This is a genomic window from Achromobacter sp. JCM 18799, from assembly GCF_055395645.1.
Genome location: NZ_AP043866.1, coordinates 1,174,411 through 1,286,449 on the forward strand (window position 1 = coordinate 1,174,411; position 112,039 = coordinate 1,286,449).

A 112,039-nucleotide genomic window follows, 5' to 3' on the forward strand; every position below is an offset into this window, starting at 1 on the left:
GCGCCACGCTGGCCGAGGCATAGACCACCGCCGTACCCGGGCTGTTGTAGCGCCCGCCCACGGCCGCGGCGCCCGCCCCGCTCAAATCGTCGGCGCGGTACTTGCCTGCGGTAGTCCCGATACGCCAGATCGAAATGCTGTCGTCCGTCATGCGTAGACGCCCGCCGCGGCGCGCGCCAGCGTGTCCTCGACGATGCGGCTGCTGGCGTCGGATGTCAGCAGGGACAGCGGCTTGACGTTGCCCAGCGCGGGCACCGGCGTGTTCAGCCAGGCGACCGCTTCTTCGTCGCTGCCCAGCACCTGGCGCGCCACCCGCGCCACCCGCGCGACGCGGGCCAGGCGGTCCGATTCGCCCAGCGGCAGCATCAGGCCTTCGCGGCTCCAGCGTGACAGCGACGCCGCCTTGACCTCGGTGATGGCCATGATTTCAGACTTGGGCACCTGCAGGTAGTCGGCGGCGTCGTCGACCATCTGCGCGGGCAGGCCGCGGCGCACGTCGCGCGCCATGTCCACCAGGGGGCTGTCGACCAGGCTGCGGAACAATTGCTTGGCGCGCGCCGCCGCATGGCGCGGCGGACGCTTGGCGGGGTTTTTTTGAAGGGCGGCTACGCTCATGGCCTGGCTCCTGCAAGTCTGGAGGCCGCGGCTGCGGGCCTCCTGGAATTTCCAAATTGAATTCATGATATTCCATTTGGAATTCCCGCCACAAGATCCGTCCCCGACAGCGACACCCCCGGGGTGGAGGCTGGATTTGGGCATATCATAGGCGGCTGTAACACAATAGCTCAGACACTTATAAGGACTGGCGATGACGGACCGGCAGCTGACGATACTCGCGGCGTTGAATCTCATGGTGGCGGTGGGCGCGGGAGCCTTTGGCGCCCATGGCCTCAAGCGCATGCTGACGCCGGAATTGCTGTCCGTCTGGCAGACCGGCGTGCTGTACCACCTGATCCATGCGCTGGGCCTGTTCGTCGTCGCGCTGCTGGGCGCCCGCTACGGTTCGTCCCTGCTGTCCGCGGCTGGCGTGGTGATGTTCGTCGGCATCGTGCTGTTCTGCGGCAGCCTGTATGTGCTGTCCCTGACCGGCACGCATTGGCTGGGCGCCGTCACGCCTTTCGGCGGCGTCGCCTTCCTGGCGTCATGGGCCATGGTCGCGCTGGCGGCCTATCGCGCCCAAGGCTGAACCCTCCCCCCTTCCTTCCCTTTCGGGCGGCCGGAACCGCCGCCCTCCCAGGCTGTAGATGTCCACCTCTTCCGTACTTCCCGCCGCCCAGGCCCAATCCGCCGCAGCAGGCATCGCCTGCGTGGTGGGCGGCATTTTCTTCCTGACCTTGAGCGACGCCAACGCCAAATGGCTCGGCGCCAACTACAACCCGCTGCAGATCCTGTTCCTGCGGGCGCTCATCGCCCTGCCTTTCGTCGCCTCGCTGGCGCTGTGGCTGGGCGGACGCCGGGTCTTGCGTACCGCGCACCCCGGCCTGCACCTGACGCGCGGCGCCATCAACGTCGTCTCGGCCTATTGCTTCTATCTGGGCCTGCGCACGCTGCCGCTGGCCGAGGCCACCGCCATCGCGTTCGCCGCGCCGCTGTTCGTGACGGCGCTGTCGGTGCTGGTCCTGAAAGAACGGGTGGACGGCAAGCGCTGGCTGGCCGTGCTGGCCGGTTTTGCCGGCGTGCTGATCGTGGTGCGGCCGGGGGCCGCAACCTTCCAGGCGGCCACCTTGCTGCCGCTGGTTACCGCCTTGCTTTATGGGGTGATGATGATCACGGCGCGCGGCATCAACCGCAACGAAGGCATGCTGACGACCACGCTCTACATCGTGCTGGGCCAGCTGGTCTGTAGCGCGGTCGCCCTGCCCCTGGTATGGGAGCAGCCCGCGATGGAGGATCTGCCGTACTTCGGCGCCGTCGCGCTGTTCAGCACCCTGGGCCTGGCGCTGATCACCCAGGGATTCCGCATCGGTCCCGCCTCGGTGGTTGCGCCCTTCGACTATACCGGGCTGATCTGGGCCACCATCCTGGGCTGGATCTTCTGGCAAGAGACCCCGGACGCCTATGCCTATCTGGGCGCGCTCTTCATCGCCGGCAGCGGCGTCTACATTGCCTTGCGCGAAGCGCGGGCCAAGTCCAGGACCCGCAAGCCGGCCAAGGCCTGACGCCGGGCTACTCCGTGGGCGGCGGAAAATGCCGCTGCAGCACGCGGGCCACGTTGGGTTCCAGCGCCGCCTCGCACGCCACGGCGGTCAGCGCCGGACACTCGGATGCGAACCACGCCGGCCCGGGACGCCAATGCGTCATCACCGTCACGTACAGGTCCAGCGCCGAAAAGCGCCGGCCCAGCATGTGCGGGGCGCCAGCCTGACGTTCCAGTTCCAGCCAGATCTCCGCCCGCCGCGTGTGCACGCGCTGCCTCAGCAGCTCGGCGGCGGGGCCTGCCGTGGTCCATTGCGGCGGATCATCGCCATAGGTGAACGTGGGATAGATCGCCGCCACCAGCCGGATCAGCAAATTCAGGAATCGGGCGCGCTCAGGCTTATCGGGCGCGGGCGCCAGGCCGGCGTGGGGCGCCACGTCGTTCAGATGCAGGATCATGGCCGCGCTCTCGGTCATGACTTCGCCGTCCGGCAGGACCAGCGTGGGCACCTGCCCCAACGGATTCAATTGCAGCAGCCTGTCGCGTTCGGCGCCGGGCTTGAGGTACGGCAGGTCCGTCAAGGTGTGCGGCACGTTGGCCAGCACCAGCGCCATCTCGACGATGGCGGATCCGCAGCCCGCGGATCCGATCAGCTCATACGGTTTCATGGCGTTCACTCCCCCTGTTCGGCCGGCGCCAGGCGCAGCAACTCTCCCGGCGAGGCGTCCGTCAACACGTACACATAACCGTCCGGTCCTTGCCGCACGTCGCGTATCCGCTGCTTGCGATCCGTCAGCAGCCACTCCTGCGCCACCACGCGGTCGCCGTCCAAGGTCAGGCGGATGAGATTCTGATTGGCCAGCGCGCCGATGAACACGGAATTGCGCCAGGCGGGAAAGCGGTCGGCGCTATAGAAAGCCATGCCGCTGATGGCCGGCGACTTCGGCCACCAGTAGAGCGGCGGCTCCATGCCGGGCAGGTCGGCGCCCTTGGCTTCGGGGATGGGCTGGCCCGAATAGTTGATGCCGTGGGTAGCCAGCGGCCAGCCGTAGTTCTTGCCGCGCTGGACCAGATTGATCTCATCTCCGCCGCGCGGCCCGTGTTCGTTCTCCCAGAGCTGGCCGCTCCAGGGATTGAGCGCCATGCCCTGCGGATTGCGATGCCCGTAGGACCAGATCTCGGGCCGCGCGCCGGCCTGGCCAACGAAGGGATTGTCGGGCGGCACCGAGCCGTCGGCCTTCAGCCGCACCACCTTGCCTTGCAGCTTGTCCAGGTCCTGCGCCGTGGGCCGCTGGTTGTTCTCGCCAAGCGAGATGTACAGATAGCCCTTGCCGTCGAACACCAGCCGCGATCCGTAGTGCAGGCCCGACGACAGCTTCGGTTGCTGGCGGAACAGCACGCGGAAATCCTCCAGCGCAGTACCGTCGGCGGACAGCTTGCCGCGGCCCACGGCGGTGCCGCTCTTCGAACCGTCGGCCTCGGCATAGGACAGGTAGACATAGCGGTCCCGCGCGAAGTCCGGCGACAGCGCCACGTCCAGCAGGCCGCCCTGGCCCTGCGCCGCGACCTTGGGCACGCCGGCCAGCGGCTTGGACAATCCGCCCGGGATGCGCAGCAGCCTGAGGTTGCCGGGACGCTCGGTAATGAGCACGCCGCCTTCGGGCAGAAAAGCCATGGCCCAGGGATGATTGAGCCCGCCCACCACGGCCGTGACGCGGGCCGGGACCGATGCGGGTTCGGGCCCCGGCTGCGCGGACGCGGGCAGCGCCAAGCACAAGGAGAACGACAGGAACAGCGCGCGCGCGATTGCGGCGGGACGTGACGGCATGGGCATCTCCGGCAACGGGTGGCGTACCATATCGGCCAGGAACGGAGATCCCCGTCCTTGCTCTCAGGAGACCCCATCTGATGAAACTGTACTACATGCCCGGCGCGTGCTCGCTCGCTTCCCACATCGTTCTGGAATGGATCGGCAAACCCTATGAAACGCACAAGCTGAGCCGCGACGAGCTCAAGGGTCCGGAGTTCCTGAAGGTCAACCCGCTGGGCGCCGTGCCCGCCCTGGCGCACGACGGCTGGACCGTCACGCAGAACGCGGCGATCCTCGAATACCTGGCTGAACACGCGCCGGAACTGCAGCTGCTGGGCGACGGCTCGCCGCGCTCGCGCGCCGAAGTGCGCCGCTGGCTCGGCTTTATCAACTCGGACATCCACAAGACCTTCTCGATGATCTTCGGCGCGTCGCGTTTCGTCGGCGACGAAGGCGCGCAGAAGGAGCTGGCCGCCTCGGCTTCCGCGCTGCTGACCAAGCTGTTCGCGCAGCTGGACGGGCAGCTCGCCGGCAAGTCCTACCTGACGGGCGACAAGCCCTCCATCGCCGACGCCTACCTGTACGTGGTGCTGCGCTGGGCGCACGCCAAGGAAGTGAAGCTGTCGGGCCTGGACAACCTGGCCGCGTTCTTCAAGCGCATGGAAGCCGACAAGGGCGTCCAGGCCGCGCTCAAGGCCGAAGGCCTGTAAGGCCTCGGCGGGGCTTGCGCCGCCAGCCGCAAGCCCTCAGCTGGAAGCGCCGGGCGCCAGTTCGCGCGGCGCGCCCTCTTCCAGCGTCTTCTTCACTGCCGCCAGAAAGCGCCGCGCCAGCAAGGGCGGCGCGCTCAGATTCGAATGCGTGGCCCAGATATCCACGCTGGCCTGCGGCAATATCGGGCGCAAGACCATGTGCGCGGCCTGGTCCGGCGTCACGCACCAGGCGTCCACCAGCGCCGGCCCCAAGCCCTGTTGCACGAAAGAACAGGCGGTCACGGGCGAATGCACCTCCACCGCCGCCGCGCAGGCCGGCCCCTCGCCGAAGAAGGGCTTGAGCGCACGCGCGAGCGGCGTGCCGCGGGGATAGCCGATCCAGGCCGCGGTGGAGAAATCCTCTGGCCGCACCACCTCGCGCGCCGCCAACGGGTGGCCGGCAGGCAGCGCGCAGACGATAGGCACCCGCGCCAGGCGCACGGACCGCAGATTGGGATGATCGGGGGGCTGCATGGAGATGCCTATGTCCGCCTGGCCCGATAGAAAATACGCAGCCAGCTCGTCAAAGGTCACGCTGCGATAGTCGACGCGCGCGTCCGCATTGCGGCCGCGGAAGCGATCCAGCGCCATCGGAATGAGGCGCTGCCCGAAACTGGCGCTGGCGACGATCTTCAGCATGCCCGCGCCCGACTGGCCCAGGCTGGCAGCCAGGTCGTTCACGCGCTGGATGCCGCCGTAGACCTGCTCCACTTCCGCGTATAGCCGCCGCGCCTCGGCCGTCGGCGACAGCCGGCTCTTCACGCGTTCGAACAGCTTGTAGCCCAAGCGGCTCTCGGTCAGCGCCAGCACGCGGCTGACGGCCGGTTGCGAGACATGCAGCATGCGGCCCGCGCCGCTGATCGATCCAGCCATCATGATGGCGCGGAACACCTCGATCTGGCGCAGGTTCAAAGGCCGTCCGGCGGTGGGTCCGACCTCGTCCGCGTAGGCATGCTCATCCATTTCTTCCCCTGGCAAATCAGCACCAAACCGATAACGCCCGATTATAGGTTTTCGACATTTTTCGATGAGGGCGCGCGCGGATGCGGGGTGTAACCTGCCGGCCTCAACACCACAAAATCAAGGGGAATCCACCATGCGCAGCAAACTCTTCCGCGGCCTTTCCGCGCTGGCGCTCGGCGCCGCCATGTCGGCCGGCGCCACCGCCGGCGCCTATCCGGACAAGCCCATCACCTTCGTGGTGCCGTCGGCCGCCGGCGGCTCGCCCGACGTGCTGTCGCGCCTGATCACGACCCAGCTGGCGCGCGACACCGGCGCCACCGTGGTGGTCGAGAACCGCCCCGGCGCCGCCGGCAACATCGGCATCGCCCTGGTCAAGCGCGCCGCGCCCGACGGCTACACCGTCGGCTACGGCAACATCAACACGCTGGCCGTGAACCGTTCCCTGTTCAAGCGCCTGCCCTACGACGTGGACGCGGACCTGACGCCCGTGGCCCATCTGTTCGACCTGTACAACGCGCTGATCGTGCCGGCCGACTCGCCGATCAAGAGCGTGCAGGACCTGATCGACCGCGCCCGCAAGGAACCCGGCCGCCTGTCCTACGGCGCTTCGGGCGTGGGCACCACCGGCCACATGGGCGGCGAACTCTTCAAGAGCATGGCAAAGGTCAACGTCATGTTCATCCCGTACAACGGCGGCCCCGCCGCCATCCAGGACCTGCTGGGCGGCCGCCTGGACTACCTGTTCGTCAACACCTCGGAAGCGACCCCGCTGGTCAAGAGCGGCAAGGTCCGCGCCATCGGCGTAAGCAGCCTGAAGCGCCTGGCCCTGATGCCCGACGTGCCCACGCTGGACGAAGCTGGCCTGAAGGGCTACGAAACCGTGGCCTGGGGCGGCGTGGTGGCGCCCAAGGGCACGCCGCCGGAAGTGGTGACAACCCTGAACGCCGCCATCCAGAAGGCGCTGCAGGCGCCTGAAGTCCGCACGGGCCTGGCCACGCTGGGCGCCGAACCGGCCAGCGGCTCGCCCGCCGACTTCAAGCAGCTGATCGACCGCGAAACCGCCAAGTGGCAACGGATCATCGACGGCGCCGGCATCGAGAAGCTCGACTGAACATGAGCGCACGCATGCTGCAAGCAGACTTCATCGTGGCGGGCGCCACGCTCGTCGACGGCACCGGCGGACCCGCCCGCCAGGGCGACCTGGCGGTGCATGACGGCCGCATCGCGGCGGTGGGCAACTTCGCCCACCCCGCTGGCGTGCCGGTCATCGACGCCGGCGGCCTGGCCCTGGCGCCCGGATTCATCGACTCCCACACCCACGACGACGGCTACCTGCTGGCGCATCCGGACATGCTGCCCAAGGTCTCGCAGGGCATCACCACCGTGGTCACCGGCAATTGCGGCATCAGCCTGGCCCCCTTGGCCGGGACCGCCATCCCGCAGCCGCTGGACCTGCTGGGTCCGGCCGAACTGTTCCGTTTCAGCAGTTTCCGCGCCTGGATGGACGCGCTGCGCGCCACGCCCGCCGCTGTCAACGTGGCCCCGCTGGTCGGCCACACCACGTTGCGCGTGGCGGTCATGGACGACACCTCGCGCGCCGCCGACGCGGACGAACGCGCCGCGATGCGCGCGCTGCTGCAAGAGGCGCTGGACGCGGGCGCCTTCGGCGTATCCACCGGCACCTTCTATCCGCCGGCCAGCGCCGCGCCCACCGACGAGATCATCGACGTCTGCGCGCCGCTGCGCGGCCGTCCCGGCGTCTACGCCACCCATCTGCGCGACGAGGCAGACCACATCGTGCCGGCCATGGAAGAAGCGCTGCTGATCGGCCGCGAACTCGACTGCCGCGTGGTGTTCTCGCACCACAAGCTGGCCGGCGAGCGCAACCACGGCCGCAGCCGCGAAACCCTGGACCTGATCAGCCGCGCCGCCGCCACCCAGGCGGTGTGCCTGGATTGCCATCCCTACCCCGCCACCTCCACCATGCTGCGGCTGGACCGCGCGCGGCTGGCCAGCCGCACCATGATCACCTGGTCCAAGGGCTACCCCGAAGCCACCGGCCGCGACTTCAGCGAAGTCATGGCGGAACTGGGCTTGGACGACGAAGCCGCTGTCGCACGGCTCGCGCCTGCCGGCGCCATCTACTTCCTGATGGACCCGGCCGACGTCGGCCGCATCTTCTCGCACCCGCTGACCATGGTGGGCTCGGACGGCCTGCCCTTCGATCCGCATCCGCACCCCCGCCAATGGGGCACCTTCACCAACGTGCTGCGCGCCATGGTGCGCGAACAGCGCCTGCTGACGCTGGAAACGGCCATCCACAAAATGACCGGCCTCGCCGCGGACCAATACGGCATCGCCGAGCGCGGCCTGTTGCGGGAGGGGTATCATGCTGATCTGGTGCTGTTCGATCCCGCCACGGTGACAGATGTGGCCACTTTTTCAGCTCCCATTCAGGCAAGCCAGGGCATCCAAGCAGTTTGGGTCAATGGCAGGCAGGTCTGGGACGGGGAACGAACCAGCGCCGAACGCCCGGGCCAGGTCTTGACGCCCGGGACGGCATTACCTCGGAGTAAATAACGTGAACAGCTATTCCCAGGGTTGTTACCTGGGTGTATTGGGCGGCATGGGCCCCATGGCGGGCGCCGCCTTTGCCCTGCGCCTGGCGGCATTGACGCCCGCCGCGATCGACCAGCAGCACATCCCCACGCTGCTGCGCAACGACCCCCGCATTCCCGACCGTTCCAGCGCCTACATGGCCGGCGGCGAGAATCCCCTGCCCTACATGCAGGAAGGCGTGCGCTTTTTGCAGAACGCCGGCGCGCAGCTCATCGCCATTCCGTGCAACACGGCCCACCTCTGGTACGACCAGATCGCCGCGTCCACCGACCTGCCCGTGCTGCACATCATCCAGGCCGTCATCGACGACCTGCGCCGCCTGGGCCTGCCCGCCGGCCGCATCGGCCTGATGGGCACCGCGGCCACGCTCAAGCTGGGCCTCTACCAGCGGCATCTGGAAGCGCAAGGCTACGAGTGCATCGTGCCCGACGACGACGAAGTCGAACGTTACTGCATGGGCTCGATCCGCGCGGTCAAGGCCAACCGCCTGGAGGACGCCTACGCGCCGGCCGCCGAATGCATCGCCCGCCTCAAGGCGCGCGGCGCGGACGCCGTGGTGCTCGGCTGCACCGAACTGCCGCTGGCCGTGCCGCATGCGCTGCGCCCCAGCCTGGGCGTGACGCTGACCGACTCCATCGACGCGCTGGCGCGAGCCGCAATCGCGCACTACCAGGCCGAACAACTGCTGGCGGCCTGAGCCCGCTACTCCTTCCCCGCGCCAAGCAGGCGAAAAAAAAGGCGCATCTTCCGATGCGCCCCAATTTCCCTTCGCGGGGAATCGCAATCAGCCGCCCAGATACGCCTTGCGCACCTGATCGTTGACCAGCAGATTGGCGCCGGTGTCCTGCAACACCACGCGCCCGTTTTCCAGCACATAGCCGCGGTCGGCCACGCCCAGCGCCTTGTTGGCGTTCTGTTCGACCAGAAACACCGTCACGCCCTGCTCGCGGATCTCGCGGATGATGTCGAAGATCTGGGCGATCACCAGCGGGGCCAGGCCCAGCGTCGGCTCGTCCAGGAGCAACAGGCGCGGACGCGTCATCAGCGCGCGGCCGATCGCCAGCATCTGCTGCTCGCCGCCCGACATCAGGCCGGCGCGCTGGCTGGCGCGCTCTTTCAAGCGCGGAAACAGCCCGTACACATGGTCGATGCCCGCCTGGATCTCCTCGCGCTTGGCGAAGAAGCCGCCCATCATCAGGTTCTCGGCCACGGTCAGGTCCTTGAAGACCCGCCGCCCCTCCGGCGAAATGGCGATGCCATTGCGCATGATGTGGTGCGTGTCCTTGTGGGTGATGTCCTCGCCCTCGAACGTGATCGTGCCTTCCTTGGCGCGGGGGTTGCCGCAGACGGTCATCAGCAGCGTCGTCTTGCCCGCGCCGTTGGCGCCGATCAGCGTGACGATCTCGCCCTTGTTGACCTCCACCGACACCCCGTTCAACGCCTGGATGGCGCCGTAGTAGGTATGAATGTTATCCAGCTTAAGCATTACTCTTCCCCCAGGTACGCCTTGATGACGCGCTCGTCGTTGCGCACCTGCTCGGGGGTGCCGGTAGTGATGGGCTTGCCATGCTCCATGACCAGAATGCGGTCGGAGATGCCCATGATCAGGCTCATGTCGTGCTCGATCAGCAGCACCGCGACGCCGAACTCGCGCCGCAACTGGTCGATCAGCGACTGCAGATCGCGCTTTTCCTGAGGATTCAGGCCCGCCGCCGGTTCGTCCAGCATCAGCAGACGCGGCTTGGTGATCATGCAGCGCGCGATCTCCAGGCGGCGCTGGTGGCCGTAGGCCAGGTTGCCGGCCTCGCGGTTGGCGAACTCGCGCAAACCCATGAAATCCAGCCATTGCGCGGCGCGCGCCAGCGCGTCGGTCTCGGATTGGCGATAGGACTTGAGCTTAAGCAGGCCTGGCAAGAGCCGCGACTCCACCTGCGTGTGCTGCGCGACCAGCAGGTTTTCCAGCACGGTCAGCTGCTTGAACAGGCGCACGTTCTGGAAGGTACGCACCAGCCCGTGGCGCGCCACCTTGTGGCTGGGCAAACCGGTGATGGCCTTGCCGTCCATGGTGATGTCGCCCGCCGTCGGCGCATAGAAGCCGCCCACGCAGTTGAACACGGTGGTCTTGCCTGCCCCATTGGGGCCGATGATGGCGAACACCTCGTCGGATTTGACTTCGAACGCCACGCTGTCCACGGCCAGCAGGCCGCCGAACCGCATGGTGAGTCCGGATACTTTCAGCAATGCCTCGCTCATTTAGCCAACTCCACATGGGGACGCTTCATGGGCAACAACCCCTGCGGACGCCACATCATCATCAATACCATCACCAGGCCGAACATCAGCATCCGGTACTCGGCGAACTCGCGCGCCACTTCCGGCAACACCGTCAGCAGCACCGCGGCCAGGATCACGCCCACCTGCGAGCCCATGCCGCCCAGCACCACGATGGCCAGGATCAGCGCGGATTCGATGAAGGTGAAGGACTCCGGATTCACCATGCCCTGGCGCGCCGCGAAGAACGCGCCGCCGAAACCGGCGAACATGGCGCCCAGCGTGAACGCGGACAGCTTGATCCGCGTGGGATTCAGCCCCAGCGAACGGCAGGCGATCTCGTCCTCGCGCAGCGCTTCCCAGGCCCGGCCGACCGGCATGCGGATCAGCCGCGTCGACACGAACAGCGTGACCAGCGCCAGCAACAACGCCATCAGGTACAGGTACACCACCATGTCCTGGTTCTGGAAGTTCCAGCCCATGAATTCATGGAACGTGGTGCCGCCTTCCGTGCTGGCGCGGCGCGTCATTTCCAGGCCGAACACCGTCGGCTTGGGGATGCCCGAGATGCCGTCCGGACCGCCGGTCAGCGTGTTCAGGTTGATCAGCAAGAGGCGGATCATTTCACCGAAGCCCAGCGTCACGATGGCGAGGTAGTCGCCGCGCAATCGCAATACCGGAAAGCCCAGGATGAAGCCGAACAGCGCGGCCATGGCGCCCGAGAACGGCAGCGCTTCCCAGAAGCTCCAGCCGCCCCAGTGGTACAGCAAGGCGTAGGTATAGGCGCCGACGGCGTAGAAGCCTACGAAGCCCAGATCCAGCAGGCCGGCGAAACCCACGACGATGTTCAGGCCCAGGCCCAGCATCACGTAGATCAGCACCAGCGTGGCGATGTCCACCGAACTGCGTCCGGCGAAGAACGGCCACACCACCGCTATCGCCAACAGCAACAACGCGAGCGGCTTGTGGGTCTTGACAGGCGCCGCCGGCAAGGTCGGCAGGCTCGTCTTGAGCTTCTGGAACGGCTTGGCGATCCAGGGGCGCAGCAGCTGGAACACGAACACGATCGCGGCGGCAATCGCCACCAGCGACCAGTTCGATTCCATCGTGGTGCGGGCGCCCTGGCGGATCAACTGCAGGCCGAAGACGGGGGTGACGATGACTGCCGTCAGCACGGCCGCCATCGTGGCGTTTTTCAGATTGTTGTTCGACATCAGACTTTTTCCACCTCAGGTTTGCCCAACAGCCCGGTGGGACGGAACAGCAGGATCAGGATCAGCAGCGAGAACGCCACGATGTCCTTGTACTGTGAGGAGATGTAGGCAGCCGCGAAGGTCTCGGCCAGCCCCAGCAGCACGCCGCCCAGCATGGCGCCGGGGATGCTGCCGATGCCGCCCAGCACTGCCGCGGTAAAGGCCTTGATGCCGGCTAGGAAGCCGATGAAGGGATTGAGCTTGCCGATGGTGATGGCGATCAGCACGCCGCCCACCGCCGCCAGGATCGCGCCCATCACGAAGGTGAACGAGATCACGCGGTTGGTGTCGATGCCCAGCAGGTTCGCCATGTGCATGTCCTGCGAGCAGGCGCGCGAGGCGCGGCCCATGCGGGAATACTTGATGAACAGCGTCAGCCCGATCATCAGCACCACCGTGACCACGATGATCATGATGCGCGAATACGGCACCGTCACGTCGAAATCGGAGCCCATGTGGAACTGCACGGCGCCCGACACCAGCGATGGCACGGCCATGTCGCGCGCGCCCTGGCCCAGGGCCACCCAGTTCTGCAGGAAGATCGACATGCCGATGGCCGAGATCAGCGCCACCAGGCGGGGACTGCCGCGCACCGGCCTGTAGGCGACGCGCTCGACGCTAAAGCCGTAGATGCCCGTGACCACGATGGCCACGACCAGCATGGCCGCGATGATGAACGGTATCGGCAAGCCGCTATTGGTGCCGATGGCCGTCAAGGTGACCAGGCCGACATAGGCGCCGATCATATAGATTTCGCCGTGAGCGAAGTTGATCATACCGATGATGCCGTAGACCATTGTGTAGCCGATGGCAATCAACGCATAGATCGCGCCCAGAGACAATCCGTTGAAGAATTGCTGGGTAAGTTGGGGTATGAGGTCAGACATTATTTCTCTTGCTCCAAATGGTTCCGGCCCCGGTGGAGAGACCCGGAGCCGGAAACCTGGGCGTATTTTATAAGGGCCTGGCATCTGCGCCCGCCGGCCGCACAGCGCTTTTGGCGCATCGCTACGCGGATTACGGCAGAACGAGGACGACAGGCCCTACACGCCGGCGACGCCGGCGGGATCGCGAGTTTACAGCTGGGTCTTCTTGCCGTCCTTATCCCATTTATAGACGGCGAACTCGAAGTTCTTCAGGTCGCCCTTGGCGTCGTACTCGACCTTGCCGATGCCGGTGTTGAAAGTGGTCTTGTGCATATAGTCGGCCACCTTGGCGGGGTCTTCGCCCACCGCGTTGATGCTGTCGGCCAGGATCTGCACGGCGGCGTACGCCGGCATCTGGAAGGCGCCGTCCGGATCGCGCTTGGCGTCCTTGAAGGCCTTCACGATGCTCTCGTTGCCGGGCAGCTTGGTGAAGTCGGCCGGCAGCGTGACCAGCAGGCCGTCGATGGCCGGGCCGGCGATCGCCACCAGATCCTGGTTGGCGGTGCCTTCCGGACCCATGAACTGGACCTTCAGGCCTTGTTCGCGCGATTGGCGCAGCAACAGACCCAGCTCGGGGTGGTAGCCGCCGAAATAGACGAGGTCCACGCCAGCCGACTTGAGCTTGGTGATGATGGCCGAGTAATCGCTGTCGCCGACGTTGATGCCTTCGAACATGGCGACGTTCACGCCTTCCTTGCCCAGCGAATCGCGGACCTGGGTGGCCACGCCCGAACCGTAGGTCTGCTTGTCATGCAGCACGGCGACCTTCTTCGGCTTCAGGGTCTTGGCGATGTAGTTGGCGGCGTACGGACCTTGCTGGTCGTCGCGGCCGATGGTGCGGAAGAAGTAATGCGGCTTGATCGTGTCGGTGACCAGCGGCGAGGTCGCGCCCGGGGTGATGCCGACGATGCCCTCTTCCTCGTAGACCTTGACGGCAGCCACGGTCACGCCCGAGCACGCATGGGCCACGGCGAACTTGGCGCCGGAGTTGACCACGCGGTTGGCGGCCGGCACGGCCTGCTTGGGTTCGCAGCCGTCATCGATGAGGATGGGTTCGAGCTTCTTGCCCTTGACGCCGCCCTTGGCGTTGATGGTCTCGATCGCGGTCAATGCGCCGGCCTGGATCTGGTCGCCGTATTGCGTATTGGGGCCGGTCATGGGCTGGGGAATGCCGATCTTGATCGTGTCGGCGGCGTGCGCGGCGCCAGCCAAGGCAAGTGCCCCAAGCGCCATGGCTACCGGGGTAAGGCGATTCAGAAACTTCATGCGGAGTTCTCCAGCGAGGTTTTGAGCGGCTCTGTCCGACGCGGTTTATCGGTTGGGTAATCCGTTAATCCTCGTCGCCCGTCGCCGGCTTCTTGGGCAAAAACACGGTGTGGCCGGTATTCTGGAAGCAAGCCGCCATACTGTCACTGCGTGTAATCCCCAATATTTTGGCGCGCACCTTTAATCGTGACGGATAGCCGGGGCAAACCCATGAAATCGTTGGAGAATCCGCAAGAAAATCGTATTTATCATCTGGCGCGCCATCCGAAATTGTGCTTTGGGATATATATAGCCGCCGATTAATACGCTGTTTAAAGACGCATTTAAATACAGTGCTTACGCAGGACTTACGAATAATAATTAACGTGCGTAGTTATTCACTGGATTAAAGCCCGGGGCGGCCTGAAGACCACAGGCGCCCCGCCGCATGCTCAGGCATTGGCCGGCTTGGCCAGATTCCACATCAGCGCCCGGAAAGGCGCCAGCATGCTGATATTGACCGCGAGCTTGATCGCCAGGTCGCCCATCATCCAGGTCATCCAGGGCGCGCCGGTAGCCGCGAAAGCCACGCTGAAGAACACGGCCGTGTCCAGGATGGCCCCAAGCACGCCCGACACCAAGGGCGCGCGCCACCAGCGCTGGTCGCGCAATCGGTCGAACACCTGGATGTCGACCAGTTGCGCGCAGATATAGGCCAGGCCCGAAGCCAGCGCGATGCGCGGCGAGGCCACCCATACCGACACGACCAGGGCGGCGGCAAAACCGAACCAGACCACTCGGCGCGCGGCCGCCGGGCCGAAACGGCGATTCAGCACGTCCGTGACCAGGAAGGCGACCGGATAGGACAGCCCGCCCCAGGTCAGCCAGTCATTCAGCGGCACCTGCACCAGGATGTTCGAACCGACCACCACCACCAGCATGCACAGCACGGCGATGGCGAATTGCGGCCGGCTCATGAGCGCAAAGCGCCGGGAGCCCGCGCTCCCGTCCGCGGCCGTCATTTGCCGAACTCCTCCGCCAGCTCGCGCGAGCGTTGGGCGGCGGCCGCCATGGCGTCTTCGACGATGCCGGCAAACCCGGCCGCGCCGAACGCATTGAGCGCCGCGGCCGTGGTGCCGCCCTTGGACGTCACACGTTCGCGCAGCGTGGCCAGCGGTTCAGAAGACTCGGCGGCAAGGCGCGTCGCCCCAGCCAGCGTGCCCAACGCCAATTGCTTGGCTTGCTCGGCCGTCAGGCCGACCTTCTGCCCGCCGGCCACCAGCGCTTCCAGGAACAGGAACACATACGCCGGGCCGCTGCCCGACAACGCGGTCACGCCATCGAGCGCGGCGTCGTCGGCGACCCACACCACGTCGCCCACGCTGGACAGCAATCGGGCCGCCAGGTCGCGGTCGGCTGCGTCCACCCCATCCAGGGCCGCCAGGCCGGTGATGCCGGCGCCCACCAGGGCCGGCGTGTTCGGCATGCAGCGCACCAGGCGCTTGAACGGCGCGTCGGGCGTGCCTAGCCAGGCGGCCAGCGTATCGGCGCGGATGCCGGCCGCCACGCTTACCACCAAAGTGTCTTCACGCAACCATTGACGCGTGGAAGCCACAACGTCCTTCATGTTCTGTGGCTTGACAGCGAACACCCAGACCCGGCACCGCGCCAGGGCCTCGCCCGGAGCCGTCGCGGTGGTCATGCCGCGAGCCTGCCAGGCGGCATGCGAATCCTGGTTTATGTCAATGACATGTATGTTGCCGGCGGCGCATACTTTGCCGGCCAGGCCGGAGGCCAGCGCAGCGGCCATATTGCCGCCACCGATGAACGCAATCGAAAGTTCGTTTTTCATAGGGGCCGATTGTAAACGGGAGTTCTCGTTGGGAAAAAAAAGAAAAATGTTCGTTCGCGCCTAAAACGCGCAATTTGACAGGCGTTTGGAGTGATGTGAAAGTCACGGTTTTGTCACAAACAATTCATAAGGTGTCGTGTTTTCTGCGCCCGGACAACCCGGTCGCGTCACGCCCAACTGGAGGAACCTCTCTATGCGATCCCACCGTATTGCCTTAACCTTTGCCGCCATCATGACGGCTTTCGCAGGCGCCTCCGCGCATGCCGCCACCGAGATCCAATTCTGGCACTCGATGGAAGGCGCGCTGGGCGACCGCGTGAACGGCCTGGTCGACGAATTCAACAAAAAGAACCCCGACTACCAAGTCAAGGCAGTCTACAAGGGCAACTACGGTGAATCCATGAACGCCGGCATCGCCGCGTTCCGCGCCGGCAACGCCCCGGACATCCTCCAGGTGTTCGAAGTCGGCACCGCCACCATGATGTACGCCAAGGGCGCCATCAAGCCGGTCCAGCAGATGTCGGAAGAAGTCGGCAACCCGATCGATCCGAAGGAATTCATCGGCGCCGTGGCCGGCTACTACTCGTCGGCCGACGGCAAGCTGGTGTCGATGCCCTTCAACAGCTCGACCGTGGTGTTCTACTACAACAAGGACGCCTTCAAGAAGGCCGGCCTGGACGCCGACAAGCCGCCCAAGACCTGGGAAGAGCTGGCTGCCGCCGGCCAGAAGCTGAAGGCCGCCGGCCAGGAATGCGGCTACACCACCTCCTGGCCGTCGTGGGTCCAGCTGGAAACGTTCTCGGCCTGGCATAACGTGCCGTACGCCACCAAGGACAACGGTTTCGGCGGCCTGGACGCCCGCATCGCCATCAACACCCCGCTGCACGTGCGCCACCTGGAAAACCTGGCCAAGCTGGGCAAGGAAGGCATCTTCATGTACGGCGGCCGCGGCGACGAGCCGAACTCGCTGTTCATCAGCGGCAAGTGCGCCATGATCACCGGCTCGTCCGGCCTGCGCGCCAACATCGCCAAAAACGCCAAGTTCGAATTCGGCACCTCGACCCTGCCCTACTACGCCGACGTGCAAGGCGCGCCGCAGAACACCATCATCGGCGGCGCTTCGCTGTGGGTCTTCGCCAACAAGAAGCCGGAAACCTATAAGGGCGTGACCGCGTTCTTCAAGTTCCTGGCCAGCCCGGAAATCGCCGCCCGCTGGCACCAGCAGACCGGCTACGTGCCTGTCACCAAGGCCGCTTACGAGCTGACCAAGAAGGACGGCTTCTACGACAAGAACCCGGGCACCGAAGTCGGCGTCAAGCAGCTGAACGTCGAAACCACCGCGCAATCGCGCGGCCTGCGCCTGGGCTTCCTGCCGCAGATCCGTGAAATCGAAGACGCCGAAATCGAACGCATCGTTTCGGGCAAGGTCAGCGCCAAGGACGGCGCCGACAACATCGTCAAGCGCGGCAACGAACTGCTGGAAAAATTCGAGAAGAGTGTAAAGTAACGCCCTTCCGCGACGTCAGCCCAGTCCTGTCAATCGGTATTTTCCATGCCATAACAAGGACTTGGGCTGTTTTGCACCAGGCAGTACAAGGCTTAAGGCCCTGGGGTTTTTAGGGCTTTAAGCCTGTCGCATTTTACGAAGGCGGTTTCAGGCGGCGGTTACTCCAACCGCCGCTTTTCTGTACCTTGGGTTCCCCCTATGGAAAAACGTGTTGTATTCGGGCACAAGACCTTGCCCTATCTGCTGCTCCTGCCGCAGATCATCATTACCGTGGTCTTCTTCTTCCTGCCGGCCGGCCAGGCCATGTGGCAATCGCTGCGGCTGGAAGATGCATTCGGCTTGTCCTCCGAGTTCGTCGGACTGGACAACTTCATGGAACTGTTCTCGCAACAGGCCTACCTGGATTCCTTCCGCGTCACCGCCGTGTTCTCGATCCTCGTGGCGGTGGTCGGGCTGGGCGTGTCCTTGCTGCTGGCCGTCATGGCAGATCGCGTCATCCGCGGCGCCGGGCTCTACAAGACACTGCTGATCTGGCCCTATGCCGTGGCGCCCGCCGTCGTCGGCGTGCTGTGGCTGTTCCTGTTTTCGCCTTCCGTCGGCATCCTGGCCGTGGCCCTGCGGCATGCCGGCGTCGACTGGAATCCGCGCCTGGACGGCAACCAGGCCATGACCCTGGTGCTGATCGCCGCGGTATGGAAGCAGGTGTCGTACAACTTCCTGTTCTTCCTGGCCGGCCTGCAATCGATTCCGCGCTCGCTCATCGAAGCCGCCGCGATCGACGGCGCCAGCCCGTCGCGCCGCTTCTGGAGCATCGTGTTCCCGCTGCTCTCGCCCACCACGTTCTTCCTGCTGGTGGTCAACATCATCTATGCCTTCTTCGACACCTTCGCCGTGGTGGACACCACCACGCAGGGCGGTCCGGGCACGTCGACCTCCATCCTGGTCTACAAGGTGTACAGCGACGGCTTCCGCGGCCTGGACCTCGGTTCGTCCGCGGCGCAGTCGGTGGTGCTGATGTTCATTGTGATTGCCTTGACGGTCGTGCAGTTCCGCTACGTCGACCGCAAAGTGCAGTATTGATTTTGTCCGAGGCTATAAACAATGGTTGAACGCCGTCCCTGGCTGGATATTCTGGCCCACGTCATCCTGCTTTGCGGCGTGGCGATGGTGGCATTTCCGCTCTATGTCACTTTCGTCGCGTCCACCCAGACCGCGCAGGAAGTGGCGTCCGCGCCGATGTCCCTCATCCCCGGCAAGCATTTCGTCGACAACTACATGCAGGCGCTGTTCGGCGGTTCGTCCGGCGGTTCGTCGGGCGCGCCCGTGGGCCGCATGATGTACGTCAGCCTGATCATGGCGCTGGCGATTTCCATCGGCAAGATCGCCATCTCGCTGCTGTCGGCCTTCGCGGTGGTGTACTTCCGCTTCCCCGGCCGCATGTTCTTCTTCTGGATGATCTTCGTCACCCTGATGCTGCCCGTCGAAGTCCGCATCGCGCCCACCTACAAGGTCGTGGCCGACCTCGGCCTGCTCAACAGCTACGCCGGCCTGACCCTGCCGCTGATCGCCTCGGCGACCGCGACCTTCCTGTTCCGCCAGTTCTTCCTGACGGTGCCTGACGAGCTGATCGAGGCCGCGCGCATCGACGGCGCGGGTCCGGTGCGCTTCTTCCGCGACGTGCTGCTGCCCTTGTCCAAGACCAGCATCGCCGCGCTGTTCGTGATCCAGTTCATCTACGGCTGGAACCAATACCTGTGGCCGCTGCTCGTGACCACGCAGGAAGACATGTACCCCGTCGTCATCGGCATCAAGCGGATGATCAGCGGCGGCGACAGCGTGACCGAATGGAACATCACCATGGCTACCGCCATGCTCGCGATGATCCCGCCGGCGCTGGTCGTCATCCTGATGCAGAAATGGTTCGTCAAGGGTCTGGTCGACACTGAAAAATGACCCCCACGCCGCGCCTTCGGCTTGCTGCCCCCCAGGGGGGCGTTTTCATCTTGAGACGGCTCGGCGATGAAAAGGTGCCCCCTGCCCGCCCTCGCCCACCCGAACACGACTCCGAACACGAATAACTCATGGCTACTCTCAGCTTCCGTAACGTCAAGAAAACCTACGCCGGCAATGTGCCGGTCATCCATGGCATCGACATGGACGTCAAGGACGGCGAATTCATCGTCATCGTCGGCCCGTCGGGCTGCGGCAAATCCACGCTGATGCGCATGGTCGCCGGCCTGGAAACCGTCACCAGCGGCGAAATCCTCATTGACGACAAGGTCGTCAACAACCTGGAACCCGCCGAGCGCGACATCGCGATGGTGTTCCAGAACTACGCGCTCTACCCGCACATGACCGTGTTCGAGAACATGGCCTACGGCTTGAAGATCCGCAAGTTCTCCAAGGACGAGATCAAGAAGCGCGTGGATGTGGCCGCGCAGATCCTGGAACTCGGCCACCTGCTGGACCGCCGCCCGCGCGCGTTGTCCGGCGGACAACGCCAGCGCGTGGCCATGGGCCGCGCCATCGTGCGCGAACCCAAGGTGTTCCTGTTCGACGAACCGCTGTCGAACCTGGACGCCAAGCTGCGGGTGGCGATGCGCCTGGAAATCATGAAGCTGCATCGCCGCCTGGGCACCACCAGCCTGTACGTGACCCACGACCAGGTCGAAGCCATGACGCTGGCCCACCGCATGATCGTCATGTACCAGGGTGTGCCTGAACAGATCGGCACGCCGATGGAAGTATTCGAAAAGCCCGCCTCGACCTTCGTCGCCGGCTTCATCGGTTCGCCGCCGATGAACCTGATGGAAGTGAACGTGGCCGGCGACGGCACGGTGCAGACGCTGGACGGCATCGCGCTGGATATCTCGCCGCTGCAGGTGCCCTCCCAGGTGCGCGGCCGCAAGATCATCATGGGCATGCGTCCCGAGCACATGCTGCTGAACACCCAGGGCGTGCCGGCCGAAGTCGAAATGGTCGAAACGCTGGGCTCCGAACAGCTGGTCCACAGCCGCTGCGGCAAGAACATGCTGGTCGTGCGTTGCACCACGCGCCAGCTGTCCGAGTCCTCGGCCAAGGTCGGCGACCGCGTCAACCTGGGCCCGGACGGCCGCCATCCGCTGCATTGGTTCGAGGCCGACAGCGGCCGCCGCGTGCAAGGCCTGTAAACCATCCCTGGCCGGAAGCCGGCGGCAATGCCCGCCCGCTTCCGCCTAGCCCGCTCCCGTCCGGGAACGGGCTTTTCCCCCGATCAATACGAGTACGTCATCATGGTGCCGATGGAGTACTGCGCACGGTCCCGCACGATGGGACTGTCCGCCGCGTCGCCATACAGGCGCCGGGCTTCCGCCGCCGTGGTCCACGACCAGGACTTGGAGAGCGGCACGGTCCACGTCGCGCCCAGGCCCACGCTTTCCAGGCCGCCCTTGGGCGTGTACTTGCGATAGCCCGAGTTCGCCGACTGCTTGCCGCTCACGCCATACCAGGTGCGCATGTAGTTGCCGTCGCCGAAGGTGCCGGACAAGGCCAGCGAGATCGCTCCAGCGCTGCCTTCGTACACGGTGGTGCTGGCTCCCAGGTTGAACATCGTGTAGGCGCTGCCCACGTCCCGGTCATCGCCCTTCTTGAAGGCATGCGCGATCGTGGCCGACAAGGTCACCGGGCCCAGCGTGGTTTCGGCATCCATGCCGATCTGCGCACGGCTCTTGATGTCGCCCATGCCGCGCAACTTGTCCGAGCCCTGGTAGCCCTTCTTGTGGTCCTTGCGCGCCGCGCTGGGCTGCAGATAGAAGCTGAATGTGCTGTTCAGCGCGTGCGTCTCCCAGCCGAGGCCGCGGTCGGTACCGAGGAAGAAGCCGCCCGGACTGCGCACGCCTGCGCCGAAGATCGGCGTCGCGGAGTACTCGTCGCTGCCGCTGTAGCGCGGCGCGTAGCCTGCGCCCAGCGTGCCGTAGAACAGCCATTCGTCCGCCGGTCCCTCCCCGGTCGCCACCGTCAACCCGCGCGAGCTGGCCCCGCGCTGGCCGTAGACGGAACTGTTCGCAGCGTCATCGGCCAGGGACAGTCCCGGGACTAAAGCCAGCAGACACGCGACGCCGGCGCCGCGTTTAAACAGGGTGGAACGGATTTTTCGCTTCATAACAGCTTCCAAGAAACGAGGTTGAGGGGGGATAAAACCGGGGAGCCGGGAACGGCCCGATCTATTGGGCGATTGCGCCCTGCTTGGCCTGGCGCATCAGCGCCATCGCCATCGTCGACACCGAGGCCACCAACGGCTCGCTCGTGTCGGAATTGCTCATGACCAGCACGGCGAGCTTGTCGCGCGGCGCCAGCACCAGGCGCGAATGGAAGGCTTCGGTGGCGCCGCTATGCAGGCGCAATGGCGTGCCGGCGATATCGTCGCCACAGGGCGCTGCCAGCCAGGACAAGGCCAGGCGGCACTCCAGCGCCAAGCCGCCTTCCACCGTTTCCATGTCGAGCACGGCGCGGGCCGAGTCGGCATTGAGTATCCGGCGCCCTTCGTAGACGCCGTCGGCGAACAACATGCTGGAGAAGCGCGCCATCTCCGAGGTGCTGAGCCACAGGCCGTCGGCCGCTTCGTTGGGCTGGGGCGCCTCGGTCCAGGGCGCGCCGCGACGGTAGCCCGAGGCGCGCAATTCGAGCATGCGCGGGTCGGGATGGAACCCGGCGCGCGGCATGTTGAGCGGCTGCAGGATGGTGCGGCGCACGTAGGTGTCGAACGGTTCGCTCGCCACGTGCGCGACCATGTCGCCCAACAGGGCGTAGGCCATGTCCGCGCGTGCGCGTCCCATGGTGTCTTCCAAAGATCCAGGGTACACCGCCAGCAGATTGCGGGCGGTGAAGGGATGCGTGCCCAGCCATTGCATGGCGCCGCGGCGCGGTTGGATGTCCCAATCGGGCAGCGCCTGCGAGGCGGGCTGGTCCAGCGCCAGGCGTCCGTCGTCGGCAGCGCGCAGCACGCCCGCGGCCGTGACGATCTTGGTGATGGTCCCTACGCGATACAGCGTGTCGCTGGTGGCGCTGCGGTGGCGCAGCGGGTCCGCGTAGCCGAAGCCCGTGCTCCACACCACGCGCTGGTCGTCGACGATGGCGATCGACAGGCCCGGCACGCCGGAGGCGTCCATGTCATAGGGGATGCGCTGGGCCAGATAACCCACCACCGCCTTGTAGTCGCCCTGGGCGATCGGAGGCGGCGCTTCGGGAGGCACGCCCTGGCAACCGCCCGCGGCGACCAGCAACATACCTACGGCAACCAGGCGGCTGAGGGAAAACATGGCTAGCGGCAAGACCTCTGAAGAGAACTGCCGTCATGCTATCCAGGCGCCTGCCCGCGATCTTTCCCGCTTTGTATGGAGTTTGTGAAGATTGCGGCGGCGGATTGTGAAGTTTGTTTACGTTGTGCCGCGCCGCGGCCGCCAGCCTTCAGGCGGTCTTCCAGGCAATCACGAAACGCGCGCCGCCCAGGGGGCTGTCGCTCGCCTGCACGGTCCCGTTGTGCCAGCGAGCCACCCGGCTCACGATGGCCAGGCCCAGCCCGACTCCGCCCGTCCCGCGGTCGCGGCTTTCGTCCAGGCGGATGAAGGGTTCGAAAATGCGCTCGCGGTCGGCTCGCGGGATGCCTGGGCCGTCGTCGTCCACGATCAGCACGTACTCGCGCGCGCCCGGACTGATCAAGCTGACCTGCACCTGCCTGCCAGCATGCCGGATGGCGTTCTGCAGCAGGTTGAGCAAGGCACGCGTCATGTAGCGTTGGTGCAGGTGCACCTCGGGCACCTGGCACAGCGCCACTTCGCAGCGCACGCCCGACACGCCGGCCTCGAAGCCGGCATGCTGCACCACCGAATCCAGCCAGCCGCGCGCGTCCTGCGGTTGCAGCGCCACGCCGTCGCCCTTGTGCTCCAGGCGGGCGTACATCAGCAATTCCGAGGCCATGGCGTCCAGCTCGGCCACGTCGCTCTTCATTTCCTCGACCAATCGCCTGCGCGCGGCGGGGTCGTCCTCGCGGTCCATCATGTCCAGTTCGAACGACAGACGCGCGATCGGCGTGCGCAACTCGTGCGACACGGCATTGGTCAGGTCGCGCTGGTTGCCTACCAAGGCGCTGATGCGGTCGGACATCTGGTTGAAGGTGTCGCCCAGGTTGCGAATGCTGGAATGGCGCGACAGGCGCGCCCGGGCTTGCAGGTCGCCCTGCCCCATGCGCAAGGCGGCGGTCTTCAGCGCTTCCAGGTCGCGCCAGATGGGCAGCGCCCACACCAGCATGAAGGCGCACAGCAACAGGCCCAGGGCGGAATACACCGCGGCCATCAGCCAGGGGGCGATGGATGGTTCCGGCGGCAGCTTGACCTCCAGCCATTGCCTGCCCGGACCGGGAATCGCCGCCACGAAGGTCTGCTGCTTGTCGCGCACGAAGAAGCTGCCGGACTCCACCATGGCGCGTTCGTCCTCGGTGGCGCCATAGCTGTCGGCGTCGACCACCCTGAGGGCCAGGCCGTAGTGCGGCGCCAGCGCGTCGCGCACGTGCGCCTCGCGCTCGGCGGGCAGTACGCGGCTCAGTTCCTGCACCAGGCTGTGGATCTGGCCACGCACCGCTTCGCGCGTGTAGGCATCGCTGACGGGTTCGAAGAAGTAGTTGGCGGACCGGTCCACCACTTCGTTGGAAATGACGAAGCCCACCGCCAGCACCACGAACAGCCGCAGGACAAACTTAAGCATCACCGCCCTCGTGCGCCTTGGGCGAGAACAGATAGCCCTTGCCCCACACGGTCTTGATGCGCGCCGGATCGCGCGGGTCGTCATCCAGCTTGCGCCGCAGCTTGCTGACGCAGACGTCCACGCTGCGGTCCAGGCCGTTGAATTCGATGCCGCGCACCGCGTTGAGCAGGTCGTCGCGGGTCAGCACCTGGCCGGCCTGGCTGGCCAGCGCCCAGAGCATCTCGAACTCCATCGTGGTCAGGTCCACTTCGGAGCCGGCATGGACCACGGCGCGCGTACGACGATCTATCACCAGAGGGCCGAACTCCAGGCGCTCCGGCGGCTCGTCCAGCTGACTATGCCGGCGCAGCAACGCGCGCACCCGCGCCAGCAGCACACGGGGCTCCACGGGCTTGATGACATAGTCGTCCGCGCCCGATTCCAGGCCCAGGATCTGGTCCAGGTCGTCCTCGCGGGCCGTCAGCATCAGGATGGGCGCGGACGAGAACGCGCGCAGATCGCGGCACACCTGCAGGCCATCGCGGCCAGGCAGCATCAGGTCCAGGATGGTGATGGCCGGGTCATGCCTGCGGAATGCCTCCACCGCGTGATCGCCGCGGTAGGCCTGGGCAACATGGAAACCGTGCTGCTCCAGGAACTGCGCAATCAGGCGCGATAGTTTCGGATCGTCTTCGACTAACAAGGCCTTGGTCATGGTGTCCAGACAGAAAAAGTGAGGTCGATGGCGCCGCATTCTACGCAAATGCGGCGGGCGCGCGTTCGACCGGAACGCGCCGCGCCGGTTCCCGGTTCGTCGGAGGAACAAAAAAACCGGGCCGGAAGACTGTCGCTTCCGGCCCGGTTTCCTGCGGAACCGCTAGTGGCTCCGCCGGCGTCGCGGGCCGGCGGCCCGCGCATGGACTTACTTGTAGACGGTCTTGGAACCGTCCTTGTGCCAGGTGAACACGTCGAACTGGAAGTTCGTCAGGTCGCCCTGCTTGTTCCAGGACACCTTGCCGATCGGCGTATCGAAGGAGTTGGCGTGCAGGTACTTGGCGACCTTGGTCGGGTCGTCGCTGCCCGCGCCCTTGATGCCGTCCGCGATGACCTGGGTGGCCGTGTAGGCGGTCATCTGGAAGGCGCCGCTGGCGTTGCGCTTCTTGGCTTCGAAGGCCTTGACGATGTCGGCGTTGGCGGCGTTCTGGGTGAAGTCGGCCGGCAGCGTCAACAGCATGCCTTCGACGGCGTCGCCGGCGATGGCGTTGATGTCGGGGTTGCCCGTGCCTTCCGGACCCATCCACTTGGCCTTCACGCCCTGTTCGGCCGCCTGGCGCAGCAGCAGGCCCATTTCAGGGTGGTAGCCGCCGTAGTAGACGAAGTCCACGCCCTGGCTCTTCAGCTTGGTGATGACGGCCGAGTAGTCGCTGTCGCCGGCGTTGATGCCTTCGAACACGGCGACGGCCACGCCGCCTTTCTCCAGGTCGTTCTTGACCGCGGTGGCGATGCCCTGGCCGTAGGACTGCTTGTCATGCAGCACGGCGACCTTCTTGGGCTTGATTTTTTCCAGGATGAACTTGGCGGCGGCAGGACCTTGCTGGTCGTCGCGGCCGATGGTGCGGAAAATGAACTCGTAGTTCTTGCCGTCGGTCAGCGCCGGCGACGTGGCCGACGGCGTGACCATGACCACGCCTTCGTTGTTGTAGATGTCGGCGGCGGCGATGGTGGCGCCCGAGCACACGTGGCCCACGACGAAACCGATCTTGCTGTTGACCACGCGGTTGGCGGCGACCGGGCCTTGCTTGGGTTCGCAGCCGTCGTCGATCACGACCGTTTCCAGCTTCTTGCCGTTGATGCCGCCGGCGGCGTTGATGCGCTCGACCGCGGTATCGACCCCTTCACGGACCATATCGCCATACTGCGTGACCGCGCCGGTGGTGGGGCCGACCACGCCGATCTTGATGGTTTGCGCTTGCGCTCCCGAGGCAAACGCCAGACCGGCTGCGACGCCCAGCGCTGCAATGACCGGGGTCAGACGAAATACTGGCTTCATGTGTGGACTCCTCTAATGATTTGTAATCGTTAGTTTTTGCACCGGGTCGGACGCCGGATCATCTCCAGGCCATGCATGCCTGCTGGACTGCCCTTTGCAGGGGTTTCGGCCCTGGTCACGCCCGGTTGCATTGCGATTGCACGGCAAGCATACACTGAAAAATAGCCCTTCTCAGGCCAGTTTCGGACCACTTTGACACCCGTCCGATTATTGCGCTGCGGCATTGTTCGCGGGCTGCCCTTATGCCCGCTGGCGTATATGCAAAAGACGATTTATTCGTTTGCGTTACTAAGGCCGCCCGGCATCATGGCCGCCATGAGACTCCAACCGATCATCGTTCCCGGATGGAAAAACTCCGGACCGCAACACTGGCAATCGCGCTGGATGGCCCTGCTGCCGCATGCGCGCCGCGTCGAGCAGCGCGACTGGGAACATCCGACTCCCGGCGAATGGATCGCGGCGCTGGCCACCGAGGTGAACGAGGCCCGCAGTCCCGTCCTCCTGGTCGCGCACAGCTTGGGTTGCCTGATCAGCGCCGCCCTGCCGGTGCCGCTGCGCGCCAAGGTCGCTGGCGCCCTGCTGGTGGCGCCCGCCGACGTGGAGCGCGACAATGCTCCCGCCTGCCTGAGAAACTTCGGGCCGGTACCGCGCCATTCCCTGCCCTTCCAAAGCGTGGTGGTGGCGAGCGACAACGATCCCTATTGCCAACTGGAACGCGCCCGCGCCTTTGCGCGCGATTGGGGCAGCCGGCTGGTGGTCGTGCCGGGCGCTGGCCACATCAACGCCGAGAGCGGCCTGGACGACTGGCCGCAGGGCCTGAAGCTGCTGGGCGCGCTGCGCCGGCGCGCGGTGTGGCGGGTGACGCCGCCGCCCGAGCGGATCGCGCCCATCCCGGCGCGGCCGCTATCGCATCAACCCTGAACTCAGTCCTGCTGCTGAAAAAAAACGGAGCCGCGAGGCTCCGTTTTTCATGCGGCGGCCGTCGCGATCACTGCAGCAGGCTGCGCAGCATCCAGGCGTTCTTTTCGTGCACGTCCAGGCGCTGCGTCAGCAGGTCGGCCGTGGGCTGGTCGTTGGCGGCATCGGCCTTCTCGAAGGCGGCGCGAGCGGTCTTGGCGACCGATTCGTTGGCGGTCACCAGCAGGCGCACCATTTCCAGGGCCTCGGGCACCGAGTCCGGCTCGGAGATCGAGGACAGCTTGCTGAATTCGCGGTAGGTGCCCGGCGCATAGTGACCCAGCGCGCGGATGCGCTCGGCGATGCTGTCCAGTGCGTTCCACTCTTCCGTGTACTGGGTCATGAACATCAGGTGCAGCGTGTTGAACATGGGCCCCGTGACGTTCCAGTGGAAGTTGTGCGTCATCAGGTACAGCGTGTACGAGTCGGCCAGCAGCTTGGACAGTTCGCCGGCGACGGCGGCGCGGTCCTTGTCCGAGATGCCGATGTTGATGCGCGGAACGCTGGAGGTCTTCTTGGGGGACTTGGCCATTGCTAGCTCCTAGGGATGTATGTGCGAAACAAGGATAACACTGCAAATGCGGCGAAATGCCGCAATATCCGCCGCTTTCATCAATCAGTCCTGCGACCTTTTGACGCGGCGCAAACCGCGCGCGCAGCCGCCGGACAGCGGCCCGGAAATCAATCCTGCACCGCCGCCACCTCGTCGGTCAGCATCTTCACGCCGGGCAGCTCGCAGGCATAGACCGCCTGCGCCAGCGCCTCGATGGCGGCCAGCCGCGGGAAGCTGCGACGCCAGGCCAGCACCACGCGGCGCTCCGGCACGTGGCCGTCAAATGGCAGATAGCGCAGCAGGCTGTTGGATGGGGGCTGTTCCGGCACCGCGGTCACGGGCAACACGGTCACGCCAATGCCGGCCGCGACCATGTGGCGGATGGTCTCCAGCGATGAGCCTTCGAAGGTGCGCTGAATGCCATCGCTGGCCGCCGAAAAGCGCGACAGCTCGGGACAGACTTCCAGCACCTGGTCGCGGAAGCAATGGCCGCTGCCCAGCAGCAGCATGGTCTGCTGCTTCAGGTCCTGGGCGTCGATCGCCTGGCGCCGGGCCAGCTCGTGGTCATTGGGCACGGCCACCACAAAGGGCTCGTCGTACAAGGGTTGCATGACCAGGCCGGCCTCGGGCAGCGGCAAAGCCATGATGGCGCAATCGATCTCGCCCTGGCGCAGCAGTTCAACCAGCCGCACCGTGAAATTCTCTTGCAGCAACAGTGGCATCTGCGGCGTGCGGCGGATCTGCTCCGGCACCAGCCGCGGCAACAGGTACGGACCGATGGTGTGAATGACGCCGACGCGCAAGGGGCCGGCCAACGGGTCGTGTCCCTGGCGCGCGATCTCCTTGATGCTGGCGCTTTCTTCCAGCACCTTCTGCGCCTGCGCCACGATGCGCTGGCCGATGGGAGTGACGCCGACCTCGGCGCCGCCGCGCTCGAACAGCGTCACGCCCAATTCGTCTTCCAGCTTGCGTATCGCCACCGAGAGCGTGGGCTGGCTGACGAAACAGGCCTCGGCCGCCCGGCCGAAATGCCGTTCGCGCGCGACGGCGACGATGTACTTGAGTTCGGTGAGAGTCATGGTGGACTACGCCCCCGGGGGTTATGCCCCAGCCTTGTGGCTGGCGCTTGCTAGATTGAGATTGGCGGCTGGCTGCATGGTCAAGTGCGCAGGAAATCCTCGCGTCCGCGCATCCAGCGCGCCAGGTGCGCCTCGACCGCGGCCGGATGCTCGGCGCGCAGCCAGACCGCCGCATCGCGTGCGTCTTCGGCGATGGCCGCGTCCGTTTCCAGGTCGGCGAAGCGCAGCAAGGCCATGCCGGACTGGCGCGTGCCCAGGAACTCTCCCGGGCCGCGTTGTTCCAGGTCGCGGCGGGCGATTTCAAAGCCGTCCGAGGTCTCGAACATGGCCCGCAGGCGTTCGCGCGCCACTTGCGACAGCGGCGTCTGATAGAGCAGCACGCATACCGATTCGGCGGTGCCGCGCCCTACCCGGCCGCGCAGCTGATGCAGCTGCGCCAGGCCGAAACGCTCGGCGTGCTCAATCACCATGAGCGAGGCGTTCGGCACGTCCACGCCCACCTCGATCACGGTGGTGGCGACCAGCAGGTCGACTTCGCCATCTCGGAACGCCTGCATCACGGCGGCCTTTTCGGCTTGCGGCAACCGGCCATGCACCAGTCCGATGCGCAGGTCCGGCAAATCGGCGCGCATGCCTTCGTAGGTATCCACGGCGGTCTGGAGTTCCAGGGCCTCGCTTTCCTCGACCAGCGGGCAAACCCAGTAGGCCTGCTGCCCGCCGCGCGCGGCCTGGGCAATGTGGGCGATGACTTCCTCGCGCCTTGCGTCCGACACAAGCTTGGTCAGCACGGGGCTGCGCCCAGGCGGCAGCTCGTCGATGACGGACACATCCAGGTCGGCGAAAAAGGTCATGGCCAACGTGCGCGGAATCGGCGTCGCGCTCATGTTGAGCTGGTGCGGCACATTGCGCCCGCGCACGGTTTCACCCTTGCGGGTCAGCGCCAGGCGCTGCCCGACGCCAAAGCGGTGCTGCTCGTCGACGATGGACAGGCCCAGGCGATGGAATTCGACGTTGTCCTGGATCAGCGCCTGCGTGCCCACGATCAATTGCACGCTGCCGTCAGCCGCGGCCGCCACGGCTTCGCGGCGCGCCTTGGCGGCGAGGCTGCCGCTCAGCCAGGCCACGTTCACGCCCAGCGGCTGCAGCCAGGACACCAGTTTGCGGAAGTGCTGCTCCGCCAGGATTTCGGTGGGCGCCATCAGCGCGACCTGCGCGCCGCTGGCGATGGCCTGGGCGGCGGCGATGGCCGCCACGACCGTCTTGCCGCTGCCCACGTCGCCTTGCAGCAAGCGGTGCATCGGATACGGCTTGGCCAGGTCTGCGGAAATTTCCTGAACCACGCGCTCTTGCGCGCCGGTCAGCTTGAACGGCAAGGCTTCGTACAATCTGGCGACCAGGCCCCCAACCTCATTGCGCACGGGCAACGATTCCGCTTCCTTGACGCGGCGCGCAGCGCGCGCGGCCGCCAGCGACAGTTGCTGCGCCAGCAGTTCATCGAACTTGATGCGCCGCCAAGCGGGATGCACGCGATCCAGCAAGGCCTGCTCGGACTCGCCCTGCGCTGGCGTATGCAGCGCGCGGATGGCCGGTTCGAACGGCGGCAGGTCGTAACGCGCCCGCGCCTCGTCGGGCAAGGTGTCGGACAGGTCGGCGCGGTCCAGCGCCTGCGCGATGGCACGGCGCAACGTCAGTTGCGGCAGCCCTTCGGTGCTGGGATAGACGGGCGTCAGCGCCGTGGGCAACGGCGCGTCGGCATTGGTCATGCGCGGATGCACCATCTCGCGCCCGAACAGGCCGCCGCGGACCTCGCCGCGCGCACGCAGGCGCTTGCCCACCGTGACTTGCTTCTGCTGGCTGGGATAGAAATTCAGCCAGCGCAATTGCAGTTCGCCGCTGTCGTCCGCCAGGGTTGCGGTCAGCTGGCGCCGGGGCCGGTAGAGAACCTCGGACTTGGTGATCTCGCCCTCGACCTGCCCGGCAAAACCGGGCCGCAGGGCGCTGATCGGCATGATGCGGGTTTCGTCCTCGTACCGCAGCGGCAGGTGCAGCACGAAATCCTCGGGCAGCACCAAACCCAGGTTACGAAGCTTGCGCTCCGTATCCGTCATCGCTTTGCCGGCGCCTTTGTTGTCGGCGCCGGATCGCTTGGAAGCCGCGGCTGCGGCCGGCATGGAGAAACGAACCCCTGGATTGAAAAGTCCGGACGGGCCTTACAGGACCAGAATGGCTTCGACCTCGAACTGCGCGCCCTTGGGCAGGCTGGCCACGCCGATGGTCGAGCGCGCCGGGAACGGCTGGGGAATGATCTCGGCCATGATGGCGTTGGCGGCCGTGAACTTGCCCAGGTCGGTCAGGAACAGCGTCAGCTTGACCACATTGTCCAGCGTGCCGCCGGCAGCCTTGATGACTTCCTGCATGTTGGCGAAAGCCTGACGCACCTGCGCATCGAAGTTCTCGGAGACCAGATCGCCAGTGCCCGGCTCCAGGCCGATCTGGCCCGAGAGATAGACGGTCTTGGTGCCGCTTACGGCAACCGCTTGCGAGTAAGGGCCTACCGCGGCGGGCGCGGTGTCGGTATGGATGATTTGCTTGCTCATGGGCGGAATCCTTCGAAAGTCGGATAGAAACTACAACTATCGAAGTTTATCCAGCAATAGACTTTTGCGAAAGTGGCTGAATGCCGTAGGGTGGCTGCAAGACGGAACATATATGATGCTTCCCGCAAGGCTGGGCCAGCCAAGTCCAATGCGCGCTTCGGCATAATCGTCTGGATACCCCCCGCAGCTTCTCAAATGAGGCGTCTCCCTTGAAAAACACCAGCCTCCAAGCCAAGCTGGACTATTGGGCAAAGGTGCGCCGCTCCAACTACGCAGCCAGCCTGCGCCTGGAAGGTTACCCAGTCACGCCCGCCCACGCGCAGCGCGAACTGCCTTCCCGCGAAGCCGTGTTGCGCGCCTATCGCAAGCCTGCCTGACATTGGACAAGTACGGCACCGGACAGGATCCGTACTGCTACCCCGGCGGTTTCACGCTACGCAACCGACTGAACATCCGGGACGATTCGTTGCTCGTGCAGGCTGAGCAAGATCTTTCCGAGATCGCCGCCATGACTAGCCAACTCCATGGAATCCCGGGCTATCGATATCCCCCCGATGCTCCCGCAGCAGGTCATACAAGGCCTGCGCTGCGACCGATAGCGTGCGGCCCTTGCGCCGCACCAGGTAGAGAGGCCGGGTCAAGGCCTTGCCGGCCAGCGGCACGATGCGCAGGTCGGCGCCGCCGAAGTGGAACAGCGTCATCGCCGGCACAACCGAGATGCCCAGCCCCGCGCGCACCAGCCCCGTTGCCGTGGCCAGGTGTTCGACCTCGAACACCGGCGCGGGCGCGTCTGCGCCCAGGGCGGCGTCCAGATGCTTGCGCACGCTGCTGCCGCGCGCGAGCTGGATCATGGGATAGCGCAGGATGTCGCGCAGCCGGGCGCGGCCCGCGTCCGCCAGCGGATGGTCGGCGCGGCATACGAGGAAGTAGCGGTCGGCATGCAGGAACTCGCTGTCCAGATCGTTCATGTCTGGCCGCCGCGAAGCCACGGCGAAGTCGACCTGCCCTGCCTGCACCAGATCCAGGCAGGGATCCAGCAGCGCATCGCGCAGGTCCACCGTGATGCCGGGATAGGCTACGCGAAAGCGCGCCAACAGCCCCGGCAGCCAACCCGCGGCTAGCGAAGGCAAGGCCGCCAGCGCCACCCGCCCACGGCGCCTGGCGGCATGGTCGCGCAGGTCCTCCATGACCAGGTCCATGTCGGCCAGCAGCCTGCGCGCGGTCGCGTCCAGCACCTGCCCTTCGACCGTCAGTTCCACATGGCGCGTGTTGCGGTCGAACAGGCGCAAGCCCGCGCAGTCCTCCAGTTGGCGGATCAGGGCGCTGAAGGCCGGCTGCGTCAGGTGGCAGCGCTGGGCGGCCCGGGTGAAGTGTTTTTCTTCGGCCAGGGCCACGAACGCGCGCAATTGGCGAGCAGACAGATTCATGGGTTTTCTCTATGAATTGATCCGATCTTTCTATTTTACTGATGAGCCGCGCATGCCTATAGTGGGCTCAGACACCTAGACCCCTGCCCTGATTCCGTATGTCCCTAGCCCCCCTCCACATAGGCTGCGCCTCCGGGTTCTCCGGCGACCGCAGCGACGGCGCCGCCGCCGTGGTGCGCACGCTGATCGCCCGCGGCGGCGGCGTGCTGATTTATGAAACGCTGGCCGAGCGCACGCTGGCGCTGGCCCAGTTGGCCCGCAACGAAGATCCGGAGCGCGGCTACGAACCCTTGCTGGACGAACTGGTCGGCCCGGTGCTGGCCGATTGCCTGCGCCACGGCATCCGCATCGTCGGCAACTTCGGCGCGGCGAACCCACGCGCCGCGGCCCGGCGCATTGCCGCGCTGGCCCGGCAGCAAGGCCTGCCCGCGCCGCGCATCGCGGTGGTGCACGGCGACGCGCTGTCCGGCGATGCGCAACGCGAACTGCTGCGACTACGCCTTGGCGGCGCGCTGGACGGAGTGGACGTGGTCAGCGCCACCGCCTACCTCGGCGCCGCCGAGATCGCAGAGGCGCTGCGGGCCGGCGCGCAGATCGTGGTCGCGGGCCGCGTGTCGGACCCATCGCTCACGCTGGGTCCGGCGCTGGCTCATTTCGGCTGGTCCATGGACGATTGGCCGCGGCTGGGCCGCGCCACCATGGCCGGCCACATGCTGGAATGCGGCCTGCAGGTTACCGGCGGCTACTTCTGCGTGCCGGGCCTGAAGGACGTGCCGGACGTGCATGCCGCGGGCTTTCCCATCGCCGAGATCGATGCGGACGGCGAATTCGTGATCGGCAAGGCAGACGGTACTGGCGGCATGGTCGACGCCCGCACGGTCAAGGAACAACTGCTGTACGAGGTGCACGATCCAGCGCGCTACCTGACGCCGGACGTCGTCGCCGACCTGAGCCGCGCCGAGGTGGTCGACCTGGGCGGCGATCGGGTGTCGGTGCGTGGCATCACCGGCCACGCGCGTCCGGCGGAACTCAAGGTCAACGTCTGCTACCGCGGCGGCTGGCTGGCCGAGGCCGAGATCTCCTACGCCGGGGTACAGGCCGAGGCGCGCGCCCGCTTGGCCGCCGATATCGTGCGCAAGCGCCTGGACCCGGCCCTGCGGCTGCGCGCCGACCTCATCGGCGCCATCAGCATCCTGGGCGACGACGCCGGCAGCATGCTGTCGGCCCTGCCCCCCGGCCATGCGCGCGACGTGCGACTGCGCATCGCGGCCGAACATCTGGACCGCAAGCTGGCGGAAAGCGTGCTGCGCGAAGTGACCGCGCTTTATACCTGCGGCCCGGCCGGCGGCGGCGGCGTGCGCACCGCGCTGCGCCCGCGCCTGAACATGCTGTCCTGCACCCTGCCGCGCGACGCCGTGCCCAGCGGCTGGACCTTCCTGGAAGAAGCCCCCCAATGAATCCGCCGCTGATCTCAGTCCCCCTATATCGCCTGGCGCACAGCCGTTCCGGCGACAAGGGCGACATCTCCAACCTGAGCCTGATCGCCTGGGACCCGGAATGCTACGACGTGCTGGCGGCACAGGCTACCGAAGCCCGCGTCGCCGCCTGGTTCGCCTACCGCCGCCCCAGCCGCGTCACCCGCTACATGCTGCCCACGCTGCACGCCATGAACTTCGTGCTGGAAGGCGTGCTGGACGGCGGCGTCAACGATGCCCTCAACCTGGATACGCACGGCAAGAGCCTGTCATTCAGATTGCTGGACATGACGGTCGAGGTCAGCCCGGCGCTGGCCGCCCGACTGCCTGACATACCCGGCGACCGCCCCGCGGCCGCCTGATTTCGATTCCTATAAAAATCCACAGGAGACACACATGCGCATTGCTTCCAAAGGCCGGCTGGCCTTGCTGCTGGCCGCCGCCCTGCCCTTGAGCGCCATGGCCCAGTTCCCCGCCAAACCCATCACCTTCATCGTGCCGTTCGCGGCCGGCAGCGCCACCGACCAGATCGGCCGCGCCATCGGCCAGGGCGTCACCGAACAGACCGGCCAGGCCGTGGTGATCGAGAACAAGCCCGGGGCCAGCGCGATGATAGGCGCCGCCGCCGGCGCCCGCGCCGCTCCTGACGGCTACACCGTGCTGATCACCACCAACACCACGCACGCCGCCAATGAACACCTCTACAAGACGCTGACCTACGATCCGGTCAAGGACTACGCGCCGCTGACCCTGCTGGGCAAAGGCGGCCAGATCATGGTGGTCAATCCCAGTTCGCCGGCCAAGACGGTCGGCGACTTCCTGGCCCAGGCCAAGCAAGCGCCCGGCAAGCTGAGCTTCGGCAGCGGCAGCTCCAGCAGCCGCATCGCCGGCGAACTGCTGCAGCAGATGGCGGGCGTGCAGCTGCTGCACGTGCCGTACAAGAGCAACCCGCTGGCGGTCACCGACCTCCTGGGCGGCCAGATCGATATGATGATCACCGACACCGCCACCGGCCTGCCGCAGGTCAAGTCGGGCAAGCTGCGCGCGTTGGGCGTGACCGGCCAGGCGCGCTCGCCGCTGGCGCCGGACGTGCCCACCATCGCCGAAGCCGGTGTCCCGGGCTACGAAATGGGCTACTGGTTCGCCGCGTATGCGCCTGCCGGCACGCCACCGGATGTCGTCAAGCGCCTGAATGAATTGCTGGTCAAGGCCACGGCAAGCGCTCCCGCCAAGCAGTTCTATGCGCAGACGGGCACGGACGCGGCAAGCTCCACGCCGGAAGAACTTGCGCAGTTCCAGCAGGCCGAGTCGAAGAAGTGGGGCGAGATCATCAAGAAGGCAGGCATTCAGCCTGAATAGGCCGGGGCGCCTGCAGGCGGCGGTGCGCGCTCGCGCCGCCGCCCGTCGCCAGTTGGGCACGCCGCTGCCGAGGGCCGGTCATTCACACCGTCTAGCCCGCGAACAGATCTGCTCGACACGTCACCGCCGGCCGCTCAGAATGTGCCGGGATAGGCGCCGCCGTCCGCCAGCACATTCTGGCCGGTGATGTAGCCCGCATGGACGCTGCACAGGAAGGCGCAGATGGCGCCGAACTCCTCCGCGTTGCCAAAGCGGCCAGCCGGAATCGCTGCCTGGCGCTGGGCACGCACGGCTTGCGCGTCCTGCCCCGTTTTGGCTGCCGATGCCGCCAGGGCCGAGCTCAAGCGATCGGTGGCGAAAGCGCCCGGCAGCAGATTGTTGATCGTGACGCCGCGGGCCGCGATGTCGCTGCGCGCCACGCCCGCCACGAAACCGGTCAAGCCGCTGCGCGCGCCATTGGACAGGCCCAGGATGTCGATTGGCGCCTTGACCGCGCTGGACGTGATGTTGACGATGCGCCCGAAGCCGCGCTCGGCCATGCCGTCCACGGTGGCCTTGATCAACTCGATCGGCGTGAGCATGTTGGCGTCGACCGCGTTCAGCCACTGCTCCCTGCCCCAATCGCGGAAGTCCCCGGGTGGCGGCCCGCCCGCGTTCGTGACCACGATGTCGTAGTCGCGATGCGCGGTGAACACGGCCTCGCGGCCTTGCGCGGTGGTGATATCGGCGGCCACGGCCTTGACGAAGGTCTTGCCGTCCGGCCGCGCCTGCAGCAGTTGCTGCCGCGCGGCCTCAAGGGCGTCGGCGCCGCGCGCAACGATCACCACGTTGACGCCCTCGCGCACCAAGGCCAGCGCGCAGCCGTAGCCCAGGCCTTTGCTTGCGCCGCCCACCAGCGCGGTCCTGCCCGTAATGCCCAGATCCATTTCTCGCTCCTTGTCGTTGTTTGCAATCGATTGGCGCATGGCGGATTCCGCGATCCGCGCCTTGAGCCTTGTATTGTCGCGCCCCATCAGCGCCGCGTGCTTCTCGTTGCGGGGCTGCGCTTGAAAATGACGTCCTACGGCCTCGGAAAACAAAAAACCCATCGCATCGCTGCGATGGGTTTTTGGCTTGGCGCCGGAGCCGGGACTTATTTGTCCACGAATGCGCGCTCGACCACGTAGTCGCCCGGCTGGCCCACGCCCGGCGATACCGTGAAGCCGCGCTTGTCCAGCATGGCGCTGATGTCGGCCAACATATGGGGGCTGCCGCAGATCATGGCGCGGTCGGTTTCCGGGTTGATCTGGGGAATGCCGATGTCGGCGCACAGCTTGCCGTTTTCCATCAGTTCGGTGATGCGGCCTTGGTTGCGGAACGGTTCGCGCGTGACCGTCGGGTAATACACGAGCTTCTCGCGCACCACATCGCCGAAGAATTCGTTGTTCGGCAATTCCTTTTCGATGAAGTCGGCGTAGGCCAGCTCGCTGACCCAACGCACGCCATGCACCAGGATGACCTTGTCGAAGCGTTCGTAGACGTCCGGATCCTTGATGATGCTCATGAAAGGCGCCAGGCCCGTGCCCGTGCCGAACAGGAACAGGTGCTTGCCCGGCTTCAGGTCGTCCACGACCAGCGTGCCCACGGGCTTGCGGCTGACCAGGATGGTGTCGCCTTCTTTCAGATGCTGCAGGCGCGACGTGAGCGGGCCGTTCTGCACCTTGATGCTGAGGAACTCGAGGTTCTCTTCATAGTTGGCGCTGGCGATGCTGTAGGCCCGCAGCAAGGGCTTGCCTTCAACTTCCAGTCCGATCATCACGAAGTGGCCATTGTGGAACCGCAAGGCCGAGTCACGCGTCGTGGTAAAGGAAAACAGGGTGTCGTTCCAGTGGTGCACGCTTAGTACGCGCTCAGTGTTGAAAGCAGCCATGTCGTATCAAATAAGGGCGACCGCCCCGGGCTACGCGCCCGGCTTGCGCCGCTGGGTCATTCCGCACCGCACAAAAGACGCGGCCGGCATTAGGGTTGACCCTATTCTACAGGGTCTCGATGATAACTGCTCTCATTATTCCGTAATACCCTTATGCCGTATTGATGGGGATCAAGCTTGCAGCCTGCCTGACTTACGACCAGTTGAACGCCGCTTTGCTTCCTGTTATCGTCGCGTTCTCATTTGATAATCATTTTCGTTAGCAGACAGTTTTGCGCAGCGGGAAGGCCTGAAGCCTCGGGAATCCCTCTGCAGCCCTAGCCGGAGCACCTCGTCATGACCAAGCGTCCCCAATTGAACTCGCTGCTGCGCGCCCTGGCGCTGGCCGGCGCCGCCGCCTTCGCCGTGTCGGCCAACGCCGCCGAGGAAGTCAGCCTCTACACCACCCGGGAACCCAAGCTGATCCAGCCGCTGCTGGACGCCTTCACCAAGGAAAGCGGCATCAAGGTCAACACGGTCTTCGTCAAGGACGGCCTGCTGGAGCGCGTCAAGGCGGAAGGCGCCAAGTCGCCCGCCGACGTGCTGATGACCGTGGACATCGGCAACCTGCTGGACCTGGTCGATGGCGGCGTGACCCAGTCGGTCAAGTCGCAAACCCTGGAATCCGTCATCCCCGCCAACCTGCGCGGCGCCGACGGCAAGTGGTACGCCCTGTCGCTGCGCGACCGCGTGCTGTACGTGGAAAAGGACCTGAAGCTGGAAGCCTTCCGCTACGAAGACCTGGCCGATCCCAAGTGGAAGGGCAAGGTCTGCATCCGTTCGGGCCAGCATCCCTACAACACCGCGCTGGTCGCCTCCATGATCGCGCATGACGGCGCCGAAGCCACCGAAAAATGGCTGCGCGGCGTCAAGGCCAACCTGGCCCGCAAGGCTGCCGGCGGCGACCGCGACGTGGCCCGCGACATCCTGGGCGGCATCTGCGACATCGGCCTGGCCAACGCTTATTACGTCGGCCACATGAAGAATGCGGAGCCCGGCACCGACGCCCGCAAGTGGGGCGATGCCATCAAGGTGATCCGCCCGACCTTCGCCAACGCCAAGAGCGGCGGCACGCACGTGAACGTCAGCGGCGCCGCCGTTGCCGCCCACGCGCCCAACAAGGCCAACGCGGTCAAGCTGCTGGACTTCCTGGTGTCGGAACCCGCCCAGGCCCTGTACGCCCAGGCAAACTATGAATACCCCGTCCGCAAGGGCGTGAAGCTGGACCCCGTGATCGCCAGTTTTGGCGAACTGAAGGTGGACCCGCTGCCGCTGACCGAGATCGCCAAGCATCGCAAGCAAGCCAGCGAATTGGTGGACAAGGTCGGTTTTGACAACTGATAGGCCCATGGAACGCCACGCCCGCCGGCTTGGCGAAACCATGCGGCAGTGACAAACGCGCGGGCTGCGCATAAGCTCACGCGTAGGGCCTGCTCCCTTCTTTTGGGGGAGCAGGCCTTGCCATTGATGCAATCGACTTTGAAGCACGCACACAGATTCTTTGCCCCGGCCGCTGCGTCTGCGCTGGACTGAACGCGGGGCCGGCTGGCTGGCCGGCGCCGCCCTGATCGCGCTGGCCGTATTGGCGCCCGTCCTGACGCTGGGCTGGTGGGCGCTGGGCGGCGAACTCTCGCATTGGCAGCATCTCGCCAATTACGTATTGCCGCAGGCGCTGGCCAATACCGCCATCCTGCTGGCCGGGGTGGGCGTGCTGGTGACGCTGCTGGGCACGGGCGCGGCCTGGCTGGTGACCGCGTACGACTTCCCTACCCGCCGCGTGCTGACCTGGGCGCTGCTGCTGCCGCTGGCGGTGCCGACCTACATCATCGCCTTCGCCTATCTGGACCTGCTGCATCCCATCGGCCCGATACAGACCGCGATCCGCGCGCTGCTGGGCTATGACAGCCCGCGCCAGTTCCGCCTGCCCGACCTGCGTTCCATCTATGGCGCAATTTTCGTGCTGGGCTTCGTGCTCTACCCTTATGTTTACCTGAGTACCCGCGTCATGTTCATGACGCAGGCCGCCAGCCTCTTGGAAGCGGCCCGCACGCTGGGCGCCGGCCGCCTCGCCGTGTTCTTCCGCGTCGCCCTGCCGCTGGCCCGGCCCGCCATCGTGGTGGGCGTCAGCCTGGCGCTGCTGGAAACGCTGAATGACATCGGCGCTTCGGAATTCCTGGGCGTGCAGACGCTGACCGTGTCGGTCTACACCACCTGGGTCACGCGTTCGGACCTGGCGGGCGCGGCGCAGATCGCGCTCACCATGCTGGCGATCGTGATCGGGCTGATCCTGCTGGAACGCCATGGCCGCAAGCGCCAGCGCTACGCCAACACGCAGCGCATGCGCCCGATGCAGCCGCGCCGCCTGCGCGGTCCGGCGGCGGCCGTTGCCGCGGCGTTGGGCTGGATACCGGTGCTGATCGGTTTTGTCGCGCCGGCGCTCTATCTGGTCGTGGAGACCTACAAGCGCCTGCATCTGGTGGGCGGCGTTTCCCATCAGTTGTTGAACGGCTTGAGCAATACCCTGATCGTGGCCTTCAGCGCCACCGTCGTCACCCTGCTGTGCGGGCTGATCGTGGCCTGGGCCGGACGCACGCTGCGCGAAAGCTCGGGCTTCAACCCGGGCCGCGCCTGCGCGCGCATCGCCAGCCTGGGCTATGCCGTGCCCGGCACGGTGCTGGCCATCGGCCTGCTCACGCCGTTCGTCTGGATCGATACCGCGGTCGCCAAGGTCTTCGGCGGCACGGGACTGTTCCTGATGGGCTCGATGGGCGCGCTGGTCTGCGCCTACGCGATCCGTTTCCTCGCAATTTCCACCGGCGCGCTGGAAGCCGGCCTGGCCCGTATTCCGCCGTCACTGGAGCAGGCTTCGCGCCTCTTGGGCGAAAGCTCGGCCGGGACCTTGCGCCGCGTGCATCTGCCGCTCTTGCGCCCCGCGCTCGCGGCCAGCGCCCTGCTGGTGTTCGTGGACGCCATGAAGGAACTGCCCGCGACGCTGCTGCTGCGGCCCATGAATTTCGACACGCTCGCAACCTGGCTCTACGCCGAGGCGGCCCGCGGCACCTATGAAGAAGGCGCCGTCGCCGCGCTGGCCATCGTGCTGGCCGGCCTGTTCCCCGTCATCCTGCTGGCGCGCACCAATCTGAAAATGGGACATTGATCATCGTGCCCGATCTGTTAGAACTCGATCACCTTTCCCTCGCCTACGACACGCCGGCGGGGCTCAAGCCCGTGGTGCAGGACCTGACGCTGGGGCTGCCCGTGGGCCATATCGGCTGCCTGCTGGGAGAGTCCGGCTGCGGCAAGACCACGGTGCTGCGCGCCATCGCCGGCTTCGAGCCGGTGCGGGCCGGACGCATCCTGCTGGATGGCACCGTCATTTCCTCGCCCACCGTGCAGGTCGCGCCCGAGCATCGCCGGGTAGGCATGATGTTCCAGGACTACGCGCTCTTCCCTCACCTGACGGTGGCGCTGAACGTGGCCTTCGGCCTGCGCAAGATGGCGCGCCCGGAGCGCGCCCGCCGCGTCGAAGAAATGCTGGAGCTGGTGGGTCTGGCCCATGCCGCCAACAGCTATCCGCACGAGATTTCCGGCGGCCAGCAACAGCGCGTGGCGCTGGCGCGCGCGCTGGCCCCCTCGCCCGACCTGCTGCTGCTGGACGAGCCCTTCTCGAACCTGGACGTGGACACGCGCGAGCGCCTGGCCTTCGAGGTGCGCGACATCCTCAAGACCACCGGCCACACGGCCATCCTGGTCACGCACAACCAGGCCGAAGCCTTCGCCATCGCCGACCGCATCGGCGTCATGTCCAAGGGCAGCATCGCGCAGTGGGACACGCCCTATAACCTGCACCATCATCCCGCCAGCGACTTCGTGCGCGATTTCATCCGCCGCGAAGCGCTGGAAGAGCGGCGCGAGCAGGCCTACGCCCGCGGCCGCTGAGGTCATCCCGGCCGCTCAGTCGGCCGACAGCTTCACCTTTTGCGACAAGGCCTTGAAAGCCTCGTGCTGGCTCTGGGTCAGGCGCTCCACTTCCTGCGGCGTGGAACCATAGGGCATGAAGCCGGCCTGTTCCAGCTTGGCCTTCACTTCCGGCAGGGCCAGCGCCCATTGGAAGGCTTCGCTGAGCGCCTTGGTCACTTCGGGCGACATCTTCGCCGGCCCATAGACCGCGAACCACGGATCGACCACGGCTGCCTCGTAGCCCAGCTCGGCCAGCGTCGGCACGTCCGGCAAGGCGGGCGCACGCTTGCTGCCCGTCACCGCCAGCGCATGCACCTTGCCCGCCTTGATATGCGGCAGCGACGCCGGCAGATTGTCGAACATCACCGGCAGGTGGCCGCCCAGCAGGTCGTTCAGCCCCTGCGCGCTGCCCTTGTACGGAATGTGCTGCATGCCGGCGCCGGTCAGCTGGTCGAACATCACGCCGGCCAGATGCATGGAGGTGCCGGTGCCCGGCGTGCCGAACGAGGTGCCCGGATGCTGCTTGGCGTAGGCGACCAGATCCTTGACGCTGTCGACCTTCAAGGCCGGGCCGACTTCCAGCACCACGGTGGACGCGCCCAGCATGCTGACGCCCGTGAAATCCTTGGTGGGATCGAAAGGCATGGACGGGTAGACGAAAGGATTCAGGGCGTTCGTGGAAATCGCGCCGAAGCCGATGGTGTAGCCGTCGGGCGCGGCCTTGGCCACGGCGTCCATGCCGATGTTGCCGCCCGCGCCGGGACGGTTTTCGACGATGACGGGTTGGCCCAATTTTTCCGCCACCTTTTGCCCGGCGGTGCGCGCCACCAGGTCGGTGGTGCCGCCGGCGGTGTAAGGCACGATGAAGGTGATGGGCTTGGCCGGATAGCCGGCGGCGAGCGCCGCCGAAGCGCCCTGGATCAGCGCCACCGCGGCCAGGCCGCGCAGCGCGTTGAATGTGTAGCGATGCATGTTGTCTCCATCCCGTGTTGTTGGGTTCGGAGGCGCATCATACCGCCGGCCGCGCGGCGCTTGCGCGCGGCCAAGCTTGAGCGTTGACTCAGGCGCGCGGTTCGGGCAGCGGGATGTACTCAGTCTCGTCGCCCGGCACGACCTGGTCGAAGCGGCTGCGCTGCCAATCCTGCTTGGCCTGTTCGATGCGGTCCTTGCTGCTGGAGACGAAGTTCCACCACACGAAGCGCGGCCCATCGAGAGGTTCGCCGCCAATCACGGCAAAGCGCGCCGCGGTCTTGGCGCGGATCTGCACGGGGCGGCCCGGCGCAAACACGACCAGGCGGCCGCTTTCGAACTCCTGGCCGTCGATCTCGACCGTGCCCTGCGCCAGATAGGCGGCGCGCTCTTCATGCTCGGCCGGCAGCACGGTGGTCGCGCCCGCCTGCAGTTGCAGATCGCCATAGAAGAGCGGCGACAGCGTCTTCACCGAAGACGTCTTGCCGAACAGCGAACCCGCCACCACCTGGGCGCGCACGCCCTCGCCTTCGATGACCGGCTGGGCATCCAGACCATAGTGGGTGAAGCCCGGATCGGTTTCCTCATGTTCCTTGGGCAGCCCCACCCAGATCTGCAGGCCACAGAGGCGCTGCGCCGCCTGGCGGCTTTCGGGCGAGGAGCGTTCCGAGTGCACGATGCCGCGGCCGGCCGTCATCCAGTTGACCTCGCCGGGCAGGATGGTCTGGGTGTGGCCCGCGCCGTCGCGATGCACCATGGAGCCTTCGTACAGATAGGTCACCGTGGACAGGCCGATATGCGGATGCGGGCGCACGTCTATGCCCGTACCGGCGGCAAATTCGACCGGACCCATGTGGTCCAGGAAGACGAACGGCCCGACGGTGCGGCGCTGCGCGGAGGGGATGGCGCGGCGCACGGAAAAACCGCCCAGGTCGCTGGTGCGCGGCACCACGACGGATTCAATCTGGCTTTCGCCGGCTTCGGACAAGGTGGACATGATCGGACTCTCCGGGTGGTGGGGACTAAGGCCATCTTAAGGCCTGCCGCCTGCATGAAAAAACTGCGGCGGGCGGACTTGGTTCAGTCCGCCCGCCTTTGGCGCATTACGCCAGGTCGAACACCAGGACTTCGGCCTGCTTGCCGCCCGACAGCTCGACGCGGGGTTCGCCGGTGATGGCGAGCGCGTCGCCAGCCGACAGTTCAACGCCGTTGACCGTCAGGCTGCCGCGGGCCACGTGCACCCAGGCGCGGCGGCCGGCGGCCAGATCCAGGGCGGCCGACTCGGCGCCGTCGAACAGCCCGCCATAGAGGCGCGCATCCTGATGGATCTTCATCGAGCCATCGGCGCCATCCGGCGACACCAGCGCTTGCAGCCGGCCGCGCTTCTGCTCGTCGCTGAAACCGCGCTCTTCGTACTCCGGCGCGATGCCGGTGACGTCGGGCTCGATCCAGATCTGCAGCATGTGCGTTTCGCGGTCCGCCAGCGGGTTGAACTCGGAGTGCATGACGCCGCGACCGGCGCTCATGCGCTGCACGTTGCCGGGCTGGATGGTCGAGCCGCTGCCCATGCTGTCCTTGTGGGCGATCGCGCCGTCCAGCACATACGTGATGATTTCCATGTCGCGATGGCCATGCGTGCCGAAGCCGCGGCCGGCCGCGATGCGGTCGTCATTGATCACGCGCAGGGCGCCGAAGCCCATGTGGGCAGGATCGTAGTAATTGGCGAAGGAAAACGTGTGGAACGAGTCCAGCCATCCGTGGTTGGCATGACCCCGTTCAGCGGCGCGGCGAGTGGTAAGCATTGCGGACTCCTGTTTCAATAATGTGAATGGTTGTGCAGCCCTGCCATCATTTCTTGGGAAGCCGCTGCACCACCGGCATGAGTGATATTGTGCGCGTGCGGACCGGCCTGTTTGGCGCTATATTTTGACGGAACCATTCAAATTTTTTGAATACCTGTGCCGGAAGCGACCATGCAAGCCATCACCCCCGAACTGCTGATCCTGGTGGACGCCATCGCGCGCCACGGCAGCTTTGCCAAGGCCGCCCGCGAACTGGGCAAGGTGCCTTCGGCCGTCACCTATTCCATCCGCAAGCTGGAAGATGGCCTGGACGTGCTGCTGTTCGACCGCTCCGGGCACCGCGCGCTGCTGACGCCGGCGGGCGAAACGCTGCTGAAGGAAGGCCGCCACGTGCTGCAATCGCTGGACGACCTGGCCTGCCGCGTCAAGCGCATTGCCACAGGCTGGGAGGTGGAGTTGCGCATCGCCGTCAGCGCGGTGCTGCCGTGGCGGCCGCTGTACGACCTGATCGAAGAGTTCCAGGCGCTGGGCAGCGCCACCACGCTGCGCTTTTCCAGCGAGGTGTTGAGCGGCAACTGGGACGCCCTGACCTCAGGACGGGCCGACCTGGTCATCGGCGCGGGCGCGGCGGGCGAGCCCACCGGCCCCTATCGCTCGCAAGCCATGGGCCAATCCCAATTCGGCTTCTGCGTGGCCGCGCACCATCCGCTGGCGTCACTGCCGCAGCCCTTGAGCCGCGCCGACATCACGCGTTATTGCGCGGTGGTGGTGGCGGACACGTCGCGCAACCTGGCGCCGCAGACGCGCGGCATCCTGGCCGAGCAACCCACCCTGGTCATGCCCACCATGCAGGCCAAGATAGACGCCCAGGTGCGCGGCCTGGGCTGCGGCTACCTGCCGCTGACCCTGGCCGCGCCGTATCTGGCGCAGGGCCTGCTGGTGGTGTGCGAGACAGACGAAGGCATGTCCCTGACGGAACACCTGACCTACGCCTGGCGCTCGGAGCCGCCGGGCGAAGCCTTGAAATGGTGGCTGCAGAAACTGAAGTCGCCGCGCCTGTGCGAGAGCCTCTTGGGGATAGGATAAGGCGCGCGGCCGCGCGCCCTATTCGTCTTCGATGCCCAGTTCGCGCAGCTTGCGCGTGATGGTGTTACGGCCTATGCCCAGGCGGCTGGCGGCTTCCACGCGCCGGCCGCGGCTGGCGTCCAGCGCGCTTTGCAGCAGGATCTTCTCGAACTGGCGCGTCAGCGTGGCCATGACCGCGGGCTCGCCGCGTTCCAGCCGGTACTGCGCATCGCGCAGCAGCGAATCCTGCCAGTTGCGCTGCGAACCGGCCTCCACGGGCGCCGCGGTCGGAACCACCGTGCCCACGCCGGCCATGGATACGGCCGGACGCGACAAGGCGGGACTCGGGTGCTGCTGGTGTTCCATGGCGCGGATTTCCGGCGGCAGGTCCGCCGGCTCCACGGTCTGGCCAGGCGCCATCACCGTCAGCCAGTGGCAGAAGTTCTCCAGCTGGCGCACATTGCCCGGGAAGTCGAACTTGGACAGCACGGCTAGCGCTTCCGGCGTCAGGCGCTTGACCGGCACCCCCAGCGCGCGGGCGCTGGCGGTGAGGAAGTGGCCGGCCAGCGCCGGTATGTCCTCCACCCGTTCGCGCAAGGGCGGCAGGCGCAGCCGTATCACGTTCAGGCGGTGGAACAAATCCTCGCGGAACAGGCCCTGCTCCACGCGCTGTTCCAGCGGCTGGTGGGTGGCGGCGACGATGCGCACATCGACACGCACCGGCTGCGCGCCGCCGACGCGGTAGAAGCTGCCCTCGGCCAGCACGCGCAACAGGCGTGTCTGCAACTCGATCGGCATGTCGCCGATTTCGTCCAGGAACAACGTGCCGCCATGCGCTTCCTCGAAGCGGCCGCGGCGCAAATTATTGGCGCCCGTGAACGCACCGCGTTCGTGGCCGAACAGCTCGGCCTCCAGCAGGTCGCGCGGAATGGCCGCCGCGTTCAGTGCCACGAAGGGACCGCCGGCGCGCACGCCATGGCCGTGCAAGGCGCGCGCCACCAGTTCCTTGCCAGTGCCGGACTCGCCGGTGATCAGCACGGTGACCTTGGACTGCGCCAGCCGGCCGATCGCGCGGAACACTTCCTGCATGGCGGTGGACGAGGACTGCGTCATCATCCAGCGCTCGTTGTTCTGCGCCGACTCGCCTTGCCCTTCGGGGTTTTCAGGCTCGGCGGACTCCTGCATGGCGCGCTGGATCAGCGCCACCGCCTCGTTCACGTCGAACGGCTTGGCCAGGTAGTCGAAAGCGCCGCCCTGGAACGCGGACACGGTGCTGTCCAGGTCGGCAAACGCGGTCATGACGATGACCGGCAGGCCAGGATTGCGTTCCTTCAGCTGGCGCAGCAGCTCCAGGCCGTTGCCGCCAGGCATGCGGATGTCGGACACCAGCGCGGCGGGCGCTTCGCGCGACAGCGCTTCCAGCACGTCGGCCGATTGCGAAAAACTGCGGGTGGGCACCCCGGCGCGCGCCAGGGCTTTTTCCAGGACCCAGCGGATGGCCTGGTCATCATCGACGATCCATACGGGTTTCATCAGTGTGCGGGCTCCATCGGTAGGACCAGGCGGAACTCGGTGCGGCCGGGCCGGGATTCAAATTCGATGATGCCGCCGTGCTGCTGCACGAAATCCTGCGCCAGGCTCAAGCCCAGGCCGGTGCCTCCGGCGCGGGCCGTGACCAGCGGATGGAAGATGCGGTCACGGATCTGGTCCGGCACGCCGGGACCGTTGTCGATGATGGACAGCACCAGCGCCAGACGGTGCTGGCGGTGGGCCAGCATCACCTGCCGCGCCACGCGCGTGCGCAGCGTGACGACGCCAGGTTCGGTCTGCGGCCCGGGCGGCCTGGCGACCAGTTCCTGCGCGGCGTTGCGCGCCACGTTCAGCACGGCCTGCATCAAGCGGGCGGCGTCGCCCTTCAGGTCCGGCACCGAGGCGTCGTAGTCGCGCAGCAGCGTGACGTCATTGCGGAATTCGGCCTGGATCAGCGCGCAGACGCGTTCGCAGATCTCATGGATGTTCACCGGCCGCGCGTTCAGCGGCACACGTTGCGGGCCGCTCAGGCGGTCCACCAGCGCCTGCAGGCGGTCGGCTTCGGAAATGATGACCTGGGTGTACTCGGCCAGGGCCGCGCTTGGCAGTTCGGCTTCGAGCAATTGCGCGGCGCCGCGCAGGCCGCCCAGGGGATTCTTGACTTCATGCGCCAGATTGCGCAGGAGCTCGCGGTGGGCTTCGATCTCGTCAACCAGCCGGTGGTTGCGGTCGGCCAGCACGCGCTGCTCGATCTCGCGGGTTTCTATCAGCACGGGCCAGCGCTGGCCCGTCAGTCCGACGGTCGTCACGGACACTTCCACGGATTCGGCGGCGCGGCGCAGCGAGGCCAGTTGCCTGACGTCAGCATAGCGCCCGGCGGCGGCGCGATCGATGGAGGATTGGATGTTTTCCGGACTGTCGAACAGCGTGGCGGCGGAATGGCCGCTTAGTTGCTTGCGCGAGCGGCCAAACAGATCTTCGGCGGCCGCATTGGCGTATTCGATATGACCGCGTTCGTTGACCAGGAAAACGGACGTGGCTAGCAAATCGAGAGCTTCTACATTCATTTTCTACATACCCGAATGTGAGGGGACGGCGGAACGCGACGGCCGCGCCGGAAGCCGGCGCCCTACCCGCCAGGCGCAGCGCCTGGCGGACAGCACGTCGAACCGCGATCTGGCGGTGCGCGTGCTGCGGGCCCTGGTTTCTGCCTGCATCATCGCGCCACCTCCAGCTACTGCCTCAGGACATCAGAGGCTGTAGTACATGTCGAACTCGACCGGGTGCGGCGTCATGCGCAGACGGTTCACATCGGCCATCTTCAGGTCGATGTAGGCGCTGAGCATGTCGTTGCTGAACACGCCGCCGCGGGTCAGGAACTCGCGGTCGTTGTCCAGGGCTTCCAGGGCCTGTTCCAGCGAGGCGCAGACGGTCGGGATCTTCGCGTCTTCTTCCGGCGGCAGGTCGTACAGGTTCTTGTCGGCGGGATCGCCGGGGTGAATCTTGTTCTGCACGCCGTCCAGGCCGGCCATCATCAGGGCCGAGAAAGCCAGGTACGGGTTGGCCAGGGGGTCCGGGAAACGCGCTTCGACGCGGCGGCCCTTCGGGTTGCCGACGTACGGAATACGGATCGAGGCCGAACGGTTGCGGGCCGAGTAGGCCAGCTTCACCGGCGCTTCGTAGTGCGGAACCAGGCGCTTGTACGAGTTGGTGCCGGGGTTGGTGATGGCGTTCAGCGCGCGGGCGTGCTTGATGATGCCGCCGATGTAGTACAGCGCGAATTCCGACAGGCCGGCGTAGCCGTTGCCCGCGAACAGGTTCTGGCCGTCCTTCCAGATGGACTGGTGGACGTGCATGCCGGAGCCGTTGTCGCCGACGATGGGCTTGGGCATGAACGTGGCGGTCTTGCCGTAGGCGTGAGCCACGTTGTGAATCACGTACTTGACAATCTGCGTCCAGTCGGCGCGCTGCACCAGCGTGCTGAACTTGGTGCCGATTTCCAGCTGGCCGGCGCCAGCCACTTCATGGTGGTGCACTTCGACCGGCACGCCCATCTGTTCCATCAGCAGGCACATTTCCGAACGCATGTCCTGGAAGGAGTCGACCGGGGGCACGGGGAAGTAGCCGCCCTTGACGGTGGGACGGTGGCCGGTGTTGCCGCCTTCGAACTCCAGGCCCGAGGACCAGGGCGCTTCTTCGGACTTGATCTTGACGAAGGTGCCGGACATGTCGCTGTTCCAGGTCACGCCGTCGAAGACGAAGAATTCGGGTTCCGGACCGAAGTAGGCGGTGTCGCCCAGGCCGGAGGACTTCAGATAGGCTTCGGCGCGCTTGGCCAGCGAACGCGGGTCGCGGTCATAGCCCTTCAGGTCGGACGGTTCGACCACGTCGCACGACAGGATCAGGGTCGGCTCCTCGCGGAACGGATCCAGGTTGCCGGTGGACAGATCGGGGATGAGCAGCATGTCGGAGGCTTCGATGCCCTTCCAGCCCGGGATCGACGAACCGTCGAAGGCCTGCCCGCTTTCCAGCTTGTCTTCGTCGATCTGGCTGATCGGCACCGAAATGTGATGCTCACGGCCAATCGTATCGGTAAAGCGGAAATCCACGAATTTGACTTCGTTGTCGGCGATCTGTTTCAGGACATCTTTCGGGCTTGCCATGTCATCTCCATTAGATAAAAAGGTCGAGGGCTTTGCCCGTCGACTGGCATAAAAGAGGGAAGCAATAAGCGTGCCAGGTTTCCTCTCCGGGATTCCCCGGGGAAGTTGGCTCGATCATGGGAAAATGTAGCACCATCATGGTGCAAATAGTGGGGCATGAATGCCCCACTATGGTGCAACAACACTACAGGAACATTTCCTGCAGGTCGTTGAGGAATCTCCAGCCCAGTGGAGTCGCCCGCAGACGGGTCGGATCGGCATCCAACAGCCCGCGCTTGGAGGCCGCCTCCAATTGGTGCGCAATGGCGGCCAGCGACAGGCCGGTGCGCTCATTGAAGGCAGTGGCGGCGACGCCGTCCTTCAATCGCAGCGCGTTCAGCATGAACTCGAACGGCAATTCGTCCGGGCCGACCTGGCGGCTTTCGGCGATGTGGCTGCCATCCCGAGCCATGGCGGCCTGCATCCAGGAGTCGGGGCCGCGCAGCCGCGCTTCGCGCAGGATGCGGTCATGGAACGACAGCTTGCCGTGCGCGCCGGGACCCAAGCCGAGGTAATCGCCAAACTCCCAGTAATTCAGGTTGTGGCGGCAGCGCGCGCCGGGCTTGGCATAGGCCGAGACCTCGTAGCGCGCCAGGCCGGCCGCGGCCAGCTCGGCTTCCACCGCGTCCTGCATGGCGGCGCTGGTGTCGTCGTCGGGCAGATCCTCGGGCGGGAACTTGGCGAAGACGGTGTTGGGTTCCATCGTCAGGTGATAAAGCGACAGGTGCTCGGTGCCGAAGGCCACGGCCTGCCGCAGATCGGCCACACAGGCGTCCAGCGTCTGGCCGGGCAAGGCGAACATCATGTCCAGGTTGACGCGCGAAACCGCCCGCTGCGCCATCTCGATCGCCGCCCTCGCCTGCGCGCTGTCATGGATGCGGCCCAGCTTCTTCAGCTGCGTATCGTCAAAGCTCTGGATCCCCAGCGAGAACCGCGTCACGCCGCTGGCGGCATAGTCGCGGAAACGCCCGGCCTCGGCCGTGCCGGGATTGGCTTCCATGGTGATCTCGGCGTCAGGCCACAAGTTCAGACAGGCGCGCAGCATCGCCAGCAGTTCGTCCAGACCTTCAGACGACAGCAGGCTGGGCGTGCCCCCGCCTATGAAGACCGATACCACCTGCCGCCCCCAGATCGAAGGCAGCGCCTGCTCGAGGTCGCTGCGCAGGGCATCCAGATAGGCGCGCTCCGGGATCTCGCCCGGCGCCGCATGGGAATTGAAGTCGCAATAAGGGCATTTGCGCACGCACCAGGGCACGTGCACGTAGACGGACAGCGGCGGCAGGCTGGTCAGCGTGGCGCCGGCCGGCAGTTTCAGGCGCGACGGCTGCGCGCCCATGTCGTTGCGGATGGGAATGATGATGGACATGCGTAATTCCTGAACCGGGCGCCGCGCGGCGCCCTCGTCAAGCCTGGTTCAGCTTGCTCAACAGTTCGCGCAGCGCGCGGGCGCGATGGCTCAGCCGGTTCTTTTCCTCGGGATCCAGCGCTGCGGCGGTCAAGGCCTGGTCGGGCAGGTAGAAATGCGGATCGTAGCCAAAGCCGTTGGCGCCTTCGGGCTGGTCGATGATCTCGCCGTGCCACAGGCCTTCGCCTATCAGGGGCCGCGGATCGTTCTCGGAACGCACCAGCGCCAGCACCGCCACGTACCAGGCGCTGCGGTCGGCCACGCCGGCCAGATTGCGCACCAGCAGTTCGTTATTGGCCTGATCGGATTTTTCGCCGCCGAGCATCTTGGCGTAGCGCGCCGAATACACCCCAGGCGCGCCATCCAGCGCCGCCACGCACAGGCCGGAATCGTCGGCCAGGGCCGGCAGCCCGGTCAGGCGGCTGGCATGGCGCGCCTTGGCCAGCGCGTTCTCGACGAACGTCACGTGCGGTTCTTCGGCTTCGGGTACGCCCAGTTCGCCTTGGGGCACGAGTTCCATGCCCAGGGGCGCGAACAGCGCGGAAAACTCGCGCAACTTGCCGGGGTTGTTGGAGGCCAGCACCACGCGGCGCAGGGAATCGGGAATCTTGGGAGCAGTCATGGAGCAAATTGTATAGGGCGCGGGCCCCCTGCGCCGCCTGCGGGCGTCATGCCCGTGCCAGTCGAATGGATATACCTTGCGCCGGGGTTGACAGTGATACTGACCCTAATTGAATATGGCGCGCCTGCCATCGGCGAAACAACGCGGACATATTTTGTTGTCAACATGATCAAACTTGTCACTGATAGTATCTGAACGCACCGGCGATGGACCCCATTCACGCTTTGCCCCGGCCGGTAGCGGCCCGCGCGCCCTCAGCCCCCCTGGACAGCGCGTCAGCGCACGTGAGCCTGGCTGGCATCCTGCGGGAACGGCTGCTGCGCCCGCGCTTCCAACCCGTGGTCGATCTTTCGCACAGCCGCATCTACGGCCATGAAAGCCTGATCCGCGGCCCGGTCGACACCGCCCTGCACTTTCCCGACGCCTTATTCGCCGAGGCCCGCCGCCAGGGCCTGCATCCGCAGTTGGAGTTGGCCAGCTTCCGCGCGGGCGCGCAGGGCTTTCATCAGCACGACGCCGCCGGAATGCTGTTCCTGAACCTGTCCGGTTCGGCGCTGCTGCACTACTGGACTCTCTGGGGCGAGGAAATGCCCGAGCGCCTGCTCAAGAATTGCTCGCTCGCGCCTTCCAGCATCATCGTCGAACTCACCGAGCAGGATCCGCTGTCCGAACACATGGGCGAGCTGTCCAGCGCATTTGCCTGCCTGCGGGCGCATGGCATGCGTGTCGCGCTGGACGACTATGGGGTGGGCAACTCCAATCTGCAGCTCTGGGCCGAGATGCAGCCGGACCTGGTCAAGATCGACCGCTATTTCTTCGCCGGCATCGGCCAGGATGAACGCAAGCAGAACATGGTGCGCGCCATCCTGAAGGTGGCGCAGCATCTGGGCACCACCATCGTCGCCGAAGGCATCGAGACAGCCGAGGACCTGGCCGTGGTGCGCGAGCTGGACATCCGCTACGCGCAAGGCTGGCTGCTGGGCCGGCCGGAAGAAATGCTGCTGACCGAGCTGGCGCCGCCGCTGCGCGATTCGCTGCGCCTGCGCCCGCCCGCCACGGCGCCGGCGCGCGGCGTCGGCGGCACGGCGGCCAGCCTGCGCGTCGAAGCGCCGGCGGTGCGGCTGACCGGACACACCAATGACGACGTGCACCGGCTCTTCATCGAACACAAGGAAATGCACGCTGTGGCGGTGATCGACGACGACAACCGTCCCGTCGGCATCATCAACCGGCGCGACTTTTCGGAACATTACGCACAGCGCTATACCCGCGAGTTGTTTGGACGCGACGCCTGCTCCACCTTCATGAACGCCGAACCGGTGCTGGTCGATCTGGACGTGTCCATCGACCAGTTGAGCCACGTGCTGATCTCCGAAGACCAGCGCTACTTGATGGACGGCCTGATCATTACCCGCGAGGGCCGCTACGACGGCCTGGCCACCGGCGAAACGCTGGTGCGGTCGGTCACCGAAATGCGCATCGAGGCGGCACGCTACGCCAATCCGCTGACGTCCCTGCCCGGCAACATCCCTATCAGCCGGCACATCGCCACCCTTCTTGAAGACGCCGACGATTTCACCATCTGCTATGGCGACCTGAACAATTTCAAGCCCTTCAACGACGTCTACGGCTATTGGCGCGGCGACGACATGATCATGCTGACCGCCGAAGTCATCAAGCGCCACTGCGATCCGCAGCGCGACTTCGTCGGCCATGTGGGCGGCGACGACTTCGTGGTGCTGCTGCGCAGCCCCGACTGGATGGCGCGCGCCCAGCGCATCATCGCGGAGTTCAACGACCGCGCCATGGACCTGTACGACGAAGCAGGCCGCCGCAACGGCGGGATCGAAGCCGAGGACCGCTACGGCGTGCCACGCTTCTTTCCCTTCGTGACGCTGGGCGTGGGCGCCCTCACCGTCACACCATCGTTATGCGAGCGCATCCGCCCTGAGGACATCGCGTCGGCCGCGGCTCACGTCAAGCACAAGGTCAAGCACGGGAACCTGTCGCTGGTGGCCGAGCGCTACACCGGCGGCATCCTGCCGCAGCTGGACAGCTGAATCCTGTCCGGCCGCGCCGTCGGCCGGCGGGGCGATCTGGAACACCGCCACCGCCCGCCGCAAACCTTGCGCCTGGGCTTCCAGCGCCGCGGCCGCGGCCGCGGTCTGCTCCACCATGGCGGCGTTCTCCTGCGTCGAGCGTTCGATATCCGCCACCGCATGGTTCACCGAGGCAATGCCCGCCGCCTGCTCGGCCGTCGCGCTGGAGATCTCGGCCACGATCTGCGTGACCCGGCCCACCGATTGCACCATGTCGCGCATGGTGTCGCCGGCCAGGCTGACCTGACGCACGCCGGCTTGCACGCGCGCCGCGGAATCCTCGATCAGCCCCTTGATTTCCTTGGCGGCCTGCGCGCTGCGCTGGGCGAGCGAACGCACCTCGCCCGCCACCACGGCAAAGCCCTTGCCCTGCTCTCCCGCGCGCGCCGCTTCAACCGCGGCATTGAGCGCCAGGATGTTGGTCTGGAAAGCGATGCTGTCGACCACGCCCACGATCTCGCCGATGCGGCGGGCGCTCTCGGCGATGCCTTGCATGCTCTGCACCACCTCTTCCACCGCCGCGCCGCCACGTTGCGCCAGTTGGGTCGCGCCCAGCGCCTGGCGGCTGGCCAGGTCGGCGTTGCCGGCGGTCAGTTGCACCGTATGCGCCAACTGCATCATGTTGGCCGAGGCTTCCTGCAGCGAGCCGGCCTGGCGCGCGGTGCGGTCCGACATATCCGCCCCGCCCGCGGCGATCTCGCCCGAACCGGTATGGATTTCCTCGACGCCGTGGCGCACCGAAGCCACGGCCGCCGACAGGCCCTTCTGCATGCGCCGCATGGCGCTGTACAGGACGCCGATCTCGTTGTCGCCGCGCATGGCGATCGCGCCCGTGAGATCGCCGTCGGCGATGCGGTCGAAATGCGCGCCGGCTTCGTTCAGCGGCCGCAGGATGCTGCGGCGGAACGCCAGCCGGATCAGCACTGCCAGCAACAGCACCAGCGCCAGCACCCCGGCCGCCACGCCGATTACCCGCTGCAGCGTGAGGCTGGCGCTGGCCACCGCCGCCTGGCCCTGATCGCGGGCGTAGGTCTGGTAGGCGTCAGCCTGCTTGACGTAGGCGGCGCCGCTGGCGGGCAGCACCTTGTCCACCAGGCGGTTCACCTCGATGCCGTTCCAGCCCTTGATCGCCGCATGCATGGGCGCCAGCGTCTTGTCCGCGAAGGCGGCGTAGGCCGCCAGCACCGCATCGAACAACGGCGCGCCCTCGGCGCTGATGTCGGGATTGGCGCGCAAGCGTCCCAGGCTGTCCGCGGCCTGCTTGAAGAGCGCCTCGGCGTGCGCCAGCGACTCGTTGCGCGCCTCTTCCAGCCCGCCTTCCATCGCCGTCTTGGCATCCGTGAGCGCGGCCCGCGCCTGGAACAGCCGGCTGGTCATGTCGGCCAGATCGCCGGCCCGTTCGATGCTGCCCCGGCCCAGCGCTTCGATATCCGTCCGGTTTTCCCGCAGCACCGAGATTCCCGCCGCTGCCGCCAGCGCGAACAGCACTACGAACAACGCAAGAATGGCCGACAACGCCGTCGTGACCCTGATGTTTTTCCGCATATCCGTCCATACAAAACCTGCCGCCAGCGGCGGCGTTCGCATGGATTATGGACACCCAGTTTGGCAATTTCTTGACACAACCCGGGCACGGGGATGACAAACTCCCGTCATGAAACCGAACCCCGTATTAAGCAATTGTGAATTGGCAGGGGCGGCCGCTTACGGCACATTCAACGCTGTACCGATCCATCACCCATATAGAAAACAGCATCATGCCCAACGCCTCCCACGCCTATCAGGACATCCGCGAAGCCGTGCGCGACCTCTGCGCCCAGTTCCCCTCCGAATATTTCCGCAAGGTCGATGAAGAACGCGGCTATCCCGAAGCCTTCGTCCGCGCACTGACCGAGGCGGGCTGGCTGGCCGCGCTGATTCCGCAGGAATACGGCGGCTCCGGCCTGGGCCTGACCGAAGCGTCGGTCATCATGGAAGAAATCAACCGCAGCGGCGGCAACTCCGGCGCCTGCCACGGCCAGATGTACAACATGGGCACGCTGCTGCGCCACGGCTCCGAGGCCCAGAAGCGCGAGTACCTGCCGCGCATCGCCGCCGGCGAACTGCGCCTGCAGTCCATGGGCGTGACCGAACCCACCACCGGCACCGACACCACCAAGATCAAGACCACCGCGGTCAAGCGCGGCGACCGCTACGTCATCAACGGCCAGAAGGTCTGGATCTCGCGCGTGCAGCACTCGGACCTGATGATCCTGCTGGCGCGCACCACGCCGCTGGACCAGGTCACGCGCAAGTCCGAAGGCATGTCCATCTTCCTGGTGGACCTGCATCACGCGGTGAAGCATGGCATGTCGATCCGCCCGATCCCCAACATGGTCAACCACGAGACCAACGAGCTGTTCTTCGACAATCTGGAAATCCCCGAAGAGAACCTGATCGGCGAGGAAGGCAAGGGCTTCAAGTACATCCTGGACGGCCTGAACGCCGAACGCACCCTGATCGCCGCCGAATGCATCGGCGACGGCTACTGGTTCGTGGACAAGGTCACCGCCTACGCCAAGGAGCGCATGGTGTTCGGCCGCCCCATCGGCCAGAACCAGGGCGTGCAGTTCCCCATCGCCCGCGCCCACATCAACGTCGAAGCCGCCAGCCTGATGCGCTACGAGGCCTGCCGCCTGTTCGACGCCCACGAGCCCTGCGGCGCCCAGGCCAACATGGCCAAGCTGCTGGCCGCCGACGCATCCTGGGAAGCCGCCAATGCCTGCCTGCAATTCCACGGCGGCTTCGGCTTCGCCACGGAATACGATGTAGAGCGCAAGTTCCGCGAAACCCGCCTGTATCAGGTCGCGCCGATCTCGACCAACCTGATCCTGTCCTACGTGGCCGAACACATCCTGGGCCTGCCCCGCTCCTTCTGACCGGATCCCGACATCCATGACCGCTGCCAAAGACACCCCGCACCTGAGCGCCGAACTCGCGGCCTTTGCCGCCAATCTGCGCTATGAAGACATTCCAGCCCCGGTGCTGCGCCGCGCCGAGGATCTGCTGCTGGACTGCCTGGCCTCCATTCTGGCGGGCGCTTCGGCCCGCGCGGTGCAGGCCATCGACCGCTATGCCGCCGCCATGGGTCCGGCCGACGGCCCCAGCGAAGTCCTGATCACGCGCCGCCGCACCACGCCGCTGTTCGCCGCCATGGTCAACGCGGCGGCCGCCCACGTGGTCGAGCAGGACGACGTGCATAACGGTTCCGTGTTCCACCCCGCCGCCGTGGTTTTCCCGCCGGCGCTGGCGGTGGCCCAGGCGCTGGGCCGCTCGGGGCGCGACCTGCTGGTCGCCTCCGTTGCGGGCTACGAAGTGGGCATACGCGTCGGTGAATTCCTGGGCCGTTCGCACTACAAGATCTTCCACACCACTGGCACCGCCGGCACGCTGGCCGCCGCCGTCACCACCGGCCGCCTGCTGAACCTGTCGCCCGAGGAAATGCTGCACGCGCTGGGCTCGGCCGGCACGCAGGCCGCGGGCCTCTGGGAGTTCCTGCGCGACGCCGCCGACTCCAAGCAATTGCACACCGCCAAGGCCGCGGCCGACGGCATCACCGCCGCGTATCTGGCGCGCGAAGGTTTCACCGGCGCGCGCCACATCCTGGAAGGCCCGCAGGGCATGGCGGCCGGCATGTCCACCGACGCCGATCCCAGCCGCTTGTGCGACCGCCTGGGCGAGCGCTGGGCGCTGGCCGAGACCTCGTTCAAGTTCCACGCGTCCTGCCGCCACACCCACCCGGCGGCCGACGCGCTGCAGCAGGCGCTGCGCGACAACAATCTGACCGAGGCCGACATCGAGCGCGTCGTGGCCCACGTGCACCAAGGCGCCATCGACGTGCTGGGCCCGGTAGTCAATCCGCAGACGGTGCACCAGTCCAAGTTCTCGATGGGCACCGTGCTGGCCCTGATCGCCCGCCAAGGCCGCGCCGGCCTGGCCGAGTTCGACGCCGGCCTGGACGATCCGGGCGTGGCCACGTTCCGCGGCAAGGTCGAAATGGAGCTGGATCCCGAGGTCGATGGCGCCTACCCGCAGCGCTGGATCGGCAAGGTCACGGTCTACACGCGCGACGGCCGCAAGCTGCATGGCCGCGTGGACGAACCCAAGGGCGATCCGGGCAACACCCTGAGCCGGGCGGAAATCGAGGACAAGACGCTAAGCCTGGGCCGCTACGCGGACGCCGCCACGGAGCAAGAACTGCGCGGGCTGATCGCGGCGATCTGGAATCTGGAAAAGGCGGAAAAAATGGAGACGCTGCTGGCGCCGAAATAATGCCAGCAGGCGGGGCTGCGGGTTGGCCGCGGAGTGCGCGTCCAACCCGTTTTGTTTGGCGCCGATCAGGCCAGCGCCGCGCGCTGCGCCCGCACCAGGCCGGCGATGCCGCTTTCGGCCAACACCAGCATCGTGTCCAGTTCCGCGCGGGTGAAGGTGGCGCCCTCGCCCGTACCCTGCACTTCCACGAATGCGCCGCTGCCGGTCATGATCACGTTCACGTCGGCGTCGCAGGCCGAGTCTTCCTCGTAATCCAGGTCCAGCACCGCGCGGCCCTGCACCAGGCCGACGGACACCGCCGCGACCGCATCGCGGATCGGGTTCGCGGCCAGGTCGCCGCGCTGCATCAGCAACGCGACGGCGTCGGCCGCCGCCACCCAGGCGCCCGTAATGCTGGCGCAGCGCGTGCCGCCGTCGGCCTGCAGCACGTCGCAATCCAGGTGCAGCGTGCGCTCGCCCAGCGCCTTCATGTCGAACACGGCCCGCAGGCTGCGGCCGATCAGGCGCTGGATTTCCTGCGTGCGGCCGCTCTGCTTGCCGCGCGCGGCCTCGCGGTCGCCGCGCGTGTGGGTGGCGCGCGGCAACATGCCGTATTCAGCCGTTACCCAGCCTTCCCCCTTGCCCTTCAGAAAAGGCGGTACTTTCTCAAGTACGCTGGCCGTGCACAGCACATGGGTGTTGCCGGCCTTCACCAGCACCGAACCTTCGGCGTAGCGCGTGAACCCGCGCTCCAGGCTGAACGGCCGCAATTCGTCGACGGCGCGGCCCGAGGGACGGGCGATGGCGGGGGTAGTGGTCACAGGCAGACTCCAGACGTGGCTTAGATCCGCCGCATTGTACGGGGTGGCGCCGCAGGAAAACGCCGCTTGGAGTATCCTGCCGCGATATAACCGGTACAAATGGAATGGCCCGCGCCGAAAACCGGCTGGCGCGCAGGCCCGCCGGTTCCCAATAAAAAGCATTACCAGGACACGCACATCATGATTCGCAGCATGACCGCTTTCGGCAACGCCCGCGCAGATCTCGAGCAAGGCACGCTTGCGCTCGAATTCCGCAGCGTCAATAGCCGCTTCCTCGACCTCTACTTCCGCCTGCCCGACGAACTGCGCCACGTGGAAACGCCGCTGCGCGAACTGCTGACCGCCAACTTGGCGCGCGGCAAGGTCGAAATCCGCGTCTCCTACACGCGCAACGCCAACACCGACCTGTCCAAGCTGGAACCGGCCTGGCTCGAAAGCCTGGCCGAACAGCTGCAAGCCGCGCGCCGCATCCTCCCCGACATCGCCGCCCCGCGCCTGGTGGAACTGTTCAACTGGCCCGGCCAGCGCGCCAACGACGCGCTCGACCCGCAAGTCTGGGGCGCCGCCTGCATGCAGGCCGCCCAGCAGGCTCTGACCCAGCTGCAGGAAGGCCGCGAACGCGAAGGCGAACGCCTGGCCGGCATGATGCGCGAATGCGCCGACGGCGTGGCGCGCATCGTCGAACTGGTGCAGGCGCACCTGCCCCAGCTGCTGGCCGACCACCGCGACAAGCTCGCTTCCAAGCTGCGCGAAAGCGTGGAATCCGCCTTCCCCGGCGGCTTCACCCACATTTCCGGCGCGGAACTGTCGGAACGCCTGTCCCAGGAAGCCAACCTGTTCGCGCTGCGCATCGACGTGGCCGAAGAACTGTCGCGCCTGCGCTCGCACCTGGAAGAACTGCGCCACCTGCTGGGCGACGGCGGCGGCAAACCCGCCTCTGGCAAGAAGAATGCAGGCAGCGCGGGCAAGCGCCTGGACTTCCTGTTCCAGGAAATGAACCGCGAAGCCAACACCCTGGGCTCCAAGGCCGGCAGCATGGAAGTCACCCGCGCCGCCATGGACCTGAAGCTGCTGATCGAGCAGATGCGGGAACAGGCGCAGAACATCGAATAGCGGAATACGCGGCGGCGCCTCTGAGTGGGCGCCGGATCCTGGCGCAAGAAAAAGCAGCCCTTACCTGCTGGATGGATGATCCAGTGCGTAAGGGCTGCTTTTCGCCTGGTTTTCGAATTGAGAGAGGCCGGACAACCGTCCACATCTGCCGTGCTGTACTTTGAAGCTTGCCTCGCGGAAGACCCAGGTGACGGCAGTCTGATCCGTGCGGCTCTGGGCGACATCGCCCGGGCACGCGGCATGAGCCAGCTTGCCCGCGAGACGGGTCTGTCCCGTGAAGGGCTGTATCAGGCCCTATCGGCCAAAGGAAACCCGGAGTTCAGCACCATCATGAAAGTGATCCGCGCCTTGGGACTCAAACTGCATGCGGAGATTGAACACGCTTGAGAGACTTGCGCAGGCCGCGTCTTTGAGCGCGGCCAGCAACGGGGCAGCGCCACGACGGCCTGCCCATCACCCGCGCGCCTATCCCCTCGCCTCGCCCGCCGCGGGCTCCCCCCGCAACGCTGAATCCAGATAAGCACTACGCGCCCGCGCATCCGGGAAATGCATGTCGCGGTAGTTCACGAAGCGCGAGCCGCGCGCCAGCCGGTAGCCGGCCCAGATCAGCAGGAACAGCGGAATCCCGATGTAGGTGGCGACCACGCCGCCCCAATCGATCTTGTCCTGCAGGAACGCCTGGTAGTTCTGCCCCAGGGTGATGATCAGGCACAGCACGAAAGCGAAGATCGGCCCGAACGGAAAGAACGGCGACACATAGGGCAGATCGGCCAGGTTGTGGCCCTGCTTCACGTAGCCGCGGCGAAAGCGGTAGTGGCTGATGGCGATGCCCAGCCAGGCGATGAAGCCGGTCATTCCGGAAGTGTTCAGCAGCCAGATGTAGACGGCATTGGGGCTGAAAATAAAGGTAAAGAAGCACAGCGCCGCCACCACCGTGGTCGCCAGCAGCGCCCACAGCGGCACGCCGCTGCGCGAAATGCGGCCGAAGATGCGCGGCGCCTTGCCTTCGCGGGCCAGGCTGTAAAGCATGCGCGTGGCCGCGTACATGCCGGAGTTGCCCGCGGACAATACCGACGTCAGCACCACCGCGTTCATGACCGAAGCCGCCCCCAGAAGACCGGCACGCTCGAAGATCAGGGCGAAGGGACTGACGCTGATGTCCTCGACCTCGTTGCGCAGCAGGTGCGGATCGGTATAGGGAATCAAAAGGCCGATGACCAGGATGGCCGCCACGTAGAACAGCAGGATGCGCCAGAACACCTGGCGCACCGCGCGCGGCAGGTTGCGCGCCGGGTCCTTGGATTCGCCAGCGGCGATACCGATCAGCTCGGTACCCTGGAACGAAAAGCCCACCACCATGGCCACGCCGATCAGCGCGGCGAAGCCGCCCGAGAACGGCGCATCGCCCACCGCCCAGTTGGCCAGGCCGCCGGTTTCTCCGCCGCGGATGATGCCCAGCAGCATCATCACGCCCATGGCCACGAAAGCCAGCACCGCGATCACCTTGATCAGCGCGAACCAGAACTCCGCCTCGCCGAAGCCGCGCGCCGACATGGCGTTCAGGCCGAAGGTGATCGCCAGGAACAAGGCGCTCCAATAGAAGCCTGGCACGTCGGGAAACCAATAGGCCATGACCAGCTGCGCCGCCACCAGGTCCACCGCCACGGTCACGGCCCAGTTGTACCAATAGTTCCAGCCCAGGGCGAAGCCGAAGCCGTCCTCGACGTAACGCGCGCCGTAGGTGGAAAAGGAGCCTGAAACCGGCATGGCGGCGGCCAGTTCGCCCAGGCTGGTCATCAGGAAATAGACCATGATGCCGATGAGCACGTAACCCAGCAGCGCCCCGCCGGGGCCGGCCTTTGCAATGGTCGCGCCGGAAGCCACGAACAGGCCGGTGCCGATGGACCCACCCACCGCAATCATGGTCAGGTGGCGCGCGGACAGCGTGCGACGCAGTTCCGAAGGCGGGTTCGCCTTCACCTCGCGCGTGCCGCCCGAGCGACGTTCATCGTGTTCCGATGGTGCCAAAATGCATTTCCTTCAGGTCATGAAGGCACCCGCGCGCAGCGCCAGGTGCCTGGGAATTTCCAAGCAACCGGCGAGAATAGCGCAAGAGGCCCCATCCGGTGAAATCGGGCGGCCTCGGGGACGGATCGACGAACCTATTGAAACGCTGTTTCCATGAAGGTGCGCAGCTTGCGCGAATGCAGGCGTTCCGGCGGCATGTCGCGCAACCGCTCCAGGGCGCGGATGCCGATTTCCAGATGCTGATTTACCTGGCGGCGGTAGAAGGCGCTGGCCATGCCGGGCAGCTTCAGCTCACCGTGCAGCGGCTTGTCCGACACGCATAGCAAGGTGCCGTATGGCACGCGGAAACGGAAGCCGTTGGCCGCGATGGTGGCGGACTCCATGTCCAGCGCGATCGCGCGGGACTGCGCAAAGCGCTCCACCAATTCCAGATGATCGCGCAGTTCCCAGTTGCGGTTGTCGATGGTGGCCACCGTGCCCGTGCGCATGATGCGCTTGAGGTCCCAACCCGACAGCCCCGCCACCTCTTCGACCGCCTGCTCCAGCGCCACCTGCACCTCGGCCAGCGCCGGAACCGGCACCCAGGTCGGCAGGTCGGCGTCCAGCACGTGGTCCTCGCGCACATAGCCGTGCGCCAGCACGTAGTCGCCCAGGCGCTGCGAATCGCGCAGGCCGGCGCAGTGGCCCAGCATCAGCCAGGCGTGCGGGCGCAGCACGGCGATGTGGTCGGTAATGGTCTTGGCGTTGGACGGTCCGACGCCGATGTTCACCAGCGTGATGCCGGAATGGTCGCCGCGCACCAGGTGATAGGCCGGCATCTGCGGCAGGCGGACCGCCTGGTCCTCGTCGCCCGGGCCGCTTTCGCCGCGGCGCGTAATGCGGTTGCCTGGCTCCACCAGCATTTCGTAGTCTTCGTTGCCGCTGGCCATGAGCGCGCGGGCGCGGGCGCAGAACTCGTCGACGTAGAACTGGTAGTTGGTGAACAGCACGAAATTCTGGAAATGCGCCGGCGCGGTCGAGGTGTAGTGCTGCAGCCGGTGCAGCGAATAGTCCACGCGCTGGGCCGTGAACGGCGCCAGCGGCTTGGGTTCGCCCTCCTTGCCGCGCCAGGAACCGTTGACGATGGCGTCGTCCGTCACCGCCAGGTCGGGCACGTCGAACAGGTCGCGCAAGGGGCGCTTGAGCGCCTCCAGGTGCTCGCCCTCGACGTAGGCGCCCTCCGGGAAGGCGAAATGCAGCGGAATGGGCGAATCGGACTCGCCGACCTCGACCGCCACGCGGTGGTTCTGCAGCAGCTGGCTGACCTGCTCTATCAGGTAGTCGCGAAACAGCGCGGGCTGGGTGATGGTGGTCTGGTAAATGCCCGGCTCGGCGACGTGGCCGTAGGACAGCCGGGTATCGATCGGGTCATAGGTTTCCACCACGATGCGGATGGCCGGGTAGTAGGCGCGGGCGCGCTCGCGGCCGTTGGTCGAGCCTTTCAGCACTTCACGGAAGGCGGCGCGCAGGAATGCGGTATTGCGCGCATAGATTTCGATCAGGCGCTCCACTGCCGCCACCGCATCCTGGAACGGCTCGAAAGGCAAGGCTTCCGGCCGGCTCATGGAAGACAAAGGGTGCACTGCGTTCATCATCGAGCTTTACTCCGCTTCTCATCTTATCTGTAACCGCGGCCGCTGCCGGCTTGCCGGGCCGCAGGGCCGATTGCGACGATTATGCCCGAGCCCGCGCAAGATGAAGTGTCATATTCGACGGCCCGGGAAGCTGCGCGCGCCGTAACTTCCGCCGACAAGAATGCTGCATTGCACTACAAATGTAATGAAACATTATTCCATTACAATCACATGGCAGTCCGGGGTTTTACGTCCCGGTGTTGCCCCTTTCCGCCGGCTTGCCTGTCCAGGCAAAGCCATGCCGCCCACTCCGATTCTTGAAGTGACGTAATGACGCCGCCCGCGCGAAAAGCCCGAATTGCCCAACTCCGCATTCCCGTATTCCTGTCAGCGCCCATCATCGCCCTGACTCTCTCCTGGATTCCCGACGCCGCCCAGGCGTCCATCCGCTCCGAGCAGGCCCGCCCCTCGCTCACCGGCCTGCGCCTGGCGCAGGAACCCACCGTCCCCACCCTGCGCGACCGCGTCGTGCAAGCCGGCCTGGATGCCATCGGCACCCCCTACAGCTGGGGCGGCGACGATGCCGACGGATTCGATTGCAGCGGACTTGTGCTGCACGTCTTCCGCGAAATCGCCGGCCTGGAGCTGCCCCGCACCGCGCGCGCGCAACGCACCGCCGGCGAATCCATCGCCAACAAGCAGGAGCTGCGCCCCGGCGACCTGGTGTTCTTCGCCACGCGCGGCCGCGGCGTGACCTCGCACGTCGGCATCTACATCGGCCAGAACAAGTTTGTCCACGCTCCGCGCCGCGGCACCAAGGTGCGTGTGGATGAAATGAAGAATTCGTACTGGAACAAGCGCTACGTCGGCGCCCGGCGCTATCTGGATATGCAACCGGGCCAGATGCTGGCCCAGGCTTCCGCCCGCTGACGGAAATGATCGGGGCGGCGCTGCCGGCGCGCCCCGGGGGGTGGCACCACAGCCTGCCGCGGCCAGTCCATCCAGGACGCGCCGCCGCAGGCTTGCCGCGTTTCAGCCCCGGCCCACGAAGGGCATATTGGTCGCCATGATGGTCATGAACTGCACGTTGGCCTCCAGCGGCAGGCGCGCCATGGCGGCCACCGCCTGCGCCACGTGCGCCACGTCCATGCGCGGCTCCACCTTGGTGCTGCCGTCGGCCTGCAGGATGCCTGCGGCCATGCGCTCGGTCATGTCGGTGGCGGCATTGCCGATATCGATCTGGCCGCAAGCAATGTTGTAGGGCCGGCAGTCCAGCGAAATCGACTTGGTCAGCCCTGTCACCGCGTGCTTGGTGGCAGTGTAGGCAATGGAGAACGGGCGCGGCGCATGCGCCGAGATCGAACCGTTGTTGATGATGCGTCCGCCGCGCGGATTCTGCGCCTTCATCACGCGGATGGCGGCTTGCGCGCACAGGAACATGCCGGTCAGATTGGTGTCGACCACGTCACGCCAGACCGACACGGGCAATTCTTCGATCGGCATCGCCGGCGCGCCGCGGCCGGCATTGTTGAACAGCACATCCAGCCGGCCATACTCACGCTGCGCGCTGTCGAAGAGTTCACGCACGGCCTGCTCGTCGGATACATCCGTGGGCACCACCAGCGCCCTCACGCCGTCCTCGCCGGCCGCGGTGCGGGTGGCTTCCAGCGGTTCGCGGCGGCGGCCGGCCAGCACGACCCGATAACCTTGCGCCAGGAATTCCAGCGCCACCGCGCGGCCTATGCCGGTACCGGCGCCGGTGACCAGCGCCACGCGCGGGTGTTCGATCTCGTTCGCTTGCATCGGATTCTCCTTGTTATCGATCGGCGGAATGCTACCCCAATCATTCTGGCCATGCTGCAAGCGAAGGTTCCAGCCGTGACACATTCGAACGCGTCACACGCAAGCAAAAATTACCCGGCATGGCCGAACTGCCGAACGCGCCGGAAGACGCGTTTTTCCTGAAGCGATCGCGACCGGCGGATCCGCGCCCGCGCCGCTTTTTCTCGCAGAAAAAAACCGCGCAACGCATGCCATAGGGTCGACAATTCCGTGTTGATCCGTCACAAGTCTTTATATAATTCCTGGCAATTAGCTTATTACCAGAAATCCAATAACACCCACGGAGCAGGTTCTATGACCCCACGGTCCCTATCCGCCGCACTGATCCTGAGCGCGCTGCACGCCGCCTCGGCCGGTGCGCAAAGCGCGCCCGACGGCAAGCAGATCAGCACCCAGGGCGCCAACGGCGCGCCCGCCTGTATCACCTGCCACGGCGCCCGTGGCGAAGGCAACCCGGCCGCCGGCTTCCCGCAACTCGCCGGCATGGGCAGCGCCTACCTCGAAGAACAGCTCGAAGCCATGGCCAACGGCTCGCGCGTCAGCCCGGTCATGGCCGCCACCGCCAAGGCGCTGGACCCGGCACAGCGCAAGGCCGTCGCGCAGTACTACGCCTCCCTGCCCTCCGCGCAGGACATCGACAAACTGGCCGCGACCGCCATGCATCCGGCCAATCCGGCCGATACCGGCGCCTGGCTGGCTACGCGCGGCGCCTGGGACAAGAACGTGCCGGCCTGCAACCAGTGCCACGGGCCGGGCGGCATCGGCGTAGGCGCGAATTTCCCCGCCTTGGCGGGCCAGCCCGCCGCCTACATCGCCGGCCAACTGCGCGCCTGGCAGCAAGGCCAGCGCCCGCCGGGTCCGCTGGGCCTGATGCCGGCCGTGGCCACGCGCCTCTCCAGCGCCGAGATCGACGCCGTGTCCGCCTATTACGCAGGCCTGCCCAAGGCCGCCGACCAGCTTGCCGCGCAAGCCAACACCGCCGCGGGAGCCCAGCAATGACCCCCATCAGCCTGCGCCTGCTGTCCGCCGCCTGTCTGTTCGCATCCGCCGCCGCGTTTGCGGCCGAACCCCGCCCGTCCTTCACGCCGCCGCCGGCCGCGTCCATTCCCGACAACGATTTCGGCAAAGCCGTACGCGAAGGCGAGCAGATCTTCCTGCACACGCCCCAAAAGGCCGCCAAGTTCGTCGGCAACAACCTGAACTGCGTCAGTTGCCACCTGGACGCCGGCCGCCGGCCGGACTCCGCGCCGATGTGGGCGGCCTACGTGCTCTACCCCGCCTATCGCGCCAAGAACGGCCACGTCAACACCCTGGCCGAACGCCTGCAAGGGTGCTTCCGCTTCAGCATGAACGGCAAGGCGCCCGCCGCGGACGATCCCACCCTGACCGCGCTGCAGACCTACATGTTCTGGCTGGCCAGCAAGGCGCCGACCGGCGTGGTGCTGGAAGGCCAGGGCTATCGCAAGCTGCCCGCGCCCGCCAAGAAGGCGGACTACCTGCGCGGCAGCGAGGTCTACGCGCAGTATTGCGCGGTCTGTCACGGGGCCGAAGGCCAGGGCCAGAAGAACGGCAAGCACTGGGTGTTCCCCGCCCTGTGGGGCGCGGACTCCTTCAACTGGGGCGCAGGCATGCACCAGATCGGCAATGCCGCCGGCTTCATCAAGGCCAACATGCCGCTCGGACAGGCCGGCATGCTGAGCGACCAGGAAGCCTGGGACGTGGCCTACTTCATGAACGCGCACGAACGTCCGCAGGATCCGCGCTACACAGAGTCTGTGGCCGCGACCCGGGCCAAGTACCACGACTCCGACGATTCGCTATACGGTATCGAGGTCAACGGCCATCTGCTGGGCAGCGACTCGCCGCCAGCCGGCGGCATGCTGACCCAGGCCGCCGCCAAGGCTGGCGGCTAAGTCCGGAAGGCGCAAATCACGTGGCCGGCTTGCGGGTTCCCCCCTGCCCGGCCGCGTGATTTGTTATTCTTCGTGTCTTAGCATCACACGCCCGCCACATTCATGTCCGCCAATCCCGGAAACGTCTTCATGGTCGTCGCGCCCAGCGGCGCCGGCAAGTCCAGCCTGGTCAAGGCCTTGCTTCAGCAAGACCCCTCCATCCTGCTCTCCATCTCCTGCACCACCCGCGCGCCCCGCCCCGGCGAGGAAGACGGCCGCGAGTACCGCTTCGTGTCCACGGACGAGTTCAAGCTCCTGCGCGAAGGCAACAACCTGCTGGAATGGGCGGAAGTGCACGGCAATTTCTACGGCACGCCGCGAGACCGCATCGACGAAGCCACCCGCGCCGGCCGCGACGTGCTGCTGGAGATCGACTGGCAAGGCGCGCGCCAGGTGAAGCAGCGCTTCCCCGGCGCGATCGGCGTGTTCGTGCTGCCGCCGTCCATTGACGAACTCGAAAGCCGGCTCAAGGCGCGCGGCCAGGACGAACCCCAGGTGATCGCGCGTCGCCTGATGGCGGCGGGCGGCGAAATCGCCCACGCGCCTGAATGCGAATATGTTATTATTAATCAAGAATTTAGCGTGGCCTTGTCGGAATTGACTCAAATAGTCAGCGCCGCCCGGCTGCGCTTTTCGTCTCAGGCCGCCCGCCATAGCCAGTTGTTCTCGCAGCTGGGCATCCCGGCCGAGCACTGAGCCGAACGCATTCTCCCCATCCTCCATCAGCACCAGGTGTCCTAATGGCTCGCATTACCGTCGAAGACTGTCTGAATCAAATCCCCAATCGTTTCAAGCTCACGCTGGCCGCAACGTACCGCGCCCGCGAGTTGGCGCAAGGCCATGCCCCGCGCCTGGACAGCAAAGACAAGCCCACGGTCACTGCCCTGCGCGAAATCGCGGGCGGCCTCACCGGCGTGGAAATGCTGCGTAAAGTACCCACCTGATCGTTTCCGGGGGCGGCAAGCATGGCTTTTCCCGGGCTGAAGTACGCTTCATCAGGTCTGCTTGCCGCACTGCGTGCCGGCTCCCGTCTCGGGCGCCGCACGGGCAAGAAAGACAAGACTCCCCCCACGCCACCGTCCGTCGCCGCGCAAGAAGCGGCGGACGCGACCGCCTCGCCGGTCGCTTCGCTGGCGCCGCTGACCGAAATCATCGGCAGCTATCTCGACAAGAAAGACGTAGAGCGCGTGCGCGAGGCCTATCGCTTCGCGGACCAGGCGCATCTGGGCCAGTTCCGCGCCAGCGGTTCGCCCTACATCTCTCACCCCATCGCCGTCACGGAAATCTGCGCAGGCTGGAAGCTCGACGTCAACGCGTTGTCAGCCGCCCTGCTGCACGACGTGATGGAAGACCAGGGCATCGCCAAGCACGAATTGGCCGAGAAATTCGGCCCTGAAGTCGCCGAACTGGTCGACGGCCTGTCCAAGCTCGACCGCCTGGACTTCGCCACCAAGGCCGAACAGCAGGCCGAGAGTTTCCGCAAGATGCTGCTGGCGATGGCGCGCGACGTGCGCGTCATCCTCATCAAGCTGGCCGACCGCCTGCACAACATGCGCACGCTGGACGCGGTCAATCCGGAAAAGCGCCGCCGCATCGCGCGCGAAACCCTGGACATCTACGCGCCGATCGCCCATCGCCTGGGCCTGAACCTGCTGTTCCGCGAATTGCAGGACCTGTGCTTCGCGGCCATGTACCCGAACCGCTACCAGGTGCTGTACAAGGCGGTGCTGGCCGCGCGCGGCAACCGCCGCGAGGTCATCACCAAGATCGCCGATTCGGTGCGGGCCTCGCTGCCCGCCGCAGGCATCGAGGCCGAGGTCACCGGCCGCGAGAAGACGCTCTACGGCATCTACCGCAAGATGGTCGACCAGAAGAAGTCGTTCTCCGACGTCCTGGACATCTACGGTTTTCGCGTCATCGTGCACACCCTGCCCGAGTGCTACCTGGCACTGGGCACGCTGCACCAGCTCTACCGGCCCGTACCCGGCAAGTTCAAGGACTACATCGCCATCCCCAAGGTGAACGGCTACCAGTCCCTGCACACGACCCTGGTCGGCCCCTACGGCACGCCGGTGGAGTTCCAGTTCCGCACCCGCGACATGCATCATGTGGCGGAAGAAGGCGTGGCCTCGCACTGGCTCTACAAGGGCGCCGACCTCACCCTCAACGACCTGCAGAAGCGCACCCACCAGTGGCTGCAGTCGCTGCTGGACATCCAGAGCCAGACCGGCGATTCCGGCGAATTCCTGGAGCACGTCAAGGTCGATCTGTTCCCCGACGCGGTCTATGTATTCACGCCGCGCGGCAAGATCATCTCGCTGCCCCGCGGCGCCACGCCGGTGGACTTCGCCTACGCGATCCACACCGATATCGGCAACCAGGCGGTGGCCGCCAAGGTCAACGGCGAATTCGTGCCGTTGCGCACCGAACTCAACAGCGGCGACACGGTGGAAATCGTCACCTCCCCCGCTTCCCGTCCGAACGCACAGTGGCTGAACTACGTACGCACCGGCCGCGCCCGCTCTGAAATCCGCCACTACCTGCGCACCGTCAAGTACGAAGAGTCCGTGGCCTTTGGCGAACGCCTGCTGGGACAGGCGCTGCAGGAGCTGCACATGCCCCTGCCCGCCACCGACGACCCGGCCTGGCAGAAGCTGGCGCGCAGCACCGGCGCCAGCTCGCGCGAGGAAATCCTGGCCGACATCGGCCTGGGCAAGCGCCTGGCCGCCGTGGTGGCGCGCCGCTTCGCGCCCGAACACCAGCTGGTCGCGACCACGGCCGCGGCGGTGGACGAGCTGACCTCGGCGCGCAGCGCCCCCATCCTGATCCAGGGCAATGAAGGCCAGGCGGTGCAATTGGCGCCTTGCTGCGGTCCGCTGCCAGGCGACCCCATCATCGCCGGCATGCGCATGGGACACGGGCTGGTGGTGCATACCGCCGATTGCCCGGTGGCCATGCGCCAGCGCCTGCGCGAGCCGGAACGCTGGATCAACGTCGCCTGGGATCCCAACAACACCGCCAAGCACCTGGCCACGCGCCTGGACATCGTCACGCGAAACGAGCGCGGGGTATTGGGGCGGCTGGCGGCGGAGGTCACGGCGGCCGACGCCAACATCGTGCACGTCACCATGCACGACGACGCGGTCGCTACGGTGTCGCTGCATCTGACGATCCAGGTCGACAGCCGCAAGCACCTGGCGCAAGTCATCCGCGCCATCCGCCACGTGCCGCAAGTGCAGAAGATCGTGCGCGTGAAGGGTTGAGCCGTTCTTCAGTGCAGGGCTGAAACGCCAGCCCTGCACTGCGCACCTCAGGTCACGTGCTGCAGAAAATCCTTGAGCCGCTGGCTGGGCGGATTGCTGAGCAATTCGCCTGGCGGCCCGTCATGGGCGATCTTGCCGGCGTCGATGAAGATCAGGCGGCTGCCCACCTTGCGCGCAAACTCCATTTCATGCGTGACCACCACCATGGTCATGCCCTCTTCGGCCAGGTCGCGCATGACCTTGAGCACTTCGTGACGCAGCTCCGGATCCAGCGCCGAGGTCGGCTCGTCGAACAGCATCAGCTTGGGTTTGATGGCCAGCGCCCGCGCGATCGCCACACGCTGCTGCTGGCCGCCTGAAAGCTCGGACGGATAGTGGTTCATGCGCTCGGCCAAGCCGACCTTGGCCAGCAGGCTTTCGGCCAGTTCGCGCGCCTCGGCGCGGCTCTGGCCGCGCGTGTGGATCGGGCCGAACATGACGTTTTCCAGCGCGGTCATCTGCGGGAACAGATTGAACTGCTGGAACACCATGCCCGCCTCGCGCCGGATCTCGCGCACTTGCGCGGCCCCGCCGTTCACGCTCAGTCCGTCCACCAGCAAGTCGCCGCCATTGATGGTTTCCAGCACGTTGATGCAGCGCAGGAAGGTGGATTTGCCGGAGCCCGACGGGCCGACCACCACCACGACCTCACCCGCGTCGATGTTCAACGAAATGCCGTTGAGCACCATGGACTCGCCGAAGTTCTTGGTGACGTTGTGGAATTCAACCATGCTCATAGTATGCGCATCCTTCTTTCAATCAGATGCAGGCCCAGCGCCATCAGGCCGGTCAGGATCAGGTAGACGATCGCCACCGCCGACCAGATCTCGACGGCGCGGAAGTTGCTGGCCATGATTTCCTGGCCCTGCCGCGTCAGCTCGGCCACGCCGATCACGATGAAGAGCGAGGAATCCTTGAGGCTGATGATGCACTGGTTGCCCAGCGGCGGAATCATGCGGCGGAACGCCACCGGCCCGATGATGTGGAAGAGGATCTTGTGGAACGGCAGCCCCATGGCCTGTCCGGCTTCCTTCAGGCCCTTGTGCACGGACAACAGCGCGCCGCGCACGATCTCGGAAATGTAGGCGCCGGAATTGATGATGAGCGTGACGATCGCCGCCCACTCCGCGTCCACCCGGATGTTCGCCAGCAGCGGCAAGGCGAAATAGATGAACATCACCTGCACAACGATGGGCGTGCCGCGGATGACCGCAACGTAGACCTGTGCGATGGCCGACAGGATGGGATGCCCGTAAGCCCGTGTCACGCCGGACAGCGCGCCCAGCAGAAAGCCGCCGAACAAGCCCCAGAACGTGATCTTGATGGTCATCAGCGTACCCTCGAGCAGATTGGGTAGCGCGTCCCTGATTACAGTCCAGTCAAACTCCACGATATTCCCCCTATGGCGCGGCGCCGCGCCGTAGCGCGGCGGGAGCGGCGCGGGACCCTGCGCCCGACTGCGGCGTAGCGTCCGGCATCAGCCGGTGCAGGCCGATGCCGGGCGGTCCCGGAATGCAATGCGGACCCGGATGCTCAGGGCTTCTTGCCGAACCACTTGGTATAGATGGCGTCGTACTGGCCGTTGGCCTTCAGCGTGGCCAGCGCCTTGTTAACCTGCGGCACCAGATCGCTGCCCTTGGGGAAGGCGATGCCGTAGAAGTCGCCGCTCTTGACCGAGCCGACCACCTTCACGCGTCCCTTGCCTGCGGTATTGGCGTAGTACTGGACATTGGGCGTATCGTGCACTGCGGCGTCCACGCGGCCGGTGGCCAGTTCCAGATAGGCGTTGTCGATGTTGGGGAACAGCTTGAGCTTCGCGTCCGGCACCTGTGCCTTCAGGAAGTCCACGGTGGCGGTGCCGGTCTTGACCGCGACGGTCTTGCCGGCCAGGGACTTGGCGTCCTTGATGTCCGTATTCTTTTCGCCGACCAGGATGGCCAGGCCGCTTTCGTAATAGGGATCGGAGAAGTCGATGACCTTCTTGCGGTCATCGCGGATCGTGATGCCGGCCAACGCCGCATCGATGTTCTTGGTCTGCAGGCCCGGGATGATGCCCGCGAAGTCCATCGGCTGCAGCTTGTACTTGAGGTTGAGTTCCTTGGCGATGGCCGCCCACAGATCCACGTCGAAGCCCACATAGGTATTACCCTGCTTGAACTCGAACGGCACGAAAGCGGTATCGGTGGCCACCACCAATTCCTTGCCTTGGGCATGCGCGCCTGAGACAGCGCCGAACATGGCCACGGACAGGCCGACCAGTGCGGCGGCGACTTTGCGTTTGATCATGAAACTCTCCTCTTGGGGACCAGTCGGCACCCCGGGGTTGTTGTAGGGGCATGATTCCTGGGCTGCGCCGGGGTCTCCGGCACGGCTTACCGCCGATCTTAACGCATACGTCCCCACCCGGCAGCGGCCGGAAAATTTACAATCCGCATGACACCCGGAGGATTCCCATGGCCTACAAACATGTACGCATTGCCGGAAACCGGCGTCAGACCGGCCTCGCGCTGGGCAAGCTGGCGCGGCCCCTGATGGCGACCTACCTGGACCAAAGCCGCACCTGGGACGCGCTGCGGCCATGGCGCGGCCACGCCTTCCTGGACGAGTTGGCGCAGCAGGCGCAAACCGCGCTGCCGGCGATCTGGGAAGAATTGGAAGGCATGGCCGAGGGCTTGCACATGCCGATCGAGGACGTGCTGCTGTGGAACTGCCGCGGCGACCTGCTGCACAGCACCACCGACGGCTGCACCTCCGTCGCGCTGAAAGCGGCCGACGGCACACGCTGGATCGCGCACAACGAGGACGGCGATCCCTACCTGCGCGGGCGCTGCCATCTGGTCGACGTGGCGCTGGACGACGCGCCCGGCTACCTCAGCTTCTACTATCCCGGCTCCCTGCCCGGCCATACCTTCGGCGCCAATCGCGCCGGACTGGTGCAGACCATCAACAACCTGCGCATCCGGCAGCGCCATCCGGGCGTGCCGCGCATGCTGATGGCGCGCGCCGTGCTCGACTGCACGACGCTGGACCAGGCGCTCGCCCTGATGCGCGACCTGCCGCATTCCGGGGGCTTTCACCACACGCTGGGCGCGGCCGGCGACGCCCGCCTGCTTAGCGCGGAAGTGGCGCCAGGCGAGGTTTCCATCCTGGAAATCGGCACGCGCTACGGCCATGCCAATCACATGGTGCATGCCGACATGGGGGGCATCGCGCAGATCGTCACCGACTCGTCGCGGGCACGGCAAAACCGCATCGAAGGCATCGTGGACGGCTGGTCCAGCGCCACCGCCAGCGCGGATCTGCTCGCCGCCTTGCATAACACCGAAGGCGAACTGCCGATACTGCGAACCTCGCCGGACGATCCGGACGACGAAAACACGCTGGCGACGGCCGTCTTTGAAATTGGGGAAAGCGAAGTGACCTTGCGGGTATACGACCGGAAGGCCAAGGCGGAGATCGCGCTGGACGTCATGTCGGATGCGGAGTGAGATAGCCGCGTGACCCATCAACAAAACGGCCGCGTCATCACTGACGCGGCCGTTTTGTTTCCGTGCGGACGGATTACGCCGCCCCGTAGCCCCCGCCTCCCGGCGTTTCGACGACGAAGATATCGCCCGGACGCAGCTGGGCGCTGTCCTGCGGACCCAGCTCCTGGACCGACCCGTCGGCGCGTTCGACCGAGTTGCGGCCCATGGCGCCGGGCTGCCCGCCCGCCAGGCCGAACGGCGCATACAGGCGGTTGTTCGACAGGATGGCGGCCGTCATGTCCTCCAGGAAACGGATGCGGCGCACGCCGCCGTCACCGCCCGGATAGCGGCCGGCGCCGCCCGAGCCCTTGCGGATTTCGTAGGACTCCAACCGCACCGGGAACCGGAACTCCAGCACTTCGGGGTCCGTCAGACGCGAATTGGTCATGTGCGCCTGCACCAGCGAGGTGCCGGCGAAACCTTCGTCGCGGGGACCCGCGGCGTCGATGCGCACCGGACCCGCGCCCGTGCCGCCCGAGATGGTCTCGTAGTACTGATGACGCGCGTTGCCGAACGTGAAGTTGTTCATCGTGCCCTGGCTTGCGGCCAGCACGCCCAGCGCGCCGTACAGCGCGTTGACGATGCACATGGACGTTTCCACGTTGCCCGCTACCACCGAGGCCGGCGGATTCGGGCGCAGCATCGAGCCTTCCGGCAGGATGATGGACAGCGGCACGAGGCAGCCGTCGTTCAGCGGAATATCGTCATTGACCAGCGTGCGGAACACGTACAGCACCGCCGCCACGGCGATGGCGCCCGGCGCGTTGAAGTTGTTGTCCAACTGGTTGGACGTGCCGGTGAAATCCACCACGGCGCTGCGCGCCTCGGTATCCACCTTCACGGCGACGCGGATCACCGCGCCGTTGTCCAGCGGGTACTCGTAGCTGCCGTCCTTCAACACCGAAATCACGCGGCGCACCGCTTCCTCGGCGTTGTCCTGCACGTGTCCCATGTAGGCGCGGACCACGTCCAGGCCGAAGTGGTCGCACATGCGCAGCAACTCCTGCACGCCCTTTTCATTGGCGGCAATCTGCGCGTGCATATCGGCGATGTTCTGGTCCGGATTGCGCGCCGGCCAGCGGCCCGAGCCCAGGATGCCGCGCGCCGCGGCCTCGCGGAATTCGCCGTTCTTCACCAGCTGGAAGTTGGTAAAGAGCACGCCCTCGTCTTCCACCGTCTTGGAATCCGGCGGCATGGAACCCGGCGTGGTGCCGCCAATGTCGGCGTGATGGCCGCGCGAACCGACGTAAAACAGGATCTCGCGCCCCTCTCGGTCGAACACCGGCGTGATGACCGTGACGTCGGGCAAGTGCGTGCCGCCGTGATATGGATCGTTGACCACATAGGCATCGCCAGGCTGCATGCTGCCGGCGTTGGCGCGCATGACCGTGCGCACCGATTCGCCCATGGAACCCAGGTGCACCGGCATGTGCGGGGCATTGGCGATCAGCCGGGCCTGCGCATCGAAGATCGCGCAGGAGAAGTCCAGGCGTTCCTTGATGTTGACCGAATAAGCCGTGTTCTGCAGGCGGTAGCCCATCTGCTCGGCGATCGACATGAAGAGGTTGTTGAAGACCTCCAGCATGACCGGATCGGCCTGCGTGCCGATGGCGCGGCGTTCCGGACGCGCTTCCACGCGACGGATCACGAAGTGGTCCTGCGCCGTCAGTTCGGCCTGCCAGCCGGCCTCGACCACCGTGGTCTGGTTGGGTTCGGAAATGATGGCGGGTCCCGCCACCACGTCGCCGCCCGCCATGTCCTCGCGCACGTACAGAGGCGTATCGCGCCAGGCGCCGCCGCTGTACATGCTGACGACGCGGCTGGGAGCCAGCGCGCCGTCGCGCACGCGCGCGCTGGCGGCTTCGCCGACGCGTTCGCCGCCGCCCGTGGCTTCGACCGATATGGTTTCCACCACCAGTTCGCGGTTGGGCATGAGGAAGGAATAGCGCAGGCGGTAGGCCGCTTCGAATTCCTTGCGCGCCTGTTCCAGGTCGGTGTACGCCACTTCCAGCGAGGTATCCGTGCCGCGGTACTTCAGGTGCAGGCGGCGTTGCACGCTGATGTCGCTTTCGGCGACATGCTGGCGGCGCAGTTCGCCCACCGCCTGGCCAGCCAGCTCGTCGAGGTCGCCCTTCAACGCCTGCATCAGTTCGGCATCGAGCACCTTCTCGACCGTCTTCTGGCGCATGTCGGTCTGGTCGGCCAGGCCCATGCCGTAGGCCGACAGCACGCCACCCAGCGGGTGCGCGAACACCGTGGTCATGCCCAGCGCATCGGCCACCAGGCAGGCGTGCTGCCCACCCGCGCCGCCGAACACGGTCAGCGCGTACTCGGTCACGTCATGGCCGCGCTGCACCGAGATGCGCTTGATGGCTTCGGCCATGTTGCCCACGGCGATTTCCAGGAAGCCTTCGGCCAGCTGTTCGGGACTCATTTCGCGGCCGGTGGCGGCACGCACTTCGTCGGACATGGCCGTAAAGCGCGCCACGACCGCCTCGCGGTCCAGCGGTTCATTGGCTTCGGGACCGAAGACCTTGGGGAAAAAGTCGGGCTGGATCTTGCCCAGAAGGACGTTGCAGTCCGTCACCGCCAGCGGGCCGCCGCGGCGGTAGCAGGCGGGACCCGGGTTGGCCCCGGCCGAATCGGGGCCCACGCGCAGACGCGCGCCGTCGAAATGCAGGATCGAGCCGCCGCCCGCCGCCACGGTGTGGATGCTCATCATGGGCGCGCGCATGCGCACGCCGGCCACCTGGGTCTCGAACTCGCGTTCGAATTCGCCCGCGTAATGCGACACGTCGGTGGAGGTCCCGCCCATGTCGAAGCCGATGACCTTGGGAAAGCCCGCGATCTCGCTGGTGCGCACCATGCCGACGATGCCGCCGGCAGGACCCGACAGGATGGCGTCCTTGCCGCGGAAACGGTGCGCGTCGGTCAAGCCGCCGCTGGATTGCATGAACATGAGGCGGATGCCCGGCAGTTCGCCGGCCACCTGGTCGACATAGCGCTTCAGGATGGGCGACAGATAGGCGTCCACTACCGTGGTGTCGCCACGCGACACGAACTTGATCAGCGGGCTGACCTCGTGCGAGGCCGACACCTGCGGGAAGCCCACTTCACGCGCGATGCGGGCCGCGATGCGCTCGTGCTCGGGCGCATGCCAGGCGTGCATGAAGACGATGGCCACGGCGCGGATGCCGCTGTCGTAAGCGGCCTGCATGGCCGCGCGCAGCGCTTCCTGATCCAGCTCGCGGATCACCTCGCCGTCGGCGGCCACGCGCTCGTCCGCTTCCACCACGGACTCGTAGAGCATCTCGGGCAGGACGACATTGCGGTCGAACAGGCGCGGACGGTTCTGGTAGGCAATGCGCAGGCCGTCGCGGAAACCCCGGGTCGTCACCAGCAAGGTGCGCTCGCCCTTGCGTTCCAGCAAGGCGTTGGTGGCAACGGTAGTACCCATCTTCACGCACTCGACCTGATCGGCGGGCACGGGCTGGCCGGGCGCGATGCCCAGCAGCTTGCGGATGCCTGCCACGGCCGCGTCGCGATACTGCTCGGGGTTCTCCGAGAGCATCTTGGCCGTGGTGGTCGTGCCATCGGGGCGCCGCGCCACGATGTCGGTAAAGGTACCCCCACGGTCAATCCAGAATTGCCACTTCATAGCTGTCCTTGCAAACAAAGGGTCGCCGCGGCGCCTGCGGCCGCGCACGGGTAAACGGAATCAGAGAGAGGTCGCCGCGCGGGCCGCCTGGTCGTACAGGCCGGACAACGCGCGCAGCGTATGCGCCAGTTGGCGGCTGTAGTCCAGCCCGCCCCCGCCCGGCGCGTCCAGGCCGGCGGTCAGGCATTGTTCGCGGACCTCGGCATAGCGCTTGAGTATGGCCGCGCCTTCCGGGGTCACGCTGTAAAAGACTTCCTTGCTGCTGCGCTCGCCCTTGACCACGCCCAGGCGGTCCAGCTTCTTAAGCGCGTAGCTGACGATGTGCGTGTCCTCGACATTCAGCGTAAAGCAGATGTCGGCCAGCTTTTTGGGGCGCTCACGGTGATAGACATGATGAAAGACCATCACGTCGGTGGGCGTCAGATCGGGCAGCCCGGCCGCCGCCATGCAGCGCACGGTCCAGCGGTCGAAGGCATGGCTGGCGATCATCAGACCGAATTCCACTTCGGAAAGATCAGGCGCGCTGCCGCCGGCCAAATGGGCCGACGATGCAATCAAAGTGGGGGTCATGGAAGACGCAAGCCGAGTTTATATGAGCGAAATACTAATAATTTATCTATATTTCATCAATAAAAAACGCGGACGGGACGCCAAAAATTCCCTCTTTCGAGGGAATACCCCTAGGAGACTGCAAGCGAAACGACGGTTTTAAGGCGCCGACCAGCCCATGGGCAGGTTCGCCCGGATCAACCATCCCGCGATGGAAATCCGCGGCGCGATCTCGGGCATGGGATCGCCCGGACCGAACCAGCGCGCATCGGCGATCTCGTCTTCCTGCACGCGTATGTCGCCGGACACGTAGTCCGCCGTGAACGCGACCATGAGCGAATGCGGAAACGGCCAGGACTGGCTGCCGAAATACTGCAGGTTGCCGACCTTCAGGCCGACCTCCTCATGGACCTCGCGGTGGATGGTCTGTTCGATGCTTTCGCCGGGCTCGACGAAACCGGCCAACGCGGTATAGCGCGAGGTCGCGGTGGTGGTGTGGCGCGCCAGCAGGATGCTGTCGCCCTTGCGGATCAGCACCATCATGGCGGGCGAAATGCGCGGGTAGGCCGAGAAGCCGCAGGACGGGCAACGCAGACAGAATTCGGTGGGCACCCGCTCTGCCGGCGTACCACAGACGCCGCAGAACCGGTGCGTGCGCGCCCATTCGGCGATCTGGTAGGCGCGTCCGGCCAGCGCCATGCGCTCGTCATCCAGCACGCCAAAGAGCGAACGCAGCTTCCTGAAGGCGTAGCCCTGCGGCGGTTCCACGCCAGGTTCGACATGCACCGTGCGGCAGGGCGAGCCGGGCATGGCCCAGATCGGCTGCAAGGCCGCGGCCGCCACGCCTATCTGCACACACAAGGCGGTGTCCGGCAATACGGCGGACGTCTCTTCAACCAGCAACTCATCACGACGGAAAACGAAATTCACACACGCCTCGGCACCATGCATTCGATACGCAATGTTAGAAGAAAAACGGCTGCCGCAATGCGTTTGCGCAAAGATTGAACCCTCAATGATCGACGCTGCGCACGCCTGTTAGGAATAACCCGTAAAGACGCGATTTCGCGCGCCCCGCCGCCGCATAGCAACATAGAATGGCACGGCTTTTCAGCTGCGCGTCATCGCCGCAGCGCTCTCTTTTTCGCAATGCCTATCGGGCACAACCCGGCTTCACCATTCGCAAAGAAGGACCACCCCATGCACAAGAAGATTTCCCTGTTGGCAGGCAGCATCGTCCTGGCGTTCAGCGCCGGCGCCCAGGCTCAAACGAAATGGGATCTGCCCACCGCCTATCCGGCCAGCAACTTCCACGTTGAAAACCTGACCACCTTCGTCAAGGACGTCGACACGCTGTCCGAAGGCAAGCTGAAGATCACGCTGCACAACAACGCCTCGCTGTACAAAGCGCCCGAGATCAAGCGCGCGGTGCAGGGCAACCAGGCGCAGATCGGCGAGATCCTGCTGACCAACTTTGCGAACGAAGATCCGATCTACGAACTGGACGGCCTGCCCTTCCTGGCCACCGGCTATGACGCGTCGTTCAAACTCTATCAAGCGCAGAAGCCCTTCCTCGAAAAGAAGCTCAACGCGCACGGCATGACGCTGCTGTACGCGGTGGCCTGGCCGCCTCAGGGCATCTTCGCCAACAAGGACATCAAGCAGATCAGCGACATGAAGGGCCTGAAGTGGCGCGCCTACAGCCCGGTGACGGCCAAGATCGCCGAACTGGTCGGCGCGCAGCCCGTTACCGTGCAGCAGGCTGAACTGGCCCAGGCCATGGCCACCGGCGTGATCGATTCCTATATGTCCTCGGCCTCCACCGGCTACGACACCAAGACCTACGAGTACATCAAGAAGTTCTACGACACCCAGGCCTGGCTGCCGAAGAACGCCATCATCGTCAACAAGAAGGCGTTCGACGCGCTTGACCCCGCAACCCAGGCCGCCTTGAAGAAGGCCGGCGCGCAAGCCGAAGAGCGCGGCTGGAAGCTGTCGCAGGAAAAGAACAAGTGGTATCAGGCGGAACTGGCCAAGAACGGCATGGAAACCATCCAGCCCACGGTCGAGCTGAAGGAAGGCCTGTCCGTGATCGGCAAGCGCATGCTGGACGACTGGCTGAAGAAGGCTGGCGCCGATGGCCAGGCCATGATCGACGCCTACAAGAAGCAGTGATATTTCCATGCGCCGCTTTCTAGATGGTCTTTACGGCGCGGCCGGCCTGCTGGCCGGCCTGTGCACGATCGGCGTCCTGGTGTCGGTGCTGGCCGCGATCATCGCGCGCCAGCTCAGCATGAACATACCCGGCACGGACGCCTATGCCGGGTATTTCATGGCCGCCGCCGGGTTCCTCGCCCTTGCCAGTACGTTCAAGCACGGCGAACACATCCGCGTGACGCTGCTGCTCAATTCGCTCAAGCCCGCCGCAGGCCGCAAGCTGGATATCTTCGCCCTGGCGGTCGGCTGCCTGCTCGCGTCCGCCTTCGCGTTCTTCAGCGTCAAGCTGACCTACGACTCCTGGCAGTTCAACGACATCTCCACGTCCAACGACGCGACGCCGCTCTGGATACCGCAACTCAGCATGGCCGTGGGCACGGTGCTGTTCCTGGTCGCCCTGATCGACGAGCTGATCCGACGCTCACGCGGCCTGTCCGCCGCCACTTCGCAGCAAACCCATGAATGAACTACTCGTCATCACCCTATTGGTCGTCTCGATCTTCGCGCTCCTGGGCTGCGGGGTCTGGGTCGGCCTGACCCTGGCGGGGACCGCCTGGATCGGCATGGAGATCTTCTCCAGCCGGCCCGCGGGCGATGCCATGGCCGTCACCATCTGGGGCGCGTCCTCCAGCTGGACGCTGACCGCCCTGCCGCTTTTCCTGTGGATGGGCGAAATCCTGTTCCGCACGCGGCTGTCCGAAGACCTGTTCAAGGGGCTCGCCCCCTGGCTCAACCGCCTGCCCGGGCGGCTGCTGCACACCAACGTGATCGGCTGCGCCATCTTCGCGGCGGTCTCGGGCTCGTCCGCGGCGACCTGCGCCACGGTCGGCAAGATGACCATCCCGGAACTGACGCGCCGCGGCTATCCCGAGGACAAGATCCTGGGTACGCTGTCGGGCGCCGGCACGCTGGGCCTGCTGATCCCGCCGTCCATCATCATGATCGTGTACGGCGTGGCGGCGGACGTGTCCATCGCCAAGCTGTTCATCGCGGGCATCGTGCCGGGCATCCTGCTGGCCCTGCTGTTCATGGGCTACATCGCCTGGTGGGCGATCCGCAATCCCGGCCAGGTGCCGGCGGCCGACCCCGGCCTGTCGCTGCTGGAAAAGCTGTCGCGGTCGCGCCATCTGATCCCGGTGATGCTGCTGATCGGCGCGGTGCTGGGTTCCATCTACACCGGCATCGCCACCGCCACGGAAGCGGCGGCGGTCGGCGTGGTGGGCGCGCTGATCCTGTCTGCGCTGCAGGGATCGCTGAACCGCTCCGCCTTCATGCAATCGCTGCTGGGCGCCACCCGGCTGTACTGCATGATTGCGCTGATCCTGGCGGGCGCGCAGTTCCTGACCCTGGCCATGGGCTATATCGGCCTGCCGCGCGCGCTGGCTGAATGGATCGGGGGGCTGGGCCTGTCGCAGTTCGGGCTCATCATGGCGCTGATGGTGTTCTTCATCGTCCTGGGCTGCTTCCTGGACGGCATCTCCATTGTCGTGCTGACCATGGGCGTGCTGTTGCCCACCGTGCAGGCCGCCGGCATCGATCTGATCTGGTTCGGCATCTTCATCGTGTTCGTTGTGGAAATGGCACAAATCACGCCGCCCGTGGGGTTCAACCTGTTCGTTCTGTCCGGCATGAGCGGCAGGGAACTGCCCTACATCGCGCGCGCCTCGCTGCCGATGTTCTTCCTGATGATCCTGGCGGTGCTGCTGCTCTATGCCGTGCCTGGCATAGCGACGTGGCTGCCGCTGCACATGACGCTGTAGCGCGGCGCTGACATGAAAACCCCGTTTCTGAAACGGGGTTTTTTTTGGCCTCCGGTCTCGCCTCCCCCTGTTTTTTCGTGTTGTAAACCAGGGAAAACTCCAAAAAACAACAGGTGCCGCTCACGCCCCAGTTTTTCTAGAATTCCCTGGCGCTGCTACGTTGCAACATTACGGCGTATATGTGCATATGCGGCTATCGCCCGGACCCGCGCTTACCGTAAGCGTCGGTGCGACGGCCCAGCGCCTGACGATCCGCCAGGCGCGAACAGCCGGGCCAAAAGCCCGGCGCCACTAATAAATAGCGCTACCCAGGAGGAGCCCCCAGCATGAAACGCATTCCCCTATCCCTCGCCCTTGCAAGCCTGGGCCTGGCCGCCGGCGCGGCCCACGCCGAAACCAGCGTCACCCTGTACGGCATCGCCGACGTCAGCATCCGCTACCTGAGCACCAGCGCCGGCAGCGTCGGTCAAGACGGCAGCCGCGTGTCGATGGAGAACGGCGCCATATCCAACAGCCGTTGGGGCCTGCGCGGCTCCGAAGACCTGGGCGACGGCAACCGCGCCTTCTTCCGCCTGGAAAACGGCTTCAACATGCAGAACGGCCGCGGCTCGGATCCGTCCAAGACCTTCAGCCGCCTGGCCTACATCGGCCTGGACGGCGGCAACATCGGCGCGCTGACCCTGGGTCTGCAGAACACCCCGATGTTCGACCTGCTGGCCGACTACTTCGACCCGCTGACCGTCGGCAACTACGACCAGAACGCCTGGCTGCCCGCCGCCATGTCGCGCGTGCGCACCAACAACATGACCAAGTACTCCAACACCATTGGAGACCTGGCGTTCGTGCTGTCCTGGGCCAACGGCGACGACTACAAGGACCACAAGGCCGGCCAGCAGTACGGCGCCAGCCTGCGCTACACCGTCGGCAAGCTGGGCCTGGGCGCGGCCTACCAGCAGACCTACGATGGCACGGATTCCGATCTGCGCCAGCGCGTCTGGAACCTGAACGCCTCGTATCAGTTCGACGGCGCCAAGGTCTTCGCCGGCTACTACAACGGCCGCGACGAAACCGGCTGGGTCAACGCCGTGATGGGCGGCAACCAGGCGCCCGGCCTGGACCGCAAGGACAATGGCTACTTCGCCGGCGCCACCTGGCAGGCCACGCCGCGCTGGGCCATCACCGGCGCCGCCTACTACGACCAGAGCAAGAACGTGGTCGAAGACGGCGACAAGGGCAAGCGCTACGCGCTGGTCGCCGTGGCCGAGTACTCGCTGTCCAAGCGCTCGCAGATCTACGGCACGGTCGACTGGAACAAGGTCAACGACGCCGCCAGCGGCGAAATCGCCGGCAAGAGCAGCCAGCTCGGCGCCGCAGTGGGCTTCCGCCACATCTTCTGATGACTGTCCGCGCCGGACGCCTTGCGCGTCCGGCGCGGTTTCGTCACGCTCCCTTCCTTACATCCCCAGATAGGCCTTGCGCACCTCGTCCGAGGCTGCCAGCTCCGCCGCTTCGCCCGACAGCGCCACCCTGCCGCTTTGCATCACGTAGGCGCGCGCCGCGACTTCCAGCGCCTGGGCCATATTCTGCTCCACCAACAAGACCGACAGGCCGTCATCGCGGTTCAAGGCCGCCAGCGCGTCGAATACCTGTTCCACCAGCAAGGGCGACAGGCCCAGGCTGGGCTCGTCGATCAAGAGCAGACGCGGTCCGCTCATCAGCGCCCGGCCGATGGCCAGCATCTGGCGCTCGCCGCCCGACATGGTTCCGGCCAACTGCGTGCGACGTTCCTTCAGGCGCGGGAACAGGGTGTAGACGCGCTCCAGGCGTTCCCCGTACACGCGCTCATCGCGCACGGTGTACGCGCCCAGGCGCAGATTCTGTTCCACGGGCTGGCGCGCGAATACGCGGGCGCCTTCGGGAATCATCGAGATACCCTGCGTCACCAGCCTGTCCGGCGGCGTGCCGGTGATATCCCGGCCTTCGAAAATCACCCGGCCGCTCTTGGGCTTGACGGAGCCGACGATCGCCATCAGGGTGCTGGACTTGCCCGCGCCGTTGGCGCCCAGCAGCGCAGCGATCTCGCCCGGCCTGACCTCCAGCGACAGGCCGCGCACCGCCTGCACGCCGCCGTAGGCCACGCTCAGGTCTTCCACTTTCAGCATCGCATCAGGCACGGTGCTTTCTCCCCAGATAGGCTTCGATCACGGCCGGATTGCGCACGATTTCCTGCGGCGCCCCCTCGGCGATCATCTGGCCGAAGTTCAACACCAGCACCCGGTGCGCCAGCCGCATGACCACCTCCAGCACATGCTCCACGATGATGAGCGTGACGCCCGACGCGTGGATGCCGCGCAGGATCTCGGCCAGGGCGATGGCCTCGGCCGGGTTCAGTCCGCCCGCCACTTCGTCCAGCAGCAGCATGCGCGGCTCGGTGGCCAGCGCCCGGGCCAGTTCGACCCGCTTCTGTCCCGCCACATTGAGCTCGGCCGCCCTGACGTCGGCGCGTTCGGCCAGGCCCACCAGTTCCAGCACGCGGGCCGATTCGCGGCGCGCGTCCTGCAGGCGCGGATGGCGCAGCAGCGCCCCGACCATGGCGTTCTCCAGCACCGTCATCTGCCCGAAGCTGCGCGGGATCTGGTAAGTGCGCACCAGACCCATGGCGGCCACCTGTTCGGGCCGCCGGCCTATCATCGACTGGCCGTCGAAAGTCACCGAGCCGGAGGTGGGCTCATGATGCCCGACCAGGCCGTTGAACAAGGTGCTCTTGCCCGCTCCGTTCGGGCCGATGATGGCGACGATCTCGCCCGCCTCGACCGACAGCGAGATGTCCTTGTTCGCGACCAGCCCGCCGAATTGCTTGGTCAGGTTCTTAACGTCCAGCAGAGCCACGGCGCCTCCTCAATGTCACCAGCCCACCCGGCAGGAACAGCGTGACCAGCAAGATGGCCAGGCCGAAAATCAGCAGATCCAGGCCCAGGCCCGAACTGCCCCACAACACGCGCGTGCCCTCGGACAGCGGCAGCAGCACCGCCGCGCCCAGCCACGGGCCGATCAGCGTGCCGACCCCGCCCAGGATGGTCACCAGCACGACCTGCACCGACATCGTCAGGTTGAACATGGATTCCGGGTCGATGAAGCCCACGTACATGGCAAAGAAGCCGCCCCATACGCCGGTCATGCCCGCCGACATCACGAATGCCAGCATCTTGTAGCGGTCCGCGGGCACGCCCAGGCTGCGCGAGGCCGCCTCGTCGCCGTTGATGGCACGCCAGTAGAAGCCGGTCTTGGAATGCACCAGGAAGAAGGTGGCGCAAAAGGTCAGGAAGGCCAGCCCCACCGCGATCCAGTAGTACGGCACCTTGCTGCGGAACAGCAGCATCCAGGCGGCGTCGCCGATGGGCGCCTCCAGGCCGACCGCGCCGCCCGCCCATTCCCAGTTGATCATCAGCAGCAGGCCGATCTGCAGCAGCGCGATGGTGGCCATGGCGAAGTAATGGCCGGACAGCCGCAGGGTGGGTCCGCCCACCAGCCACGCCAGCGCGGCGCTGATCACCCCGCCCAGCGGGATGCCCAAAAGCGGCGTGAGCTTCAGATGGTGCAGCAGCAGCAAGGTGGTGTAGCCCCCTACCCCCACGAACACGCTATGGCCGAAGGAGATCCGCCCGAGGAAGCCGCCCACCAGGTTCCAGCAGGCGCCCAGCGCGCCGAACATGATGGCCAGCAGCAGCACCTGCAGGGTGAAGGCATCCTTCACCACCAGCGGCACCAGGGCCATCAGGATGGCCGCGACGGCAGCGGCCAGGACCGGCCATTTGGGCACGCCGGCGGACACGGTATCGATCTTGTCTGTCTTGTTCATCTCACCACCGCCCGAACAGGCCGCGCGGCCGATACCAGAGAACCAGGATGAACAGGATGAAGACGCTCACTGTCTTCAACGCTGGGGCGACGAAGTAGCCGGTCATGGCCTCGATGATGCCGATCAGGATCCCCGCGATGAAGGCGCCAGGCAACGACCCGAAGCCGCCCATGCACACCGCCACGAAGGCCAGCAGGCCGAACACCGTGCCCACCGAGGGAAATACGTAGAAGAAGGTGGTCAGCAAGGCGCCGGCCAGGCCGACCGCCGCGCTGCCCAGCATCCAGACCTGGGCGTTGACCCGGTCGGGCGAAATGCCCACCAGCGCCGCCACCTGGCGGTCTTCCGCCACCGCCTGCAGGGCATGGCCCCAGCGCGTGCGGTACACCAGGATGAACAGCGCGACCACCACTACCAGCGCGATCAGGCCCGTCACCACCTGTGGTCGGCCCAGCGAGATGCCGGCAACCGTGACGCTGCCCGACACCAGCGTGTCCGGCAGGCTGCGGTAGTCGGGGCTGAAGGCGATGAAGGCAATCTGGCGCAGCACCAGCCCAAGGCCGAAGGTGGCCAGGATGACCGCCATCGCCGGCCCCTTTTGCAGGCGGCGGATGATGAGCGCATAAGTCAGGAAGCCGACGAAGGCGAGCAGGACCGCCACCAGCGGCGCCGACAGCGTGGGATCGATGTGGCCCAGCGTGTAGAGCCAATAGGCTGCATACATGCCCAGCATCAGGAACTCGCCATGGGCGAAGTTGATGACGTCGGTGATGCCCCAGATCAGCGCCAGCCCCACCGCCACCGCGGCATAGATCAGGCCGTTGAACAGGCCTGCCGAGAGAGCTTCAAACATGGAGTGCTCCTCGCGGCGGGCCCCGCGGCCCGCCGCGTCAGACTATGTTTACTTCCAGGTGAACGGCAGCGTGGGCAGGTTCTTGTCGGTACGGTATTTTTCCGGCCACACGGTCTGGTAGGCCGCGCCCTTGAGCTCCAGGATCAGGCCCGAACCCTTGGTGTTCTGGCCCTTGGCGTCGAACTGCACCCCGGCCCAGGGCATCGCGACCTGCGCCTCGCCCAGATCGGTGGCGGCCAGCGCCTTGCGGATCGCCTCGGGGTCGGTCGAACCGGCCCGGTTGATCGCGTCGGCCAGCACCAGCACGCCCTGCATCGAACGGGCATTGTTGCCGTTCAGGTCCTTACCCGTCTTGGCCTTGTACATGTCGTTGATCTTTTTCAGCCCGGCCTTGGATGCCGCCACGTCATTGCCCCAGACGTCGCGCGTCAGCACGCCCTGGACCTGCGGCCCCACCTCCTGCACGAAGCGCGAATCGATGAAGCCCGCGTCGTTGGCCAGGAACACCGGCGGCGCGTACTTGCTTTCGCGCATGGTGCGCACGAACAGCATGGCGTCCGAGGTATAGCTGGCGAAGATCGCCACATCGGGCTTGGCGGCCGCCAGTTTCTGCACTTCCGCCGTCACCGAGGCCGAGCCGGCGCTGTAGGCGATGTTGGCGACCAATTGGCGGTTGTATTGCTTGGCGAACTTTTCGACCGCCTTGTAAGTGTTCACGCCGAAGTCGGTGTTCTCGTACACCACAGCGATCTTGGCGGTCGGCACCGCCTTGATGCCATCCAGGAACTGCATCATGTTCTCGACGAAGGTATCGTCGTTGGGCGAGGTGCGGAAGAACCACTTATAGCCGCGCTCGGTCAGGTCCGGGCTGCTGGATTCGCCATTGACGTAGGGTATGCCGCGCTGCTCGGCGATGCGGCTGGCGGTCTTGGTCACGGCGGACTGGTAAGCGCCGGTCAGGGCCACTACCTTTTCCTGGTCGATCAGGCGTTGGGCGTCGGCCAGGCCCACTTCGGGCTTGCCCTGAGAATCGCCGAACACCACTTCGATCTTGGCGCCGCCCAGCGCCGGCAAGCCGCTGCCCGCTGCCAGCGGTATGCCTTCCAACTCGGGATGCGGATTGTTGATGATCTCGACCGCCAGTTCGACGGCCGCCTTGATTTCAGCCCCGGTGGACGCCAAGGCGCCCGATAGCGGATAGATTGCGCCGATGCGCACGGCCTGTTGCGCTTGCGCGGGAACGGCGCACATCAGCGCCAGGCTCGCGGCGACACCCGCGATGAGCTTCATCTTCATAACTGGACTCCTGGATTGGACCGGCTGGGTGTGAAAGCAATGCATGGCCGCGTTGGCGGCGGCACGAGACCCTCCGGCAAGCCGGAAGGCCCCAGATTCAAAGCGGTTGTCGCCATTTCCCCTTGTCCTTTAATGGATCGTTTTGGTGGCACAACTGGTACTGCAGCGCGAGTAGAGACTTCTAACCGCTACCCGCTTACGCGCTACTGAGAAAGCGGATGGTTGGCGGTCAGAACACCGCCATCCGGCTGTTGATGAGGTCCGTGACCAGCATATGGCCCGGCGCGTGGGTAATGCAGAATTCCGGCTTGACCGCTGCGACCACCGACTGCGGCGTTACGCCGCAAGCCCAGAACACGGGCATTTCCCCTTCGCGGATTTCCACCGGATCACCATAGTCCGGGCGGTTGATGTCGGCAATCCCGATCAACGCGGGGTCGCCGATATGCACCGGCGCGCCGTGGACCGAGGGAAAACGCGAGGTGACCTGGATGGCGCGGATGGCGTCCGCCGCCTTCAGGGGACGCATGGACACGACCAACGGACCGCCGAACACGCCCGCGGCATGGGTCGGGACGCTGGTGCGATACATGGGCACGTTGCAGCCCTGCTCGATGTGGCGCACGGGCAAGCCGTTGTCCAGCATCGCTTCCTCGAAGGAGAACGAGCAGCCGATCAGGAACGACACCAGATCGTCGCGCCAGATATCGCGCACATCGGTAGGCTCGGCCACCAGCTCGCCGTTCTTCCATACCCGGTAACGCGGGATGTCGCTGCGGATGTCGATGTCCTGGCCCAGTTCCGGCAAGGCGGGATCGCCGGGTTCGGACATGGCCAGCAAGGGACAGGGCTTGGGATTGCGCTGGCAGAAATGCAGGAAGTCCGCGGCCAGCGCGCGCGGCAGAATGGCGAGGTTGGCCTGGACGTGGCCCGGCGCCAGATTGGCGGTCGGGCCGGTCAGCTTGCCGCTGCGCGCGTCCAGCCGCGCCTGCCGGGCCAATTCGACGCTGGCGCGCGCCGCGGGTTTGGATTGCATGCCTATCCCCTTGATGATGATGCAGGTATTGGGGCATTGCACAGGAACCGCGGGCCAGCGTCCAATCACAAGTTGCGATAGACCCCGATCAAAAATATTTATCAGGGTTATGCCGGATGGCGCAGCGCCTCTTCCCGCGCGATCTGCTGCGCCGCCTCCGCCACCGCGCGCGGAATCTGGCTGTCCGGCCCCTGCATCCAGCAGGCGGTGTAATGCAGCGGCGGCAAGGCCGGCGCCTTCACGTCCAGAATGCGCAATTCGCCCTGCGCCAGCTCCTTGTGCAGGATGACGGGCGCGATGACCGCGGTGCCGATGCCGTCCTGCGCCATCCGCACGATGACGCTAAGCGCCGAACTGCCGTACATGCGCGGCGCCTCGACGCCCGCCTGCTGCAACAGCTGGCGCACGGCGCGGTGCGGATCGGTGGTGGAGGGATAGGTGATCACCGGCCATTCGGCCAGGCGCTTGAGCGCGATCGGCTGGCGTCCGACCTTGAGCTTGGGGCTTGCCACCCAGGACAGCGGGTAATTGCAGAGGTACAGGTTCTCGATGCGGGGCTCTTCCATCGGCCCCAGCAGAAATGCCAGGTCGATCTGGCGCGAGGCGAGCTGCGTCTTCAGCACCGTGGTCGTATCCACCTGGATCTCGACCATCAGCGCCGGATAGGCGTCGTGCAGATATTCCATCAGGGTCGGCAGCCACGTATGGACGATGGTTTCCGATACGCCCAGCCGCAGCATGCCGCTCATCACGCTCTTGGCGCGCGCGGCCTCCTGCATGTCGCGCCGCATCTGCAGCATGCGCTCGGCATGCGACAGCAGCTCGCGCCCCTTGCCTGTCAGCTTAATGCCCCGCGTGTCGCGGTCGAACAGGCGCACGCCCAGATCGGATTCCAGCGACGCGATACGCTGGGAAATGGCCGGCTGGGTGGCATTGAGCTTCTCGGCCGCCGCCCGGAAACCGCCCAGGGTGGCGACCCAGAAGAACGTTTCGATATTGCGCAGATCGATCATGGCGGCGGCATCCGGCTATGCAGCCGCCATCTTAGCGCCCAGGACGGACCGGCGGCCGCCGCCCGTCCCGGCTGCGCGTCACTGCCCGGCGTAGAGCGCTTCCACCGCCAGGCCGATGCTCAGGATACGGCGGTCCGCGCCGTTGCTGGCCGCGATCATCAGGCCCACCGGCGCCGTGCCGGCGGCATGGCAAGGCAGCGACAACGCGCAGCCATCCAGGAAATTGATCAGCGTCGGATTGCGCAGGATCAGGCCGTTGGCGGCGTAATAGGCATCATCGGAGGCCTGCAGGTCGGCCACCGCCGGCGCCACGATGGGCGTGGTCGGCATGATCAGGGCGTCGTAGCCGGCAATGCGGCGGTCCACCGCCGCGACCCAGGCTTCGCGCGCATCCAGCAAGTCCAGGTAGTCGGCCGCGCTCATGTCCTTGCCGCGCATGATGCGCGACACCACGCGCGGGTCATAGCGCTTGCCGGCGCGGGCGATCAGGTCGCGGTGCCAGGCCCAGGCTTCGGCGGCGGTAAAGCCGCCCTTGGCGTTGATGGCGGCCAGTTCGGCGAATTCCGGAATCGCGATTTCTTCGACCAGGGCGCCGGCGGCCTTCAGGCGGTTCACGGCGGCTGCGAAGCTGTCGGCAACATGCTTGTCCATGGCGTCCAACGCCAGCGTGGTCGGGATGGCCAGGCGCAACCCGCGCAGCACGGCCGCTTCCGGCGCCGGGCCGCCGTCGCCGGACAGGATGGCGTCCAGTTCGGCGCAGCAGCGCACGCTGGCAGCGATGGGGCCGATGGAGTCCAGGTTGGCCGACAGCGGCAGCACGCCTTCCATGGAGACGCGCCAGGCGCTGGGCTTGAAGCCCGTCAGGCCGCAAAGCGCGGCCGGAATGCGCACGGAACCGCCAGTGTCCGAACCAATGGCCGCGGCCGACATGCCGTCGGCGACCGACACCGCGGCGCCCGAGGACGAGCCGCCCGGGATGCGGCCGGTGGCGCGGTCGTAGGGGTTCAGGGGCGTGCCGTAATGGGGATTGATGCCCAGGCCCGAATAGGCGAATTCGGTCATGTTGGTGCGGCCGATGATGACCGCGCCTGCCGCGATCAGACGGCGCACGACTTCAGCGTCGGCGTCGGCCGCCGGTTCGCCTTCACGGGCCACCGAGCCAGCCATCGTGGTTTCGCCTTCGATGTCGAAGAGATCCTTGATGCTGATCGGCAAGCCCTCGATCGCGGAGCGGACGATGCCGGCGGCGCGCAGCGTGTCGGAAGCTTGCGCCTGCGCCAACGCGGATTCGGCGTACAGGCGGGTGAACGCGCGCGCGCCCTCGCCCGCTTCGTCCTGTGCGCGGGCCAGCGCCGCCCGCGTCAGTTCCACGGAGGTGCTGCGGCCCTCTTGCAGGGCCTGGGTCAGATCGTTCAAAGTCGGAACCATAGTCATCCTAGTGCCGTCTTGCGGCTTGAGTGCAAACGGGCGCGCCCGCGGGCGCGCCTGGCGATCGGCGCCTGGGGCCAGAATCAGGCCACCACGGGCAGCGTCTCGACATGATAGCGGTGGCGCAGGCTGCGCTGGCGCCGCGGATCGTGCAATTCCATGGTGAAGTCGGCCGCGGCGCGGATGCCGCCGATCGCGCCCACCGTGCCGCAGGTCATGCCTGCGCCGGCCGGCAGCACCGTGGCGCCGCCGGTATAGCCCGCGATCAGGTCCTGCGGCGTGCGCAGCGACGCCAGCGGGCCTTCCTGGTACAGCACTTCCACGCCGTTCTCGACGATGTAGGAACGGATGATGAGCTCGTCCCAGTAGTCCGCCACGTCGGCCAGGCGCCAGGCGCTCGTGGCCACGGGCTTGACGCAGACCTGCTTGGACATCGCCACGCTGTAGGTTTCCAGCTTGCGGTCGGTATGGTCGGAGGCGATGCTGACGTACATTTCGCCGTCCACGGAGAACACGAAGGTCTCGACTTCGCCCGACGAATCCTCGCCCAGGGCCTGCACGGTTTCCTTCTGCGTCAGTTGATTGTCGGCAATGCGGTAGTACAGCGGCACGCTGCTGGGACGCGGCACGCCGATGGCGGCCAGCTCTTCGATGTGATGCTCGATCGCGGCCATGTCGCGGCCGGCCCAGCCGGCGACGATCAGGGTGTTGAACTCCACTTCCACCTGGCGGGGTTGCGAGTCTTCGATCTGGAATACGGCTTTCATATCTGTCCTGCTGAGAATTAGGGAGTGAAGGACGCGGCGGTTCGCCGCGCCCCGGAACGTCTAGGCAATAAAGGTCAGCCGAATACGCGCGGCAGCCACAGCGCCACGTCCGGCCAGAAGGCCAGCAGCGCCAGCATCACGAACATGGCGGCCACGAACGGCAGGCTGCCGACGATGACCGCGCTCATGGAACCGCTCTTGCGCAGGCTTTGCACCACGAACAGGTTCAGGCCCACCGGAGGCGTGATCAGGGCGGCTTCGACCAGGATGATGATGACGATGCCCAGCCAGATGGGATCGAAACCCAGGCCGATCATGATGGGCGCCACGATGGGGATGGTCGTGATCATCATGGACAGGGTTTCCATGAAGCAGCCCAGCACCAGGTAGAAGATCACCACGATCAGCAGCATCCAGCCGGGCGACAGGCCCAGGCCCGTGATCGACTTGGTCAGCGCATCGGTCAGGCCGGTCGCGGACATGACGAAGTTCAGGAAGCTGGCCGCCACCACGATCAGCATGATCATGGCCGTGGAGCGCATGGTGCCTTCCATGACCTCGCGCAGCATCGACCACGACAGGCGGCGGAACCAGGCCGCCAGGATGAAGGCGCCCAGCACGCCCAGCGCGGCGGCCTCGGTCGGCGTGGCCAGGCCGGCGTAGATGGAACCCACCACCAGGAAGAAGATCCCCATGGGCGGCGCCAGATGCACCAAGCTGGCGAAACGCTGGCCCCAGGTCGCCTGGATCTTCTTGCCGCCCCAGGACGGCTTGGCGACGCAGGCGATGACCACCGTCAGCATGAACAGCGCGGCCATCGCGAAACCCGGGATGATGCCGGCCAGGTACAGCTTGGGCACCGAGGAGTTCGTCAGCACGCCGTAGATGACCAGGTTGATCGAGGGCGGGATCAGGATGCCCAGCGTGCCGCCGGCGGCCAGGCTGCCCAGGAACAACGGCTCGTTGTAGCCGTACTTGCGGATCTGCGGGATCGCCACGGTGCCCACCGTCGCGGCGGTCGCCACACTGGAGCCGGAGGTGGCCGAGAACAGCGTCGAGGCGCCGATGTTGGCGTGCATCAGCCCGCCCGGCAGCCACGACAGCCACAGGCTCATCGCGCCATACATGCGTTCGGCGAATCCTGCGCGCAGCAGCACCTCGCCCAGCATGATGAACAGCGGAATCGCCACCAGCAGGAATTCGTTGTTGGTGCTCCAGGAAACTTCGCCGATCGCGCGCGTCAGCGGCAGCATGGAGAACAGCGGGTCCAGGATCAGGCCCAGCACGCCCAGCGCCGCGCCCACCGGAATCGACAGGCCGATCAAAACCAGGAGCAGTATCAATGCGGTGGAAATCATGCAGCCTCTCCCTTCACCATGCGCTCGCCGGCGGCGGCTTCCTCGTCGGCCTCTTCCTGCGCCGAACGCACGCCGCAAATGCTCCTGACCAGTTCGATATCACCCGTGACCAGCGCGGCGGAAGCGCGCGCCAGCATCAGCGCGACCGTGACGCACATCCAGGCCAGGCCCAGCGCCCACAGGCCCTGCGGAATCCACAAAGGCGTGGCCAGCGGCGTATTGGCCGCGGACTTCTGCGCCCAGGAGGTCTGCACCACCTCGAACGCGTAATACGTCAGGTACACCATGAAGACCGCCAGGGCCACCATGGAGATCCAGTCCAGCACGGCGGCGACGCGCACCGGCATGTACTGGTAGACCACGTCCACGCGCACGTTGGCGCGCTGCAGCGTGGCGAATGCCAACGCCCAGGAGGTGCTGATGGCGAAGGCGTAGCTGGACAACTCGTCCGCGCCGCCAGTCGTGAAGCCCAGGAACTTGCGGGCCAGCACGTCAAACGAGATCAGCAACACGCTGGCCACCGTCAGCGCGCCGCCGGCCCACACGGCCAAGCGCGAAAAGCTCTCGGCGCGCCGCAATAGCCCGCCCAGCAGGCGGAAGTGTTCAGATTGAGTCATGAGTCAAACCTTTGCAGGGCAGGCACACATCGCCCTCCCTGCTATGTAACGAACGATCCCATAGCGATGCCACGAAGCCAGCTACGCCGATCTGCAGCAACTCCCCCATCAGGGGGCCACGAAGCCAGCTCAGCCGATCTGCAGCGCCCCTCCCCGATCCGGATGCCGCGGATCCGGCTCCGCCGGTCCGCAGGCATGCCCCCCCTGGGGGGGAAGCGCGCAGCGCTTCGGGGGGGGGGCCCTACTTCATAGCGGTCAGGCCCAGCGTCTTGCCGACGGTGGCGTTGAAGTCCTTCACGCACTGGGCCGAGCAGCGCGCGGCCCACTTCGGCAGCACGGCCTCTTCGGTGACCTTCTTCAGCAGCGCGCGGTCAGCGTCCGAGGGCTGGACCAGGACCATCTTGCCCTTGACCGGGAACGGGCAAGCGGCGGCGCCCGTGTTGCAGTCATAGCCTTCCTGGGTCTGGCGCGCGGCGGCGTCCCAGATGTTGTCGACCAGCGTCTTCACATTGGTCTGCAGGAAAGTGCGCACGTTGGGGTCCAGCTTGTCCCAGGCCTTCTGGTTGACGGCGTGGATCTGCTGGTTCCAGTTGATCGGCAGCGCGACCAGGTGGGTCGACACTTCGTACCACTTGGCCGAATAGCCGGACAGCGAACCCGTGATGGCGCAATCCACCACCTTGTTCTGCAGCGCGGGCACCACTTCGCCGAAGGCCATGGTCACGCTGGAGCCGCCCAGCGCCTCGACGAACTCGGCGGTGGTGCGGCTGCTGGTGCGGACCTTCTTGCCCTTGATGTCGGCCAGGCTCTTGATTTCGGCGTTGCAGAACAGCACCTGCGCGGGATACGTGGAAATGCCCAGCAGCTTGACGTTGCTGCCTTCGCCATAGAGCTTGGCGTAGACCGGTTCGAACGCGTCGGTGACGGCGCGCGCGGTCTTGACGTCGGGCGCCAGGCCGGCCAGGTCGATCGCTTCGTTGATGGGGTTGTCGCTGGCGAAGTAGGCGAGCGTGGCGGTGCCGAATTCGACCACGCCCTGAGACATCAGGCGCAGCAATTCGGGGCCCTTCAAGCCCATTTCGTTGAAGCCCTTGATGTCGGCCGTGACCTGGCCCTTGGACAGCTCGGGGATGGTCTTGGTCCAGAACGGCTTTTCGTAATCGTTGTAAGCAGTCAGGTTGCTCAGGCCGCCCACGACTTTCAACTGGGTCTTGGGGAGGTCCTGTGCCTGGACGGCGCCGGCCAACAGGCTGGCGGCGACGGCGGCGAAAACTAGCGACTTCTTCATGGACAAAACTCCTGGCTGGCGGGATGGTATGCCGCGCGCCGGATCCCGTTATCCTGGCGGCGCGCGGTGGCAATCAATGAGTCTGGAGATCAGCCGCGCAGCGGCGCGCATCGCGCCTGCGCGGCATGGCTTGCCGCCCGGTTCCGGGAATGGGACATACGCTGGTTCATGCTTTCCCCCCGCTCTAGGCATCCAGGCGATCGTTATTGATGTGGCGCCATTGCAGCGTCAGGGGCGCGGAGCGTCCAATCGTATGTTGCGATACGGGGGTATAAATTTTTCTTTGGTCTCGTGCGCCACGCCCCCCGCGTTTCGCGCAAACGACGCAATGGCGGGGCTTAGCGGGCAGCCGGGCGCGCCGCAACGCGGCCGCGTCGCAAGGCCGCCACGGCCGGCGGCGCAGCCCCTGCTGGGGTAAACACCTAGAGCGGAGTCCCGTCCGCGGCCTGCTCGGCCACCTTCTGCGCCATCTGCGCGATAACGCGGACCGCGTGGCTATCCGGCCCCTGCACCCAGGTGGCCGTGAAGCTCAGTTCCGGCAAGGGATCGGCCTCCACCCGCAAGATGCGCAATTCGCCGCGTGCCAGCTCCTTGCCCAGGAACACCGGCGCGATGACGCTGGTGCCGATGGCGTCCTGCGTCATCCGCACCACCATCGACATCGACGCGCTGCCGTACATGCGCGGCGAACTCACGCCGGCGCGCGTCAACATATCGCGCACCACGCGGTAAGGCGCGCTGTTGGAGGGATAGGTGATGATGGGCAGCTTGCCTATCCGCTCCAGCGTCAGCGGCTCCGGCCCCAGGTCCAGCACCGGGCTCGCCACCCAGGCCAGCGGATAGGTGCATAGCGGCAGGTTCTCGACCCGCGCTTCCAGCACCGGTCCCATCAGGAAGGCCAGATCGATCTGCCGCGACATCAGATGCGAGCGCAGCACGTGGGTCGTGTCGACCTCGATTTCCAGCACCAGCGCCGGATAGTTGGAATGGATCAGTTCGATCAGCGTGGGCAGCCAGGTCTGCACGATGGTCTCGGCCACGCCGATGCGCACCGTGCCGCTCATGACGTTTTGCTCGCGCGCGGCTTCGAACATGTCGCGCCGCACCTGCAACATGCGCTCCGCATGCGACAGCAGTTCATGCCCCTTGGCGGTCAGCTTCACGCCGCGCGCTTCGCGCTCGAACAGGAGCACGCCCAGGTCGGCCTCCAGCGAGGCGATGCGCTGCGACACCGCTGGCTGCGTGGTGTTGAGTTTCTCCGACGCGGCGCGAAAACTGCCCAGCGTGGCCACCCAGAAAAAAGTTTCGATGTTGCGTAGTTCTATCATGAGCCTGTTCCCCCGGCGCGATGAGCGTATCATGGCAGCCGCCCGGTACCTGCAAACCGGCGTTTCAGCCACCAAAGGAGTTTGTCGATGACCCCGGCCGATGACGGTCGCACGCGCCGCGCAGCGCCCGCTTCCAGCGGCCCGATGATGGGGGTGCTGTTGCTGGTGCTGTCGATGTGGACGCTGTCGTGCCTGGATGCCAGCGGCAAGTGGGTGATGAATGCGGGCGTGCCGCTGCTGGTGCTGTCGTGGTTCCGCTATGCCGTGCACCTGGCGCTGGTGCTGACCCTGGTGCTGCCTGCGCGCGGCCTGGGCGTATTCCGCAGCAAGAAGCCGCGCGAACAGATCCTGCGCGGCGGCTCGATGTTCCTGGCCACGCTGATGTTCTTCACCACGCTGAGCTACATCCCGCAGGCCGAGGCCACCGCCATCAACTTCCTGGCGCCGCTGCTGGTGCTGTCGGCAGCGCCCTGGGTCCTGAAGGAACCCGCCCGCCTGTCTCGATTCGTGGCCGCGGGCATCGCCTTCATCGGCGTGATCATCGTGATCCGGCCGGGCGGCGGCCTGGATCCGGTGGGCACGGTGTTCGGCCTGCTCACGGCCTGTTGCTTCGCCGTGCAGTTCATCGCTACGCGGCGCGTGGCAGGCGACGATCCGTTCACCTCGCTGATCTGGAGCGGCGCGGTCGGCACGATATGCCTGACCCTGGCCCTGCCCTTCATCCTGCCGCCCGCCCTGCCCGTGCTCAAGGCGCTGGCGCCGCTGGATTGGGTCGTGCTGATCTCCACCGGCATCACCGGCGGGCTGGGCCATCTGTTCCAGATCGCCGCCTACCGCCGCGCGCCCGCTTCCACCCTGGCGCCCTTTGTCTACCTGCAGATCATCAGCGCCACCTCGGTCGGCTGGCTGGTCTGGGGCCACTTCCCCGACCCGCTGACCTGGCTGGGCATCGCCATCATCTGCGCCAGCGGCATCGGCATCGGTTTGATCGAATGGCGCCGCAGCCGCGCCCAGGCCGCGCCGCTGGCCCGGGCCGACGCACGCTGAGCCGGCAGCGCGCCGGCGCCTCCTCCCGTACAATGCGGGTCGCTTTTTGCGCTTTCGCGCATGGGCGATCCAGGCATTTCCCCGAATCGAGGCTCCCATGATCATCAAGCCCCGCGTGCGCGGTTTCATCTGCGTCACCACCCATCCGGCCGGCTGCGCCGCCAACGTCCGCAACCAGATCGCCTACACCCGCGCCCAGGGGCCGATAGCTGGCGGGCCGAAACGCGTGCTGGTGCTGGGCGCATCGACCGGCTATGGCCTCGCGGCGCGGATCAGCGCGGCCTTCGGCTGCGGCGCGCAGACGCTGGGCGTGTTCTTCGAGCGGCCGGGCGACGCGGCCAAGGCCGGCACGCCGGGCTGGTACAACACGGCGGAATTCCACGAGCAGGCCCATGCCGCCGGCCTTTATGCCAAGAGCATCAACGGCGACGCCTTCTCCGACGAGATCAAGCGCAAGACCATAGACCTCATCAAGCAGGACCTGGGCCAGGTCGACCAGGTGATCTACAGCCTGGCCGCCCCGCGCCGCACGCACCCGAAGACCGGGGAAGTGTTCAATTCGACCCTCAAGCCCATCGGCCAGGCGGTCAACCTGCGCGGCCTGGACACCGACCGCGAAGTGGTCAAGGAATCCGTGCTGGAGCCCGCCACCCAGGCCGAGATCGACGCGACTGTCGCCGTCATGGGCGGCGAAGACTGGCAGATGTGGATCGACGCGCTGCTGGAAGCCGGCGTGCTGGCCGAAGGCGCCAGCACCACGGCGTTCACCTATCTGGGCGAGAAGATCACCCATGACATCTACTGGAACGGCTCGATCGGCGCGGCCAAGAAGGACCTGGACCAGAAAGTCCTGGAGATCCGCGCCAAGCTGGCCGCGCGCGGCGGCGACGCCCGCGTGTCGGTGCTGAAGGCGGTGGTGACGCAGGCCAGCTCGGCGATCCCCATGATGCCGCTGTACCTGTCGCTGCTGTTCAAGACCATGAAGGAAGCCGGCACGCACGAAGGCTGCATCGAACAGGTCTACGGCCTGTACCGCGACAGCCTCTGCGGCCAGACGCCCATCCTCGACCAGGACGGCCGCCTGCGCGCCGACTACAAGGAACTGGATCCCGAGGTGCAGGCCCGCGTGCAGGCGCTGTGGGGCCAGGTCAACAACGACAACATCTACCAGCTGACCGATTTCGCGGGCTACAAGCAGGACTTCCTGCGCCTGTTCGGCTTCGAGATCGAAGGCGTCGACTATGAAGCCGACACCGATCCGGCCGTGGCAATCCGCGGCCTGGCGTAAGCCCCGGCGCTAGCGCGCCATCAGCTCCAGCAGGCGGTCCAGGCCGCCTGCGTCGATTGCGACATTGACCTCCTCGCGCACGGCCGGCTTGGCGCGGTAGCCCACCGACAGGCCCGCCGCGCGCATCATCGGCAGGTCGTTGGCGCCGTCGCCCACGGCGATGGCGCGTTCCGGCCCCACACCCAGCGCCGCGCACACTTCCAGCAGCTTGCGGCGCTTTTCCTCGCCGTCGCAGATATCGCCCCACGCTTGCGGCAGCAGCCTGCCGGTCAAGCGGCCGTCAACGATTTCCAGCACGTTGGCGCGCACGTCGTCCAGTCCCAGGCGCACCCGCAGCCGGTCGGTGAAGCAGGTGAAGCCGCCGGTCACCAGCAGGCAGGTCAGGCCCGCGTCCTTGCACGCCGCGATCAGCGTTTGCGCGCCTGGATTGATGCGCACACGCTGCTCATAGACCTCGTCCAGCGCCGCTTCCGGCATCCCCGCCAGCAGCGCCACGCGCTCGCGCAGGCTCTGCTTGTAGTCCTTGATCTCGCCGCGCATGGCGGCTTCCGTCAGCGCCGCCACCTCGGCCTTCTTGCCCATCAGGTCCGCCATTTCGTCCAGCGTCTCGATCGAGATCAGCGTGGAATCCATGTCGAAGGCGATGAGCTTGTAGTCCGCGAGCGCAAGGGGAGGCGCAATGCCGCGCCAAAAGAGGCCGGGTATCGTGGAGCTGGAATGCATGAGGAATCCTTGGTCTATGCGGTATGTGAGGGGTCGCGCCTTTGCTCGCGCAACCACTCGATGAACAATAGCGCCGACGCGGCGGCCGGGCCATCCTGGCGGTATAGCGCGTGGATGCCGGCGTTCGGCAGCTGCGGGCCGTCGAACAGCGGGCGCAAGCGATCGGCGCGGATGTCGTCTTCCAGCAGGCACCAGGGCGCCAAGGCGATGCCGAGGTCGTTCATGGCGGCCTGCATGCACAGGAACTGGTGGTCGAACACCGGTCCCGGCAATTGCGCGGGCACGTCCACCTTGGCCAGCGCGAACCAACGCGGCCAGTGGTCCATGCCGCCCGCGATCTTCAGCAGCGGATGCCCCAGGCAATCCGCGGGCGCAGCCAGTCGGTTGCGCTCGATGAAGCGCGGCGACGCCACCGGCACGTGGAAATCGTCCAGGCAGTGCACACAGGCCAGGTCGGAGTGCGCCATGTAGCCATGGCGGATCAGCACGTCGCTGCCGGTGTCGCCGCCGCGGTCCAGGAACGACCGCCCTTGCGTGGTGAGCTGCACGTCCACGCCCGGATGCCGGGCCTGGAACGCCGACAGGCGCGGAATCAGCCACTTCATGGTCAGGGACGGCGTGGCGCAGACGCGCAGCACGCCGCCGTAGGCGGGCGATTTCAGCTTGGCGGTCGCGGCCGCGATGCGCTCCAGGCTGGCCTGGATTTCCGGAAAGTAGGCCTGGGCGCAAGGCAGCAGCGCCACGCCGCGCGCCTCGCGCGCGAACAGAGGCTGCCCCACGTACTCTTCGAGTATGCGGATCTGCTGGCTGACCGCGCTGTGCGTAATGCTCAGTTCGTCGGCGGCCGCGGTGAAGCTGCGCAGACGCGCCGCGGCTTCGAACACGCGCAAGGCCTTGAGCGGCGGCAGGCTCTGCCCCGCCATTTCAGTTGCGGTCCGCCCGCGCGCCGGCCTGGCGCCGCGTAGTGCTGCTCTTTCCCACGGTTTCCCTTGTCGTCTATTTTTCATTGGCGCGGCTTGCGCGCGCCTGTGTCATCCAGCCGCATTCTAGGTGATAGCCCGCGCGCCGACCTCTTAGAAAAACTAACGACTACCCTTAAAAAACACCGCTGGTCGGGCGCGCAGCGCGTTTCTATGATGCCGGCAACCTCAGGCAGGAAGCGAAACATGGCATCAATCACCGTAGACGGCATCGTCAAGACTTTCGGCGGGCAGCAAGTGCTGCGCAATCTGTCGCTGCACATCCCCGACGGCGCGTTCTACACGCTGCTGGGACCCAGCGGCTGCGGCAAGACCACGCTGCTGCGCTGCATTGCGGGCTTCTATGCCCCCGACGGCGGCCGCCTGTTGTTTGACCAGGACGACGTGACCCACGTGTCCGCGCACCGCCGCGACATCGGCATGGTGTTCCAGGACTATGCGCTGTTCCCGGACAAGACGGCTTTCGACAATGTGGCTTACGGCCTGCGCGCCCGCGGCGTGGCGCGCGCCGAGATCACGCGGCGCGTCAACGAAGCGCTGGACAAGGTCGGCCTGCTGGCGCTCGCCGACCGCTATCCCGCGCAGATGAGCGGCGGGCAGCGCCAGCGCGTGGCGCTGGCGCGCGCGCTGGTGATCCGGCCGCGCGTGCTGTTGATGGACGAACCGCTGTCCAACCTGGACGCCAAGATGCGCCTGCAGATGCGCGACGTGATCCTGGACCTGGTGCGCGAGGCCGGCATCACCACCGTATTCGTGACGCACGATCAGGAAGAAGCGCTGGCGATGTCCGACCGCATCGCCATCATGGACCGCGGCGACATCGCCCAGCTGGGCACCCCGGAAGAACTCTACGGCACGCCGGTAAACGCCTACGTGGCGGACTTCATCGGTTCGGCCAACGTGATCCCGGTGCCGGCCCGCAACGGCCAGGCCGGCGCCCCCGCCGGCCATGTGCGCTACGAGATCTGCGGGCTGGGCTTTGACGGCGTGCAAGGCAGCGACCAGCTGGACGGCAAAGGCGTGCTCATCGCCCGCCCTGAAGAGCTGGCCTTGATGGCGCCCGCCCCTTACGTGCCCAATACCTTGCCTGGCAAGGTGCTGCGCCGGCAATACCTGGGCTTCAAGACCGCCTACCGCATCGCGCTGGACAACGGCTCCGAGATCCGCGTCGAGCTGCATGCCGGCAACATGGTGGCGCAGTTCCAGCCCGGCGAAGCCGTACAGGTGCTGATTCCCGCCGACAGCCGCGTCGTCAACGCCTGAGGACGCGCCGACCATGAAAATCAAATGGTGGCCCTGGGGCATCCTGACGGCAATCAGCCTGGCTCTGCTGCTGTTCTTCGTGCTCTATCCGCTGGCCGTGCTGTTCAGCAACAGCGTCACCGGGCAGGATGGCGGCTTCACGCTGGAGGGCTTCAAGGCCCTGCTGGCCGACTCTCAATACATCGAGGCCTTCGGCAATACGCTGATCCTGGGCCTGGCGGTCACGGCCTGCACCGTGCTGGTGGGCGTGCCCTTCGCCTACATGGTGGCGCGCTTCGACTTTCCGTTGAAGAACCTGGTGGCGATCCTGCCGGTGCTGACCATCGTGATCCCCGAGATCATCGTGGGCCAGTCCTGGCTGCTGATCCTGGGCAACAACGGCATCCTGACCAACCTGCTGGGCGACGCCGGCATTTCGCTGCCCTCGTTCTACGGCTGGACCGGCATGGTGTTCTCCATGACGCTGGTCTACTACACCTACATCTACCTGGGCGTGCTGGCGGCGCTGCGTGGCTTCGACGGCCAGCTCGAAGAAGCGGGCCTGAGCCTGGGTACGCCGCCGCTCCTGACCAAGCTGCGCGTGCTGGTGCCGGTGCTGCTGCCCGCGGTGCTGGTCAACGCGCTGGTGGTGTTCACGCTGGTGGTGGGCAACTTCGCGCTGGCCATGCTGCTGGGCAGCCGCGTGCCGCTGCTGTCGGTCATGACTTACAACACCTTCGTCAGCGAAATGGGCGGCAGCCCGACGCTGCAGAGCGCGATGTCGGTCGTGTCCATCGCCATCGTCGCCATCGTGCTGTTCTTCCAGAAGCGCGTGGTCGAACGCAAGGTCTACACCATGACGCAGGGACGCGCGCCGGCCGCTACCCGCGTGCGCTCGTGGACCGCCCTGCTCTATACCAGCGGCGTGGGCCTGATCATCTTCATTTCGCTACTGCCGCTGATCGTGGTCTTCATCGCCGCCTTCACCAAGACCAGCGGCCCGGTCATGCAATGGGGCCAATGGTCGTTGGCCAGCATGCAGCGCGCGCTGCATGGCGCGCCGGAGCCCATCCTGAACTCGCTCAAGTTCGCCTCGCTGGCCACGGTGCTGGGCGTGGCCTTCGCGGTGCTGGTCAGCTACCTGACGATCAAGAAGCGCAGCGCGTCCACCCAGGTGCTGGACTACATCGTGGTGCTGCCCCTGACCATTTCGGGCACGGTGCTGGGCATCGCGCTGGTGCAGACCTTCAACACCGGCTGGCTGGTGCTGGCGGGTACGTCGGGAATCATGGTGCTGTGCTACACGGTGCGGCGCCTGCCCTTCGCGGTGCGCAACGCCTCGTCGGTGCTGTTCAACATTCCCGAGTCGATCGAGGAAGCCTCGATCAGCCTGGGCGTGTCGCCGCTCATGACCTTCTTCAAGGTGATCCTGCCCGCCATGAAGGCGTCCATCATCTCGGCTGCCATCCTGATGTGGCTCACCACCATTTCCGAGCTATCGGCTTCCATCGTCGCCTACAGCGGCGGCCTGGAGACCATGCCCATCGCCATCTTCCGCCAGGTCGACGGCGGCAGGCTGGGCATGGCGTCGGCCTACGGCGCGGCGCTGGTCACGGTCATCGTGCTGCCCATCATCGTGTCCGTCAAGGCGTTCCGCATCAAGCTGTTCTCCGGTAAATAACCCACTCGCACAGAGGCTAACCATGCAATTCAAGCACCTACTTCAGTACAGCGTCCTGGCCGCCGCCCTGACCGCCGGCGCCGCCCAGGCCCAGAATGTCGTGCTCTATTCGTCCAACAACACGGAGACGATCGAAACCGCCCTGGACGCGGTGAAGCAGAAGTCGCCGAAATTGAACGTGCAGCCCGTCACCGGCGGCACCGGCACGATGATGAAGCGCATCGAGGCCGAAGCGCAGAACCCGCGCGGCGACCTGTTCTGGAGCGGCGGCTTCGGCACGCTGGGCGCTTACCGCCAGCACCTGCAGCCCTACCGTCCGGCCGACCTGGACAAGATCCCCACCGAATTCCGCGGTCCGGACGATCTGTGGGTGGGCACCAACGTGCACGTCATGGTGATGATGGTCAACGAGCGCCAGCTCAAGGGCCTGCCCGCGCCGGCCACCTGGTCCGACTTGATGCAGCCGCAATGGAAGAACAAGTTCGCCATCACCGACCCGTCCAAGAGCGGCACGGCCTACATGCTGGTGTACGGCCTCTTCAAGCAATTCGGCCAGGAAGGGTTGGACAAGATCGCCGCCAACGCGGTGGTCACCGCATCCTCCGGCACCACCTACAAGGGCGTGGCCGCGGGCGAGTATGCCGTGGGCATGACGCTCGAGTACGCCGCCCAGGAATACGTGGCCGGCGGCCAGAAGGAGATCAAGCTGGTCTACCCGACCGAGGGCAGCTACCTGGCGCCGGAAGGCATGTTCATCATCAAGGGCGCGAAGAACATGGATGCCGCCAAGGCACTGTACGACGGCCTCTTGAGCAAGGAGTCGCAGGAAGCCCAGCTGGTGAAGAACTTCCGCCGCCCGACGCGCACGGACGTGGCCGTGGCCAGCCTGACCACCCTGCCCGACCTGAAGACCATCAAGATCTTCCCGGTCAGTCAGGATGCGGCCGCGAAGGAGTATGAAGCGGTGGTGGCGGCCTGGAACCAGGCCGTAGCCAAGGCGAAATAGATAGGCCCCCACGCCGCGCCCCTTCGGGGCTAGCTGCCCCCGAGGGGGCTGGCTCACCTTGGGGCGGCCCGGCGGTGGGCCGGCGGCATCAGGCGCCGTTGACCATCCGCCCCGCGGCTAACACCAGCTGACGCCCGCAACGGGCGGCCAGCTGCGGATCGTGGGTCACCAGCACCAGCGTGGTGCCGTGCTCGCGATGCAGGTCGAACATCAGATCGATGACCGTCACGCCAGTGGCAGCGTCCAGACTGCCGGTGGGCTCGTCCGCGAACAGCAGGTCCGGCTGCACCACGAAGGCCCGCGCGAGCGATACGCGCTGCTGCTCGCCGCCCGACAAGGTGCGCGGATAGTGATGCAGGCGCTTGCCCAGCCCCACCCGTTCCAGCATGGCCTGCGCCGCGTCGCGGGCGGATTGCCCGGCCAGTTCCAGCGGCAGCATCACGTTTTCCAGGGCCGTCAGGTTGGGCAGCAGCTGGAATGACTGGAACACGAAACCCACATGATTGGCGCGCAGGCGGGCGCGGCCATCCTCGTCCAGCGAGAACAGGTCCTGCCCGGCCAGGCGCACGCTGCCCGCGCTGGGAACATCCAGGCCCGCCAGCAGTCCCAACAGGGTGGACTTGCCCGACCCCGAACTGCCAGTGATGGCCACGGCGCTGCCCGCCTCGACCGTAAAATCGATACCTTCCAGGATGGAGAGCGTGCCGCCGGCATCGGCCACCTGCTTGCCCAGCCCTTTCACCTCGATCGAATTCTTGTTATCCATGCGCCTATTTTCCCGTCTGCTACTCATGACCGCCATGGCGACCGCCGTCGTGGCGCCCGCCCACGCTCAGACCGCCGCCGCGGCCCAGGGTTCCGCGCCCCGCACGGTGTTGGTCCTGGGCGACAGCCTGTCGGCCGAATACGGCATCAAGCGCGGCACCGGCTGGGTGCCGCTGCTTTCCGCCCGCGTAGCGGAACAATACCCCAAGTACCAGGTCGTCAATGCCAGCATCAGCGGCGACACCACCAGCGGCGGCGTGGCCCGCCTGCCTGCATTGCTGCGCCAGCACGCGCCGGCCGTGGTGGTGCTGGAGCTGGGTTCGAACGACGCCCTGCGGGGCCTGCCCCTGAACATGACCGAGCAGAACCTGCGCACCATGGCCCAGGCCGCCCGCAAGGCCGACGCGCAGGTCCTGATCGTCGGCATGCAGATCCCGCCGAATTACGGCCGGGACTACACCCAGCGCTTCGCGCAGGTCTTCCCCACGGTCGCCAAAGACGAAAACGCCCGGCTCGTGCCCTTCCTGATGGAAGGTATCGCAACGAACCGGGCGATGTTCCAGGCTGACGGCATCCATCCAAACGAGGATGCCCAACCCTTGCTACTGGACAACGTGTGGCCGACGCTGCGGCCACTGTTGAACTGACGCTGTTGAGCCGAGTCTGGCTGATCAGCCGGCTGCCGGCTGATCGCCGCGGATGACCGCGGCGGCGGCGGGCAGCACCTGCACCTTGTACTCTTCGCGCAGCATGCGCAGCATGGCTTCGTTTTCAGCCTGGCCCCAAGCGCCGGACAACTGCTGCGCCAGGCGCTCCTTGTCGGCCGGATCGACCGTGCCGGCCTCGACCTTTTCCAGGCGCGCCAGCGTGTAGTCCGAACCCGATTGCACACCGGCGTAGGCCGGCAGCGTGGCGGCGGGCAGGCGCATGACGGCGTCCAGCACCGGACGCGGCAGATCCTTGGGATCCTGGCGCGACACGACCACCGGCGCGCCGAAACCTTCCGGCGCGGCCGCGGGGTTGGCGCGGTCGGCGGCCAGCGCGGCTTCGCCCGCCTTCTTGGCGGCTTCGGCCGAACGCTCGTCCAGCAGCTTGGCGCGGATGGTGTCCGAGACCTTGTCCAGCGGCGGCACGTGGGCCGGCTCGACGGCGGCCACGCGCAGGGCCAGCATGGTGTCGGGCGAGAGTTCGATCACGCCGGAGTTCTGCTTTTCACGCAGCACGTCGGGCGAGAACAGCACCTGGCGCACGCGCGGGTTGTCCAGCAGCGCGGCGTCGGGGCCGGCTGCGGCCGAGCCCGGGCCGGCCTTGTCGGCGGGCAGCAGGCCTTCGCGGGTCACGCCGGAAGCGGTGCGCAGCTTCAGGCCGACGGTGTCGGCGGCGGGCTGCAGGCTGTCGCGCTGGTCATAGACCTGCTTGTTCAGCTGGCTGGCCATTTCCGAGAAACGCACGGCGGCGAGCTGCTTGCGGACTTCGGCGGTGATCTGGTCCTTGACCTCGGCCAGCGGCTTGATGGCGGCGGGCTGGATTTCGGTGACCTTGACCACGTGCAGGCCGGACGGGGTTTCGATCACGCCAGACACCTGGTCCTTGGCTTGGCCGAAAATTGCCTTTTCCAGCGGACCGGTCAGCATGCCGGGCGCGAGCCAGCCCAGGTCGCCGCCATTGGAAGCCGAGCCCGCGTCCTGCGAGTTCTTGCGCGCGAGTTCGGCGAACTGCGCCGGATCGGCGGCGGCCTGCTTGGCGAGGTCTTCGGCCTTGGCACGGACAGCCTTGCGGGCGTCTTCGGACGCGCCGGGAGCCAGGTTGATCATGATGTGGCTGGCGCGGCGGCGTTCAGGCTGGCCGAAGCGGTTCTTGTTCTGCTCGTAGTAGGACGCGAGATCCTCGTCCTTGACCTGCACGCCTTGCGTGGCGGCGGCCTCGTCCAGCACCAGGTACTGGACCTGGACCTGTTCGGGAATCTGCAGCTGCTGCTTGTTGGCGTCGTACCAGGCCTGGATATCGGCCGGGCTGACGGTGACTTGCGAGCGGTAGTCGGCGGCGGCGAAGCGGCGCAGTTGCACCGTGCGCTGCTGCGTCAACGCCGTTTCCAGCGCAGCCACGACCTCGCCGGGCGCGCGGGCCGACTGGCCAACGGGCTCCAGCACGCGCGCGACCGCCAGGTCACGGCGCAGGCCGGCTTCGAACGAGGTCGGCGACATGCCTTGCGCAGCTAGCACCTGGCGATAGCGCTCGGGCGAGAAGCGGCCGTTGTCCTGGACTTCCGGAATCGCGGCAATGGTGTTGCGCAGCGTTTCGTCGGACACCGAGAAACGGTTGTCGACCGCGACGTTGGCCAGCAGACGCTGATTGATCAGCTGGTTGAGCAGGCCTTCGCGCAGTGCCGGCGTGTCGATGACGGCCGGATCGAACTGGGCGCCCAGGCGCTGGCGGAACTGCTCCAGCTGGTTGCGGTGCGCTTGATCGAACTCGGCCCGCGACACGGGCTGGCCATTGACCGTGGCCAATTCAGGCTCGGCGCGCATGAAGCTGTCATAGCCTTGAATACCGACCAGGAAGAAGGACGGCACAATCAGAAGCAGCAGGATGAACTGCATCCAGCGCCGATGGCTGCGAATAAATTCGAACATGGAATCCCTGTTGCCGCACCCCAGGCGCACGCCCGAAGCCGCAAGAAAACGCATAAAAAAAGGCGAACCAGATTCGCCCTGTTCCCATACCGGTCAATACCGGATCAGCGGGCGGATTTTACCATTTCTCATTCGCCGCGCAGCCTAGGGATCTTTCGAATGCCATCCGTGGCTGCCCTCCGGGTTCGGCGGCACGAAACCGGGGACCGAGTCAACCCGGGGAAGCACCATTTCCAGCCCCTTGCGTCCCTCGTATCGTGGCCTGTCAGGGTAAGCCCGCATTACCGCTGACGCCGCGTCCCCAAAGGATGTGGCCCCTTCCACGCACGCTCAGAGGTACACACTGATGCCGTACACATCTCCCCGCCTGCAACTCCTGCGCACCTGCATCGCCCTGGCCTTCGTCGGCGCCGCCCCCGCCGCGCTGGCCGCGCCCGTCGCCGCTGTCCACGAAGCCGCCCAAGCCCAGCAGCAAGGCATGCTGGACACCATGCGCGACCTGGTCGGCATCGAGTCGGGCAGCAAGGACGTCGAAGGCGTTGAGCGCATCGCCGTCCTGATCCGCGACCGGCTCAAGGCGCTGGGCGGGACCGTCGAGATCATCCAGCCCGCCGACGTGTTCCGCCTGGACGACACGCCGGAAAAGGTCGGCCCCATGGTCCATGCGGAATTTAAGGGCAAAGGCCAGAAGAAGATCATGCTGATCGCCCACATGGACACCGTCTACCGCAACGGCATGCTCAAGGACCAGCCCTTCCGCATCGACGGCGACAAGGCCTACGGCCTGGGCATCGCCGACGACAAGCATGGCGTGGCCGCCATCATCCATACCCTGACCCTGCTGCAGAAGCTGGGCTTCGAGGACTACGGCACCATTACCGTGCTGATCAACGGCGACGAGGAAATCAGCTCGCCCGGCGCGCGCAGCACCATCACCCGCCTGGGCGCCGACCAGGACGCGGTGTTCTCGTTCGAAGGCGGCGGCGCGGAAGCGCGCCTGACGCTGGCCACCAGCGGCATCGGCGCGGCCTACCTGACCGTACAGGGCAAGACCTCGCATGCCGGCGCGCGCCCCGAAGGCGGCGTCAACGCCCTGTATGAATTGGCCCATCAGCTGCTGCAGCTGGACAAGCTGTCCAAGCCCGAGGAAGGCTTGAAGCTGAACTGGACCGTGGCCCAGGCCGGCACCAACCGCAACGTCATTCCGGGCCAGGCCACCGCCCAGGCCGACGCCCGCGCGCTGCGCGTTTCCGACTTCGACGCGCTGTCGCGCACGTTGGAAGAACGCGCACAGAAGAAGCTGCTGCCCGAATCCAAGGTCAGCGTGAAATTCGAGGTGCGCCGTCCGCCCCTGGAAGCCACGCCCGCCTCGCGCGCCCTGGCCCAGCACGGCGTGCAGATCTATAAGGAAATGGACCTGCCCATGAAGGTCGTGGACCGCGCCAGCGGCGGCGGCACCGACGCCGCCTTTGCAGCGCTGAAGGCGCGCGGCCCGGTGATCGAAGGCATGGGCCTGAGCGGCTTCGGCGCGCATTCCAACGACGCCGAGTACATCCAGATCAACAGCATCGTGCCGCGCCTGTACCTGGCGGCGCGGATGATCATGGACGTGTCGCAGGACAAGGCGCCCATGAAATAGGCCTATGGACCCGCCGCGGCGTTCTCGCGCGCCGCGGCATGGCCGAAACCGGCGTGCAGAAGGAGTATCCTTGCAACCCTGACCAAAAGAACCCGAAGCAACACCCAAATGAGCGCAAAACTCCCCTCCTGGCCCTACTCCCGTTACATCGCGCACCGCGGCGGCGGCCGTCTGGCCCCGGAGAACACCCTGGCCGCCATGCGCGTGGGCGCCGAGCACGGCTTCACGATGTTCGAATACGACGTCAAGCTAAGCAGCGACAACGTGCTGGTGCTGATGCACGACGACGACGTCGACCGCACCTCCAACGGCCGGGGCCCCGCTGCCGCCAAGACCTACGCCGAGCTTGCCCAGCTGGATTTCGGCAGCTGGCATTCAGCCGCCTACGCTGGCGAGCCGCTGCCCACCTTCGCCGCCGTCGCCCGCTACACGGTGGCCAACGGCATCGCCAGCAATGTCGAGATCAAGCCCTGCCCGGGCCGCGAAGCCGAGACCGGCCGCGCCGTGGCGCTGGCTGCGCGCCAGCTGTGGCAAGGCGCGGCCGAACCGCCGCTCCTGTCCTCGTTCGCGGAAGAAGCGCTGCAGGCCGCCCTGGAGACCGCGCCCGAATTGCCGCGCGCGCTGCTGGTGGAGAAGGTGCCCGCCGACTGGCGCGAACGCCTGGCCAAGTACGAGTGCGTGGCCCTGAACATCAATCAGAAGGACGCCACCCCTGAGCTGATCGATGCCGTGCATGCCGCCGGCTACCGTATCGCCGCCTGGACCGTCAACGACCCGGAGCGCGCCCGCCTGCTGCTCGACTGGGGCATCGACGGCATTTTCACCGACGAGCTGGCCGCGATCCGGCCCGCCGCCTGAGGCAGAACGCCCGTGTTCAGTTACCGCCACGCCTTTCACGCCGGCAACCACGCCGACGTGCTCAAGCACGCCATCCTGATCCACACCCTGGATTACTTCAATAAAAAGGACGCGCCCTACTGGGTCATCGATACCCACGCCGGCGCCGGGCTCTACAGCCTGGATAGCGATTGGGCCGCCAAGACCTCCGAGTTCGCCGACGGCATCGGCCGCCTCTGGGAAGCCGAAGACCTGCCTCCCATCCTGGCCGAGTACGTCGCCCGGATCCGCGGCTACAACACCAATGGCCGCCTCAGGCGCTATCCCGGCTCGCCCTGGCTGGCGCTGGACGCAATGCGTCCGTCCGACCGCCTGCGCCTGTTCGAGATGCACCCGACCGAGATCGACACGCTGGTCGGCAACCTGGAACACCAGGGGCGCGCCGCGCAGCGCCAGACCACGATCTACGGCGACGACGGTTTCGAAGGCGTCAAGGCGCTGCTGCCGCCGCCCACGCGCCGCGGCATGGTGCTGATCGATCCTTCGTACGAAGACAAGAACGACTACCGCCGCACGTTCGTCACCATCAAGGAATGCATCAAGCGCTTCGCCACCGGCACCTATGCCGTCTGGTACCCGCTGGTGCAACGCCGTGAAGCTGGCGAAATGGCCCGCCACCTGGAAAACCTCAAGGTCAAGAGCTGGCTGCATGCGACGCTGACCGTCAAGAAGGCGACCATCGACGGCTACGGCCTGCATGGCAGCGGCATGTTCCTGATCAATCCGCCCTGGACGCTGCACGACGCATTGAAGCAGGCCATGCCGTATCTGGCCCGCACGCTGGGGCAGGACGAGCGGGCTGGATTCACGCTGCAGTTCCGCGAGAATCCGTTCCCGGTGCCGAAGAAGCAGTCGGACGACTGATCCGGCGCACAAGCAAAAAGGCCACGATGTTTCGTGGCCTTTTTGTTGGGGTCGCGCAGGATGCCTCGGGCGTTCAGGCCGTCTCGCTCTGCGGCTCTTCGCGCTGCAGCG

The 112,039-nt window shown here is 66.2% G+C and carries 104 protein-coding genes and 1 pseudogene (2 of these 105 running past the window's edge); 44 read left to right on the forward strand and 61 right to left on the reverse strand.

Going from position 1 to position 112,039, the window contains the following annotated elements:
- Both ACZ5YA_RS05610 and parS read right to left on the reverse strand, forming a co-directional pair.
- Positions 1-151, reverse strand: the 5' portion of a protein-coding gene (locus tag ACZ5YA_RS05610; RefSeq protein WP_059375918.1) for an RES family NAD+ phosphorylase. 365 nt of this gene lie to the left of the window's left edge; the window shows 151 of its 516 coding nt (coding positions 1-151); the start codon lies at positions 149-151; its stop codon lies beyond the left edge, outside the window.
- Complete coding sequence (gene parS, locus ACZ5YA_RS05615) at positions 148-615, reverse strand: type II RES/Xre toxin-antitoxin system antitoxin (protein ID WP_251880007.1); 468 nt, start codon at positions 613-615, stop codon at positions 148-150. The genes ACZ5YA_RS05610 and parS overlap by 4 nt, the downstream gene beginning before the upstream one ends.
- Before the next feature lie 193 nt (positions 616-808).
- On the opposite strand from parS, the gene ACZ5YA_RS05620 reads away from it, so the two are divergent.
- Positions 809-1,186, forward strand: a complete 378-nt coding sequence (locus ACZ5YA_RS05620; protein WP_251880005.1) for a DUF423 domain-containing protein — start codon at positions 809-811, stop codon at positions 1,184-1,186.
- 58 nt (positions 1,187-1,244) lie between these two features.
- Positions 1,245-2,159 (forward strand): DMT family transporter, encoded by a 915-nt coding sequence (locus ACZ5YA_RS05625; protein WP_118932462.1) that lies wholly within the window; start codon positions 1,245-1,247, stop codon positions 2,157-2,159.
- 7 nt (positions 2,160-2,166) lie between these two features.
- Here the strand turns inward: ACZ5YA_RS05625 and ACZ5YA_RS05630 are convergent, their stop codons facing one another.
- Together ACZ5YA_RS05630 and ACZ5YA_RS05635 are read right to left on the reverse strand one after the other, a co-directional pair.
- Entirely contained in the window at positions 2,167-2,805 is a 639-nt protein-coding gene (locus tag ACZ5YA_RS05630; RefSeq protein ID WP_059376186.1) for a glutathione S-transferase family protein, read from the reverse strand.
- A 5-nt stretch (positions 2,806-2,810) separates the two neighbouring features.
- Positions 2,811-3,965 (reverse strand): PQQ-dependent sugar dehydrogenase, encoded by a 1,155-nt coding sequence (locus tag ACZ5YA_RS05635; protein WP_306632615.1) that lies wholly within the window; start codon positions 3,963-3,965, stop codon positions 2,811-2,813.
- Positions 3,966-4,045: 80 nt separating this feature from the next.
- On the opposite strand from ACZ5YA_RS05635, the gene ACZ5YA_RS05640 reads away from it, so the two are divergent.
- Positions 4,046-4,657 carry a glutathione S-transferase family protein gene (locus tag ACZ5YA_RS05640; RefSeq protein ID WP_059375907.1) on the forward strand — a complete coding sequence of 204 codons (612 nt, stop codon included), beginning with the start codon at positions 4,046-4,048 and terminating at the stop codon, positions 4,655-4,657.
- A 36-nt stretch (positions 4,658-4,693) separates the two neighbouring features.
- Here ACZ5YA_RS05640 and ACZ5YA_RS05645 read toward each other — a convergent pair whose 3' ends face one another.
- A complete protein-coding gene (locus ACZ5YA_RS05645; protein ID WP_118932465.1) occupies positions 4,694-5,659 on the reverse strand; it encodes a LysR family transcriptional regulator in 966 nt (321 codons plus the stop codon).
- 133 nt (positions 5,660-5,792) lie between these two features.
- Here ACZ5YA_RS05645 and ACZ5YA_RS05650 point away from each other — a divergent pair, with 133 nt between their 5' ends.
- From ACZ5YA_RS05650 to cuyB, 3 genes are read left to right on the forward strand one after another with little or no spacing between them, the layout of a single operon-like run.
- The gene (locus ACZ5YA_RS05650) at positions 5,793-6,770 is read left to right on the forward strand and encodes a Bug family tripartite tricarboxylate transporter substrate binding protein (protein ID WP_464092181.1); all 978 of its coding nucleotides are present in this window, start codon (positions 5,793-5,795) and stop codon (positions 6,768-6,770) included.
- A gap of 2 nt (positions 6,771-6,772) precedes the next feature.
- Complete coding sequence (locus ACZ5YA_RS05655) at positions 6,773-8,239, forward strand: N-acyl-D-amino-acid deacylase family protein (protein ID WP_118932466.1); 1,467 nt, start codon at positions 6,773-6,775, stop codon at positions 8,237-8,239.
- Positions 8,240-8,294: 55 nt separating this feature from the next.
- Positions 8,295-8,975, forward strand: coding sequence for a cysteate racemase (gene cuyB, locus ACZ5YA_RS05660; protein WP_373429149.1), 681 nt, complete (start codon positions 8,295-8,297; stop codon positions 8,973-8,975).
- Between the two features lie 87 nt (positions 8,976-9,062).
- On the opposite strand, the gene ACZ5YA_RS05665 is transcribed toward cuyB, so the two are convergent.
- The 7 genes from ACZ5YA_RS05665 to proC all read right to left on the reverse strand — a co-directional run bounded on the left by ACZ5YA_RS05665 (position 9,063) and on the right by proC (position 15,825).
- Positions 9,063-9,764, reverse strand: coding sequence for an ABC transporter ATP-binding protein (locus ACZ5YA_RS05665; RefSeq protein WP_013393945.1), 702 nt, complete (start codon positions 9,762-9,764; stop codon positions 9,063-9,065).
- Positions 9,764-10,531 (reverse strand): high-affinity branched-chain amino acid ABC transporter ATP-binding protein LivG, encoded by a 768-nt coding sequence (gene livG / locus ACZ5YA_RS05670; RefSeq protein ID WP_013393946.1) that lies wholly within the window; start codon positions 10,529-10,531, stop codon positions 9,764-9,766. Before livG ends, ACZ5YA_RS05665 begins: the two co-directional genes overlap by 1 nt.
- Positions 10,528-11,763 (reverse strand): high-affinity branched-chain amino acid ABC transporter permease LivM, encoded by a 1,236-nt coding sequence (locus tag ACZ5YA_RS05675; RefSeq protein ID WP_059375894.1) that lies wholly within the window; start codon positions 11,761-11,763, stop codon positions 10,528-10,530. The genes livG and ACZ5YA_RS05675 overlap by 4 nt, the downstream gene beginning before the upstream one ends.
- Positions 11,763-12,689: a high-affinity branched-chain amino acid ABC transporter permease LivH gene (gene livH / locus ACZ5YA_RS05680; protein WP_054454161.1), complete on the reverse strand. Its 927-nt coding sequence runs from the start codon at positions 12,687-12,689 to the stop codon at positions 11,763-11,765. The genes ACZ5YA_RS05675 and livH overlap by 1 nt, the downstream gene beginning before the upstream one ends.
- A 189-nt stretch (positions 12,690-12,878) precedes the next feature.
- Entirely contained in the window at positions 12,879-13,994 is a 1,116-nt protein-coding gene (locus ACZ5YA_RS05685) for a high-affinity branched-chain amino acid ABC transporter substrate-binding protein (RefSeq protein ID WP_059375890.1), read from the reverse strand.
- Positions 13,995-14,425: 431 nt separating this feature from the next.
- Complete coding sequence (locus ACZ5YA_RS05690) at positions 14,426-14,995, reverse strand: queuosine precursor transporter (protein ID WP_059375887.1); 570 nt, start codon at positions 14,993-14,995, stop codon at positions 14,426-14,428.
- Positions 14,992-15,825 (reverse strand): pyrroline-5-carboxylate reductase, encoded by an 834-nt coding sequence (gene proC, locus ACZ5YA_RS05695; protein ID WP_118932469.1) that lies wholly within the window; start codon positions 15,823-15,825, stop codon positions 14,992-14,994. Before proC ends, ACZ5YA_RS05690 begins: the two co-directional genes overlap by 4 nt.
- A 193-nt stretch (positions 15,826-16,018) precedes the next feature.
- On the opposite strand from proC, the gene ugpB reads away from it, so the two are divergent.
- The 4 genes from ugpB (at position 16,019) to ACZ5YA_RS05715 (ending at position 20,502) form a co-directional block, all read left to right on the forward strand.
- Positions 16,019-17,332, forward strand: a complete 1,314-nt coding sequence (gene ugpB, locus ACZ5YA_RS05700; RefSeq protein ID WP_059375879.1) for a sn-glycerol-3-phosphate ABC transporter substrate-binding protein UgpB — start codon at positions 16,019-16,021, stop codon at positions 17,330-17,332.
- A gap of 198 nt (positions 17,333-17,530) precedes the next feature.
- Positions 17,531-18,412, forward strand: coding sequence for a sn-glycerol-3-phosphate ABC transporter permease UgpA (gene ugpA / locus ACZ5YA_RS05705; RefSeq protein ID WP_059375876.1), 882 nt, complete (start codon positions 17,531-17,533; stop codon positions 18,410-18,412).
- Between the two features lie 21 nt (positions 18,413-18,433).
- A complete protein-coding gene (ugpE, locus tag ACZ5YA_RS05710; protein ID WP_013393954.1) occupies positions 18,434-19,285 on the forward strand; it encodes a sn-glycerol-3-phosphate ABC transporter permease UgpE in 852 nt (283 codons plus the stop codon).
- A gap of 128 nt (positions 19,286-19,413) precedes the next feature.
- On the forward strand, positions 19,414-20,502 hold the full coding sequence (locus tag ACZ5YA_RS05715) for a sn-glycerol-3-phosphate import ATP-binding protein UgpC (RefSeq protein ID WP_118932470.1): 1,089 nt from the start codon (positions 19,414-19,416) through the stop codon (positions 20,500-20,502).
- 83 nt (positions 20,503-20,585) lie between these two features.
- On the opposite strand, the gene ACZ5YA_RS05720 is transcribed toward ACZ5YA_RS05715, so the two are convergent.
- The 5 genes from ACZ5YA_RS05720 to ACZ5YA_RS05740 all read right to left on the reverse strand — a co-directional run bounded on the left by ACZ5YA_RS05720 (position 20,586) and on the right by ACZ5YA_RS05740 (position 26,099).
- Positions 20,586-21,473: a MipA/OmpV family protein gene (locus tag ACZ5YA_RS05720; RefSeq protein ID WP_059375869.1), complete on the reverse strand. Its 888-nt coding sequence runs from the start codon at positions 21,471-21,473 to the stop codon at positions 20,586-20,588.
- 61 nt (positions 21,474-21,534) lie between these two features.
- Complete coding sequence (locus tag ACZ5YA_RS05725; RefSeq protein ID WP_464092182.1) at positions 21,535-22,629, reverse strand: serine hydrolase domain-containing protein; 1,095 nt, start codon at positions 22,627-22,629, stop codon at positions 21,535-21,537.
- Between the two features lie 148 nt (positions 22,630-22,777).
- Positions 22,778-24,070, reverse strand: coding sequence for an ATP-binding protein (locus ACZ5YA_RS05730; RefSeq protein WP_464092183.1), 1,293 nt, complete (start codon positions 24,068-24,070; stop codon positions 22,778-22,780).
- Positions 24,063-24,764: a response regulator gene (locus ACZ5YA_RS05735; protein WP_082400978.1), complete on the reverse strand. Its 702-nt coding sequence runs from the start codon at positions 24,762-24,764 to the stop codon at positions 24,063-24,065. Before ACZ5YA_RS05735 ends, ACZ5YA_RS05730 begins: the two co-directional genes overlap by 8 nt.
- Before the next feature lie 207 nt (positions 24,765-24,971).
- Positions 24,972-26,099 (reverse strand): branched-chain amino acid ABC transporter substrate-binding protein, encoded by a 1,128-nt coding sequence (locus tag ACZ5YA_RS05740; protein ID WP_059375861.1) that lies wholly within the window; start codon positions 26,097-26,099, stop codon positions 24,972-24,974.
- Between the two features lie 315 nt (positions 26,100-26,414).
- Between ACZ5YA_RS05740 and ACZ5YA_RS05745 the strand changes: the two genes are divergently transcribed.
- Complete coding sequence (locus tag ACZ5YA_RS05745; protein ID WP_059376180.1) at positions 26,415-27,020, forward strand: RBBP9/YdeN family alpha/beta hydrolase; 606 nt, start codon at positions 26,415-26,417, stop codon at positions 27,018-27,020.
- A 67-nt stretch (positions 27,021-27,087) separates the two neighbouring features.
- Here ACZ5YA_RS05745 and ACZ5YA_RS05750 read toward each other — a convergent pair whose 3' ends face one another.
- The 4 genes from ACZ5YA_RS05750 to ACZ5YA_RS05765 all read right to left on the reverse strand — a co-directional run bounded on the left by ACZ5YA_RS05750 (position 27,088) and on the right by ACZ5YA_RS05765 (position 31,285).
- Positions 27,088-27,588, reverse strand: a complete 501-nt coding sequence (locus ACZ5YA_RS05750) for a Dps family protein (protein WP_059375859.1) — start codon at positions 27,586-27,588, stop codon at positions 27,088-27,090.
- A gap of 149 nt (positions 27,589-27,737) precedes the next feature.
- Positions 27,738-28,688: a LysR substrate-binding domain-containing protein gene (locus ACZ5YA_RS05755; protein ID WP_054454135.1), complete on the reverse strand. Its 951-nt coding sequence runs from the start codon at positions 28,686-28,688 to the stop codon at positions 27,738-27,740.
- A gap of 80 nt (positions 28,689-28,768) precedes the next feature.
- A complete protein-coding gene (gene recG, locus ACZ5YA_RS05760) occupies positions 28,769-30,859 on the reverse strand; it encodes an ATP-dependent DNA helicase RecG (protein WP_464092184.1) in 2,091 nt (696 codons plus the stop codon).
- A 39-nt stretch (positions 30,860-30,898) separates the two neighbouring features.
- On the reverse strand, positions 30,899-31,285 hold the full coding sequence (locus tag ACZ5YA_RS05765) for a Rid family detoxifying hydrolase (RefSeq protein WP_013393965.1): 387 nt from the start codon (positions 31,283-31,285) through the stop codon (positions 30,899-30,901).
- Positions 31,286-31,494: 209 nt separating this feature from the next.
- Here ACZ5YA_RS05765 and ACZ5YA_RS05770 point away from each other — a divergent pair, with 209 nt between their 5' ends.
- Positions 31,495-31,662, forward strand: a complete 168-nt coding sequence (locus ACZ5YA_RS05770; RefSeq protein ID WP_118932472.1) for a YhfG family protein — start codon at positions 31,495-31,497, stop codon at positions 31,660-31,662.
- 135 nt (positions 31,663-31,797) lie between these two features.
- On the opposite strand, the gene ACZ5YA_RS05775 is transcribed toward ACZ5YA_RS05770, so the two are convergent.
- On the reverse strand, positions 31,798-32,712 hold the full coding sequence (locus ACZ5YA_RS05775; protein ID WP_464092185.1) for a LysR family transcriptional regulator: 915 nt from the start codon (positions 32,710-32,712) through the stop codon (positions 31,798-31,800).
- A gap of 98 nt (positions 32,713-32,810) precedes the next feature.
- On the opposite strand from ACZ5YA_RS05775, the gene ACZ5YA_RS05780 reads away from it, so the two are divergent.
- From ACZ5YA_RS05780 to ACZ5YA_RS05790, 3 genes are read left to right on the forward strand one after another with little or no spacing between them, the layout of a single operon-like run.
- Positions 32,811-34,169 (forward strand): acyclic terpene utilization AtuA family protein, encoded by a 1,359-nt coding sequence (locus ACZ5YA_RS05780; RefSeq protein ID WP_464092186.1) that lies wholly within the window; start codon positions 32,811-32,813, stop codon positions 34,167-34,169.
- Entirely contained in the window at positions 34,166-34,549 is a 384-nt protein-coding gene (locus ACZ5YA_RS05785) for an AtuA-related protein (protein WP_118932475.1), read from the forward strand. The genes ACZ5YA_RS05780 and ACZ5YA_RS05785 overlap by 4 nt, the downstream gene beginning before the upstream one ends.
- Positions 34,550-34,583: 34 nt before the next feature.
- Positions 34,584-35,546 (forward strand): Bug family tripartite tricarboxylate transporter substrate binding protein, encoded by a 963-nt coding sequence (locus ACZ5YA_RS05790; protein ID WP_059375846.1) that lies wholly within the window; start codon positions 34,584-34,586, stop codon positions 35,544-35,546.
- A 134-nt stretch (positions 35,547-35,680) separates the two neighbouring features.
- Here the strand turns inward: ACZ5YA_RS05790 and ACZ5YA_RS05795 are convergent, their stop codons facing one another.
- Together ACZ5YA_RS05795 and ACZ5YA_RS05800 are read right to left on the reverse strand one after the other, a co-directional pair.
- Positions 35,681-36,472 (reverse strand): SDR family oxidoreductase, encoded by a 792-nt coding sequence (locus ACZ5YA_RS05795; RefSeq protein ID WP_464092835.1) that lies wholly within the window; start codon positions 36,470-36,472, stop codon positions 35,681-35,683.
- Between the two features lie 206 nt (positions 36,473-36,678).
- Positions 36,679-37,455 (reverse strand): ferredoxin--NADP reductase, encoded by a 777-nt coding sequence (locus ACZ5YA_RS05800; protein ID WP_059375840.1) that lies wholly within the window; start codon positions 37,453-37,455, stop codon positions 36,679-36,681.
- A gap of 336 nt (positions 37,456-37,791) precedes the next feature.
- Here ACZ5YA_RS05800 and ACZ5YA_RS05805 point away from each other — a divergent pair, with 336 nt between their 5' ends.
- The 3 genes from ACZ5YA_RS05805 (at position 37,792) to ACZ5YA_RS05815 (ending at position 41,433) form a co-directional block, all read left to right on the forward strand.
- A complete protein-coding gene (locus ACZ5YA_RS05805) occupies positions 37,792-38,835 on the forward strand; it encodes a Fe(3+) ABC transporter substrate-binding protein (protein ID WP_059375838.1) in 1,044 nt (347 codons plus the stop codon).
- A gap of 172 nt (positions 38,836-39,007) precedes the next feature.
- Positions 39,008-40,651, forward strand: coding sequence for an ABC transporter permease (locus tag ACZ5YA_RS05810; protein ID WP_464092836.1), 1,644 nt, complete (start codon positions 39,008-39,010; stop codon positions 40,649-40,651).
- A gap of 5 nt (positions 40,652-40,656) precedes the next feature.
- Positions 40,657-41,433, forward strand: coding sequence for an ABC transporter ATP-binding protein (locus ACZ5YA_RS05815; RefSeq protein ID WP_042797075.1), 777 nt, complete (start codon positions 40,657-40,659; stop codon positions 41,431-41,433).
- 15 nt (positions 41,434-41,448) lie between these two features.
- On the opposite strand, the gene ACZ5YA_RS05820 is transcribed toward ACZ5YA_RS05815, so the two are convergent.
- The 3 genes from ACZ5YA_RS05820 to ACZ5YA_RS05830 form a co-directional block, all read right to left on the reverse strand.
- A complete protein-coding gene (locus ACZ5YA_RS05820; RefSeq protein WP_464092187.1) occupies positions 41,449-42,426 on the reverse strand; it encodes a Bug family tripartite tricarboxylate transporter substrate binding protein in 978 nt (325 codons plus the stop codon).
- Positions 42,427-42,514: 88 nt separating this feature from the next.
- On the reverse strand, positions 42,515-43,420 hold the full coding sequence (locus ACZ5YA_RS05825) for a pirin family protein (protein ID WP_059375827.1): 906 nt from the start codon (positions 43,418-43,420) through the stop codon (positions 42,515-42,517).
- 106 nt (positions 43,421-43,526) lie between these two features.
- The gene (locus tag ACZ5YA_RS05830; RefSeq protein ID WP_059375824.1) at positions 43,527-44,225 is read right to left on the reverse strand and encodes a pirin family protein; all 699 of its coding nucleotides are present in this window, start codon (positions 44,223-44,225) and stop codon (positions 43,527-43,529) included.
- 171 nt (positions 44,226-44,396) lie between these two features.
- On the opposite strand from ACZ5YA_RS05830, the gene ACZ5YA_RS05835 reads away from it, so the two are divergent.
- Complete coding sequence (locus ACZ5YA_RS05835; protein ID WP_419343447.1) at positions 44,397-45,311, forward strand: LysR family transcriptional regulator; 915 nt, start codon at positions 44,397-44,399, stop codon at positions 45,309-45,311.
- Positions 45,312-45,329: 18 nt separating this feature from the next.
- Here ACZ5YA_RS05835 and ntrC read toward each other — a convergent pair whose 3' ends face one another.
- The 5 genes from ntrC to rdgB all read right to left on the reverse strand — a co-directional run bounded on the left by ntrC (position 45,330) and on the right by rdgB (position 51,549).
- The gene (ntrC, locus tag ACZ5YA_RS05840) at positions 45,330-46,823 is read right to left on the reverse strand and encodes a nitrogen regulation protein NR(I) (RefSeq protein ID WP_280016146.1); all 1,494 of its coding nucleotides are present in this window, start codon (positions 46,821-46,823) and stop codon (positions 45,330-45,332) included.
- A complete protein-coding gene (gene glnL / locus ACZ5YA_RS05845; protein WP_059375818.1) occupies positions 46,823-47,887 on the reverse strand; it encodes a nitrogen regulation protein NR(II) in 1,065 nt (354 codons plus the stop codon). The genes ntrC and glnL overlap by 1 nt, the downstream gene beginning before the upstream one ends.
- Before the next feature lie 183 nt (positions 47,888-48,070).
- Positions 48,071-49,483 (reverse strand): type I glutamate--ammonia ligase, encoded by a 1,413-nt coding sequence (gene glnA / locus ACZ5YA_RS05850; RefSeq protein ID WP_059375815.1) that lies wholly within the window; start codon positions 49,481-49,483, stop codon positions 48,071-48,073.
- 184 nt (positions 49,484-49,667) lie between these two features.
- Positions 49,668-50,888, reverse strand: coding sequence for a radical SAM family heme chaperone HemW (hemW, locus tag ACZ5YA_RS05855; RefSeq protein ID WP_464092188.1), 1,221 nt, complete (start codon positions 50,886-50,888; stop codon positions 49,668-49,670).
- Positions 50,889-50,925: 37 nt separating this feature from the next.
- Entirely contained in the window at positions 50,926-51,549 is a 624-nt protein-coding gene (rdgB, locus tag ACZ5YA_RS05860) for an RdgB/HAM1 family non-canonical purine NTP pyrophosphatase (RefSeq protein ID WP_059375803.1), read from the reverse strand.
- 284 nt (positions 51,550-51,833) lie between these two features.
- Between rdgB and ACZ5YA_RS05865 the strand changes: the two genes are divergently transcribed.
- Positions 51,834-53,609 (forward strand): EAL domain-containing protein, encoded by a 1,776-nt coding sequence (locus ACZ5YA_RS05865; RefSeq protein ID WP_464092189.1) that lies wholly within the window; start codon positions 51,834-51,836, stop codon positions 53,607-53,609.
- Positions 53,610-53,807: 198 nt separating this feature from the next.
- Here the strand turns inward: ACZ5YA_RS05865 and ACZ5YA_RS05870 are convergent.
- Positions 53,808-55,235: pseudogene (locus ACZ5YA_RS05870) on the reverse strand (methyl-accepting chemotaxis protein); the annotation flags it as partial.
- 170 nt (positions 55,236-55,405) lie between these two features.
- Between ACZ5YA_RS05870 and ACZ5YA_RS05875 the strand changes: the two are divergent.
- Positions 55,406-56,566 (forward strand): acyl-CoA dehydrogenase family protein, encoded by a 1,161-nt coding sequence (locus ACZ5YA_RS05875; RefSeq protein WP_059375802.1) that lies wholly within the window; start codon positions 55,406-55,408, stop codon positions 56,564-56,566.
- 16 nt (positions 56,567-56,582) lie between these two features.
- Positions 56,583-57,959, forward strand: a complete 1,377-nt coding sequence (locus ACZ5YA_RS05880) for an MmgE/PrpD family protein (protein ID WP_280016144.1) — start codon at positions 56,583-56,585, stop codon at positions 57,957-57,959.
- Between the two features lie 65 nt (positions 57,960-58,024).
- Here the strand turns inward: ACZ5YA_RS05880 and rph are convergent, their stop codons facing one another.
- Positions 58,025-58,759 (reverse strand): ribonuclease PH, encoded by a 735-nt coding sequence (gene rph / locus ACZ5YA_RS05885; protein WP_054454085.1) that lies wholly within the window; start codon positions 58,757-58,759, stop codon positions 58,025-58,027.
- A gap of 180 nt (positions 58,760-58,939) precedes the next feature.
- Between rph and ACZ5YA_RS05890 the strand changes: the two genes are divergently transcribed.
- Both ACZ5YA_RS05890 and ACZ5YA_RS05895 read left to right on the forward strand, forming a co-directional pair.
- Complete coding sequence (locus ACZ5YA_RS05890) at positions 58,940-59,872, forward strand: YicC/YloC family endoribonuclease (protein ID WP_059376168.1); 933 nt, start codon at positions 58,940-58,942, stop codon at positions 59,870-59,872.
- Positions 59,873-59,896: 24 nt separating this feature from the next.
- The gene (locus tag ACZ5YA_RS05895) at positions 59,897-60,259 is read left to right on the forward strand and encodes an addiction module antidote protein (protein WP_347881406.1); all 363 of its coding nucleotides are present in this window, start codon (positions 59,897-59,899) and stop codon (positions 60,257-60,259) included.
- A 78-nt stretch (positions 60,260-60,337) separates the two neighbouring features.
- Here ACZ5YA_RS05895 and ACZ5YA_RS05900 read toward each other — a convergent pair whose 3' ends face one another.
- On the reverse strand, positions 60,338-61,852 hold the full coding sequence (locus ACZ5YA_RS05900) for an amino acid permease (protein ID WP_464092837.1): 1,515 nt from the start codon (positions 61,850-61,852) through the stop codon (positions 60,338-60,340).
- 182 nt (positions 61,853-62,034) lie between these two features.
- Entirely contained in the window at positions 62,035-63,534 is a 1,500-nt protein-coding gene (locus ACZ5YA_RS05905; protein ID WP_370127645.1) for an AMP nucleosidase, read from the reverse strand.
- Positions 63,535-63,843: 309 nt separating this feature from the next.
- Here ACZ5YA_RS05905 and ACZ5YA_RS05910 point away from each other — a divergent pair, with 309 nt between their 5' ends.
- On the forward strand, positions 63,844-64,443 hold the full coding sequence (locus ACZ5YA_RS05910) for a C40 family peptidase (RefSeq protein WP_464092190.1): 600 nt from the start codon (positions 63,844-63,846) through the stop codon (positions 64,441-64,443).
- A 102-nt stretch (positions 64,444-64,545) separates the two neighbouring features.
- Here ACZ5YA_RS05910 and ACZ5YA_RS05915 read toward each other — a convergent pair whose 3' ends face one another.
- Positions 64,546-65,316, reverse strand: a complete 771-nt coding sequence (locus ACZ5YA_RS05915) for an SDR family oxidoreductase (protein ID WP_059375790.1) — start codon at positions 65,314-65,316, stop codon at positions 64,546-64,548.
- Positions 65,317-65,649: 333 nt separating this feature from the next.
- Between ACZ5YA_RS05915 and ACZ5YA_RS05920 the strand changes: the two genes are divergently transcribed.
- The 5 genes from ACZ5YA_RS05920 (at position 65,650) to ACZ5YA_RS05940 (ending at position 70,570) form a co-directional block, all read left to right on the forward strand.
- Positions 65,650-66,354 carry a c-type cytochrome gene (locus ACZ5YA_RS05920; RefSeq protein WP_059375787.1) on the forward strand — a complete coding sequence of 235 codons (705 nt, stop codon included), beginning with the start codon at positions 65,650-65,652 and terminating at the stop codon, positions 66,352-66,354.
- Positions 66,351-67,268, forward strand: a complete 918-nt coding sequence (locus ACZ5YA_RS05925) for a c-type cytochrome (RefSeq protein WP_464092191.1) — start codon at positions 66,351-66,353, stop codon at positions 67,266-67,268. Before ACZ5YA_RS05920 ends, ACZ5YA_RS05925 begins: the two co-directional genes overlap by 4 nt.
- A gap of 102 nt (positions 67,269-67,370) precedes the next feature.
- A complete protein-coding gene (gmk, locus tag ACZ5YA_RS05930) occupies positions 67,371-68,003 on the forward strand; it encodes a guanylate kinase (protein ID WP_251879972.1) in 633 nt (210 codons plus the stop codon).
- Between the two features lie 44 nt (positions 68,004-68,047).
- Entirely contained in the window at positions 68,048-68,251 is a 204-nt protein-coding gene (gene rpoZ / locus ACZ5YA_RS05935; RefSeq protein ID WP_006219679.1) for a DNA-directed RNA polymerase subunit omega, read from the forward strand.
- 21 nt (positions 68,252-68,272) lie between these two features.
- Positions 68,273-70,570 (forward strand): RelA/SpoT family protein, encoded by a 2,298-nt coding sequence (locus tag ACZ5YA_RS05940; RefSeq protein ID WP_054454071.1) that lies wholly within the window; start codon positions 68,273-68,275, stop codon positions 70,568-70,570.
- 47 nt (positions 70,571-70,617) lie between these two features.
- Here the strand turns inward: ACZ5YA_RS05940 and glnQ are convergent, their stop codons facing one another.
- The 3 genes from glnQ to glnH form a co-directional block, all read right to left on the reverse strand.
- Positions 70,618-71,346 carry a glutamine ABC transporter ATP-binding protein GlnQ gene (glnQ, locus tag ACZ5YA_RS05945; protein WP_059375777.1) on the reverse strand — a complete coding sequence of 243 codons (729 nt, stop codon included), beginning with the start codon at positions 71,344-71,346 and terminating at the stop codon, positions 70,618-70,620.
- The gene (glnP, locus tag ACZ5YA_RS05950) at positions 71,343-71,999 is read right to left on the reverse strand and encodes a glutamine ABC transporter permease GlnP (RefSeq protein ID WP_054454065.1); all 657 of its coding nucleotides are present in this window, start codon (positions 71,997-71,999) and stop codon (positions 71,343-71,345) included. The genes glnQ and glnP overlap by 4 nt, the downstream gene beginning before the upstream one ends.
- A gap of 143 nt (positions 72,000-72,142) precedes the next feature.
- Entirely contained in the window at positions 72,143-72,895 is a 753-nt protein-coding gene (gene glnH, locus ACZ5YA_RS05955) for a glutamine ABC transporter substrate-binding protein GlnH (RefSeq protein ID WP_054454063.1), read from the reverse strand.
- A 167-nt stretch (positions 72,896-73,062) separates the two neighbouring features.
- Here glnH and ACZ5YA_RS05960 point away from each other — a divergent pair, with 167 nt between their 5' ends.
- Positions 73,063-74,097 (forward strand): C45 family autoproteolytic acyltransferase/hydolase, encoded by a 1,035-nt coding sequence (locus ACZ5YA_RS05960; protein WP_280016143.1) that lies wholly within the window; start codon positions 73,063-73,065, stop codon positions 74,095-74,097.
- Positions 74,098-74,170: 73 nt separating this feature from the next.
- On the opposite strand, the gene ACZ5YA_RS05965 is transcribed toward ACZ5YA_RS05960, so the two are convergent.
- From ACZ5YA_RS05965 to nudC, 3 genes are all read right to left on the reverse strand, one after another.
- Positions 74,171-77,794 carry a hydantoinase B/oxoprolinase family protein gene (locus tag ACZ5YA_RS05965; protein WP_464092192.1) on the reverse strand — a complete coding sequence of 1,208 codons (3,624 nt, stop codon included), beginning with the start codon at positions 77,792-77,794 and terminating at the stop codon, positions 74,171-74,173.
- A gap of 60 nt (positions 77,795-77,854) precedes the next feature.
- Complete coding sequence (locus tag ACZ5YA_RS05970) at positions 77,855-78,364, reverse strand: winged helix DNA-binding protein (protein ID WP_059375770.1); 510 nt, start codon at positions 78,362-78,364, stop codon at positions 77,855-77,857.
- Between the two features lie 138 nt (positions 78,365-78,502).
- Entirely contained in the window at positions 78,503-79,273 is a 771-nt protein-coding gene (gene nudC / locus ACZ5YA_RS05975) for an NAD(+) diphosphatase (RefSeq protein ID WP_118932038.1), read from the reverse strand.
- A gap of 270 nt (positions 79,274-79,543) precedes the next feature.
- Between nudC and ACZ5YA_RS05980 the strand changes: the two genes are divergently transcribed.
- The 4 genes from ACZ5YA_RS05980 (at position 79,544) to ACZ5YA_RS05995 (ending at position 83,717) form a co-directional block, all read left to right on the forward strand.
- The gene (locus tag ACZ5YA_RS05980) at positions 79,544-80,518 is read left to right on the forward strand and encodes a TRAP transporter substrate-binding protein (protein ID WP_059375768.1); all 975 of its coding nucleotides are present in this window, start codon (positions 79,544-79,546) and stop codon (positions 80,516-80,518) included.
- Positions 80,519-80,525: 7 nt separating this feature from the next.
- A complete protein-coding gene (locus ACZ5YA_RS05985; RefSeq protein ID WP_013394009.1) occupies positions 80,526-81,026 on the forward strand; it encodes a TRAP transporter small permease in 501 nt (166 codons plus the stop codon).
- Positions 81,019-82,320 (forward strand): TRAP transporter large permease, encoded by a 1,302-nt coding sequence (locus ACZ5YA_RS05990; protein WP_059375756.1) that lies wholly within the window; start codon positions 81,019-81,021, stop codon positions 82,318-82,320. The genes ACZ5YA_RS05985 and ACZ5YA_RS05990 overlap by 8 nt, the downstream gene beginning before the upstream one ends.
- A gap of 326 nt (positions 82,321-82,646) precedes the next feature.
- Positions 82,647-83,717, forward strand: a complete 1,071-nt coding sequence (locus ACZ5YA_RS05995; protein WP_059375752.1) for a porin — start codon at positions 82,647-82,649, stop codon at positions 83,715-83,717.
- 57 nt (positions 83,718-83,774) lie between these two features.
- On the opposite strand, the gene ACZ5YA_RS06000 is transcribed toward ACZ5YA_RS05995, so the two are convergent.
- From ACZ5YA_RS06000 to ACZ5YA_RS06060, 13 genes are all read right to left on the reverse strand, one after another.
- Entirely contained in the window at positions 83,775-84,482 is a 708-nt protein-coding gene (locus tag ACZ5YA_RS06000) for an ABC transporter ATP-binding protein (RefSeq protein ID WP_059375749.1), read from the reverse strand.
- Between the two features lie 4 nt (positions 84,483-84,486).
- The gene (locus ACZ5YA_RS06005; protein WP_306632595.1) at positions 84,487-85,209 is read right to left on the reverse strand and encodes an ABC transporter ATP-binding protein; all 723 of its coding nucleotides are present in this window, start codon (positions 85,207-85,209) and stop codon (positions 84,487-84,489) included.
- On the reverse strand, positions 85,190-86,179 hold the full coding sequence (locus ACZ5YA_RS06010; RefSeq protein ID WP_118932040.1) for a branched-chain amino acid ABC transporter permease: 990 nt from the start codon (positions 86,177-86,179) through the stop codon (positions 85,190-85,192). The genes ACZ5YA_RS06005 and ACZ5YA_RS06010 overlap by 20 nt, the downstream gene beginning before the upstream one ends.
- 1 nt (position 86,180) lies before the next feature.
- Positions 86,181-87,032 carry a branched-chain amino acid ABC transporter permease gene (locus ACZ5YA_RS06015; RefSeq protein WP_054454041.1) on the reverse strand — a complete coding sequence of 284 codons (852 nt, stop codon included), beginning with the start codon at positions 87,030-87,032 and terminating at the stop codon, positions 86,181-86,183.
- Between the two features lie 48 nt (positions 87,033-87,080).
- Positions 87,081-88,328, reverse strand: a complete 1,248-nt coding sequence (locus ACZ5YA_RS06020) for an ABC transporter substrate-binding protein (protein ID WP_059375741.1) — start codon at positions 88,326-88,328, stop codon at positions 87,081-87,083.
- A 229-nt stretch (positions 88,329-88,557) separates the two neighbouring features.
- A complete protein-coding gene (locus tag ACZ5YA_RS06025) occupies positions 88,558-89,364 on the reverse strand; it encodes a putative hydro-lyase (protein WP_059376159.1) in 807 nt (268 codons plus the stop codon).
- A 107-nt stretch (positions 89,365-89,471) separates the two neighbouring features.
- A complete protein-coding gene (locus tag ACZ5YA_RS06030; protein WP_059375739.1) occupies positions 89,472-90,377 on the reverse strand; it encodes a LysR family transcriptional regulator in 906 nt (301 codons plus the stop codon).
- A gap of 78 nt (positions 90,378-90,455) precedes the next feature.
- Positions 90,456-91,805, reverse strand: a complete 1,350-nt coding sequence (locus ACZ5YA_RS06035; protein WP_464092193.1) for an amidase — start codon at positions 91,803-91,805, stop codon at positions 90,456-90,458.
- 83 nt (positions 91,806-91,888) lie between these two features.
- Entirely contained in the window at positions 91,889-92,572 is a 684-nt protein-coding gene (locus ACZ5YA_RS06040; protein WP_054454032.1) for a DUF2848 domain-containing protein, read from the reverse strand.
- 74 nt (positions 92,573-92,646) lie between these two features.
- Positions 92,647-93,930, reverse strand: coding sequence for a TRAP transporter large permease (locus ACZ5YA_RS06045; protein ID WP_059375736.1), 1,284 nt, complete (start codon positions 93,928-93,930; stop codon positions 92,647-92,649).
- Positions 93,927-94,547, reverse strand: coding sequence for a TRAP transporter small permease subunit (locus tag ACZ5YA_RS06050; RefSeq protein ID WP_059375734.1), 621 nt, complete (start codon positions 94,545-94,547; stop codon positions 93,927-93,929). Before ACZ5YA_RS06050 ends, ACZ5YA_RS06045 begins: the two co-directional genes overlap by 4 nt.
- Before the next feature lie 241 nt (positions 94,548-94,788).
- The gene (locus ACZ5YA_RS06055) at positions 94,789-95,835 is read right to left on the reverse strand and encodes a TRAP transporter substrate-binding protein (protein ID WP_059375731.1); all 1,047 of its coding nucleotides are present in this window, start codon (positions 95,833-95,835) and stop codon (positions 94,789-94,791) included.
- 422 nt (positions 95,836-96,257) lie between these two features.
- The gene (locus ACZ5YA_RS06060) at positions 96,258-97,163 is read right to left on the reverse strand and encodes a LysR family transcriptional regulator (protein WP_059375727.1); all 906 of its coding nucleotides are present in this window, start codon (positions 97,161-97,163) and stop codon (positions 96,258-96,260) included.
- Between the two features lie 87 nt (positions 97,164-97,250).
- On the opposite strand from ACZ5YA_RS06060, the gene ACZ5YA_RS06065 reads away from it, so the two are divergent.
- Positions 97,251-98,210 (forward strand): DMT family transporter, encoded by a 960-nt coding sequence (locus tag ACZ5YA_RS06065; protein ID WP_464092194.1) that lies wholly within the window; start codon positions 97,251-97,253, stop codon positions 98,208-98,210.
- A gap of 97 nt (positions 98,211-98,307) precedes the next feature.
- Entirely contained in the window at positions 98,308-99,498 is a 1,191-nt protein-coding gene (gene fabV / locus ACZ5YA_RS06070) for an enoyl-ACP reductase FabV (RefSeq protein WP_118932043.1), read from the forward strand.
- Between the two features lie 9 nt (positions 99,499-99,507).
- Here the strand turns inward: fabV and serB are convergent, their stop codons facing one another.
- Together serB and ACZ5YA_RS06080 are read right to left on the reverse strand one after the other, a co-directional pair.
- Complete coding sequence (gene serB / locus ACZ5YA_RS06075; protein WP_251879959.1) at positions 99,508-100,221, reverse strand: phosphoserine phosphatase SerB; 714 nt, start codon at positions 100,219-100,221, stop codon at positions 99,508-99,510.
- Positions 100,222-100,235: 14 nt separating this feature from the next.
- Positions 100,236-101,144 (reverse strand): LysR substrate-binding domain-containing protein, encoded by a 909-nt coding sequence (locus tag ACZ5YA_RS06080; protein ID WP_059375717.1) that lies wholly within the window; start codon positions 101,142-101,144, stop codon positions 100,236-100,238.
- Positions 101,145-101,387: 243 nt separating this feature from the next.
- Here ACZ5YA_RS06080 and ACZ5YA_RS06085 point away from each other — a divergent pair, with 243 nt between their 5' ends.
- From ACZ5YA_RS06085 to ACZ5YA_RS06095, 3 genes are read left to right on the forward strand one after another with little or no spacing between them, the layout of a single operon-like run.
- A complete protein-coding gene (locus ACZ5YA_RS06085; RefSeq protein WP_059375714.1) occupies positions 101,388-102,464 on the forward strand; it encodes an ABC transporter ATP-binding protein in 1,077 nt (358 codons plus the stop codon).
- Positions 102,465-102,477: 13 nt separating this feature from the next.
- Positions 102,478-104,124, forward strand: a complete 1,647-nt coding sequence (locus ACZ5YA_RS06090; protein WP_059375712.1) for an ABC transporter permease — start codon at positions 102,478-102,480, stop codon at positions 104,122-104,124.
- A 22-nt stretch (positions 104,125-104,146) separates the two neighbouring features.
- Positions 104,147-105,130: an ABC transporter substrate-binding protein gene (locus ACZ5YA_RS06095; protein WP_059375707.1), complete on the forward strand. Its 984-nt coding sequence runs from the start codon at positions 104,147-104,149 to the stop codon at positions 105,128-105,130.
- 88 nt (positions 105,131-105,218) lie between these two features.
- Here the strand turns inward: ACZ5YA_RS06095 and ACZ5YA_RS06100 are convergent, their stop codons facing one another.
- Entirely contained in the window at positions 105,219-105,896 is a 678-nt protein-coding gene (locus ACZ5YA_RS06100; protein ID WP_054454006.1) for an ABC transporter ATP-binding protein, read from the reverse strand.
- Between ACZ5YA_RS06100 and ACZ5YA_RS06105 the strand changes: the two genes are divergently transcribed.
- On the forward strand, positions 105,895-106,542 hold the full coding sequence (locus ACZ5YA_RS06105) for an arylesterase (RefSeq protein WP_059375705.1): 648 nt from the start codon (positions 105,895-105,897) through the stop codon (positions 106,540-106,542). The genes ACZ5YA_RS06100 and ACZ5YA_RS06105 overlap by 2 nt on opposite strands.
- Positions 106,543-106,566: 24 nt before the next feature.
- On the opposite strand, the gene ACZ5YA_RS06110 is transcribed toward ACZ5YA_RS06105, so the two are convergent.
- Positions 106,567-108,528, reverse strand: a complete 1,962-nt coding sequence (locus tag ACZ5YA_RS06110; protein WP_464092195.1) for a SurA N-terminal domain-containing protein — start codon at positions 108,526-108,528, stop codon at positions 106,567-106,569.
- A gap of 346 nt (positions 108,529-108,874) precedes the next feature.
- Here ACZ5YA_RS06110 and ACZ5YA_RS06115 point away from each other — a divergent pair, with 346 nt between their 5' ends.
- From ACZ5YA_RS06115 to ACZ5YA_RS06125, 3 genes are all read left to right on the forward strand, one after another.
- Positions 108,875-110,167, forward strand: a complete 1,293-nt coding sequence (locus ACZ5YA_RS06115; protein ID WP_059375699.1) for a M20/M25/M40 family metallo-hydrolase — start codon at positions 108,875-108,877, stop codon at positions 110,165-110,167.
- A gap of 108 nt (positions 110,168-110,275) precedes the next feature.
- Positions 110,276-111,025 (forward strand): glycerophosphodiester phosphodiesterase, encoded by a 750-nt coding sequence (gene ugpQ, locus ACZ5YA_RS06120; protein WP_059375697.1) that lies wholly within the window; start codon positions 110,276-110,278, stop codon positions 111,023-111,025.
- A gap of 12 nt (positions 111,026-111,037) precedes the next feature.
- A complete protein-coding gene (locus tag ACZ5YA_RS06125) occupies positions 111,038-111,928 on the forward strand; it encodes a 23S rRNA (adenine(2030)-N(6))-methyltransferase RlmJ (protein ID WP_059375695.1) in 891 nt (296 codons plus the stop codon).
- Between the two features lie 73 nt (positions 111,929-112,001).
- Here ACZ5YA_RS06125 and ACZ5YA_RS06130 read toward each other — a convergent pair whose 3' ends face one another.
- Positions 112,002-112,039 carry the 3' portion of a dihydrolipoyl dehydrogenase gene (locus ACZ5YA_RS06130; protein ID WP_464092196.1) on the reverse strand. 1,399 nt of this gene lie beyond the right edge of the window, so 38 of the gene's 1,437 nt are visible here — the last part of the coding sequence; its start codon lies off the right edge, out of view; it ends in the stop codon at positions 112,002-112,004.

Bases quoted from the DNA above. Each gene is read 5' to 3' on its own strand.
- ACZ5YA_RS05625 (WP_118932462.1), top strand. From the start codon at position 1,245: ATGTCCACCTCTTCCGTACTTCCCGCCGCCCAGGCCCAATCCGCCGCA.
- ACZ5YA_RS05785 (WP_118932475.1), top strand. From the start codon at position 34,166: ATGAATCCGCCGCTGATCTCAGTCCCCCTATATCGCCTGGCGCACAGC.
- ACZ5YA_RS05780 (WP_464092186.1), top strand. From the start codon at position 32,811: ATGTCCCTAGCCCCCCTCCACATAGGCTGCGCCTCCGGGTTCTCCGGC.
- serB (WP_251879959.1), bottom strand. From the start codon at position 100,221: ATGCATTCCAGCTCCACGATACCCGGCCTCTTTTGGCGCGGCATTGCG.
- ACZ5YA_RS06090 (WP_059375712.1), top strand. From the start codon at position 102,478: ATGAAAATCAAATGGTGGCCCTGGGGCATCCTGACGGCAATCAGCCTG.
- ACZ5YA_RS05715 (WP_118932470.1), top strand. From the start codon at position 19,414: ATGGCTACTCTCAGCTTCCGTAACGTCAAGAAAACCTACGCCGGCAAT.
- parS (WP_251880007.1), bottom strand. From the start codon at position 615: ATGAGCGTAGCCGCCCTTCAAAAAAACCCCGCCAAGCGTCCGCCGCGC.
- ACZ5YA_RS06025 (WP_059376159.1), bottom strand. From the start codon at position 89,364: ATGCAATCCAAACCCGCGGCGCGCGCCAGCGTCGAATTGGCCCGGCAG.
- livH (WP_054454161.1), bottom strand. From the start codon at position 12,689: ATGTCTGACCTCATACCCCAACTTACCCAGCAATTCTTCAACGGATTG.
- ACZ5YA_RS05905 (WP_370127645.1), bottom strand. From the start codon at position 63,534: ATGATGAACGCAGTGCACCCTTTGTCTTCCATGAGCCGGCCGGAAGCC.
- ACZ5YA_RS05655 (WP_118932466.1), top strand. From the start codon at position 6,773: ATGAGCGCACGCATGCTGCAAGCAGACTTCATCGTGGCGGGCGCCACG.
- ACZ5YA_RS05720 (WP_059375869.1), bottom strand. From the start codon at position 21,473: ATGAAGCGAAAAATCCGTTCCACCCTGTTTAAACGCGGCGCCGGCGTC.
- ACZ5YA_RS06055 (WP_059375731.1), bottom strand. From the start codon at position 95,835: ATGAAGAAGTCGCTAGTTTTCGCCGCCGTCGCCGCCAGCCTGTTGGCC.
- fabV (WP_118932043.1), top strand. From the start codon at position 98,308: ATGATCATCAAGCCCCGCGTGCGCGGTTTCATCTGCGTCACCACCCAT.
- ACZ5YA_RS05830 (WP_059375824.1), bottom strand. From the start codon at position 44,225: ATGCTTACCACTCGCCGCGCCGCTGAACGGGGTCATGCCAACCACGGA.
- ACZ5YA_RS05965 (WP_464092192.1), bottom strand. From the start codon at position 77,794: ATGAAGTGGCAATTCTGGATTGACCGTGGGGGTACCTTTACCGACATC.
- ACZ5YA_RS06000 (WP_059375749.1), bottom strand. From the start codon at position 84,482: ATGCTGAAAGTGGAAGACCTGAGCGTGGCCTACGGCGGCGTGCAGGCG.
- glnH (WP_054454063.1), bottom strand. From the start codon at position 72,895: ATGATCAAACGCAAAGTCGCCGCCGCACTGGTCGGCCTGTCCGTGGCC.
- ACZ5YA_RS05675 (WP_059375894.1), bottom strand. From the start codon at position 11,763: ATGTCGAACAACAATCTGAAAAACGCCACGATGGCGGCCGTGCTGACG.
- ACZ5YA_RS06040 (WP_054454032.1), bottom strand. From the start codon at position 92,572: ATGAAAGCCGTATTCCAGATCGAAGACTCGCAACCCCGCCAGGTGGAA.
- ACZ5YA_RS06035 (WP_464092193.1), bottom strand. From the start codon at position 91,805: ATGGTTCCGACTTTGAACGATCTGACCCAGGCCCTGCAAGAGGGCCGC.
- ACZ5YA_RS05775 (WP_464092185.1), bottom strand. From the start codon at position 32,712: ATGAATCTGTCTGCTCGCCAATTGCGCGCGTTCGTGGCCCTGGCCGAA.
- ACZ5YA_RS05990 (WP_059375756.1), top strand. From the start codon at position 81,019: ATGAATGAACTACTCGTCATCACCCTATTGGTCGTCTCGATCTTCGCG.
- rpoZ (WP_006219679.1), top strand. From the start codon at position 68,048: ATGGCTCGCATTACCGTCGAAGACTGTCTGAATCAAATCCCCAATCGT.
- ACZ5YA_RS05750 (WP_059375859.1), bottom strand. From the start codon at position 27,588: ATGGCCAAGTCCCCCAAGAAGACCTCCAGCGTTCCGCGCATCAACATC.
- ACZ5YA_RS06100 (WP_054454006.1), bottom strand. From the start codon at position 105,896: ATGGATAACAAGAATTCGATCGAGGTGAAAGGGCTGGGCAAGCAGGTG.
- ACZ5YA_RS05805 (WP_059375838.1), top strand. From the start codon at position 37,792: ATGACCAAGCGTCCCCAATTGAACTCGCTGCTGCGCGCCCTGGCGCTG.
- ACZ5YA_RS05835 (WP_419343447.1), top strand. From the start codon at position 44,397: ATGCAAGCCATCACCCCCGAACTGCTGATCCTGGTGGACGCCATCGCG.
- gmk (WP_251879972.1), top strand. From the start codon at position 67,371: ATGTCCGCCAATCCCGGAAACGTCTTCATGGTCGTCGCGCCCAGCGGC.
- ACZ5YA_RS06010 (WP_118932040.1), bottom strand. From the start codon at position 86,179: ATGAACAAGACAGACAAGATCGATACCGTGTCCGCCGGCGTGCCCAAA.
- ACZ5YA_RS05980 (WP_059375768.1), top strand. From the start codon at position 79,544: ATGCACAAGAAGATTTCCCTGTTGGCAGGCAGCATCGTCCTGGCGTTC.
- ACZ5YA_RS05635 (WP_306632615.1), bottom strand. From the start codon at position 3,965: ATGCCGTCACGTCCCGCCGCAATCGCGCGCGCGCTGTTCCTGTCGTTC.
- ACZ5YA_RS06060 (WP_059375727.1), bottom strand. From the start codon at position 97,163: ATGATAGAACTACGCAACATCGAAACTTTTTTCTGGGTGGCCACGCTG.
- ugpA (WP_059375876.1), top strand. From the start codon at position 17,531: ATGGAAAAACGTGTTGTATTCGGGCACAAGACCTTGCCCTATCTGCTG.
- ACZ5YA_RS06030 (WP_059375739.1), bottom strand. From the start codon at position 90,377: ATGATCGATCTGCGCAATATCGAAACGTTCTTCTGGGTCGCCACCCTG.
- ACZ5YA_RS06020 (WP_059375741.1), bottom strand. From the start codon at position 88,328: ATGAAGATGAAGCTCATCGCGGGTGTCGCCGCGAGCCTGGCGCTGATG.
- ACZ5YA_RS05725 (WP_464092182.1), bottom strand. From the start codon at position 22,629: ATGTTTTCCCTCAGCCGCCTGGTTGCCGTAGGTATGTTGCTGGTCGCC.
- ACZ5YA_RS05940 (WP_054454071.1), top strand. From the start codon at position 68,273: ATGGCTTTTCCCGGGCTGAAGTACGCTTCATCAGGTCTGCTTGCCGCA.
- ACZ5YA_RS05820 (WP_464092187.1), bottom strand. From the start codon at position 42,426: ATGCATCGCTACACATTCAACGCGCTGCGCGGCCTGGCCGCGGTGGCG.
- ACZ5YA_RS05985 (WP_013394009.1), top strand. From the start codon at position 80,526: ATGCGCCGCTTTCTAGATGGTCTTTACGGCGCGGCCGGCCTGCTGGCC.
- ACZ5YA_RS05890 (WP_059376168.1), top strand. From the start codon at position 58,940: ATGATTCGCAGCATGACCGCTTTCGGCAACGCCCGCGCAGATCTCGAG.
- ACZ5YA_RS06065 (WP_464092194.1), top strand. From the start codon at position 97,251: ATGACCCCGGCCGATGACGGTCGCACGCGCCGCGCAGCGCCCGCTTCC.
- ACZ5YA_RS05640 (WP_059375907.1), top strand. From the start codon at position 4,046: ATGAAACTGTACTACATGCCCGGCGCGTGCTCGCTCGCTTCCCACATC.
- ACZ5YA_RS06095 (WP_059375707.1), top strand. From the start codon at position 104,147: ATGCAATTCAAGCACCTACTTCAGTACAGCGTCCTGGCCGCCGCCCTG.
- ACZ5YA_RS06015 (WP_054454041.1), bottom strand. From the start codon at position 87,032: ATGTTTGAAGCTCTCTCGGCAGGCCTGTTCAACGGCCTGATCTATGCC.
- ACZ5YA_RS05915 (WP_059375790.1), bottom strand. From the start codon at position 65,316: ATGCAAGCGAACGAGATCGAACACCCGCGCGTGGCGCTGGTCACCGGC.
- ACZ5YA_RS05740 (WP_059375861.1), bottom strand. From the start codon at position 26,099: ATGAAGCCAGTATTTCGTCTGACCCCGGTCATTGCAGCGCTGGGCGTC.
- rdgB (WP_059375803.1), bottom strand. From the start codon at position 51,549: ATGACTGCTCCCAAGATTCCCGATTCCCTGCGCCGCGTGGTGCTGGCC.
- ACZ5YA_RS06110 (WP_464092195.1), bottom strand. From the start codon at position 108,528: ATGTTCGAATTTATTCGCAGCCATCGGCGCTGGATGCAGTTCATCCTG.
- ACZ5YA_RS05995 (WP_059375752.1), top strand. From the start codon at position 82,647: ATGAAACGCATTCCCCTATCCCTCGCCCTTGCAAGCCTGGGCCTGGCC.
- ugpQ (WP_059375697.1), top strand. From the start codon at position 110,276: ATGAGCGCAAAACTCCCCTCCTGGCCCTACTCCCGTTACATCGCGCAC.
- livG (WP_013393946.1), bottom strand. From the start codon at position 10,531: ATGAGCGAGGCATTGCTGAAAGTATCCGGACTCACCATGCGGTTCGGC.
- ACZ5YA_RS05620 (WP_251880005.1), top strand. From the start codon at position 809: ATGACGGACCGGCAGCTGACGATACTCGCGGCGTTGAATCTCATGGTG.
- ACZ5YA_RS05745 (WP_059376180.1), top strand. From the start codon at position 26,415: ATGAGACTCCAACCGATCATCGTTCCCGGATGGAAAAACTCCGGACCG.
- cuyB (WP_373429149.1), top strand. From the start codon at position 8,295: ATGGCGGGCGCCGCCTTTGCCCTGCGCCTGGCGGCATTGACGCCCGCC.
- ACZ5YA_RS05960 (WP_280016143.1), top strand. From the start codon at position 73,063: ATGGCCTACAAACATGTACGCATTGCCGGAAACCGGCGTCAGACCGGC.
- ACZ5YA_RS05795 (WP_464092835.1), bottom strand. From the start codon at position 36,472: ATGGATCTGGGCATTACGGGCAGGACCGCGCTGGTGGGCGGCGCAAGC.
- ACZ5YA_RS05765 (WP_013393965.1), bottom strand. From the start codon at position 31,285: ATGAGCAAGCAAATCATCCATACCGACACCGCGCCCGCCGCGGTAGGC.
- glnL (WP_059375818.1), bottom strand. From the start codon at position 47,887: ATGAATGTAGAAGCTCTCGATTTGCTAGCCACGTCCGTTTTCCTGGTC.
- ACZ5YA_RS05875 (WP_059375802.1), top strand. From the start codon at position 55,406: ATGCCCAACGCCTCCCACGCCTATCAGGACATCCGCGAAGCCGTGCGC.
- ACZ5YA_RS05970 (WP_059375770.1), bottom strand. From the start codon at position 78,364: ATGACCCCCACTTTGATTGCATCGTCGGCCCATTTGGCCGGCGGCAGC.
- ACZ5YA_RS05790 (WP_059375846.1), top strand. From the start codon at position 34,584: ATGCGCATTGCTTCCAAAGGCCGGCTGGCCTTGCTGCTGGCCGCCGCC.
- glnQ (WP_059375777.1), bottom strand. From the start codon at position 71,346: ATGAGCATGGTTGAATTCCACAACGTCACCAAGAACTTCGGCGAGTCC.
- ACZ5YA_RS06115 (WP_059375699.1), top strand. From the start codon at position 108,875: ATGCCGTACACATCTCCCCGCCTGCAACTCCTGCGCACCTGCATCGCC.
- ACZ5YA_RS05920 (WP_059375787.1), top strand. From the start codon at position 65,650: ATGACCCCACGGTCCCTATCCGCCGCACTGATCCTGAGCGCGCTGCAC.
- ACZ5YA_RS05730 (WP_464092183.1), bottom strand. From the start codon at position 24,070: ATGCTTAAGTTTGTCCTGCGGCTGTTCGTGGTGCTGGCGGTGGGCTTC.
- ACZ5YA_RS05650 (WP_464092181.1), top strand. From the start codon at position 5,793: ATGCGCAGCAAACTCTTCCGCGGCCTTTCCGCGCTGGCGCTCGGCGCC.
- ACZ5YA_RS06105 (WP_059375705.1), top strand. From the start codon at position 105,895: ATGCGCCTATTTTCCCGTCTGCTACTCATGACCGCCATGGCGACCGCC.
- ACZ5YA_RS05825 (WP_059375827.1), bottom strand. From the start codon at position 43,420: ATGTCCACCTTGTCCGAAGCCGGCGAAAGCCAGATTGAATCCGTCGTG.
- ACZ5YA_RS05685 (WP_059375890.1), bottom strand. From the start codon at position 13,994: ATGAAGTTTCTGAATCGCCTTACCCCGGTAGCCATGGCGCTTGGGGCA.
- ACZ5YA_RS05645 (WP_118932465.1), bottom strand. From the start codon at position 5,659: ATGGATGAGCATGCCTACGCGGACGAGGTCGGACCCACCGCCGGACGG.
- glnA (WP_059375815.1), bottom strand. From the start codon at position 49,483: ATGGCAAGCCCGAAAGATGTCCTGAAACAGATCGCCGACAACGAAGTC.
- ACZ5YA_RS05665 (WP_013393945.1), bottom strand. From the start codon at position 9,764: ATGCTTAAGCTGGATAACATTCATACCTACTACGGCGCCATCCAGGCG.
- ACZ5YA_RS06045 (WP_059375736.1), bottom strand. From the start codon at position 93,930: ATGATTTCCACCGCATTGATACTGCTCCTGGTTTTGATCGGCCTGTCG.
- ACZ5YA_RS05910 (WP_464092190.1), top strand. From the start codon at position 63,844: ATGACGCCGCCCGCGCGAAAAGCCCGAATTGCCCAACTCCGCATTCCC.
- ACZ5YA_RS05755 (WP_054454135.1), bottom strand. From the start codon at position 28,688: ATGACTCTCACCGAACTCAAGTACATCGTCGCCGTCGCGCGCGAACGG.
- ACZ5YA_RS05800 (WP_059375840.1), bottom strand. From the start codon at position 37,455: ATGGCTGCTTTCAACACTGAGCGCGTACTAAGCGTGCACCACTGGAAC.
- hemW (WP_464092188.1), bottom strand. From the start codon at position 50,888: ATGTCCATCATCATTCCCATCCGCAACGACATGGGCGCGCAGCCGTCG.
- ACZ5YA_RS05735 (WP_082400978.1), bottom strand. From the start codon at position 24,764: ATGACCAAGGCCTTGTTAGTCGAAGACGATCCGAAACTATCGCGCCTG.
- ACZ5YA_RS05880 (WP_280016144.1), top strand. From the start codon at position 56,583: ATGACCGCTGCCAAAGACACCCCGCACCTGAGCGCCGAACTCGCGGCC.
- ACZ5YA_RS06085 (WP_059375714.1), top strand. From the start codon at position 101,388: ATGGCATCAATCACCGTAGACGGCATCGTCAAGACTTTCGGCGGGCAG.
- ntrC (WP_280016146.1), bottom strand. From the start codon at position 46,823: ATGAAACCCGTATGGATCGTCGATGATGACCAGGCCATCCGCTGGGTC.
- ugpB (WP_059375879.1), top strand. From the start codon at position 16,019: ATGCGATCCCACCGTATTGCCTTAACCTTTGCCGCCATCATGACGGCT.
- ACZ5YA_RS05925 (WP_464092191.1), top strand. From the start codon at position 66,351: ATGACCCCCATCAGCCTGCGCCTGCTGTCCGCCGCCTGTCTGTTCGCA.
- proC (WP_118932469.1), bottom strand. From the start codon at position 15,825: ATGAAAAACGAACTTTCGATTGCGTTCATCGGTGGCGGCAATATGGCC.
- ACZ5YA_RS05690 (WP_059375887.1), bottom strand. From the start codon at position 14,995: ATGACGGCCGCGGACGGGAGCGCGGGCTCCCGGCGCTTTGCGCTCATG.
- recG (WP_464092184.1), bottom strand. From the start codon at position 30,859: ATGCCGGCCGCAGCCGCGGCTTCCAAGCGATCCGGCGCCGACAACAAA.
- ACZ5YA_RS06080 (WP_059375717.1), bottom strand. From the start codon at position 101,144: ATGGCGGGGCAGAGCCTGCCGCCGCTCAAGGCCTTGCGCGTGTTCGAA.
- ugpE (WP_013393954.1), top strand. From the start codon at position 18,434: ATGGTTGAACGCCGTCCCTGGCTGGATATTCTGGCCCACGTCATCCTG.
- ACZ5YA_RS05630 (WP_059376186.1), bottom strand. From the start codon at position 2,805: ATGAAACCGTATGAGCTGATCGGATCCGCGGGCTGCGGATCCGCCATC.
- ACZ5YA_RS06050 (WP_059375734.1), bottom strand. From the start codon at position 94,547: ATGACTCAATCTGAACACTTCCGCCTGCTGGGCGGGCTATTGCGGCGC.